108 protein-coding genes, 1 tRNA gene, 2 pseudogenes and 2 riboswitches (1 of these 113 running past the window's edge) are annotated in these 113,996 nt (G+C 70.3%); of the genes and pseudogenes, 45 read left to right on the top strand and 66 right to left on the bottom strand.

The window, feature by feature from the left end:
- Positions 1–710, bottom strand: the 5' portion of a protein-coding gene (locus tag Aut01nite_RS24510; protein WP_043522604.1) for an alpha/beta hydrolase. Its footprint begins 859 nt before the window's first position; the window shows 710 of its 1,569 coding nt (coding positions 1–710); it begins with the start codon at positions 708–710; its stop codon lies beyond the left edge, outside the window.
- 152 nt (positions 711–862) lie between these two features.
- Between Aut01nite_RS24510 and Aut01nite_RS24505 the strand changes: the two genes are divergently transcribed.
- A complete protein-coding gene (locus Aut01nite_RS24505; RefSeq protein ID WP_043522606.1) occupies positions 863–1,363 on the top strand; it encodes a hypothetical protein in 501 nt (166 codons plus the stop codon).
- On the opposite strand, the gene Aut01nite_RS24500 is transcribed toward Aut01nite_RS24505, so the two are convergent.
- Positions 1,335–2,804, bottom strand: coding sequence for an APC family permease (locus tag Aut01nite_RS24500; RefSeq protein WP_052163241.1), 1,470 nt, complete (start codon positions 2,802–2,804; stop codon positions 1,335–1,337). The genes Aut01nite_RS24505 and Aut01nite_RS24500 overlap by 29 nt on opposite strands.
- 145 nt (positions 2,805–2,949) lie before the next feature.
- Here Aut01nite_RS24500 and Aut01nite_RS24495 point away from each other — a divergent pair, with 145 nt between their 5' ends.
- From Aut01nite_RS24495 to pseI, 4 genes are read left to right on the top strand one after another with little or no spacing between them, the layout of a single operon-like run.
- Complete coding sequence (locus Aut01nite_RS24495) at positions 2,950–5,181, top strand: putative bifunctional diguanylate cyclase/phosphodiesterase (protein ID WP_236642520.1); 2,232 nt, start codon at positions 2,950–2,952, stop codon at positions 5,179–5,181.
- Positions 5,182–5,191: 10 nt separating this feature from the next.
- On the top strand, positions 5,192–6,253 hold the full coding sequence (locus Aut01nite_RS24490) for a glycosyltransferase family 2 protein (RefSeq protein ID WP_043522609.1): 1,062 nt from the start codon (positions 5,192–5,194) through the stop codon (positions 6,251–6,253).
- A gap of 4 nt (positions 6,254–6,257) precedes the next feature.
- On the top strand, positions 6,258–6,707 hold the full coding sequence (locus Aut01nite_RS24485; protein ID WP_043522610.1) for a GNAT family N-acetyltransferase: 450 nt from the start codon (positions 6,258–6,260) through the stop codon (positions 6,705–6,707).
- Positions 6,704–7,720, top strand: coding sequence for a pseudaminic acid synthase (gene pseI / locus Aut01nite_RS24480; RefSeq protein ID WP_043522611.1), 1,017 nt, complete (start codon positions 6,704–6,706; stop codon positions 7,718–7,720). Before Aut01nite_RS24485 ends, pseI begins: the two co-directional genes overlap by 4 nt.
- Positions 7,721–7,772: 52 nt before the next feature.
- Here pseI and Aut01nite_RS24475 read toward each other — a convergent pair whose 3' ends face one another.
- Positions 7,773–9,512: a hypothetical protein gene (locus Aut01nite_RS24475; RefSeq protein WP_043522612.1), complete on the bottom strand. Its 1,740-nt coding sequence runs from the start codon at positions 9,510–9,512 to the stop codon at positions 7,773–7,775.
- Positions 9,512–10,339: a hypothetical protein gene (locus tag Aut01nite_RS24470; protein WP_043522614.1), complete on the bottom strand. Its 828-nt coding sequence runs from the start codon at positions 10,337–10,339 to the stop codon at positions 9,512–9,514. Before Aut01nite_RS24470 ends, Aut01nite_RS24475 begins: the two co-directional genes overlap by 1 nt.
- A 319-nt stretch (positions 10,340–10,658) precedes the next feature.
- Between Aut01nite_RS24470 and Aut01nite_RS24465 the strand changes: the two genes are divergently transcribed.
- Both Aut01nite_RS24465 and Aut01nite_RS24460 read left to right on the top strand, forming a co-directional pair.
- Positions 10,659–11,003 carry a fluoride efflux transporter FluC gene (locus Aut01nite_RS24465; protein ID WP_043522616.1) on the top strand — a complete coding sequence of 115 codons (345 nt, stop codon included), beginning with the start codon at positions 10,659–10,661 and terminating at the stop codon, positions 11,001–11,003.
- Positions 11,000–11,368 (top strand): fluoride efflux transporter FluC, encoded by a 369-nt coding sequence (locus Aut01nite_RS24460; RefSeq protein WP_043522617.1) that lies wholly within the window; start codon positions 11,000–11,002, stop codon positions 11,366–11,368. The genes Aut01nite_RS24465 and Aut01nite_RS24460 overlap by 4 nt, the downstream gene beginning before the upstream one ends.
- Here Aut01nite_RS24460 and Aut01nite_RS24455 read toward each other — a convergent pair.
- The 10 genes from Aut01nite_RS24455 to Aut01nite_RS24410 all read right to left on the bottom strand — a co-directional run bounded on the left by Aut01nite_RS24455 (position 11,352) and on the right by Aut01nite_RS24410 (position 23,464).
- Positions 11,352–13,556 (bottom strand): MMPL family transporter, encoded by a 2,205-nt coding sequence (locus Aut01nite_RS24455; protein ID WP_204037666.1) that lies wholly within the window; start codon positions 13,554–13,556, stop codon positions 11,352–11,354. The genes Aut01nite_RS24460 and Aut01nite_RS24455 overlap by 17 nt on opposite strands.
- A gap of 71 nt (positions 13,557–13,627) precedes the next feature.
- Positions 13,628–14,272, bottom strand: coding sequence for a response regulator (locus Aut01nite_RS24450; protein ID WP_043522620.1), 645 nt, complete (start codon positions 14,270–14,272; stop codon positions 13,628–13,630).
- Between the two features lie 28 nt (positions 14,273–14,300).
- Complete coding sequence (locus tag Aut01nite_RS24445; protein ID WP_043522621.1) at positions 14,301–15,605, bottom strand: sensor histidine kinase; 1,305 nt, start codon at positions 15,603–15,605, stop codon at positions 14,301–14,303.
- Positions 15,606–15,679: 74 nt separating this feature from the next.
- Positions 15,680–17,968: a hypothetical protein gene (locus Aut01nite_RS24440; protein ID WP_043522623.1), complete on the bottom strand. Its 2,289-nt coding sequence runs from the start codon at positions 17,966–17,968 to the stop codon at positions 15,680–15,682.
- Positions 17,969–17,991: 23 nt separating this feature from the next.
- On the bottom strand, positions 17,992–18,987 hold the full coding sequence (locus tag Aut01nite_RS24435; RefSeq protein ID WP_043522624.1) for a glycosyltransferase family 2 protein: 996 nt from the start codon (positions 18,985–18,987) through the stop codon (positions 17,992–17,994).
- 65 nt (positions 18,988–19,052) lie between these two features.
- On the bottom strand, positions 19,053–20,246 hold the full coding sequence (locus tag Aut01nite_RS24430; RefSeq protein WP_043522626.1) for an acyl-CoA reductase: 1,194 nt from the start codon (positions 20,244–20,246) through the stop codon (positions 19,053–19,055).
- On the bottom strand, positions 20,243–21,277 hold the full coding sequence (locus tag Aut01nite_RS24425; protein ID WP_043522627.1) for a LuxE/PaaK family acyltransferase: 1,035 nt from the start codon (positions 21,275–21,277) through the stop codon (positions 20,243–20,245). Before Aut01nite_RS24425 ends, Aut01nite_RS24430 begins: the two co-directional genes overlap by 4 nt.
- Positions 21,274–22,497: an AMP-binding protein gene (locus tag Aut01nite_RS24420; RefSeq protein WP_043522628.1), complete on the bottom strand. Its 1,224-nt coding sequence runs from the start codon at positions 22,495–22,497 to the stop codon at positions 21,274–21,276. Before Aut01nite_RS24420 ends, Aut01nite_RS24425 begins: the two co-directional genes overlap by 4 nt.
- Positions 22,494–23,225: an SDR family NAD(P)-dependent oxidoreductase gene (locus Aut01nite_RS24415; RefSeq protein WP_052163213.1), complete on the bottom strand. Its 732-nt coding sequence runs from the start codon at positions 23,223–23,225 to the stop codon at positions 22,494–22,496. Before Aut01nite_RS24415 ends, Aut01nite_RS24420 begins: the two co-directional genes overlap by 4 nt.
- Entirely contained in the window at positions 23,222–23,464 is a 243-nt protein-coding gene (locus Aut01nite_RS24410; protein WP_043522631.1) for an acyl carrier protein, read from the bottom strand. Before Aut01nite_RS24410 ends, Aut01nite_RS24415 begins: the two co-directional genes overlap by 4 nt.
- A gap of 204 nt (positions 23,465–23,668) precedes the next feature.
- On the opposite strand from Aut01nite_RS24410, the gene pseB reads away from it, so the two are divergent.
- The 6 genes from pseB (at position 23,669) to Aut01nite_RS24380 (ending at position 29,936) form a co-directional block, all read left to right on the top strand.
- Positions 23,669–24,649 carry a UDP-N-acetylglucosamine 4,6-dehydratase (inverting) gene (pseB, locus tag Aut01nite_RS24405; protein WP_043522633.1) on the top strand — a complete coding sequence of 327 codons (981 nt, stop codon included), beginning with the start codon at positions 23,669–23,671 and terminating at the stop codon, positions 24,647–24,649.
- The gene (locus Aut01nite_RS24400; protein ID WP_043522634.1) at positions 24,649–25,773 is read left to right on the top strand and encodes a DegT/DnrJ/EryC1/StrS family aminotransferase; all 1,125 of its coding nucleotides are present in this window, start codon (positions 24,649–24,651) and stop codon (positions 25,771–25,773) included. Before pseB ends, Aut01nite_RS24400 begins: the two co-directional genes overlap by 1 nt.
- 3 nt (positions 25,774–25,776) lie before the next feature.
- The gene (locus Aut01nite_RS24395) at positions 25,777–26,619 is read left to right on the top strand and encodes a hypothetical protein (RefSeq protein WP_043522635.1); all 843 of its coding nucleotides are present in this window, start codon (positions 25,777–25,779) and stop codon (positions 26,617–26,619) included.
- On the top strand, positions 26,616–28,118 hold the full coding sequence (locus tag Aut01nite_RS24390) for a class I SAM-dependent methyltransferase (protein WP_043522637.1): 1,503 nt from the start codon (positions 26,616–26,618) through the stop codon (positions 28,116–28,118). Before Aut01nite_RS24395 ends, Aut01nite_RS24390 begins: the two co-directional genes overlap by 4 nt.
- Positions 28,115–28,840: a cytidylyltransferase domain-containing protein gene (locus Aut01nite_RS24385; protein WP_043522639.1), complete on the top strand. Its 726-nt coding sequence runs from the start codon at positions 28,115–28,117 to the stop codon at positions 28,838–28,840. The genes Aut01nite_RS24390 and Aut01nite_RS24385 overlap by 4 nt, the downstream gene beginning before the upstream one ends.
- An 85-nt stretch (positions 28,841–28,925) precedes the next feature.
- Positions 28,926–29,936 (top strand): PseG/SpsG family protein, encoded by a 1,011-nt coding sequence (locus tag Aut01nite_RS24380; protein WP_043522640.1) that lies wholly within the window; start codon positions 28,926–28,928, stop codon positions 29,934–29,936.
- On the opposite strand, the gene Aut01nite_RS24375 is transcribed toward Aut01nite_RS24380, so the two are convergent.
- Positions 29,914–30,927 carry an NADPH:quinone reductase gene (locus Aut01nite_RS24375; RefSeq protein WP_043522641.1) on the bottom strand — a complete coding sequence of 338 codons (1,014 nt, stop codon included), beginning with the start codon at positions 30,925–30,927 and terminating at the stop codon, positions 29,914–29,916. The two genes, Aut01nite_RS24380 and Aut01nite_RS24375, sit on opposite strands and share 23 nt — an antisense overlap.
- Positions 30,928–31,000: 73 nt before the next feature.
- Between Aut01nite_RS24375 and Aut01nite_RS24370 the strand changes: the two genes are divergently transcribed.
- Positions 31,001–31,480: a response regulator transcription factor gene (locus Aut01nite_RS24370; RefSeq protein WP_043522642.1), complete on the top strand. Its 480-nt coding sequence runs from the start codon at positions 31,001–31,003 to the stop codon at positions 31,478–31,480.
- Here the strand turns inward: Aut01nite_RS24370 and Aut01nite_RS24365 are convergent.
- From Aut01nite_RS24365 to Aut01nite_RS24355, 3 genes are all read right to left on the bottom strand, one after another.
- Positions 31,477–32,199, bottom strand: a complete 723-nt coding sequence (locus Aut01nite_RS24365) for an anti-sigma factor family protein (protein WP_043522643.1) — start codon at positions 32,197–32,199, stop codon at positions 31,477–31,479. The genes Aut01nite_RS24370 and Aut01nite_RS24365 overlap by 4 nt on opposite strands.
- The gene (locus Aut01nite_RS24360; protein WP_043522849.1) at positions 32,196–32,717 is read right to left on the bottom strand and encodes a sigma-70 family RNA polymerase sigma factor; all 522 of its coding nucleotides are present in this window, start codon (positions 32,715–32,717) and stop codon (positions 32,196–32,198) included. Before Aut01nite_RS24360 ends, Aut01nite_RS24365 begins: the two co-directional genes overlap by 4 nt.
- 145 nt (positions 32,718–32,862) lie before the next feature.
- Positions 32,863–33,912, bottom strand: a complete 1,050-nt coding sequence (locus tag Aut01nite_RS24355; protein ID WP_236642521.1) for a neprosin family prolyl endopeptidase — start codon at positions 33,910–33,912, stop codon at positions 32,863–32,865.
- 328 nt (positions 33,913–34,240) lie between these two features.
- Here Aut01nite_RS24355 and Aut01nite_RS24350 point away from each other — a divergent pair, with 328 nt between their 5' ends.
- Positions 34,241–34,696 carry a cysteine dioxygenase gene (locus tag Aut01nite_RS24350; RefSeq protein ID WP_236642522.1) on the top strand — a complete coding sequence of 152 codons (456 nt, stop codon included), beginning with the start codon at positions 34,241–34,243 and terminating at the stop codon, positions 34,694–34,696.
- A 40-nt stretch (positions 34,697–34,736) separates the two neighbouring features.
- On the opposite strand, the gene Aut01nite_RS24345 is transcribed toward Aut01nite_RS24350, so the two are convergent.
- From Aut01nite_RS24345 to Aut01nite_RS24335, 3 genes are all read right to left on the bottom strand, one after another.
- A complete protein-coding gene (locus tag Aut01nite_RS24345) occupies positions 34,737–35,300 on the bottom strand; it encodes a hypothetical protein (protein ID WP_043522644.1) in 564 nt (187 codons plus the stop codon).
- A 93-nt stretch (positions 35,301–35,393) separates the two neighbouring features.
- The gene (locus tag Aut01nite_RS24340) at positions 35,394–35,756 is read right to left on the bottom strand and encodes an Atu4866 domain-containing protein (RefSeq protein ID WP_043522645.1); all 363 of its coding nucleotides are present in this window, start codon (positions 35,754–35,756) and stop codon (positions 35,394–35,396) included.
- A 111-nt stretch (positions 35,757–35,867) separates the two neighbouring features.
- Positions 35,868–36,467 (bottom strand): TetR/AcrR family transcriptional regulator, encoded by a 600-nt coding sequence (locus tag Aut01nite_RS24335; protein ID WP_052163214.1) that lies wholly within the window; start codon positions 36,465–36,467, stop codon positions 35,868–35,870.
- Between the two features lie 184 nt (positions 36,468–36,651).
- Here Aut01nite_RS24335 and Aut01nite_RS24330 point away from each other — a divergent pair, with 184 nt between their 5' ends.
- The gene (locus Aut01nite_RS24330; protein WP_043522646.1) at positions 36,652–37,548 is read left to right on the top strand and encodes an ABC transporter permease; all 897 of its coding nucleotides are present in this window, start codon (positions 36,652–36,654) and stop codon (positions 37,546–37,548) included.
- Positions 37,541–38,311, top strand: coding sequence for an ABC transporter ATP-binding protein (locus Aut01nite_RS24325; RefSeq protein ID WP_052163215.1), 771 nt, complete (start codon positions 37,541–37,543; stop codon positions 38,309–38,311). The genes Aut01nite_RS24330 and Aut01nite_RS24325 overlap by 8 nt, the downstream gene beginning before the upstream one ends.
- A gap of 23 nt (positions 38,312–38,334) precedes the next feature.
- Here the strand turns inward: Aut01nite_RS24325 and Aut01nite_RS24320 are convergent, their stop codons facing one another.
- Entirely contained in the window at positions 38,335–39,369 is a 1,035-nt protein-coding gene (locus Aut01nite_RS24320) for a coiled-coil domain-containing protein (RefSeq protein ID WP_043522648.1), read from the bottom strand.
- A riboswitch (cyclic di-AMP (ydaO/yuaA leader) is annotated at positions 39,368–39,506 on the bottom strand. (Overlaps the previous gene by 2 nt.)
- Before the next feature lie 206 nt (positions 39,507–39,712).
- Positions 39,713–39,845: riboswitch (cyclic di-AMP (ydaO/yuaA leader) on the top strand.
- Between the two features lie 7 nt (positions 39,846–39,852).
- Between Aut01nite_RS24320 and Aut01nite_RS24315 the strand changes: the two genes are divergently transcribed.
- Positions 39,853–40,869, top strand: a complete 1,017-nt coding sequence (locus tag Aut01nite_RS24315; RefSeq protein WP_043522649.1) for a coiled-coil domain-containing protein — start codon at positions 39,853–39,855, stop codon at positions 40,867–40,869.
- Between the two features lie 68 nt (positions 40,870–40,937).
- Here Aut01nite_RS24315 and Aut01nite_RS24310 read toward each other — a convergent pair whose 3' ends face one another.
- The 4 genes from Aut01nite_RS24310 to Aut01nite_RS24295 form a co-directional block, all read right to left on the bottom strand.
- Entirely contained in the window at positions 40,938–43,301 is a 2,364-nt protein-coding gene (locus Aut01nite_RS24310; protein ID WP_043522650.1) for a glycoside hydrolase family 65 protein, read from the bottom strand.
- Between the two features lie 25 nt (positions 43,302–43,326).
- Positions 43,327–44,067: an HAD family hydrolase gene (locus Aut01nite_RS24305; RefSeq protein ID WP_043522855.1), complete on the bottom strand. Its 741-nt coding sequence runs from the start codon at positions 44,065–44,067 to the stop codon at positions 43,327–43,329.
- 91 nt (positions 44,068–44,158) lie between these two features.
- Positions 44,159–44,641 (bottom strand): ATP-binding protein, encoded by a 483-nt coding sequence (locus Aut01nite_RS24300; protein ID WP_052163216.1) that lies wholly within the window; start codon positions 44,639–44,641, stop codon positions 44,159–44,161.
- 96 nt (positions 44,642–44,737) lie between these two features.
- On the bottom strand, positions 44,738–46,021 hold the full coding sequence (locus Aut01nite_RS24295) for an ABC transporter ATP-binding protein (RefSeq protein WP_043522651.1): 1,284 nt from the start codon (positions 46,019–46,021) through the stop codon (positions 44,738–44,740).
- 913 nt (positions 46,022–46,934) lie between these two features.
- Here Aut01nite_RS24295 and Aut01nite_RS24290 point away from each other — a divergent pair.
- Entirely contained in the window at positions 46,935–47,132 is a 198-nt protein-coding gene (locus Aut01nite_RS24290; protein ID WP_043522652.1) for a PspC domain-containing protein, read from the top strand.
- Between the two features lie 713 nt (positions 47,133–47,845).
- Here the strand turns inward: Aut01nite_RS24290 and Aut01nite_RS24285 are convergent.
- From Aut01nite_RS24285 to pdxH, 7 genes are all read right to left on the bottom strand, one after another.
- Complete coding sequence (locus Aut01nite_RS24285) at positions 47,846–48,592, bottom strand: DUF4230 domain-containing protein (RefSeq protein ID WP_043522653.1); 747 nt, start codon at positions 48,590–48,592, stop codon at positions 47,846–47,848.
- Positions 48,593–48,766: 174 nt separating this feature from the next.
- Positions 48,767–49,942 carry an acyl-CoA dehydrogenase family protein gene (locus Aut01nite_RS24280; RefSeq protein WP_043522654.1) on the bottom strand — a complete coding sequence of 392 codons (1,176 nt, stop codon included), beginning with the start codon at positions 49,940–49,942 and terminating at the stop codon, positions 48,767–48,769.
- A gap of 49 nt (positions 49,943–49,991) precedes the next feature.
- Positions 49,992–50,288, bottom strand: coding sequence for a type II toxin-antitoxin system VapB family antitoxin (locus Aut01nite_RS24275; RefSeq protein WP_043522655.1), 297 nt, complete (start codon positions 50,286–50,288; stop codon positions 49,992–49,994).
- Positions 50,289–50,323: 35 nt separating this feature from the next.
- Positions 50,324–50,983: a nitroreductase family protein gene (locus tag Aut01nite_RS24270; RefSeq protein WP_052163217.1), complete on the bottom strand. Its 660-nt coding sequence runs from the start codon at positions 50,981–50,983 to the stop codon at positions 50,324–50,326.
- Positions 50,983–51,903, bottom strand: coding sequence for an aldose 1-epimerase family protein (locus tag Aut01nite_RS24265; protein WP_043522656.1), 921 nt, complete (start codon positions 51,901–51,903; stop codon positions 50,983–50,985). The genes Aut01nite_RS24270 and Aut01nite_RS24265 overlap by 1 nt, the downstream gene beginning before the upstream one ends.
- A 10-nt stretch (positions 51,904–51,913) precedes the next feature.
- Complete coding sequence (locus Aut01nite_RS44400; RefSeq protein ID WP_268871679.1) at positions 51,914–52,048, bottom strand: hypothetical protein; 135 nt, start codon at positions 52,046–52,048, stop codon at positions 51,914–51,916.
- Positions 52,045–52,668, bottom strand: coding sequence for a pyridoxamine 5'-phosphate oxidase (pdxH, locus tag Aut01nite_RS24260; RefSeq protein ID WP_043522860.1), 624 nt, complete (start codon positions 52,666–52,668; stop codon positions 52,045–52,047). The genes Aut01nite_RS44400 and pdxH overlap by 4 nt, the downstream gene beginning before the upstream one ends.
- A gap of 213 nt (positions 52,669–52,881) precedes the next feature.
- Here pdxH and Aut01nite_RS24255 point away from each other — a divergent pair, with 213 nt between their 5' ends.
- The 4 genes from Aut01nite_RS24255 (at position 52,882) to thpR (ending at position 56,873) form a co-directional block, all read left to right on the top strand.
- A complete protein-coding gene (locus Aut01nite_RS24255; RefSeq protein WP_043522657.1) occupies positions 52,882–53,988 on the top strand; it encodes a citrate synthase 2 in 1,107 nt (368 codons plus the stop codon).
- A gap of 2 nt (positions 53,989–53,990) precedes the next feature.
- A complete protein-coding gene (serC, locus tag Aut01nite_RS24250) occupies positions 53,991–55,109 on the top strand; it encodes a phosphoserine transaminase (RefSeq protein WP_043522658.1) in 1,119 nt (372 codons plus the stop codon).
- Positions 55,110–55,323: 214 nt separating this feature from the next.
- Complete coding sequence (gene sepH, locus Aut01nite_RS24245; protein ID WP_043522659.1) at positions 55,324–56,385, top strand: septation protein SepH; 1,062 nt, start codon at positions 55,324–55,326, stop codon at positions 56,383–56,385.
- The gene (gene thpR, locus Aut01nite_RS24240) at positions 56,334–56,873 is read left to right on the top strand and encodes an RNA 2',3'-cyclic phosphodiesterase (protein ID WP_204037670.1); all 540 of its coding nucleotides are present in this window, start codon (positions 56,334–56,336) and stop codon (positions 56,871–56,873) included. Before sepH ends, thpR begins: the two co-directional genes overlap by 52 nt.
- A 621-nt stretch (positions 56,874–57,494) precedes the next feature.
- Here thpR and Aut01nite_RS24235 read toward each other — a convergent pair.
- From Aut01nite_RS24235 to Aut01nite_RS24220, 4 genes and pseudogenes are all read right to left on the bottom strand, one after another.
- Positions 57,495–58,025: a hypothetical protein gene (locus Aut01nite_RS24235; protein WP_236642523.1), complete on the bottom strand. Its 531-nt coding sequence runs from the start codon at positions 58,023–58,025 to the stop codon at positions 57,495–57,497.
- An 862-nt stretch (positions 58,026–58,887) separates the two neighbouring features.
- A pseudogene (locus Aut01nite_RS24230) lies at positions 58,888–60,130 on the bottom strand (MFS transporter); the annotation flags it as partial.
- Positions 60,131–60,194: 64 nt separating this feature from the next.
- A complete protein-coding gene (locus Aut01nite_RS24225; RefSeq protein ID WP_043522865.1) occupies positions 60,195–60,626 on the bottom strand; it encodes a MarR family winged helix-turn-helix transcriptional regulator in 432 nt (143 codons plus the stop codon).
- A 116-nt stretch (positions 60,627–60,742) separates the two neighbouring features.
- Entirely contained in the window at positions 60,743–62,173 is a 1,431-nt protein-coding gene (locus tag Aut01nite_RS24220; protein WP_236642524.1) for an NCS2 family permease, read from the bottom strand.
- A gap of 232 nt (positions 62,174–62,405) precedes the next feature.
- Between Aut01nite_RS24220 and Aut01nite_RS24215 the strand changes: the two genes are divergently transcribed.
- The gene (locus Aut01nite_RS24215; RefSeq protein ID WP_052163219.1) at positions 62,406–62,612 is read left to right on the top strand and encodes a DUF2530 domain-containing protein; all 207 of its coding nucleotides are present in this window, start codon (positions 62,406–62,408) and stop codon (positions 62,610–62,612) included.
- 3 nt (positions 62,613–62,615) lie between these two features.
- On the opposite strand, the gene Aut01nite_RS24210 is transcribed toward Aut01nite_RS24215, so the two are convergent.
- A complete protein-coding gene (locus Aut01nite_RS24210; protein ID WP_043522663.1) occupies positions 62,616–63,437 on the bottom strand; it encodes a DUF3027 domain-containing protein in 822 nt (273 codons plus the stop codon).
- Between the two features lie 120 nt (positions 63,438–63,557).
- Here Aut01nite_RS24210 and Aut01nite_RS24205 point away from each other — a divergent pair.
- The 4 genes and pseudogenes from Aut01nite_RS24205 to Aut01nite_RS24190 all read left to right on the top strand — a co-directional run.
- Positions 63,558–64,976, top strand: a pseudogene (locus Aut01nite_RS24205) (MFS transporter); the annotation flags it as partial.
- 887 nt (positions 64,977–65,863) lie between these two features.
- A complete protein-coding gene (locus Aut01nite_RS24200) occupies positions 65,864–66,496 on the top strand; it encodes a futalosine hydrolase (protein ID WP_043522664.1) in 633 nt (210 codons plus the stop codon).
- 502 nt (positions 66,497–66,998) lie between these two features.
- Positions 66,999–68,192, top strand: a complete 1,194-nt coding sequence (locus Aut01nite_RS24195; protein ID WP_052163221.1) for an MFS transporter — start codon at positions 66,999–67,001, stop codon at positions 68,190–68,192.
- Between the two features lie 316 nt (positions 68,193–68,508).
- Positions 68,509–69,105 (top strand): TetR/AcrR family transcriptional regulator, encoded by a 597-nt coding sequence (locus Aut01nite_RS24190; RefSeq protein ID WP_043522666.1) that lies wholly within the window; start codon positions 68,509–68,511, stop codon positions 69,103–69,105.
- On the opposite strand, the gene Aut01nite_RS24185 is transcribed toward Aut01nite_RS24190, so the two are convergent.
- From Aut01nite_RS24185 to Aut01nite_RS24175, 3 genes are read right to left on the bottom strand one after another with little or no spacing between them, the layout of a single operon-like run.
- The gene (locus Aut01nite_RS24185; RefSeq protein ID WP_043522667.1) at positions 69,090–70,442 is read right to left on the bottom strand and encodes a GH1 family beta-glucosidase; all 1,353 of its coding nucleotides are present in this window, start codon (positions 70,440–70,442) and stop codon (positions 69,090–69,092) included. The two genes, Aut01nite_RS24190 and Aut01nite_RS24185, sit on opposite strands and share 16 nt — an antisense overlap.
- A 10-nt stretch (positions 70,443–70,452) precedes the next feature.
- Positions 70,453–71,628, bottom strand: a complete 1,176-nt coding sequence (locus Aut01nite_RS24180; RefSeq protein ID WP_043522669.1) for an MFS transporter — start codon at positions 71,626–71,628, stop codon at positions 70,453–70,455.
- Entirely contained in the window at positions 71,625–73,652 is a 2,028-nt protein-coding gene (locus tag Aut01nite_RS24175) for an amidohydrolase family protein (protein ID WP_043522671.1), read from the bottom strand. Before Aut01nite_RS24175 ends, Aut01nite_RS24180 begins: the two co-directional genes overlap by 4 nt.
- A gap of 127 nt (positions 73,653–73,779) precedes the next feature.
- Here Aut01nite_RS24175 and Aut01nite_RS24170 point away from each other — a divergent pair, with 127 nt between their 5' ends.
- A complete protein-coding gene (locus Aut01nite_RS24170; RefSeq protein WP_052163222.1) occupies positions 73,780–74,589 on the top strand; it encodes a 1,4-dihydroxy-6-naphtoate synthase in 810 nt (269 codons plus the stop codon).
- Here Aut01nite_RS24170 and Aut01nite_RS24165 read toward each other — a convergent pair whose 3' ends face one another.
- From Aut01nite_RS24165 to Aut01nite_RS24155, 3 genes are read right to left on the bottom strand one after another with little or no spacing between them, the layout of a single operon-like run.
- On the bottom strand, positions 74,590–74,976 hold the full coding sequence (locus Aut01nite_RS24165) for a cold-shock protein (RefSeq protein WP_043522675.1): 387 nt from the start codon (positions 74,974–74,976) through the stop codon (positions 74,590–74,592).
- 46 nt (positions 74,977–75,022) lie between these two features.
- The gene (locus Aut01nite_RS24160; protein WP_043522676.1) at positions 75,023–75,649 is read right to left on the bottom strand and encodes an HAD family hydrolase; all 627 of its coding nucleotides are present in this window, start codon (positions 75,647–75,649) and stop codon (positions 75,023–75,025) included.
- The gene (locus Aut01nite_RS24155) at positions 75,646–75,846 is read right to left on the bottom strand and encodes a hypothetical protein (protein ID WP_043522677.1); all 201 of its coding nucleotides are present in this window, start codon (positions 75,844–75,846) and stop codon (positions 75,646–75,648) included. Before Aut01nite_RS24155 ends, Aut01nite_RS24160 begins: the two co-directional genes overlap by 4 nt.
- 80 nt (positions 75,847–75,926) lie before the next feature.
- Here Aut01nite_RS24155 and Aut01nite_RS24150 point away from each other — a divergent pair, with 80 nt between their 5' ends.
- The 3 genes from Aut01nite_RS24150 to Aut01nite_RS24145 all read left to right on the top strand — a co-directional run bounded on the left by Aut01nite_RS24150 (position 75,927) and on the right by Aut01nite_RS24145 (position 80,402).
- Positions 75,927–78,299, top strand: a complete 2,373-nt coding sequence (locus tag Aut01nite_RS24150) for a helicase-associated domain-containing protein (protein WP_043522678.1) — start codon at positions 75,927–75,929, stop codon at positions 78,297–78,299.
- A 76-nt stretch (positions 78,300–78,375) separates the two neighbouring features.
- Positions 78,376–78,504 carry a hypothetical protein gene (locus tag Aut01nite_RS44395; protein ID WP_268871680.1) on the top strand — a complete coding sequence of 43 codons (129 nt, stop codon included), beginning with the start codon at positions 78,376–78,378 and terminating at the stop codon, positions 78,502–78,504.
- Positions 78,505–78,740: 236 nt separating this feature from the next.
- A complete protein-coding gene (locus tag Aut01nite_RS24145) occupies positions 78,741–80,402 on the top strand; it encodes a DNA repair helicase XPB (protein ID WP_043522679.1) in 1,662 nt (553 codons plus the stop codon).
- Between the two features lie 48 nt (positions 80,403–80,450).
- Here the strand turns inward: Aut01nite_RS24145 and Aut01nite_RS24140 are convergent, their stop codons facing one another.
- From Aut01nite_RS24140 to ligD (Aut01nite_RS24120), 5 genes are all read right to left on the bottom strand, one after another.
- Positions 80,451–81,146, bottom strand: a complete 696-nt coding sequence (locus Aut01nite_RS24140) for a GntR family transcriptional regulator (protein WP_373871539.1) — start codon at positions 81,144–81,146, stop codon at positions 80,451–80,453.
- Between the two features lie 18 nt (positions 81,147–81,164).
- On the bottom strand, positions 81,165–81,935 hold the full coding sequence (trpA, locus tag Aut01nite_RS24135; protein ID WP_052163223.1) for a tryptophan synthase subunit alpha: 771 nt from the start codon (positions 81,933–81,935) through the stop codon (positions 81,165–81,167).
- Positions 81,932–83,107, bottom strand: coding sequence for a tryptophan synthase subunit beta (gene trpB, locus Aut01nite_RS24130; RefSeq protein ID WP_204037668.1), 1,176 nt, complete (start codon positions 83,105–83,107; stop codon positions 81,932–81,934). The genes trpA and trpB overlap by 4 nt, the downstream gene beginning before the upstream one ends.
- A 140-nt stretch (positions 83,108–83,247) precedes the next feature.
- A complete protein-coding gene (gene ligD / locus Aut01nite_RS24125) occupies positions 83,248–84,156 on the bottom strand; it encodes a non-homologous end-joining DNA ligase (protein WP_043522871.1) in 909 nt (302 codons plus the stop codon).
- Positions 84,146–85,087: a non-homologous end-joining DNA ligase gene (ligD, locus tag Aut01nite_RS24120; RefSeq protein ID WP_043522680.1), complete on the bottom strand. Its 942-nt coding sequence runs from the start codon at positions 85,085–85,087 to the stop codon at positions 84,146–84,148. Before ligD (Aut01nite_RS24120) ends, ligD (Aut01nite_RS24125) begins: the two co-directional genes overlap by 11 nt.
- Before the next feature lie 63 nt (positions 85,088–85,150).
- Here ligD (Aut01nite_RS24120) and ku point away from each other — a divergent pair, with 63 nt between their 5' ends.
- Genes ku through Aut01nite_RS24105 form a run of 3 tightly spaced genes read left to right on the top strand, consistent with a single transcriptional unit; the run spans position 85,151 to position 87,955 of the window.
- Entirely contained in the window at positions 85,151–86,083 is a 933-nt protein-coding gene (gene ku, locus Aut01nite_RS24115; RefSeq protein WP_043522681.1) for a non-homologous end joining protein Ku, read from the top strand.
- 39 nt (positions 86,084–86,122) lie between these two features.
- Positions 86,123–86,608 carry an NUDIX domain-containing protein gene (locus Aut01nite_RS24110; RefSeq protein WP_043522682.1) on the top strand — a complete coding sequence of 162 codons (486 nt, stop codon included), beginning with the start codon at positions 86,123–86,125 and terminating at the stop codon, positions 86,606–86,608.
- A gap of 54 nt (positions 86,609–86,662) precedes the next feature.
- A complete protein-coding gene (locus tag Aut01nite_RS24105) occupies positions 86,663–87,955 on the top strand; it encodes an MFS transporter (protein WP_043522684.1) in 1,293 nt (430 codons plus the stop codon).
- 47 nt (positions 87,956–88,002) lie between these two features.
- Here the strand turns inward: Aut01nite_RS24105 and Aut01nite_RS24100 are convergent, their stop codons facing one another.
- The 6 genes from Aut01nite_RS24100 to Aut01nite_RS24075 all read right to left on the bottom strand — a co-directional run bounded on the left by Aut01nite_RS24100 (position 88,003) and on the right by Aut01nite_RS24075 (position 92,129).
- Positions 88,003–89,184 carry an MFS transporter gene (locus Aut01nite_RS24100; RefSeq protein ID WP_043522686.1) on the bottom strand — a complete coding sequence of 394 codons (1,182 nt, stop codon included), beginning with the start codon at positions 89,182–89,184 and terminating at the stop codon, positions 88,003–88,005.
- Positions 89,185–89,365: 181 nt separating this feature from the next.
- Positions 89,366–89,887, bottom strand: coding sequence for a DUF6226 family protein (locus Aut01nite_RS24095; protein ID WP_204037664.1), 522 nt, complete (start codon positions 89,885–89,887; stop codon positions 89,366–89,368).
- 59 nt (positions 89,888–89,946) lie between these two features.
- On the bottom strand, positions 89,947–90,144 hold the full coding sequence (locus Aut01nite_RS24090; RefSeq protein ID WP_043522687.1) for a DUF397 domain-containing protein: 198 nt from the start codon (positions 90,142–90,144) through the stop codon (positions 89,947–89,949).
- 223 nt (positions 90,145–90,367) lie between these two features.
- Positions 90,368–90,562 carry a DUF397 domain-containing protein gene (locus Aut01nite_RS24085; RefSeq protein WP_043522688.1) on the bottom strand — a complete coding sequence of 65 codons (195 nt, stop codon included), beginning with the start codon at positions 90,560–90,562 and terminating at the stop codon, positions 90,368–90,370.
- Positions 90,563–90,597: 35 nt separating this feature from the next.
- A complete protein-coding gene (locus tag Aut01nite_RS24080) occupies positions 90,598–91,497 on the bottom strand; it encodes a helix-turn-helix domain-containing protein (RefSeq protein ID WP_052163224.1) in 900 nt (299 codons plus the stop codon).
- Between the two features lie 194 nt (positions 91,498–91,691).
- Positions 91,692–92,129 carry a DUF6232 family protein gene (locus Aut01nite_RS24075; RefSeq protein ID WP_043522690.1) on the bottom strand — a complete coding sequence of 146 codons (438 nt, stop codon included), beginning with the start codon at positions 92,127–92,129 and terminating at the stop codon, positions 91,692–91,694.
- Positions 92,130–92,522: 393 nt separating this feature from the next.
- Here Aut01nite_RS24075 and Aut01nite_RS24070 point away from each other — a divergent pair, with 393 nt between their 5' ends.
- Both Aut01nite_RS24070 and Aut01nite_RS24065 read left to right on the top strand, forming a co-directional pair.
- A complete protein-coding gene (locus Aut01nite_RS24070) occupies positions 92,523–92,981 on the top strand; it encodes a DUF2231 domain-containing protein (protein ID WP_043522691.1) in 459 nt (152 codons plus the stop codon).
- A 27-nt stretch (positions 92,982–93,008) separates the two neighbouring features.
- Positions 93,009–93,548: a type 1 glutamine amidotransferase domain-containing protein gene (locus Aut01nite_RS24065; protein WP_043522693.1), complete on the top strand. Its 540-nt coding sequence runs from the start codon at positions 93,009–93,011 to the stop codon at positions 93,546–93,548.
- 128 nt (positions 93,549–93,676) lie between these two features.
- Here the strand turns inward: Aut01nite_RS24065 and Aut01nite_RS24060 are convergent, their stop codons facing one another.
- Positions 93,677–95,401, bottom strand: a complete 1,725-nt coding sequence (locus Aut01nite_RS24060; protein WP_043522694.1) for a metallophosphoesterase family protein — start codon at positions 95,399–95,401, stop codon at positions 93,677–93,679.
- Positions 95,402–95,502: 101 nt separating this feature from the next.
- Between Aut01nite_RS24060 and Aut01nite_RS24055 the strand changes: the two genes are divergently transcribed.
- Positions 95,503–95,576, top strand: a tRNA-Thr gene (locus Aut01nite_RS24055).
- 130 nt (positions 95,577–95,706) lie between these two features.
- Here Aut01nite_RS24055 and Aut01nite_RS24050 read toward each other — a convergent pair.
- Positions 95,707–96,339: a hypothetical protein gene (locus tag Aut01nite_RS24050; protein WP_161790580.1), complete on the bottom strand. Its 633-nt coding sequence runs from the start codon at positions 96,337–96,339 to the stop codon at positions 95,707–95,709.
- Positions 96,340–96,583: 244 nt separating this feature from the next.
- Here Aut01nite_RS24050 and Aut01nite_RS24045 point away from each other — a divergent pair, with 244 nt between their 5' ends.
- The 6 genes from Aut01nite_RS24045 to Aut01nite_RS24015 all read left to right on the top strand — a co-directional run bounded on the left by Aut01nite_RS24045 (position 96,584) and on the right by Aut01nite_RS24015 (position 104,444).
- Positions 96,584–96,850 carry a hypothetical protein gene (locus tag Aut01nite_RS24045; protein WP_043522695.1) on the top strand — a complete coding sequence of 89 codons (267 nt, stop codon included), beginning with the start codon at positions 96,584–96,586 and terminating at the stop codon, positions 96,848–96,850.
- Positions 96,847–98,271, top strand: a complete 1,425-nt coding sequence (eccD, locus tag Aut01nite_RS24035) for a type VII secretion integral membrane protein EccD (protein ID WP_236642526.1) — start codon at positions 96,847–96,849, stop codon at positions 98,269–98,271. The genes Aut01nite_RS24045 and eccD overlap by 4 nt, the downstream gene beginning before the upstream one ends.
- A complete protein-coding gene (locus Aut01nite_RS24030; RefSeq protein ID WP_052163226.1) occupies positions 98,268–99,143 on the top strand; it encodes a MinD/ParA family ATP-binding protein in 876 nt (291 codons plus the stop codon). Before eccD ends, Aut01nite_RS24030 begins: the two co-directional genes overlap by 4 nt.
- 92 nt (positions 99,144–99,235) lie before the next feature.
- A complete protein-coding gene (locus Aut01nite_RS24025) occupies positions 99,236–103,162 on the top strand; it encodes a type VII secretion protein EccC (RefSeq protein ID WP_043522697.1) in 3,927 nt (1,308 codons plus the stop codon).
- Positions 103,159–103,506, top strand: a complete 348-nt coding sequence (locus Aut01nite_RS24020) for a hypothetical protein (RefSeq protein WP_043522699.1) — start codon at positions 103,159–103,161, stop codon at positions 103,504–103,506. Before Aut01nite_RS24025 ends, Aut01nite_RS24020 begins: the two co-directional genes overlap by 4 nt.
- A complete protein-coding gene (locus Aut01nite_RS24015) occupies positions 103,491–104,444 on the top strand; it encodes a DUF6177 family protein (RefSeq protein WP_043522701.1) in 954 nt (317 codons plus the stop codon). The genes Aut01nite_RS24020 and Aut01nite_RS24015 overlap by 16 nt, the downstream gene beginning before the upstream one ends.
- Before the next feature lie 133 nt (positions 104,445–104,577).
- Here Aut01nite_RS24015 and Aut01nite_RS24010 read toward each other — a convergent pair whose 3' ends face one another.
- From Aut01nite_RS24010 to Aut01nite_RS23975, 8 genes are all read right to left on the bottom strand, one after another.
- Positions 104,578–104,886, bottom strand: coding sequence for a hypothetical protein (locus Aut01nite_RS24010; protein WP_043522702.1), 309 nt, complete (start codon positions 104,884–104,886; stop codon positions 104,578–104,580).
- A gap of 30 nt (positions 104,887–104,916) precedes the next feature.
- Positions 104,917–105,657: a pentapeptide repeat-containing protein gene (locus Aut01nite_RS24005; protein ID WP_083998499.1), complete on the bottom strand. Its 741-nt coding sequence runs from the start codon at positions 105,655–105,657 to the stop codon at positions 104,917–104,919.
- A gap of 378 nt (positions 105,658–106,035) precedes the next feature.
- Positions 106,036–106,392 (bottom strand): DUF6086 family protein, encoded by a 357-nt coding sequence (locus Aut01nite_RS24000; protein ID WP_152628490.1) that lies wholly within the window; start codon positions 106,390–106,392, stop codon positions 106,036–106,038.
- A 1-nt stretch (position 106,393) separates the two neighbouring features.
- On the bottom strand, positions 106,394–108,322 hold the full coding sequence (locus tag Aut01nite_RS23995) for a hypothetical protein (RefSeq protein ID WP_052163228.1): 1,929 nt from the start codon (positions 108,320–108,322) through the stop codon (positions 106,394–106,396).
- Complete coding sequence (locus Aut01nite_RS23990) at positions 108,319–108,678, bottom strand: DUF6507 family protein (protein WP_043522706.1); 360 nt, start codon at positions 108,676–108,678, stop codon at positions 108,319–108,321. Before Aut01nite_RS23990 ends, Aut01nite_RS23995 begins: the two co-directional genes overlap by 4 nt.
- Positions 108,679–108,702: 24 nt before the next feature.
- The gene (locus tag Aut01nite_RS23985; RefSeq protein WP_043522708.1) at positions 108,703–109,008 is read right to left on the bottom strand and encodes a pore-forming ESAT-6 family protein; all 306 of its coding nucleotides are present in this window, start codon (positions 109,006–109,008) and stop codon (positions 108,703–108,705) included.
- A 144-nt stretch (positions 109,009–109,152) separates the two neighbouring features.
- The gene (locus Aut01nite_RS23980) at positions 109,153–109,527 is read right to left on the bottom strand and encodes a hypothetical protein (RefSeq protein ID WP_236642527.1); all 375 of its coding nucleotides are present in this window, start codon (positions 109,525–109,527) and stop codon (positions 109,153–109,155) included.
- 211 nt (positions 109,528–109,738) lie between these two features.
- Positions 109,739–110,593 carry a PSP1 domain-containing protein gene (locus Aut01nite_RS23975; RefSeq protein ID WP_043522710.1) on the bottom strand — a complete coding sequence of 285 codons (855 nt, stop codon included), beginning with the start codon at positions 110,591–110,593 and terminating at the stop codon, positions 109,739–109,741.
- Between the two features lie 514 nt (positions 110,594–111,107).
- Between Aut01nite_RS23975 and Aut01nite_RS23970 the strand changes: the two genes are divergently transcribed.
- A complete protein-coding gene (locus Aut01nite_RS23970) occupies positions 111,108–112,817 on the top strand; it encodes a hypothetical protein (RefSeq protein ID WP_152628491.1) in 1,710 nt (569 codons plus the stop codon).
- 263 nt (positions 112,818–113,080) lie between these two features.
- Here the strand turns inward: Aut01nite_RS23970 and Aut01nite_RS23965 are convergent, their stop codons facing one another.
- Positions 113,081–113,686: a hypothetical protein gene (locus tag Aut01nite_RS23965; RefSeq protein ID WP_043522713.1), complete on the bottom strand. Its 606-nt coding sequence runs from the start codon at positions 113,684–113,686 to the stop codon at positions 113,081–113,083.
- Positions 113,687–113,996: the final 310 nt, after the last annotated feature.

The raw sequence follows: 113,996 nt of genomic DNA, 5'->3' as shown, positions 1-113,996 counted from the left end.
GGGTCGACCACGCCGTCCAGGACCATCCGGTGCACCCGCTCGGGGTGGCGGGTGGCGTAGACCTGGCCGAGGTAGGTGCCGTACGAGAAGCCGTAGAAGCTGATCTTCTCGGCGCCGAGCGCCTGGCGGAGGCTGTCGATGTCCCGGACGGTGTCCTCGGTGCGCATGTGGTCCAGCAGCGTGCCGCCGGCTTTGGCGCAGGCGGCCGCGTACGCCGTGGTCCGCGCATGCCACGCCTTCTCGCTCGCCCGGTCGGACGGCACGTACGCGGGCCGGTTGTACCCGGCGTACTTGCTGTCACAGGTGAGCTTGGGCCGGCTCGCGCCCACCCCGCGCGGGTCGAAGCCGATCCAGTCGTACGCCGCGCCGCCCTGTTTCGGCACGTGCCGCCCGAGCGCCGCCAGGCCGCGCCCGGAGCCGCCCGGACCGCCCGGGTTGATCAGCATGACGCCCTGGCGCTTGTCGGCCGACACGGTCGCCTTCACCCGCGCGACGGCGAGTTCGATCTTGCGCCCTTGAGGCTTCGTGTAGTCCAGCGGGACGGAGAGATATCCGCATTCGGCGCCGTGCGATTTGAGGGTGCTGTCGGTGCAGGCGCTCCATGCGATCGGCGCCGGTCCGACGCGCACCGTCTCGGCCCGCGCCCCGGTGACCGTGGCGCCGACCGCGGCGAGCGCTACCGCGGCGGCGGCCGCCCAGATTCTTCTCATGCCCACATGCTGTGGGGCCGGTCGTCACCTATCACCCGTCCACGCCGGGTTACCCCCTCAAAAGGTGGTTTTTCCGGCGGAAACCATCCACTCGGACGTGCCGCCCCGAATTCCGCACCGGGAGGTGGTCTCATTTGCGACCATTGCGAACCATGGACGAGTTCTGGGTCCACCCGCGGCTGGGGACGGCAACTCGGGATGGTCAGCAGCCCCGGTTCTACCTGCGGGCCCTGCAGCACGCCGTGCACCGGCTCGACGCGGACCCACGCTGGCAGCAGTGGTGGCGCGGGTCCGGCTGCCGCGGCTGCGAGCTCGGCATCGTCACCGAGGGCCGGCTCGACCACCTGCGCCCCAGCGCCGACATCCGCCGCGTCGACGACCGGTTGCGGGCCAACTTCACCTGCGCGCTGCCGCCGGCCGGGACCGGCCGGGACGAGCTGGCCCGGCTGGCGTCCACCGAGGTCCGCACCATGTTCGAGGTGATCCGGGAGGCGATGGCGCTGCCCGCCCTGCCACCGACCCCGGCGCCGACCGCCCCGCCCGAGGACGCCGGCGAGGTCCCGGTGACGGCCAAGAGCCTGCCGTCGATCCCCCGCGAACTGGAGCCGCAGGGCTATCTGACCCTCACCCAGGTCCAGGACTTCTTTGGGTGATCCGCTCCGGGCGGTGCGCGCCCGGGTCACGTTGCCGCGGGATCCGCGGCGCGGCGGCACTCGGGCGGCCCACCAGCAGGGCATGCCCCACACCCACCAGCACACCCACCGCAAGACCGGCGGGAATCGCCTTGACCAAGGCGAACCCGGCCGGCATCCCGAGCAGCGCGGGCAGGTCGCCGAAAGCCAGGAACGCCACCGCCCCCAGGGACACCAGGGCCAGGACGGGCGCGAGAAAGCGGCCCCAGAGCCCTTCCGGCCCGGGCACCCGATTCAGATGCAGCAGCGTGGCGAGCGCCGCGAGCAGCAACACCACCAGCAGGCTCAGCGCGCCGCCGACGATCAGCCACCGCGCGGTCCGCGGCCCCGGACCCGCGCCGGCCGCCCAGGCGCCCGCCAGTGCGGCGCCCGCGATCAGCGACTGGGTCACCGAGGCGGCGCGCGGCGCGGCGGTCCGCCGCCGGACGTCGCCCAGCACGCCGGGCAGCGCCCCCTCCCGGCCGAGGGCGAACAGGTAGCGGGCGATCACCTGGTGCAGCGCGAGGATCCCGGCCAGCACCCCGGCGAACAGGACGAACCGGCCGAGCGTGACGGCCCACGGGGCGAGCCGCCCGGCGGCCAGATCGAAGAGCAGCTCGGCGCCGCGGGTGTCGGCGACCGTGGCGGCCCGGTCCGGCCCTGCGGCGACGATCATCGTCCACGAGACGCCGCCCAGCAGCAACGCGATCAGCAGGACCGCACCGTAGCCGCCGAAACCGGCGCTGCGGCGTGGCTGGAAGCCCTCCTCGGCGTACCCGGCGGTGGACTCGAAACCGGCGAAGGCCAGCACCGCGACGGCCAGCAGCAGCCCGACAGCGGACCGGTCGAGCGCCGGCCAGCCGGCGAGCAGGATGGAATCGGTTGTCACCCGGCCGCCGAACGGCTGCAGCACCCCCGCCGCGCCGATCCCGGCGAGCACGGTCGCCTGGGCCACCGCGAGCAGGCCGAGCACCCCGGCGGCGACCTCGATCCGCATGGGCCCGCAGATCGCGACGACCGCCCAGCAGGCCGCCGCCACCGCCCACCACGGCGCGGTCAGACCGAGGAAACTGCTGAGCAGCGGGGCCGCGGTCAGACCGGCCAGCGCGTAGAGACCGAACTGGATCGTCTGGTAGCCGGCGATCGCCAGCCAGGCGGCGGCGAGCCCGGCCGGGCGGCCGAGGCCCAGGGTGACATGCGAATACGCCACGCCGGAGCTGGGCAGCCGGCGGATCATCGCGGCCTGGCCGGCGCAGAAGAGCAGCAGGATCAGGCCGGCGACGGCGCAGGTCCAGGGCACCAGGGGGCCGGCACCCGCGGCCAGGACATCGGGGATCACGGTGACGAGGGTGACGATCGGGGCGGCCGCGGCCAGGCCCAGAAAGGCGATCGAGGCGGCACCGACACGACCGGACGCCAACATCTCCACGGATCCATTCAGACCCACCCGACCGGCTTTGACAACCGTACGTACCGGCAGCCTGACCGTTCGTGACCAGGTTGGCACGAACCCCGGGCGGCTTGCCCGTTTCCCTCAACTGCAGGTTCCGGTAGCCGACTGCAACCATGTGCTCGCCACCCAGCAATTGACGGAGTTCCTCGCCGTGGTAGCCGACCGGCCGGACGAGGCCGCGGCACAGCACGCCGCGGTCGAGTGCGCGCTCCGGGCGCTCGACGCCGACCTCGCGGTTCTCGCGGTCGACGGTGGCGTGGCCGCCGCGGTCGGGCTGCCCGCCGACGAGATCCCCGCCTACGCGCTGACCGCCGGCTACCTGGTCGGCCACCCCGCCACGCTCCGCACCGGCGACGGCTTCGAGTACCTGCTCGCGGTCGCGCCGCTGGGTGGCTCGTCCTCCGGCATGCTGGTGATCGGCCGTACCTCGGCCGCCTTCACCGACGAGGAGGTCTGCCTGCTCCGCGGCATGGCCCGGGTCCTGGAGCTGAGCCTGCAGGCGCTCCAGCTGGTCGAGACCGAACGGCGGCTGCTCGACTCGATGCAGCGCCGGCAGCGGCTCTTCGACCACCTCAGCGCGGTTCAGCGGTCGATCGCCCGGCGGGAGCCGCTGCGGCAGATCCTGGACCAGGTCGCCGCCGGGGTCGGCGACCTGCTGGAGGTCGACGTCGCCGGGCTCACCGTGCTGGAGAACGACGACCCGGGCCGGATGAGCGTGGTCTCGTCCTTCGGCATCCCGGTCACGGCATTGGAACGGATGCAGCGGATGCCGATCGCCACCCTCGGGGTCGCCGGGCTGGCGATCATGGGTGACGAGCTGGTGGCCGTGGACGACTACGCCAGCTCGCCGATCGCGGTGCCGGAACTGGTGCACGAGCACCGGATCAAGAGCGTGATGGCCGTACCGGTGCACGAGAACGGCGTCGTGGTCGGCGCCATGTTCGCCGGGACACACCGCGAGCCGCGGGTGTGGGACCCGGCCGCTCAGGAGATGCTGCTGGCCTTCGCCGAGCACGCCAGCCTGGCCGTCACCGACGCCCGGACGCTGCGCGAGATGAACGCGTCGTTCCACGACACGCTGACCGGGCTGGCCAGCCGCTCACTCTTCGTCACCCGGATGGAGCACGCGCTCGGCGCGGACCGCGCCGGTGGCGCCGCCACGCTGCTGATCGGCCTGGACCGGTTCAAGATGATCAACGACGCGCTCGGCCACAGCTCCGGTGACCGGCTGCTGGCCGCGGTCGCCGACCGGCTGCGGGAGTGCCTGCGCACCGACGACACCGCGGCCCGGCTGGGCGGGGACGAGTTCGCCGTGCTGCTGCCGGAGGCCGGCTCGGTGGAGGCCGCGGTCCCGGTGGCCCGGCGGATCGTGACCGCGATGCGCGAGCCGTTCGACCTGGACGGCCGGGAGACGTTCGTGACGTGCAGCATCGGCGTCGCCTTCGGTGAGGCCGGCCGACACGACGCCCAGGAGCTGCTGGTCCGCGCCGACCTGGCGATGTTCGAGGCCAAGAAGAAGGGCAAGGACCAGTACGCGGTCTTCGAGCCGTCGATGCGCGAGTCCTTCCAGCGTCACCTGGAGATGGAGGCCGACCTGCGCCGGGCCGTGCTGCGGCACGAGTTCCAGCTGCGGTTCCAGCCGATCGTACGGCTGGCCACCGGGGAGATCTCCGGTCTGGAGGCGCTGGTCCGGTGGCAGCACCCGGAGCGCGGGATGATCCCGCCGCTGGACTTCATCCCGCTGGCCGAGGAGACCGGGATGATCGTCCCGATCGGCGAGTGGGTGCTGCGGGAGGCGTGCCGGCAGGCCGCCCGCTGGAACGAGCGGCGCGGTCCGGAGGCCCCGCTCACGGTGAGCGTGAACCTCTCCGCGGTGCAGCTGGAACGCGCCGACCTGCCGGACGTGGTCAGCTCGGCGCTGACCGAGAGCGGCCTGCCGGCCCGCTGTCTGGTGATCGAGCTGACCGAGTCGTTGCTCGTCGACCACCGGCAGGAGACGCTGGACCGGCTGGGGGCGATCAAGGCCCTCGGGGTACGCCTGGCGATCGACGACTTCGGCACCGGTTACTCGTCGCTGGCCTACCTGCGGCGGTTCCCGGTGGACATCATCAAGATCGACAAATCGTTCGTCGACGACATCGGCGACGTGCCGGCCGCCGCGTCGCTGACCCTCGGCATCATCCAGCTCGGCCAGGCGCTCCAGCTCTCCACGGTGGCCGAGGGGATCGAGGACGCCGGGCAGCTCAGCGAGCTCGCCGACGGCAATTGCGAGCTCGGCCAGGGCTACTACTTCGCCGAGCCGCTCACCACCGATGCGATGCAGGAGTTGCTGTTCCGGGAGAGCTAAGGTTGCGCGCATGACCGTTCAGCTCTCCGTCGTGGTGCCCGTCTACGGGGTCGAGCGATATCTCTACGAGTGCCTGGACTCGATCCGTGCCGGTCTGACACCGGAGGAGAACGCGCGGGTCGAGGTCGTCGCCGTCGACGACGCCTCCCCCGACTCGTGCGGCGAGATGCTGGACGCCTATGCCGCCCGGCACGGCAACCTCCGGGTGCGCCACCTGACCGAGAACGTGGGTCTCGGCCTGGCCCGCAACGCGGGTCTGGCCGAGGCCACCGGCGAGTTCGTCTGGTTCGTCGACAGCGACGACGTGCTGCCCGCGGGCTCCACCCGCGCCGTGCTGGAGCGGCTGCGCGAGACCACGCCCGACGTGCTGCTCATCGATCACCTGCGGGTGCACGACGACGGCCGTGTGGAGGTCGACGCGAGCTCCCCGGTGCTGTCCGGCCCGCACACCCTGGAGAACCTGCTCGGTCTCCAGCACACCGCGTGGAATCGGATCGTCCGTCGCGAGTTCCTGACGGAGAACGGTCTGGAGTTCCCCCCGGGGTGGTATGAGGACGTGCCGTTCACCAAGCCCGTGCTGATCGCCGCCCGGAGCATCGCCGTGCTCGACCGGGTCTGCTACCACTACCGGATCGGCCGGGCCGGCGCGATCACCGCGACCCGCAGCGAGCGGCATTTCGAGGCCTTCGAGCAATATGACCGGCTGCACGAGTGGCTCGCCGCCCGCGACGTGCCGGACTCGGTGCGACACCGGATGTTCACCTTGACGATGAACCATCTGATGGTCGTCGCGGGCAACGACACCCGGGTGCTGCCGGTCCACCGGCGCGCGTTCTTCCACCGCATCGTGCAGCTGTACCGGCGCCACCAACCGGCCGGTTACCAGGCGCCGGGCGGCGCGGCCGGCCTCAAGATCCGTCTCGTCGCCGCCGGCAACTACAGCATGTACGCGGCGCTCCGAGCCGGTTACCGGGTTGCCGGGCTACGCCGTCGATCCATGCAACGGACACCTCCCGTTAACCCGGGGGCCGCGTCCACGTCGCAAACGGGCCAGACCACGTCCATACGTTGACGACGTGCTTCGACCCGCCCGTGACACCGACCGTGACCTGGTCCTTCCCTGGCGCAACCACCCCTCGGTGCGTGCCGTCAGCCTGACCACTCACGAAATCAAGCCCGCCGAGCACGCCGCCTGGTGGGCCAAGAGAAGTGGCGACGTCCTGATCTATGAGGAGGACGGCGTCCCCGCCGGGGTGGTGATCTTCAACGGCAACACCTGGTCGTTCTACCTCGACGTCGAGGGGCTCGGCCAGCGTCTCCTGCCCGCGTGGATGCGGCTGGAGAAAGAGGCCGTCGAGTACGCGTTCGGCACCCTCGGCCTGGAGACCCTCGGCGGCGAGACGCTCGCCGACAACAAGCAGGTTCTCGCGTTGCACCGGCGATTCGGGTTCCGCGAGACGCGCAGATATGAACGACTGATCGACGGAGTCCCGAAGACGGTCGTCTGGACGGAGAGAAGCAAATGAGCAGCAAGAAGCCGTACATCGTCGCCGAGATGTCGGGTAACCACAACGGTTCCCTGGAGCGCGCACTGCAGCTGGTGGACGCCGCGGCCGACGCCGGCGCGGACGCCATCAAGATCCAGACGTACACCGCGGACACCATGACCGTGGACGTCAAGCACCCGCGCTTCCAGATCTCCTCCGGTCACGACCTGTGGGGCGGCGACTACCTCTACCAGCTCTTCGAGCGGGCGCACACCCCGTGGGACTGGCACGCGCCGATCTTCGAGCGGGCCCGCGAGCGGGGCATCACGCCGTTCTCCAGCCCGTTCGACCGGACCGCGGTCGAGCTGCTGGAGAAGCTGGACGCGCCGATGTACAAGATCGCGTCCTCGGAGATCACCGACCTGCCGCTGGTCCGCCTCGCCGCGTCGACCGGCAAGCCGATCATCATCTCCACCGGCATGGCCACGCTCCGGGAGATCACCGCCGCGGTCGAGGCCGCCCAGGGCGCCGGCGCCACCGACATCACCGTGCTGAGCTGCACCGCCTCCTACCCCGCGCCGCCGGAGGCCACCAACCTGCGCCGCATCCCGGTCCTCGCCGAGGCGCTGCGCCTGCCGATCGGCCTGAGCGACCACACCATGGGCATCGGTGTGCCGATCGCCGCCGTGGCGTTCGGCGCCGTGCTGATCGAGAAGCACTTCACCCTGGACCGGGCCGACGGCGGCGTCGACTCGGCGTTCTCGCTCGACCAGGCCGAACTGAAGGCGCTCGTCGTCGAGTCGGAGCGGGCCTGGCAGGCGCTCGGCACCACCGAGATCGGGCCGAATGAGTCGGAGAAGGAGAGCCTGCGGTTCCGGCGCTCGCTCTACGTCGTCACCGACGTGAAGGCCGGCGACCCGGTCACCGCGGAGAACGTGCGCTCGATCCGCCCGACCGGCGGTCTCGAGCCGGACCAGATCGGGACCGTGCTGGGGCGTACCTTCAAGGAGGACGCGGCCAAGGGCACGCCGCTGACCTGGGACATCATCTGATCTCTTGACGGATGCGAGAGGCGGCGGGCTTCCGGCCCGCCGCCTCTCGCGCCTATTTCCGGACCTTCTTGTACGCCTTCTTCGCCAGCATCAGGCCACGGCCGCTCCAACTGCGGCGCAGCAGCTGCAGCTCGAAGTCCATCTTGCTGAGCGCCGAGTCCCGGGACCGGATGATCTGCTCGGTCCACTCCATCATCGCCAGCAGGTGACTGGCCTGGTACCGCTGCCGCCAGAGCGCCTCGGTGAGCTCCTCGTACCCGGCCACGTCGAGCGGGGCGGTGCCCGGCTGCACGGCCAGCAGCGCCAACTTGTGCGCCTGCCGCTCGCCCTGGGTCAACCCGAACTCGGCGCCGTCCAGCACCACCTGCAGGTCGATCGCGGCCCGCAGCTCCTCGTCGGCGAGACTCCGGCCGGCCATGCCGACCAGGATCGCGGCCAGGTCGGCGGCGCTCGCGGTGACCGGCCACGGGTGCGGCCGGCCCCAGGTGATCAGCCGGACCGCGAACTGCCACAGGGCCCGGACCAGCACGATCTCCACCGGCACGGCCTCGACCGGCTCCCAGCGGGCGGCCAGCACGGTCGGGCCGGCGGGGGTGATCGCGACACCGGACAGGTCGGCCAGCGCGACCGGGCCGTCGACCAGGCCGTCCCGGGCGTGCGTGGCCAGCCAGGACTCGTACTGCGCGATCTCCTGCCGCAACCGCCGCACGTCCGCGGCCGCGCACAGCTCCAGCAGCCGCTGCTCCAGCAGGTAACCACCGGTGTGCGGGGCGACCGGCACGTCCAGCCGGCGCAGCCCCTCCCGCTCCATCGGGCCGTCGTGCGGCACCAGCACCTTCGGCCCGTCGGCGGTCACCGTGTAGGTGAAGGCGCCGTGCACGTCACCGACGAGCACGTCGTGCCACGTGGTGCGGGCCGCCGGGACGTCGCCGGGCGCCCGCGCGATCACCAGCCAGCCACCGGCGACGGTGTCCTCGGCGCCGGCCCGCAGCGCCCGGCCGACCAGGCGGCGCGGGTCGCTGAGCACCGGGCGGTTGCGGAAGGCGGTGGTGTACGCCTGCTCCAGCACGGACTGAAGCCAGGGCCGCAGCGGCGAGGCGACGTCACCCAGGGCGTCGCCGCCGATCAGCACGGCGGGGGTGGCCGGTTCGGGGAACGCCGCGTACGCCACATCCACCACCAGCCCGGCCTCGGTCAGCCGGGCGGTGAGCTGCTCACGGGCGGCCGGGTTGTCGGCGACCTGCCCGTCGGAGGGGTACCAGGCGGCGTCGTCGCGCTGCCGGCGACCCGGCTCCAGGCGGACCGTGTGGTGCGCGCCGAGCTGGTTGTCGTGCATCAGGACCAGCGCGCCGTCCGGCCGGACCGCCTGCGCGAGCCGGTCCAGCAGCTCACCGGCGGACAACTGGTCGCCCTCGGCCGAGTTCAGCCGCTGGATGCCGTCGGCCGCGACCACCAGGTCGAACCCGGTGGTCAGGTCCACCTTGCCGAACGCGCCAGCCAACACCGAGATGGTCGGATGGGTCCGGGCGGCCTGCTCGGCGTCGGCGAGCGAGCGCAGCAGCCAGGTGACCTCGGCCCCGCCGGCGGCCAGCGCGGCGACCACCTCGTCCGGGTGCGGGCCGGCGACCAGGACGGTCCGCCCCGGGCCGCCCAGCTCGACGATCAGATGGGTCAGCAGCGCGTTGCGCCGACCGCGGGTGTCGCTCCAGTTGAACATCTCGCCGCCGAACCGGGTCAGGTTGGTCAGCGGCGGGGCGGCCAGTGCCGCGGCCATGTCCGGACGGTCCGGCATCACACGTACCCTTCCTTGGGCCAGCCCAGGAGCTTGCGCAGCTCGTCCGGACCGGCCAGTTCGTCGGCGCCCAGTTGGACCCGGGCGAGCTGGTGGCAGGCGTCGTAATCGGTCTGCCGGCCGTAGACCTCCGGCCACTGTCGGTGCAGACGTGGCTCGCCGCCGAACGTCATGTCGGCGTTGTCGAGGACCATCGGGTCGCCGTAGACCGCGACCTCGCGGCCGGCGAGGGCGCCGTACCAGATCGCGCTGCACAGCCGATTGGAGACCACCCGCTTGTGGCGGCGCAGTTCGGCGAGCTGATTGACCAGGAAGTCACGGTTGTGGTCCCGCCACCAGAAACCGCGGTAGCCATGGCAGATCACCCGGAATCCGGCCTTCTCGTAGAGTGCGCGCACCGCCCGCATCCGGTACTCGTTCCAGTACAGGCAGGCGGTGATCGGGCCGATCTCGGTCGCTCGCACCTCGTCGATGAGGCGCTGGTGGTCGCCGTGGACCTGCTGCCCCTCCCAGCCGTGGAAGGGGTAGAAGATGGTGCCCTCGGCGGGCGTGCCGTCGTCCGGCGTCATCTCCACCAGGTAGGAGAAGGGCGCCCCGACCACGACCGCGTTCCGTCGGCCCTGTGACCAGGAACGGCGCCGGGTCTCCTCGGACCAGACCAGAAGCCGGGAGCCGGAGACGTACGGCGTGCCGGGCGCCAGCCCGTCGCCGATGTTCCAGCCGTGCTGCAGGTAGCCCATGATCCGTGGCGGATGCATCGGTTCGGCGATGCGGCAGTACCGGGCCAGGATGTGCGCGTGCCCGTAATGATGATTGGCGTGGTGCATTCTCTTCCCGCTCCGTCCGCGCGTGCGGAGCCGCACGGTATCAGCCTTACATAAGCGAACCCTGTGATTGTGCGCCTATTTTGTGATCATGATGTCGATTTGTCGCCATAGCCTACCGGCACCAGGGCCGGAAGATTCGTACGTCACCTTGATACCACCGCCGTGACAGCGCTCCGGGGCCGCCATCGAGCAAGTCAAGATCTTGATCTACAGTGGACGGTACGGAACGCTCCCCAGCAGGAGCTCCGGAAACCGGCCGGGGTGGACGCCGCCACGTCCCCCCGGCCGCCCGGTCTCCCGTGGTCTACCGTCGGTGACCATGGCTCTCGACGTGGACCGCGCCGCGCTGGCCGCCGTCTCGACCGGCGGCATGCTCGGCGCCCTGGCCCGGTTCGGCATCGCCGCCGCCCTCCCGCACCCGCCCGGCGGGTTCCCGTGGTCCACCTGGGTGGTGAACGTCTCCGGTTGCTTCCTCATCGGAGTCCTCAACACCCGGGTCGAGCGGCGCCTGCCCCGCCTGTTCCTCGGCACCGGGGTGCTCGGCGGTTACACCACCTTCTCCACCGCGATCGCCGAGACCTCCCAGGCCGGGCTGATCTATCTGGCCGCGACCCTGGCCGGCGCCGTCCTCGCGGTCCTGGCCGGAAGCCTGCTCGCCCGGTGACCGCCCTGCTGGTGGCGCTCGGCGCCGCGGTCGGCGCGCCGCTGCGTTACCTGACCGACCAGGTGATGCGAGCCCGATTCGGTACGGCGTTCCCGTGGGGCACCCTCGCGGTCAACGTGGCCGGCTCGTTCCTTCTCGGCCTGCTGCTCGGCCTGCCGCTGTCGCCCGGCCTGGTGGCGCTGCTCGGCACCGGGTTCTGTGGGGCGCTCACCACGTACTCGACGTTCAGCTGGGAGATCCTGGCGATGGCCCGGCGCCGGGAGCGGATCGCCGCCGCGGGGTACGCGCTGCTGAGCATCACGGCAGGAGTGGGCGCCGCCGTGATCGGCGGCGCCCTGGCCCACTCGCTCAGCTCACCGGGGTGAGCTCCCGGTCGTCACCGGCCCGGACCGGCCCGGCCGGCGCCGGCGGCTCGTGCGCGATCTCCGGCAGCCAGCCCAGCCACTTCGGCAGCCACCAGTTCGCCCGGCCGAGCAGCGCCATCACCGACGGCAGCAGCACCGCCCGGACGATCGTGGCGTCCAGCAGGACCGCCGCGGCCAGGCCGATGCCCAGTTCCTTGGTGGCGGTCAGCGGCAACGTGGCGAAGAGGGCGAACACCGCGACCATCACCACGGCCGCGCTGGTGATCACGCCGGCGGTCCGGCCGATGCCCTCCCGCACCGCCTCCCGGGTCGGCAGGCCGCGGTCGTAACCCTCACGGATCCGGCTCACCACGAAGACGTGGTAGTCCATCGACAAGCCGAACAGGATCACGAACAGGAACATCGGGATCCAGTTGGTGATGCCGCCACCGGAGACGAAGCCGAGCTGGTCCTCGAAGTTGCCGTACTGGAAGACGAAGACCAGCATGCCGTAGCAGGCGGCCACCGACAGCAGGTTCAGCAGCAGACCGGTGACCGCCACCACGACCGACCGGAACGACACCAGCAGCAGCACGAACGCCAGCCCGAGGACGAACGTGAACACCATCGGCAGGGTCTTCGCCAACTGCGCGTTGTAGTCGACACCGCCCGCGGTCGAGCCGGTGACCAGCGCGGTCGCCCTGCCGATCCGCCCGAAGGTGTCCGGCACGACGTCCTCGCGCAGCAGCTTCAGCGCGTCGACCGCGACACTGTCGCTCTCCTTGCCGGCCAGGCCGACCGAGACCACCGCGACGTTCCCCGCCGGGTTGACCTCGACGGTCACCGGCTCGGCGAGCTTGCCGCCGCTCTGGCGCACCGCGGTCGTGAAGGAGGCCAGCGCCTGCTGGAACTCGGGACTCTTCACCGAGTCGTCCTCGACCACGACCTGCGCCGGGCTGTTCTTCGTCGGGAAGGCCTCCCCGATGGCGACGAAGGCCCGCACCACCGGGTCGCTCGGCGCGATGTCCTGGATGCTCTGGCCCCGGGTCTTGAGGTCCAGCGCGGGATAGGCGAGGGCGCCGAGAGCGGCGACGGCGATCAGGGCGGAGATCAAGGGCTTCGCGAGTACGACCTTGAGCAGCGCATTCCAGACCCGGCCGTCACTGTTCCGCCGGTACAGGCCAGGGATCTTGATGGCGTCGACCCGGTCACCGAGCGCCGAGAGCACGGCCGGCAGCACGGTCAGCGAGCCGAGCACGGCCGTGGCCACCACCAGGATGGTGCCGGCGGCGAAGCTGACGAAGACGACGTCCTGGGTGAAGAACATGCCGGCCATGGCCACGATGACGGTCAGCCCGGAGATCCAGATCGACCGGCCGGAGGTCTGCGCGGCGATCATCAGCGCCCGGTGCGGATCGGCGCCGGCACGGCGCTCGTCACGTTCCCGCCGGATGTAGAAGAGGCAGTAGTCGACGCCGACGGCCAAGCCGATCAGCAGCATGACGTGCGTGGTCTCGTCGACCGCGGGAGCGAACCGGCTGGCGGCCGCCATCAGGCCGATCGCGGCGACCACCGACATGATCGCCAGGAGCACCGGGAGGAACGACGCGACCACCGCGCCGAAAGCGACCAGCAGGATGCCCAGCGTCACCGGGATGGACAGCATCCCGAGCCGGGTCAGCCCGTCCTCCAGCTTCTCGGTCTGCAGCTTGTTCGCGCTCGCGCCGCCGGCCTCGGCGATGTAGAGGCCGGGGTGGGCCGCCTGCACCCGGGCTATCGCGTCCAGCGCGGGAGCGACCCGTTCGCCGGACGTCTCCGGGTCACCGGCGATGTCGAAGGTGATCAGAGTCGACCGGCCGTCCGGCGACGGGATCGGCTCCTGGATGCCGGTGACGCCGGTCACCGTGCCGAGCACCCGGGTGACCTCGGCCGTCGCGGCCCCCCGATCGGCGCTCGACCGGTTCTGGATCAGCACCATCTCGCCGGCCGGCTGCTCCGGGAAGCCGGCCGCCGCCACGATCCGGTCCGCGTCGCCGGAGTCCCCGTGCCCGGCTGTCCCCTCGTCCGCCTGGTGGGTCCCGATCTGGCCGCTGAGGACGACCGTTGCTATCACGAAGACGATCCAGCCGAGGATCGCGAGCGTCCGATGGCGGGCGCTCCAGATCGCGACGCGGGCCGCGATCCCCTTGACGTTTTCCCTGTTCTCCATGGGGAAGACGCTATGGACTCCGCAGTGGCCGGACGATACCGAAGGCACCCCGGTCCGGGGTAGGGCTAGCCCTACGCCTGGAGGTAGGCGAGCACTGCCAGGACCCGCCGGTGCTGCTCATCGTCCTGGTGCAGACCCAGCTTGGTGAAGATGTTGCGGACGTGCTTCTCCACCGCGCCGTCGGTGACCACCATCTTGCGGGCGATCGCGGTGTTCGACATGCCCTCGGCCATCAGGGTCAGCGCCTGCCGCTCCCGCGGGGTCAGGCTGCGCAGCGGATCGTCACGCCGGCGCCGGACCAGCAGCTGGGCGACCACCTCGGGATCCAGCACGGTGCCGCCCTCGGCGACCCGGCGCAATCCGTCGAGGAACTCGGCGATCACCGAGACCCGGTCCTTGAGCAGATAGCCGACCGCCCCACGGCGGTCGGCGAGAAGATCGTCGGCGTACGACACCTCGACGTACTGGGACAGCACCAGGATCGGGCTGCCCGGCACCGCGGCCCGCGCCTCGACGGCGGCCCGCAGGCCCTCGTCGGTGTGCGACGGCGGCATCCGGACGTCCACGATGGAGACGTCCGGACGATGTTCCTTGATCGCGTCCACAAGGGAGGGCCCGTCCCCGACGGCCGAGACGACGGTGTGACCGTTCTCCTCGACGAGCCGGATCAGGCCCTCCCGCAACAGCACCGCATCATCGGCAATGACCACCCGCATGCGGTCATGCTGTCAGACTTCGCTCCGTTCAGAGCGGCAATGCCGCCGTGAGCCGCGTCCCCTCCCCCTGCGGGCTGTCCACCGAGAGAACGCCGCCGGCCGCCCGCACCCGGTCGTCGAGACCGGCCAGCCCGTGCCCCTTCGCCAGGCTCGCCCCGCCCACCCCGTCGTCGGCGACCGTCACGATCAGGCCGGTGGCGATCCGCTGCACGCTGACCTGCACCTCGTTGGCGTAGCTGTGCTTCGCGACGTTGGTCAGCGCCTCCGCCACCACGAAGTACGCGGTCGACTCGACGGCCGGCTCCAACCGGTCCAGCGGCGGCGCGTCCAGATCCACCGGAATCGTGCAGCGGCCGGCCAGCGCGGTCAGCGCCGCCCGCAGGCCCCGGTCGACCAGGATCGGCGGGGCGATACCGCGGGACAGGGCACGCAGCTCGTCCAAGGTCTCCCGGGTCTGGGCGAGCGCCTCCGCCACGATCGCCCGGGCCCGGTCCGGGTCGGCGGTGAACTGCTGCTCGGCCCGGCCCAGATCCATCGCCAGCCGGACCAGCCGCTGCTGCGGGCCGTCGTGGATGTCACGCTCCAGCTTGCGCAGCGCCACCGCCTCGGCCGAGACCGCCGCCGCCTTCTGCTGCTGGGCCACGTCCCGGGCCTCCTCGGCCACGGCGATCTGCTCGCGCAATGCCGAGACGCTGACCAGCAGCCCCTTGGCGAAGTGCGCCTCCATCAGCGCGGCGCCGCGGACCACCCAGTACAGCGTGCCGGCGAAGAACACACCGATGCTGAAGTTGAAGAGGACCCGGGTGCCCATCGTGTCCTGGAACCCGAGCAGTTCGTGCAGCTCGTGGTTGTCCGGCGTGTGCGGCAGGGCCCAGTCCCACAGCGGGACGGTGAGACCGGCGAGCGCGATCGACCACCAGGTGACGACGAAGCAGAAACCGAGGGTGTTCGGGATGAACCGGAAGATCGCGTGGAGCAGGTCCAGCCACGTCTGCCCGTCGGAGAGCGGGCCGAAGGTCCGTCGCAGGGCGCCCTCGCCGCGGACCCGCTTGTACCGCGGGTGCGGCATCCGGCGGCCGAGCACCGGGCCGATCCGGGCCCGCTCGGCCATCGCGAAACCCCGGGACAGCATCAACGTGCCGACCAGGATCGGCAGGCCCACCCAGATGATCGCGGTACTGATGCCGAGCGCGAACCCGCTGAGACCGACCACGAAAGTCACCATGCCGATCGGGAAACCGATCAGCACGTACTGCGTGTCGATACCGAGCTGGCGGAAGTACCGGCCCACCAGGCTCCGGGTGGGCGCCGCGTCGGCGTGTGTGGTCGTCATGCCACAGACGCTATGCACCGGCGCCCACCCACGCGATCCCGTGGGCCGCCCACCCGAAGGTAGGGATAACCCGACTACGCCGGGCGCAGCTCGTAGATGGTGACCGTGCCCTGGGTGTGCCGGACGTCGGCGACCTGGGCCAGCGCCGGCGAGACGGCTCCGGCACGGCTGTCGGCGAAGAGCCACCGCACACCGAACCGGTCCCGCAGCTCCGCGACGTCCGCCGCCGCGCCGGTCCGGAAGACCCGCTCGTTCAGCGCGAACACCTCGGGGTACGGCGCCGGCTGGTTGGCGTAGTAAAGCCCGTTCCTGCCGTTCGCCGCCACCGACTGGTCGGCGTATCCCCAGCTTTCGACGAGCGTACGCCGCCCGCCCAGCCCGGCCACCCAGAAAGCCCGCGCGTTGCAGTTCTCCCTGGCCTTGATCGGCGTGCAGTGCACGTTGGTGGCGACCAGATCCTCCTCGCCGGCGTTCTCCTCCAGCCAGAGCGCGGCACGCATCTCCTGCTCCGTGACCGCCGACGGGCTGGCCGCCGACGACTTCGGCGGCGCGTCGGTGATCCGCTTGGCGGTCTGGACGACCCCGTTGGCCAGGCCGCCGCCCACGATCGCGGCGAGCAGCAGAACCGGCAGCGCCCGCAGCGCCCGTTTCCGCCAGATCGCCACCCCGATGACGGCCGGCACCACGACCACCGCGGCGGTGGTCAGCACCGGCACGGCCAGTGCCCATGCCCAGTCGGCGACGGACGGTTCGGCCGGCGCCTTCACCTCGGGCGCCAGCACCTGCCAGGCCGCGCCGGCCACCCCGCCGAGCACCGGGACGAGCCAGGTCCGGATCCGGTCGGCGAACGTCCAGGCGGTCAGCACCGCGGCCATCGGCAGCACACCGGTGTAGAAGTAGCCCTGGCTGAGCGACGGGTGCGCGAACGCCCACAGCCCGCCCGCGCCGGCCACCACGATCCCGCCGAACAGCCAGCGCACCGGATCGACCGTGCCGGCCGTCTCCTCCCGGCGGTGCGGCCACACCAGCAGGCCGACCAGGCGCGGCGCCTGCATCAGCGCCCACCAGGCCAGCAGCCCGACGACGAACGCCCAGCCCGCGGCGTCCGCCCCGGCCAGGCCCGGGACCAGGAAGCCCTTCTCGGCCGTGCCCTCGCCGGCGCCGAGGGTCTGCGCGTACGGCGCCATCCAGTGCAACGCCTGCAACGGCTGGATGAGCAGGGTGCCCGCCCCGCCGCCGGCGAAGAGCCGGAACCCGAGCACGATGCCGAAGACGATGGCGCCGAGCAGACCGACAGCCGTCCACGGGATCCGGCGCCGCCGCCACAGCAGCACCACCCCGGCCAGACCGACACCGGCGGCCAGCGGTGGCAGCACACTGGACTTGGCGCCGGCACAGGCCAGCGCCAGCAGCGGCAGCAGCGCCCAGGCCCCGCGCAGCGGGCGGCCCCGCAGGGCCTCCGTCGCGAGCAGGGTGAAGAGCCCGATGAGCGGCAGCGCGTACACCTGGGAAGGGCTCAGGAAGGTGAGCGGGACGCCGCCCAGCATCGGCGTGATCGGGCCGCCCAGCGTCAGGGCGTACCCCACGAAGCCGAGAGCGGCGGCCAGCGCGCCCACCCACCAGCGTCCCGCGGCGGACCGGCCGAGCGCGGCGAAGACCACGACCGCGACGGCCGCGATCGGCAGCACCCACAGACGCAGCAGCACGTTCGCCGCCGGGATGCCGGTGATCATGCTGGCCGCGGCCATGTCCGCGTCGGAGAGGAAGTGGTAGCGCAACGCGTCGCCGGCGACCTGCGGCACCTCGAACGGCATCGTGCGCGTCATCTCGTGCACGAGCGCCAGGTGGTAGTAGAGGTCCTGGTAGATCACGGCGGTGTCGGGTGGCAACTCGGTGCCCTCGAACGCCGTGATGCCCCACAGCGCCACCATCACCAGCACCGCGGCGACCGCCCACGACCAGGCCACCGGCAGCGGGGCAGGCTCGCTGATCAGCCAGTGCCGGCGCAGTCGCGGCACCGCCAGGAACAGCACGGCGATCAGCGCGGGCCAGGCCGGCAGCCAGTCCTGCAGGCCGGTGGCCGCGCCGAGGGCCCAGCCGAGCAGCAGGACGACCAGGCCGGTGGCGGCGCCCAGGCCGAGGTCCTCCGGCCAGTTGCCGCGGCTTCCGTACAGGCCGCGGAACACCAGGGTGCCCGGCACCACCACGGCGAGCAGGAAGTACGCCGCGTACAGGGCGATCTGCCGGTCCGGAGTCTCGAACGCGTGCAGGACACCGAACGCGACAGCGGCCGGGAAGATCCACGGCAGCAGCCGCAGCAGCACCCCGGCGATCGGGCGCCGCGCCTTCGGAGCCGAAGCCACCTCAGGCGCGTTCAGCACTACGGTCACGGCATGGTCGCGGGGGTACGCTGCGCCGGAACGGCAGCGACCACCGGTGTCTCGGTCACGTCGGCCGAGTCGTACCCGATCTGGAACGCCGGACGGTTCTGCAGGGCCCGGTAGATCCGGGCGATGTACTCGCCGAGCAGGCCCAGGCAGATCAACTGGACCGCGGCGAACAGCAGGACCGCCAGGAACAGCGAGGTCCAGCCCGGGATGACGGTGCCGTTGGCCCACACCACGACGCCGAAGACCATGAAGATCAGCGAGCCGGCGAAAGCGGTCATGCCCAGCCAGGTGGCCAGCCGCAGCGGGGCGGCGGTGAAGTCCGCGGTGCTGTCCCAGGCCAGGGAGATCATCTTGCGCAGCGGGTATTTCGTCTCGCCGGCGACCCGCTTCTCCCGCACGTAGCTGACCGTGCCGGAGGTGAAGCCGAGTGACGGGATCAGCAGCCGGTAGACCGGGACCTGGTCGCCCATCCGGCGCAGCACGTCCACCACCGAACGGCGGACCAGCCGGAAGTCGCCGGCCTGCTGCGGCAGGTCGGGGCCGACGATGCGGCGCATCAGCTTGTAGTACAGCCCCGCGGTGTTCCGCTTGAAGATGGTGTCGGTGCTGCGGTCGCTGCGGACGCCGTAGACGACGTCCAGGTTCTCGTCGCGGGAGAGGCGCACCATGTCGCCGATGGTCTCCGGCGGGTCCTGCAGATCCGCGTCGATGGTCACCACGAACTCGCCGCGGGCGCGGTGGAAGCCGGCGGTGAGCGCGGCCTGGTGCCCGCTGTTGCGCCGCAGCCGGACCAGCCGCAGCTGCGGCCACTCCAGGCGGTGCTTCTCGACGAGCGCGGCCGTGGCGTCGGCACTGCCGTCGTCCACGGCCACGACCTCGTACGTCTCGTCGAGCGCGTCCAGGACCGGCCGCAACCGCGCAACGAGGGCCGGGATCACCAGTTCCTCGTTGTACATCGGGATGACGACCGAGAGACCAGGGGGGTTGGTCATGGAATCAACCTAAGGTCGGGGGTATTCAGAAGGGAAGGTAGCCGGTCCGGTCACCCCCGGCCCTGCTACGGCTGAAGCGTGGTCAGTCTGGTGAATTCACTCGGCAGGTCGTAGCCGTCCCAGATGGCGCCGAAGGTCAGCGCCGACCCGAACGGCACGATCCGGTCGACGCCGCGGCCGCCCAGCTCGGTAGCGAAGGCCCGCAGCTCTGCCGGGGTGAACCCGAAGTGACTGACCGTCTGGTCCTGCCGGTTCATCGCCGGAACCAGATCGATGAGGGAGCCTACCTCAGCGAAGGGGAACGCGCCTGCCCCGATCCATCGACGGGGCGCCAGTTCGGTACCCGCAAGAGTGACGGCGGTCACCCGGTTGTCCGGGAAGTCCAGCGCGGTGGCGGCGCCGGTCGCGGCCAGCCCGTACGCGTTGACCCGCTTCTCCACCGCCATCGCCGCGTCCACCGTCCAGCCCCGCTGGTCGACGACACCGAGAAGCAGGTCCAGGAACTCGGACCGAACCTCCGATGTGTCCCCGTCCGCACCGACCAGGAAGACCGTGCGCGGGGAGGAGCAGGCGGCCTGGTCGAACCAGTACGCGTCGTTGGCGAACCCGACGACCGCGGCCTTGCGGGCGGCCGGGTCGGCGGCCCGCCAGCCGGGCACCGACAGCACCGCCCAGGACGTGCGGTCCGGGAAGGTGAGATCGCGCGCCGACGGCCGCAGCGGCTGCTTGCGGATGGTGTCCACGGCGGCGTCGCCACCCCAGATCACCCGCAGATCGCACCACTTGCTCAGCGCCGCGGTGACCGCGTCGTCGTAGCCGTAGGTGACCATCCGCTGGGTCCGGCCGATCACCGGATCGGAGTCGGCCAGCACCGCGTTCATCGAGTCCAGGATGACCTCGGCGGCACCCGCCGAGCGCGACGAGATCCGGACCACGTTGTGGTTGCCGGCCAGCGCGGAGATCGCCCACGAGTAGACGAAGATGGTGTCCACGTTGGCCGGAGGCAGGTGGAAGACGTTGCCCCGGGGGAAGACCAGCGCGTCCTGCCGGGCGGTCATCCGCTCGACCGAGCGCTTCAGCTCGGCCGGGCGCAGGAAGTAGCCGAGCGAGCCGAGCTCCGGGTGCTGCCGGGCGACCGCCGGGGCGAGGAGCTTGCGGGCCAGCTTGGCCAGGAAGTCCACCACCCGCGGGTCGCCGACGGCGAGCCGGTCGTCGGAGGGGGCGGTCAGGTCGCCTTCGACGCCGAAACGGAACTTCATGCCGCACTCCGATACGTGTCCGAGCAGCCACGGGCCTCGGCGCGGGGCAGCCGGCCGAGCACCGAGAAGCGCTTGCCGGGCCAGGCCCCGTCGTCGATGCCGTGCACCACACCCAGGTCCTCGGTGAGGAGGACATGACCGGGGTACGACGTGGGCAGGGTGCTGATCACCTCGATCAGGCCGGGTTTGCCGGGCGGCAGCTCGGCCCAGGTCTCCGGGTCACGGATGATCACGTCGGCGAAGTCGGGGCAGTACAGCGCCCCGCCGTCCGGCCCCTCGAGGAAGATCGTGCCGATCTGCTCGACCATGCCGTAGTAGTTGTGCACCCTGGTCAGGCCGACCCCGGCCAGCCGGGCGCGGAACTCCTCGGGCGAGACGGCCTGGTCGATCAGCTTCTTCCAGCCGCCGGAGTGGATCAGGATGCCGTTGCTCAGGTCCAGCTTGTGCTCCAGCGCCACCTCGTAGAGGTGCAGCCAGACCAGGAAGGTGAACCCGAAGATCAGGAACGGCTGGTCGCCGTGCTTGGCCAGGAAGCCGCGCAGCGCCTCGACGTCGACGTGGCCGTCCATGTCGAGCGCCCAGACGTGGTCGCGCCCGAAGGTGGACATGCCGAGCACGCCGGCGCCGCGGGCGCTGAACGAACGGCGGTCCTTCAGCATGGCCTTGGTGTCGACCAGGATCATCGGCAGCCGTTTCGGGCCGATCGCGGTCTGCACCGTGGCGGCCAGGCGTTTCTGCTGCTCGGCGGCGGCCGCCTTGTCCAGGTAGATCTTGCTGACGTCACCGGTGGTACCGCTGGACGTGAGCACCTTGAACACCTCGTCGTCCGGGATGCTCTTCAGGTCCAGCGTCTTGAACAGGCGGACCGGCAGCCACGGCAGGTCGGCGATCGATTCGGCCTTGGTGAAGCCGGACGCGGCGAGAATGCGGTCGTACGGCTCGCAGTTGGCCCGATGGTGCTCGGTCAACTCGGAGAGCTGTGCCAGCAGCACAGCCTCCTTCTCCGCCTGCGGAAGGGTGAAGACACTCACAGCGACGCCTCCAGGGCGCGGTAGTCGGTCTTGCCGTTGGGGAGCAACGGCAGGACCTCAATAATGCGCACGTCGACACCGGTGAAGTGGCTGCCGAGCCACTCGGCGATCTTGGTACGCAGCGCACGGGCCTCGTCAGCCGTGATGTTCTCGGCGAAAACGTGAAGCTTGTCATCCCCGGCCACGGCCGCGACCGGGAAGTGCTTCTCCACGTCGTCCAGGTTGATCCGGACGCCGAAGACCTTGCCCATCCGCTTGATCCGGCCGGTGATGAAGAGGAAGCCCTCGTCGTCGATCCGGCCCAGGTCACCGGTGTGCAGCACGCCACCCAGGTCGTCGCCGCGGGCCAGGTCAGCGGCGTTCTCGGCGTATCCCATCATGACGTTCGGACCGCGGTAGACGACCTCGTCGTCCTCGATCACGAAGGCGCCGCCGGGCATCGCCAGGCCGGCCGAGCCGAGCTTGTCGGCGATCCGGTCCGGGGGCAGACAGGCCATCCGGGGTGCGGCCTCGGTCTGGCCGTACATCACGAACAGCCGGCCGCCGGCGGACGCCATCCGGCCGGCGAAATCGGTCACCAGCTCGGCGCGCAACCGGCCACCGGCCTGCGTGAGGGTCCGCACCGACGGGTACTTCGCCGGGTCGAAGCGCAGGCGGCGCAGCATCTCGTACTGGTACGGCACGAACGCCATCGAGGTGACCCGGTGCTCGTTCACCGCCGTCCAGAAGTCCTTCTGCATGATGCCGGTGCGCTCGAGCACCACCGTCGCCCCGCGCAGCAGGTGCGAGTGCAGGACGCTCAGCCCGTACGAGTAGAAGAGTGGCAGTGTGGTGATCGCCACGTCGTCGGAGGTGATGCCGAGGCTCTCGGCCACCTGCTCGGCGTTGGCCCGCACCGCCGAGGCGGAGAGCCGCACCAGTTTCGGGTCGCCGGTGGACCCGCTGGTGGTGAGCATCAGCGCCAGGTCGGGGTGCAGATCGGTGGTGGTGTACCGCTCGATCAGCCGGGAGTGGTCGGCGTCCGGGTCGAGCAGCACGACCGGCTTGCCCAGCCGCAGCGCCGCCAGGTAACGAGCGACCGCCGCGACCGTGGTCTCCATCGGCATGAAGACCAGTGACTCACCGGCCAGCGCGGCGGCGGCCTCGTCGATCAGGGCAGGGGTCAGCGACTCCCCGGTTGCGGCGTCGATGACGCGGGCGTCCGGGTGGAGCAGGTTCACAGCGTCAGGCCTCCGTCGACCCCGATGATCTGGCCGGTGACGAACCGGGCCTGGTCGGAGAGAAGGAAAGTGATCACGTCGGCGACGTCCTCGGCGGTGCCGAGCCGGCCGAGCGCGGTGTCGGCGATCCGCTCGGCGCGGCCCGCCTCGTCCAAAGTGTCGAGCATGTCGGTGGCGATGAAGCCGGGAGCGACCGCGTTGACCCGGATGCCGCGGGAGCCGAGCTCCTTGGCCGCGGACTTGGTCAGCCCGACCACGGCCGCCTTGGAGGCGGCGTAGACGGCCTGACCGGCGACACCGTGGGTGCCGGTGATCGAGGCGGTCAGCACGACCGACGGTTTCTCCGCGCGCGCGAGCAGGCGGACCGCGTTCTGCAGGGTGTACGCCGCGCCCGCGGCGTTGACCGCGAAGAGCCGCTCGACAGTGGCGTCGGGGGTCATGCCGAGCATGCCGGCCGCGTGCGTGCCGGCGTTGACCACCAGCGCGTCCAGGCGCTTGAAGGTCTCGAAGGCCAGCCGGACCAGGGCCTTGCTGGTCGCCGGGTCGGCGATGTCACCGGCCGCGTGCTTGACCGTGACGCCGAACTTGCCGCTGAGGGCCTCCGCCGCCTCGGCGACGCCGGCCTCGCCGTGACCGTGCAGGACCAGGTCGTAGCCCTGCTCGGCGAGCCGGTGCGCGGTGGCCCGGCCGATGCCGCGCGACGCCCCGGTGACCAGGGCGACGCTCACTTGACGTCCACCCCGTATTTACCGAGGATCCGCACCGCTTCGTCGAAGCTGGACATGCCGATGACGTCATCGGTGTCGATCATCACCGAGAACTCGTCCTCGATGGTCGCGACCAGCGACATGTGTGCGAGCGAATCCCACTTCTCGTTGTCCTGGTAGCGCAGGTCGTCCACGGTCGCATCCGCCGGAAGATCGAGGGCGGTACGGAACGCGTCCCGTAGTCTCTGCAGCTCAGTCACGTGGTAACTCCAGGATGCTCGGGTGAACAGAGGAGTTCCACAATCCTCTAGGTTCCTGATCTAGGCGACAAACAGCAGATGAACGCAAGGTGAACTGAGGGCGACGTTCTTGCGGTCCGCTGGAAATGACAGCGCGGCTGGTTATGCTTCCGCCACGTACCTGGCTGCTCGAATCGGCCACTCGCTGATCCCCCGGAGAAAACCTTGTCTGAAATCGCCGGCTCCTCGATCCTTGTCACCGGCTCCACCGGTTCTTTCGGCAAGGCCTTCCTGAGGTACGCCCTGACCCACCTCGACCCGGCCCGCATCGTGGTCTTCTCCCGCGACGAGCTGAAGCAGTACGAGGTTCGTCAGATGTTCGGCGACGACCCGCGCCTGCGCTTCTTCATCGGCGACATCCGCGACGAGAAGCGCCTCGCCCGGGCCATGCACGGGATCGACTACGTGGTCCACGCGGCAGCGCTCAAGCAGGTCGACACCGCCGAGTACAACCCGTCGGAGTTCGTCGCGACGAACATCAACGGTACCCAGAACGTGATCGACGCCGCGATCAACGCCGAGGTGAAGAAGGTCGTCGCCCTCTCCACCGACAAGGCGTCGAGCCCGATCAACCTGTACGGCGCGACCAAGCTCGCCGCCGACAAGATCGTGATCGCCGGCAACCACTACGCCGCCACCCACCCGACCCGCCTCGCCGTGGTCCGCTACGGCAACGTGATGGGCAGCCGCGGCTCGGTGGTCCCGTTCTTCCGCAAGCTCGCCGAAGAGGGCAAGAGCCTGCCGATCACCGACAAGCGGATGACCCGCTTCTGGATCACCCTGGACCAGGCCGTCCAGTTCGTCGTCGACTCGTTCGACGTGATGCAGGGCGGCGAGCTCTACGTCCCGCGCATCCCGAGCATGCGGATCATGGACCTGGTCGAGGCCGTCGCGCCCGGCGCCGCCACCCACGAGATGGGCATGCGTCCCGGCGAGAAGCTCCACGAGGAGATGATCGCCGCTGACGACAGCCGCCGCACGCTGCGCTTCAAGGACCGTTACGTGGTCCAGCCGGTGGTGGCGAGCTGGGGCTACCAGACCCCGCCCGGCGGCGAAGAGGTTCCGGACGGCTTCAACTACCGGTCGGACAACAACGATCTCTGGCTCACCGTCGAGGACATGCGCAACCTCCTCGCGGAGAACTGATGCTGCCCTACGGACGACAGTCGATCGACTCCGCCGACGTCGAGGCGGTCGTCGCGGCCCTGGGCAGCGACTGGCTGACCACCGGGCCGCGGGTCGCCCAGTTCGAGGCCGACCTGGAGAAGGTCACCGGCGCGCCGACCGTGACGGTGACCAACGGGACCACGGCGCTGCACGCGGCCTACGCCGCGGCCGGCGTGCGAGGTGGTGACGAGGTCGTCACCACGCCGATGACCTTCGTCGCCACCGCGTCCGGCGCGGCGATGCTCGGCGCCAAGGTGATCTTCGCCGACGTCGAGGAGGACACCGCCAACCTGGACCCGGCCGCCGTGGAGGCCGCGGTGACCGGGCGCACCAAGGTGATCGCGGCGGTCGACTACGCCGGCGTCCCGGCCGACTACGACGCGCTCCGCAAGATCAGTGACAGCGCCGGGGCGTTCCTGCTCGGCGACGCGGCGCACTCGATCGGCTCGCTGTACAAGGGCCGTCCGGTCGGCACCCTCGCCGACCTGACCACCTTCTCGTTCTTCCCGACGAAGAACTTCACCACCGCCGAGGGCGGGGCGGTCGCCTCGACCCGGCCGGAGCTGGTGGACCGGCTGCGCGACTTCCGCACCGTCGGGTCGATCCGGGACCCGAAGCGGCTGCGGCGCACCGACGAGGGCGGGTGGTACTACGAGGTGCAGGAGTTCGGCCTCAACTACCGGCTGCCCGACGTGCTCTGCGCCCTGGGCAGCGCGCAGCTGAGCCGGCTCGCCGGGTTCAAGGCACGCCGCGCGGAGCTGACCGCACGCTACGACGAGCTGCTGGCCGACGTCCCGGGCCTGCGTCTTCCGGCGCAGCGCGAGGATGTCGACCCGATGCGTCACCTGTACCCGGTGCGCGTGCTCGACGGCCGCCGCCGCGAGGTGTTCGAGCGGCTGCGCGCGGCCGGCATCGGGGTGCAGGTCAACTACATCCCGGTCTACTGGCACCCGGTCTTCGAGGACCTCGGCTACCAGCGGGGCATGTGCCCGAACGCGGAGGCCTTCTACGCCGAGGAGATCTCGCTGCCGCTCTTCGCCGACCTCACCGACAGCGACCAGGACCGCGTGGTGGAAGCGCTCCGCGGCATCCTCGGGAGCTAACGGGTGCACCACGGCAACCACTTCTACGGGCACGCCCATGTGCTCGCCGAGTACTGCGGACTCGACGGCGGCGATCCGCCCCGGATCGAGGGGTACCTGCAGCACGGATGGAACGTGGTGGACGGGCTGGGCGCGGGTACGCCGTACGCGCCCGGCCGTCCGATCTTCGTCTGGTCGGAGCGGACCCGCCGGCGGGCCTGGTCGATGGACCGCCCGCTGGCGACCGTGATCGGCGCGCCGTTCCTCTACATCCTGCGGTCCACCGAGGACGACGCGCCGGAGCAGCCGCGCGAGGGCACCATCTGGTACCCGTTCCACGGCTGGGAGGGGCAGAAGGTCTCCGGTGACCACCACCGGCTGATCGACGAGATCACCGCCACCGAGCCCGGCCCGATCACCTTCTGTCTCTACTGGAACGAGTTCCAGGACGAGCGGATCCGGGCGCTGTACGAGCGATCCGGCCGCGTCATCTGCCACGGCTACCGTGGCTACATGCGGATGCGGACCGACCCGCGTTTCCTGCACAACCAGCTCGCCGAGCTGCGCCGGCACAAACGGGTGGCGTCGAACCGGCTGAGCACCGCGATCCTCTACGGCGCCGCCGCCGGTTGCGACCCCGCGGTGTACGGCGATCCGATGTACCTGGACGGCGAGGACACGCCGACCGCCGCCCGGATCCGCCGCGAGTGGCCGGAGCTGCACGGCACCGCGCCCGATCCGGAGACGGCCCGGGCCACCGCGCTGGCCGAGCTGGGTGACGGCCATCTGGCCTCCCCGGCCGAGCTGCGCGCGATCCTGGGCTGGCCCGCCTTCGGCGCCGGGCTCCCCGCTAAGGTCGCCGCATGATCACGATGATCGGTGGCGAGATGCCGGATTACGCCGAAGAACGCCCACCCGCCGCCGGTCCGCTCTACCGGCATCTGATCGATTGGCTGCCGGCCGGGATCCGGGTGCTGGTCGCCGGCCCGCACGACGCCGAACTGGTCGGCGCGCTCGCCGACCGGCGTGACGTGACCTGCCTGCTGCGCTCCCAGCCGGACGCGGAGAGCCTGGCCGCCCGCGAGCTCTCCGGCGTGACGGTGGTCTGCGGCGACCTGTCCAAACTCACCGAAGCCGACCGGTACGACGCGGTGATCGCCCTGGACGGCGCCCGGCGCCTGTGCTCCCCGGAGGGCCCGCAACTGGACTGGACCGAGTCGGTCCGTGCCCTCAAGCGCACCCTGCGCCCCGGTGGCACGCTGCTGCTCACCGTCGAGAACGAGCTCGGCGTGCACCGGCTGGTCGACCCCGGCGTGCCGACCGCGGCACGGACCGGTGACGCCTGGCACCCGCTCGCCGACTTCGGCAGCGCTCCCGGCCGCGCCGACCGGCTCGCCGCCCTGCTCGGCGCCGAGGGCCTGCCGGTCGCCGGGCTGGCCGCCGCCTGGCCGCTCCCGGCACATCCGACCCTGCTGGTCACCCCGGAGACCCTGAAGTACGGGCCGCTTGACGCGCTCGCCGCCCTGGCCGCGGCGGCTGTCGCTCCGGCGTACCGGGGAAGGTCCGTCCTCAGTGACCCCCGGCGGCTCGCCGCCGCGTCCGTGCGCCGCGGCATCGGCGCCGAACTGGCGCCCGCCTGGCTGGCCGTCGCCCAGCGAGCCACCCGCCCGGACCAGAACGTTCCGGTGCCGCCCGCGCTGATCGCCGGGCCGGGCGGTTCGATCGCCGAGGTGACGAAGGCGCCCGACGGCGGCTGGCTGCGCCGCGCGGTGCAGGGCCCGCCGGAGCTGAACGGCCCGCTGCCGGCCGGCAAGCTGCTGGAGGAGCAACTGCTCAGCGCCGCTCTCGGCCACGACCTGCCGGCTCTGCGGCGGCTGCTCACCGGCTGGATGGCCGCGCTGCCGACCGTCGACGCCGGCGACGTGCTGGTCGACGGCGACCGCTTCACCAGACTCGACCTCACGCCGGAGCGGCCGGACGCGCTGGCCCGCTTCGCGCACACCCTGGCCACCGGTGGTTACCACCACCCCTGGCCGGGTATCACCGCACCGGACCGCCTCGCCGAGGTTCTCGCCGGAGCCGCCGGGCTGACCACCGCGCCGGTTCCCCTGGCCGATCCCGGAGACACCCTCCCGGACAGCAGGCGAGAGCACGAGGAGCAGATGCGCGCCCTGCGGGAGCAGCTCGCCGACGCCGAGGCCCGCGCCCGCTTCTTCGAGGTGGAACTGGAGAAGCGCGAAGCCGAACTGGGCCGCGCCAAGACACAGATCGCCGCGTTCAGCGGCAACCTCGGCTATCGCGCCGCCAAGGCCGGACTCGTCCTGGCCCGTGCGGCCCGCAATCGAATCCGAAAAGGACGGACATGACGACCCTCGGCATCATTCAGGCCCGGATGGGATCCACCAGGCTGCCCGGCAAGGTCCTGCGGCAGCTGGGCGGGCGCACCGTCCTCGATCGGGTGGTCCAGGCCGCCCGGCAGAGCGGGGTCGTCGACGAGCTGGTCGTGGCGACCACCACCGAGCCGGCCGACGACGCCGTGATGACCGAGTGCGCCGCGATCGGCGTGGAGTGCTACCGCGGGCCGGTCGACGACGTGCTCACCCGGTTCCTCGGGGTGCTGGAGGGCCGGTCGGCCGATCACGTGCTGCGGTTCACCGCGGACTGCCCGCTGCTCGACCCGCGGCTGGTCGCCCGGGCGTACCGGGTGTTCGACGCGGCCGGCGTCGACTACCTGACCACGTCGATCACCCGCACCCTGCCACGCGGGCTGGACGTCGAGGTGGTCCGGACATCGGTACTCAAGGACATCGACAAGCTGGCCGAGGATCACCACCGCACGCACGTGACCTCGTACATCTACACGCACGCGGCCGAGTTCGACGTGATCGGCCTGACCGTGCAGCCGGACCTGTCGTTCCTGCGGCTGACCCTGGACACCGAGGAGGACTGGCGGCTCATCGAGGCGATCGTCGACCACTTCGGGGACGAGCCGATCACCGCCGCCGCGGTCGCCGAGTTCCTCGGTCACCGGCCGGAGCTGGCCGAGCTCAACGCGCACATCCTCCAGAAAGACCTTGAGCAGGCGTGATGGACTGCACCGAGCGGCACCTGCCCGCACCGGACCGGCGACGCCACACGCGAGGGCCGGGAGAGCACGCCAAGGCCGGCACAGCGTGACGCCCCGGATCGGGATTCGGTGCGACGCGGGAGCGAAGACCGGAGTAGGACACCTCGTCCGGTGTGTGGCCCTCGCTGAGGAGCTGACCGCACGGGGCGTGGAGGTGCACTTCCTCAGCGACCTGGGCGGGGTGGCCTGGGCCGAGGCGCAACTCGCCACCCGCGGGCTGCCCCGGCATCCGGCGCCCGCCGACGAGACCGAACTGGTCGCGGCGGTCGAACGGCTGAGGCTGGACGCGCTGGTGGTGGACTCGTACACGCTGCCGCCGGCACACAGCAAAGCGGTCCGGGCGACCGGGCGGACCGTGCTGGCGATCGTCGACGGCGAGGCGCGCGGACAGGACGCCGACATCTACGTCGACCAGAACCTGGACACCTCGCTCGATTACGGGGACGTGCGGCTGGCCGGTCTCGACTACGCGCTGCTGCGTTCGGCGGTACGGCGGTTGCGGCCGCCCGCGCCGCCGGTGCACTCTTCCGGGCGTACCCCCAAGGTCGTCGCCTTCTTCGGCGGAACCGACGCCTACCGTGCCGCGCCTCAGGTGGCGCGACTGCTAGCGGACACCGCGGTGCCTCTCGAGGCGACAGTGATCGCGGCCGACGCGAGCCTGCGCGCCGAACTGGAGGCGATCGAGGCCGCAGACGGCCAGCGGTTCGACATCCTGGGCCCGACCGATCGCCTGCCCGAGCTGCTGGTCGAGGCCGATCTCGTGGTCAGCGCCAGCGGCACCTCGACCTGGGAGCTGCTCTGCCTCGGCCGGGCCGCCGCCCTGGTCTGGGTCGTCGACAATCAGATCCTGGGGTACGACCGGACCGTCGCACGCGGCTTCGCCGCCGGACTGGGCCGTCTCGGCGAGTTCGGCGACGACTCGGTCGCCACGCTGCGGCGGCTGCTCCTCGACCCGGCCGAACGCACCGCGCTCGCCGCGAGCGGATGGGCCGCGGTGGACGGCCGGGGTGTCGAGCGGGTCGCCGACAGCCTGCTCAGGGAGCGGTCACCTCGATGACCACCTTGCCGACCGCGTGGTTCTCGACCGCCTCGTGCGCGTCGGCCGCGCGGTCCAGCGGGAACCGGAGGATCGGCAGCCCGGCCTGCTCGCCGACCCGGAAAGCGCCCGCGTTCGCCGCCTCGGCGACCGCGGACACGGCGTTCGCCTTCTCCTCCGGCGTAGTGGTGTAGGTCAGCACGAAGTCGAGGCTGACGTTCTTCAGGATCGCCTTGACGTCGGACATGTGGATCTCGCCGACGACGTAGACGACGATGTTGCCGCCGGGAGCGATCACGTCCAGGTCCAGGTCGAGGTTCCCGGTGTCCACCTCGACGATGAGGTCAGGGCCGGCCGGGGCGATCTCGCGGACCCGGGCGGCGACGTCCTCCTCGCGGTAGTTCACCACCGCGTCGGCGCCGGCCGCGAGCGCGAGGTCGGCCTTCTCCTTCGAGCTGACCGTGGTCAGCACGGTCGCACCGGCCCACTTGGCGAGCTGGATCACCGCGTTGCCGACCGCGCCCGCTCCACCGGCGACCAGCACGGTCCGGCCCGTCAGCGCGCCCGGTTCCAGCCGGGCCGGTCCGCCGGCGGCCACGGTGAGACAGCGGTGCGCGGTCAGGGCCGGAATGCCCAGATCCGCGCCGACCTCGAACGGGACGTCGTCGTTCATCCGGACCACCTGGTGGCGGGGGAGCACGACGTACTCCTGGGCGGTGCCGTCCGCCCGCGCGTAACCCGCGTCCCACACCCAGACCCGGTCGCCCGGCTCCAGGCCGCGGACGCCCTCGCCGAGCGCGTCCACCACGCCCGCCCCGTCCTGGTTCGGCACCCGGGGCGGCACGACGCCGTCGGGCACCCCGCGGCCGGCGCGGGTGCCGGTGTCGGTCGGGTTGACTGCCGAGAGGACGATGCGCACGCGCACCTCACCCGCCCCGGCCGGTGGCAGCCGGCGGTCGACGATCTGGAGGACGGAAGCGGGACCCGGCTCGTGGAAAACGGCAGCACGCATGCCTCCACCCTATTTGGCGCTCAGCGGTTCCTCAGGGCTGCCGAAGGGTAGACAGCAGACCCTGGAGGCTCCCGTGACCACCGTGTTGATCGCCGACGACGAGGCCGACCACCGCGAACTCCTGACCCTCGTGCTGGAACGGCTCGGTTACGACGTGGTGGCGGCGGGCGACTCCACCGGTGCGCTGGCGCTGCTGTCCGAGGGTGGTGTCGACGCCGCCCTCATCGACGTGCGGATGCCCGGGATCTCGGGCATCGAACTGTGCCGGATCATCCGCGAGTCGCCCACCACCGAGTCGCTGCCGGTCATGGTGGTGAGCGCGGACGTGCACCGCCATCAGATGACCACCGCGTTGCACGCCGGCGCGGACGACTTCCTGTCCAAGCCGTTCAGCCGGGCCGAGCTCGCCGCCCGGCTGGAGGCGCTGATCGGCGATCGGTCCTGCGCGGCGCGCCGCTCGGCGGTGGCCACCCGGGCGGCGATGCTCGCCGCCCGGCAGGCCCGCCTTTCCGAGCCCCTCGAGATCACGGCTCCGGTGCGGCGGATCGCTTAGGCCAACGCCGCCGTCCCGAGCACGTTGCCGTTCCGGTCGGTGATCAGAATCGAGGCGACGTCGGACGCCGGTGTCGAACTCGCGCCGGTCAGTTTCGCCTCGCCGTCCACCGTGTCTCCCCACGCGGCAGCCTGCTGCGTGGCCCCGTTCTTGGTCTTGACCAGGCAGAGGAACGGCCCGTCACCGGACATCCGGCTGACATCCAGGGTCACCTCGACGCCCCACTTCTTCGGGGTGACCGAGGCCTTGCCGGTGAGCCCGTTGCCCGGGGCCGGCTGGAACTGGGCGGTGACCGCGCTCGGCAGGGCGATCGGCTCCTTGGGGCCGTCCGGGGTGTCGCCGGTGTTGGTCATGATGCCGTAGCCGATGGCGGCGGCCGCGATCAGCGTGACCGAGGCGGCGGCCAGCCAGCGCACCCGGCTCACCCGGGTCTCCTTGTACTTCTCGGCGCGCATCCGGCTCAGCAGGTTCTCGATGTTCTGCGGGCTGGGCCGTGCGGCCGGCCCGACCGCCAGCGCCGCGCCACCACCGAGGTGCCGTGCGTCCGGCAGGCTCTGCAACATCTCCGGTACGGGCGCCAGCCGGTCCAGTTCCGCCCGGCATTCGGCGCAGTCGTGCAGGTGCTCGTCGAGTTTCTCGGTGTCGGCCTCGTCCAGTCCACCGAGCAGGTACCCACCGAGAAGACGGTGCAGGGATTCGTGCTCGTCCACGTCGCTCATCGCAACATCCCCATCTCCTCGAAGACGGTACGTAACGCGCGAACCGCGTAATAGGCGCGCGATTTCACCGTGCCCTCCGGCACCGACAGCTTCCGCGCCGCATCCGCCACGCTCTGCCCCTCGTAGTACATCGCCTGGATGACCGCCCGGTGTTCCGGCGAGAGCCGCTCGAGCGCCTCCGCCACCAGCCAACCTTCCACCATCTGATCAACATTGTCAGCCGACGGCACCGAATTGACCGCGTTCTCGTCGGCGACCAGCTTCGGCCTGCGCTGTTCGGCGCGCCAGGCGTTGGTCACCACGTTGCGGGCGATGGTGAGCAGGTACGACCTGGTCCGTCCCGGTTCCGGGTCGAGGTGGTCGATGTGCTTCCAGGCTCGCAACAGCGTCTCCTGAACAAGATCCTCCGCCTTGTGCCGGTCCGACACGTAACGCGAGACGAAATTGATCAGGACGGCGTAGTGCTCGGTGTAGAGCGCGGTCATCAGTTGCTCGTCGGGGCTCACCCGTCGCTTCATCGGCGCCAGCTCTCCCCTCGGGTCAGGCCCGTCCACCCGGATGTACATCGTGGCATGTGGACCGGTTCAAGAGCTGCCCGTACTTCCAGAAACGTCGATGCCCGGCACCCTTTCGGGTACCGGGCATCGAGGTCGAGAATCGAGGTCAGCAGGCTCCGGGGCCGCCGTAGCGGAAGGTGCGCCCGGTCATCTTGGAGACACTGTAGACATCGCCGATGCTGCGGATGTTGAGGTCCACGGTGGGCCCGTTGAGGTAGGTGACACTGCCGATGCGCGCCGACGTGGCGTCCTCGCCGACCCTGCCGTTGCCCATCTGCGTGCACGGCTGCGGGCTGGCCGCGGCCACCTCGCCGAAGATCTGCACCAGGCCGGACTGCTTGAACGGGACGGTCCAGTTGGTCACCGGGAAGTGCCCGACCCACTCGGTGTCGTACGCGATCCACCAGGCGCCGTTGTTGTACTGGATGCCGAAGGGCTTGGTGACGTCGTACGGCAGGGTGTCGCCGGGGCGGATGTTCTCGCTGTACGGCACGAACCCGCAGCCGTTGTAGCAGGTCGACTTGCCGTTGACCCAGTGGAAGACGAACAGGTGCGGATCGTCGTCGCCGTTGACGACGCGGTCCACGTTCCAGCCCACCTCGACGATCTGGGTGCCGTCGGCCGACTGCACCGCGATCTCGGCGAGCGTGTGATAGTCGGCGCGGTCCAGCACCGGCTTGCCGATGGTGAGTTTGGCGTACGCCCCCTCGGTGACCGCGGCCTGCGTGCCGACGTTGTAGTGGAAGTACACGGTCGGCTTGGCGCCGGCGGCGGTCGGCGTCGGGGTCGGCGGCTCCGGCGGGATCACGCTGGTCCGCTCCGACTTGCGGCCGGTCCGGCCCTTCGGGGCGAACTCCTGCTCGGCCTCGCGGCCCGACGCGTCGGGGGCGGCCGCGGCCAGGCCGGCCGCCTTGAGGGTCTTGCTGGTCGCCCCACCACGCCCGGTCCGGATCTTCTGCGGGCGCTGGCCCCATGGCAGCTTCGCCGGCGGGCTGAGGTCGGCCACGGGCACGGCCGCCTGGGCGGCGACGGCGGGCGCCACCGCCGGCGCCGGAATCTGCTCGGCGCCCGCGGTCAGCGTGGAGGCGACTCCGATCGAGCCGACCACGGCGACGGTGATGCCGGCGGCAAGCAGTCCGCGGCGTGACTTCAACACGTGTCCGTCCTCGGTGTGGTCAGGGCATCAGAGCCCGATTCTCGGCAGCGCTGGTCACCATATAGCTTTCTCTATTCGCCAGGGACCGGCTGAGCAGCGTATTTCGCCGGAACGGCCGATCGGGGTAGGCCGATCCGGTGACGGATGGGCCGATTCAATGAACGCAGCGTACGCATACGGTCGCGCAACGAAGTTTTCGCGTCAGTTCTCGAAAGAGGCATTGCGCACCACGCCTCTTTCGGGTCGCGCACCGGATCCCGGATTCCGCCCCACGCGAGGTGATCTTGTGGTAAAACCTATCAGGTCCATAGGTTTTATAGGAGGCATCGTGCGCGCCGACCACCTCGCCATCGCCCAGGAGTTCTCCGCCGCGGCAAGCGCCTGGCCGGTGCCGCCCCGATTCGACCCGGTCGAGCGGTGGTACCACCGGCTCACGCTCACCGACGACTACGAGGTCTGGCTGCTCACCTGGCTCCCCGGCCAGGGCACCGAGATCCACGACCACGGCGGCTCGGCGGGCGCCTTCTACCTGCACAGCGGCACCCTGGTGGAGGACACCGTGTCGGTACGCGACCGGACGCCCCGGGTGGCGTCACGGGAGCTGGGCGAGGGCGCCGGGCGCCGGTTCGGCAGCCACCACATCCACCGGATCGAGAACCGCTCGTCGCGCCCGGCGATCAGCGTGCACGTCTACGGGCCCGCGCTGACCAGCATGACGAAGTACCGCCTGAGCCCGGCCGGCCTCGAGGTCCTGACCGTGGAGCGCGCCGGCGCACAGTGGTGACGGCCTGTCGAATTCGGCCGCACTTCCCACACGAAGCCTGTCAGAGCGGGTAGACCACGCCGGAGCGGCCGCTGTAGAGGTGCCGGGTTCCGTCCCTCTCCCGGCCGGAGTTCGGTGCGTCCAGCCAGACGATGTAGGCCGCGCCCGGGGTCAGGCCGGTCAGTGTGGTGCTCACCGCACAGCCGGTGCCGGGCGGCACCTCTTTCCACTCCGGTTCCGGCTGAGCGCCGGACACCAGAGCCTGCGGCACGGCGGTGACCCGGTAGTTCGAGTCGTACTGGGTGGGCCACTCGACGGTGAGCGAACCCGCGCCCGGCGTCACCTCGACCGGGATCAGCACGGCCTCGGTCCGGGTCCAGTTCTTCGTGCAGCTCGGGTCGGGAGCCGGCAGTGAGAGCGACGCGGTGGGTGTGGCGGTCGGCCTCCCCATCGTCTCGGACGGCGACGGTGTCGCCCGGCCCGCCTCCACATTGATCCACTTGGTGCCCTCGCGGGCGGTGGCCGACGACTCGCCGGCCGTGTCCCCGCCCAGTCCCAGCGCGGCACAGCCACTGAGGGCCAGCGTTGCTCCCGCCAGCACGATCGCGATCCCGGTGCGCCGCATGCCGTCCTCCCTGTTCGGTGTCCCCTCCCGATCGGCCACGGCCGCAGCGGCCTTAGGCCCCTGTGCGGTGGACCCCGTGGGGCCCAGCCCCGATCAGCAGGCCGGCCGCAAGCGGTGACCGGCCATCTCCAGCTCACCGTCGAGCACGTGGATCGGCGTCTGCAGGCCGGAGTCGTCGTGCAGCACCACCGACTCGCCGTCGACCCAGTAGGTGCCCTTGGCGGGCTGCCGGCGGCCCGCGACCTCGCCGGCGTAGGTGCCGTCGACGCGCAGCTTGAGCTGAACCACACCGTCGGCGCTGCGCCAGGCGCCGACCACGGCGGCGCCGGTCACCACGCGGGGGTGGGCCGACGCCGGCCGGGAGTCCACGGCCGGCGTGCCGCCCATGGCGATGGCGAGGATGGATGCGGCGTCGAGCACCGTGAAGTCGACGCGGGGTTCACAGGAAGTGGTCATGGCCTCCGGCTCCGGTTGGGGGGTCGCCCTCTCCGGTCGGCAGCGCACGGCCCGGCTCCTGGCTTTCTGAGTTGCGAAAGGGAGCTATCCGGGACCCGAACGGGTGCGGGGTCAGCCGGTGGCGCGCAGCGCCGCGGTCACCGCCACGGTGAACTTCTCCAGGTAGTCGTCCTCGATCGGCTGACGGGCCACCGCGAGACGCCAGTAGAGCGGGCCGAGGATCATGTCGACCGCCACATCCGGATCGGTCCCCTCGGGCAGCTCACCACGGGTCACGGCCTGGCCGATCAACTTCTCCCCGACGGCCTGCTGGTGGGTGCGCAGGGCTCGCTGGAGGGTCTCGGCGATCTGCGGATTACGCGCAGCCTCGGCCATCAGGTCGGGGATGATCTGCGAGGCCATCCGGTGCTGCAGTGCCGTCTTCACGATCAGCAGGAGCAGCTCCAGGTCGCCGGCGAAACTCCCGGTGTCGGGAAGCGGCACCTTCCGCTCCGCGACATCCGAGATTATCTCCATTACCATCTCGAGTTTGTTGCTCCATCGACGGTAGATGGCCGTCTTGCCGACCCCGGCACGACGCGCCACCGCCTCGATGGACAACCTGCCGTAACCCACCTCCGCCAGTTCGCTCATGACCGCGTTGCGGATCGCCACGGTGATGTCGCCTCGGAGCACCGCCGCTCCGGCTGGTGCCCGCTTGATAGTCGCCACAGAGTCACTATAGCGCTACGACGTAACGGTTGCGTTCCGCCGTTTGGTCGGCTACCGTCACAGCGACGTCGATACGAACCCGTTCCATCGGCGTCGGCGAGGGCCTGTCATGCTTTTGGCTGTGACCTCGCACCAGGCATCGGAACCCGCGTCCGGCGGGCCGACGAGATCGGAGCACCATCCCATGCCAGAGACGGCGGTCGCCTCGGCCGACGCCGGCCTCTCCCTCAAGGAGCTGGCCCGGCGACACGGTCTGAGCTACTCCGGACGGCTTCCCAGCCTTCCGGAGTACACCCGGCAGCTGTGGGAGTACCGGCACTTCATCCGGGCACACGCCGGAGCGAAGATAACCTCCTCGCTCGGCAACACCAAGCTCGGTGCGGTGTGGCAGGTGCTCACACCGGTGATCAACGCCGCGGTGTACTACGTGATCTTCGGTTTGGTGCTGAACACGCACAAGTCGATGGACAACTTCATCTCGTACCTGTGCATCGGCGTCTTCGTCTTCCAGTTCACCCAGTCGTCGGTTCAGATCGGGATGAACTCGATCACCGGCAACATCGGCATGATCCGCGCCCTGCACTTCCCGCGCGCCACCCTGCCGATCTCGGCCGCGCTGGTGGAGATCCGCAACTTCATGGTCGCGCTGATCGTGCTCTTCGGCATCGTGCTGGTCGACGGTGAGCCGCTCACCTTCCAGTGGCTGCTCGTGGCGCCGATCCTGCTGCTCCAGTCGATCTTCAACATCGGGCTGATCATGTTCATGGCCCGATACGTCACCAAGATGAGCGACGTACGGCAGCTGGTCCCGTTCATCATGCGGTTCTGGCTGTACGGCTCCGCGGTCCTCTACCCGGTGACCCAGTTCGAGAGCGTCCTGAAGGGCTGGATGCTGCAGGTCGTCGAGGCCAACCCGATGCTGGTCTTCATCGAGCTCTACCGGCACGCGCTGCTCGAGGGCACGACGCTCGCCAACGTCCCCGCCGTGCTGTGGATCCAGGCGGTCGCGTGGAGCGTGGTGGTCGGCATCCTCGGTTTCGTCTACTTCTGGCGTGGAGAGAAGGGCTACGGCCGTGGCTGACAACGAGCGCGTCCCCACCGTCATCGCCGATGACGCCCACATCATCTACCGCGTCCTGCAGGGGCCCGGCGCCGGCAACAGCCCGCTGGCGAGCTTCAAGCGCATCGCGACGCGGACCAAGAACAGCAACATCCGTGAGGTGCACGCGGTCAAGGGCGTCAGCTTCGTCGCCTACCGCGGCGAGGCGATCGGCCTGATCGGCACCAACGGCTCCGGCAAGTCCACCCTGCTGCGCGCGGTCGCCGGCCTGCTGCCGGTTTCCCGGGGCGGGATCTACGCCGCCGGCCAGCCGTCCCTGCTGGGTGTGAACGCGGCACTGATGAACGAGCTGCCCGGCGACCAGAACGTCGAGCTGGGCTGCCTCGCGATGGGCATGTCGCCGGCCGAGGTGAAGGCGAAGAAGGACGAGATCATCGAGTTCTCCGGCATCAACGAGAAGGGCGACTTCTCGTCCCTGCCGATGCGGACCTACTCGTCCGGCATGTCCGCCCGGCTGCGGTTCTCCATCGCCGCCGCCAAGCAGCACGACGTGCTGCTGATCGACGAGGCGCTGGCGACCGGTGACGCCAGTTTCCGCAAGCGCAGTGAGGCTCGGGTCCGTGAGCTGCGCGCCCAGGCCGGCACGGTCTTCCTGGTCAGCCACAGCGAGCAGTCGATCCGGGACACCTGCGAGCGGTGCATCTGGCTGGAGGCCGGCTCGATCCGCGCCGACGGCCCGACCGCCGATGTGATGAAGGAGTACGAGGCCTTCTCCCGCAGGTAGGCCCCGTACTCCGCCCGGCGGGTCTAGTTGACCGACAGGTGCACGTGGTTGGTGTGGTCGCTGGACGGGTCTCCGCCCGCCCCGCTGTACGACTTCCAGCCACTGCTCGGCAGCCAGATCCGCCGGTACCAGATCACGTAGAGCACGTCGAGATTCTCGGCGTTGTTGATGAAGTAGTTCGCCAGGTTGTCGCCGTAAACCTTGTCCGAGCCGGTGGCGTCGCCGCCGAAGGTGCCCTTCTCCGAGGAGAAGTCGCACGCCCGGCCCTTGGGGTGCTCACCGCTGTTCTGCGTCCGCCAGCACTTCGTGTAGCGGGTGAAGCCGTCCGCACGAGCCTCGTTGTAGGCGTGCAGCAGGGTCGGCGTGACACAGCCGCCGGTGCCGGTCGGGTCTTCCTTGCTGCAGCCGGATCCGCCCGGCCCGGGGGCCGCGTCGGGGCTGCTTCCGCCGTCCGACGAGGAGCTGGCGGCGGCGCCCTGGTTGGCTGCCTTGAGGGCGGCCTCGGCGGCGGTCTTCTGCTTCGCCATCACGGTGACCTGCTTCTGCTGGTCCCGGACGGTGATGTCGATGGCGCTCTTGGCCTTCTGCTGGGCCTCGCGGGTGCTCTTGAGGTCCTGGATCGCCTTGTTCTGATCGGCCGCGATGGTGGCCAGCGTCTCGGCCCGGTCCATGAAGCCCTCGGGCGAGTCCGCGCTGAGCAGCGCCGCCATCGGGCCGGCCCGGCCCGCCGCGTACGCCTGGCTCGCGATCATGTCGAGCGTCTTCTGCTGGGGCCCGATCGCGGCGTCCAGACGCTTGACCTCCGCGGCCAGCTTGACCTGCTGAGCCTTCGAGGCCTTCAGCTTCTTCTGTGCCTCCACGAAGCCGCTGGAGGCCTTCTCGAGTCGTTCGATCAGGGCGGCGGAGCCACCCTCGCCGTCGTCCCCGGAGTCACCGGGGGCGGCGAGCGGCCGGGGGGCCGCGGTGGCCGGCGTCGCGGCGACGGCCAATCCGCACGCGGTGACCAGCAGCGCCAGCAACGCCGCTAATCGCCGCGCAGTGAACTGCAGCACAGGCATTTCCTTCCGTCGGCCGCCGGCCGGGTTAGCTGACGGGTTCGGGACGAAGGAAAATCCCTACCGCTGGGTCGCGGATTCACCCCAGTGTGAATTGGATCCCCGGCTCGCCGATGGTGACGATTAGGCGGCGGTTCCCATGCGGAACCGCAACGACCATACCGAAGCGATCGACGGATCGACAGTTCTTGTACGTCCCGCGACGGCCTCACCACGAGTAGTGACAGCAATTACAGAAAGTGGTTGCAAGGTAACACTTTTCGCGGTTCCGCGGGTCTGATCCACGGCGATATCTCGGGTAAACTGACCGCCGGTCCTGCCAGGACGGCACCGCCCCCGAGTTGCCGGCAGGCCGCCGCCCAATCGCTGTGAAAGGCGAGCCGGGGAACCAGGTCACTGGGGTGAATCCGCAGTTTGCGGTAGGGATCGCTTCCGTCCCGAACCCGTCAGCTAACTCGGTCGGCGGTGCGACGGAAGGAACTGTTGATGACAGCAAGTCCCCGCCGGTGGCTGATACACGCCCTGGCGCCGCTGGTGGCTGCCGCGATGTTCGTGGCGCCCGCGACTCCGGCCTCGGCCGAGCCCGGCGGCTCCTCGTCCACCGCCACTGAGCAGGACGAGGACGCGACCCTCAACGAGGTGATCGAGTCGACCAACCGGCGCTTCGTCGCGGCGAAGAACGCGGTGGCGAAGTCCACGAAGACCCAGTCTCAGCTCGCCTCCCAGATCAAGGCGGCCGAGGCCCGGCGCAACCAGCTCATTCCCGAGGTCGACCGGATCGCCAAAGAGCAGTACATGACCGGCGATGTGAGCACGCTCAGCTACCTGCTCAGCTCGTCGGACTCCGGTGACTTCTTCAACAAGGCCGTCTCCCTCGAGGAGATCAACCGGCTGCACGACACCAAGCTGCGCGAGCTCAATGCGGTGATCACCGAGATCGCCGAGAGCAAGGCCCGGATGGACGCCGAGGTCAAACAGCAGCAGCAGGACATGTCCGTGATGAAGAAGCAGAAGGAGTCGGCCGACAAGGCGCTGGCTCTGGTCGGCGGCAAGAGCGTCACCAAGGGCTTCGTCGTGGCGGACTCGCCGGAGGCGGCCCCCGCGCCGCGCAACTCCAGCGGCGGCTTCTCCCCCGAGGGATGCACCGAGGAGGACCCGCTCAACGGCGGTTGTGTCACCAAGCGCACGCTGCACATGTACAAGCAGGTCAAGAAGGCCGGCTTCGACATGTTCGTGAACTGCTATCGCCCCGGCGGGCCGTACGAGCACCCCAAGGGCCGGGCCTGTGACTGGTCGCTGCAGAAGAGTGGATTCTCGGTCTACGACACCGACAAGGAATTCAAGTACGGCAACGACCTGATGGCGTTCCTGGTCCGTAACGCCGACAACCTCGGCATCTACTACGTGATCTGGAACAAGCAGATCTGGTTCCCCGCATCGGGCTGGAAGGCGTACCACGGGGTCAGCGCCCACACCGACCACGTACACGTCTCGATGCTCTAGACAGAGACTCGCTCGACGAGAACGGCCCCCGCCCTGATCAGGGCGGGGGCCGTTTCGCATGCCCTCGTTCAGTGCACCGCTCTCCGGACCGGCGCGCGGCCGTGCGGCTGCGCCGGCGCCGGGCCGGCCGGGACCGGGCCCGGGATCGGCATGGTCACCGGGCGCACCTGGGTCACCTCGAGCTCCTTGCCGTGATGCAGCAGGGTGAGCCGGGCCTGCCCGCCACCGTTGCGCAGCGAGTACGTGACCTCGTCGGAGGTCACGTTCACCCGCAGCCGCAGCCCCCGCCAGAGCAGCGAGAACTCCAGGTTGTTGATCCGGCTGGGCAGGCGCGGGGCGAAGCTCAGCTGCCCGTTGTAGTCGCGCATGCCGCCGAGGCCGGCGACCAGCGAGATCCAGGTGCCGGCCAGCGAGGCCACGTGCACGCCGTCGCGGGAGTTCTGGTGCAGGTCGTGCAGGTCCATCAGGGCGGCTTCGCCCAGGTAGTCGTGGGCCAGCTCGAGATGCCCGGTCTCGGCCGCCAGGACGGCCTGGATGCAGGCGGAGAGCGACGAGTCCCGTACGGTCCGGGCGTCGTAGTAGGCGAAGTTGCGCGCCTTCTCCTCCGGCGTGAACGCGTCACCCCTGATGTACATCGCCATCACCAGGTCGGCCTGCTTGATCACCTGCTTGCGGTACAGGTCGAAGTACGGGAAGTTCAGCAGCAGCGGGTACCCCTCCGGCGGGGTGTTCTCGAAGTCCCACTCCTGCAGCCGGGTGAACCCCTCGCACTGCTGGTGGACACCGAGCTCCTTGTCGTACGGGATGTGCACGGCCGCCGCCGCGTCCCGCCACGACGCCGTCTCCTCGTCGTCGACACCGAACTTGCGGCTCAGGTCGGGGTGGCGCTTGCAGGCGTCCACCGCGGCCATCAGGTTCTGCTGCGCCATCAGGTTGGTGTAGACGTTGTCGTTCACCACCGCGGTGTACTCGTCCGGGCCGGTGACGCCGTCGATGTGGAAACGCCCGTGCCGGTCGTGATGCCCCAGCGACCGCCACAACCGGGCCGTCTCGACAAGCAGCTCCAACCCGACCTCACGCTCGAAGTCGTAGTCGGCGGTGGCCTGGACGTAACGCCGGACCGCGTCGGCGATGTCGGCGGCGATGTGGAAACCCGCCGTGCCGGCCGGCCAGTAGCCCGAGCACTCCTGGCCCCGAATGGTCCGCCACGGGAACGCGGCGCCCTGCAGGCCGAGGGTCTGCGCCCGCTCCCGGGCCAGATCCAGCGTCGAATGCCGCCAGCGCAGCACGTCGGCCGCCGCGGAGGGCTGGGTGTAGGTCAGCGCGGGCAGCACGAACGTCTCGGCGTCCCAGAACGTGTGACCGTCGTACCCCGGGCCGGTGAGGCCCTTGGAGCCGATCGGGCGCTGCTCGGCACGGGCGCCGGCCTGCAACGTGTGGAACAGGCCGAACCGGACCGCCTGCTGCACCTCCGGGTCGCCCTCGACCTTGACGTCCGAGTGGTCCCAGAACCCGTCCAGGAACTCCCGCTGCTGCTGGACCAGACCCTCCCAGCCGTCCAGGCGGGCACTGGCCAGCGCCGCGCCGACCTGGTCCCGCAACGCGGGCAGCGAGCGCATGCTGGACCACCCGTACGCCGCGAGTTTGACCACCCGCAGTTTCTGGCCCGGCTCCAGCCGGCAGGCGACAGTGGTGCGCAGCCAGTCGGGGTGCCCCTCGGTGGTGATGGCGTGGCGCCCCGGCGTCTCCACCGAGTGCTCCATGGCCGCGGCCATCCGCAGGTCGCTGGCCTTGGTCCGGTGCACCAGGATGCCGCCGGTCCGCTGCTCCAGCATCTCCTCGGCCTGCAACGGCCGGTCCAGCACCGCGGCGACGCGCGGGTCCTTGCTCATCGGCGGCAGCTGCTCGTTGGCGACCAGCTCCGACTGCAGGATCAGGCGGGTCGACTCGTGGAGCGGCTCCACCTCGTAGAGGAACGCGACGACCGCGCGCTGGGTGAAGGAGACCAGCCGGATGGTCCGAACCCGGACGCCCTTGCCCGACGGCGACACCCACTCGACGACCCGCTCCAGCAGGCCGGCCCGCAGATCCAGGCACCGCTCGTGCGACAGCAGCTCGCCGTACCGTACGTCGAACGGCTCATCGTCGACGAGCAGGCGCATGAGCTTGGCGTTGGTGACGTTGACCATGGTCTGGCCGGACTCGGGGAAGCCGTACCCCGCCTCCGCGTGCGGCAGCGGGCGCAGCTCGTAGAACGAGTTCAGATAGCTGCCGGGAAGGCCGTGCGGCTCGCCCTCGTCCAGGTTTCCGCGTATCCCGATGTGGCCGTTGGAGAGCGCGAACACCGACTCGGACTGGGCCAGCAGGTCCAGATCGAGCCGGGTCTCCCGGATATGCCAAGGGTCGACGGGGTAGGCCCGTTCACGGATCACGGTCGTGCCTCTCGTAACTGAGTCTTTATTGCGGGAGCAGTTCGGACAGGTCTGTCACCACCACGTCGGCACCGTGTTCACGCAGCGCCTCCGCCTGACCGACCCGGTCCACCCCGATCACGATGCCGAACTCGCCGGCCCGCCCGGCGGCCACGCCCGCCTGAGCGTCCTCGAACACAGCACACTGCGCGGGCTCGAGGCCGAGCAGTTTCGCACCGTGCAGGAAGGTGTCCGGCGCGGGCTTGCCGGGCATGCCCAGCTCGCGCGCGACGACGCCGTCCACCCGGGCCTCCAGGAGGTCGGCGATCCCGGCCGCCTCCAGGACGTCCTTGCAGTTGGCGCTCGCCGACACGACCGCACGGCGTAGACCGGCGGCCTTGGCGGCCTTCAGGTACTCCACCGATCCGGGGTAGACCTGGACGGCGCCTTCCTTGATCTTCTGTAGCACGAGGATGTTCTTGCGATTGCCGATGCCGTTGACGGTCTCCCGATCGGGGGTGTCGTCAAGATCGCCCTCCGGCAGCGTGATCGCACGCGAGGCCAGGAACGTCCGGACGCCGTCAGCACGCTGACGGCCGTCGACGTATCGGTGGTAGTCGGTGCCGGAATCGAATGGCACAAAAAGTTGATCATGCTTTTCGGCCCACGATTCGAGGAACTCGTCGAACGTCTGTTTCCACGCGGCACTGTGCACGAGCGCGGTCTGCGTCAGCACCCCGTCGAGATCGAAAAGGCAAGCGGTCACCTGTGAAGGAAGTCCGAGCACGCGCCCAATGTAGCCGGACACGCTCGCCGGCGAGAGGCGAAGGGCGGCTTCACATTTCCACGATGCTTTACATGCCGTTCAACCTGCTGTTTCACCGGGAATCCGGGATGCCCCCCAGGGCGATCCGCAATCCGATCGAGGTACCGATCGGGCCGGTGGCCGTGGTGACCTCGTCGCACAACTGGTGCGCGAGCCACAGACCACGTCCCCCGACCTGGAACGTCTCCGGGGTGCGCACGCCGTCCAGATAGGCGCCCGGGATGCCGGGACCGGAATCGGTCACCACGCACCACATCGATCCATCCTCGATCTTGAGGACGATCCGTCCCTGGCCGCCGGCGTGCAGCACCACATTGGTGATCACCTCGTTGAGGGCCAGCACGTAACCGTCCAGCCGGTCACCGGCGAGCCCCGCCGCCACCAGCAGCCCGGTCGCCTCGTGCCGCAGCAGGGTGATGTCGTCCGGCCCGAAGGTCCGGTCCAGCAGCACCGGCCACTCCCGCGGCGGGGCGGCGTCGAGCCTCGGCTCCCCGTCGAGAGCCGCCCGAACGCTCTGGCCGATCCTGTCCTCCACCGTCGTGCAGCCTACGCGCTGTGGCCGACCGATGGCGGGAGGCGTCGTTCAACGCGCCCAGAAGTGGCGCATGTCCCATTAAGGGCTTATGGGCGATCAGCGCCAGCCGACGTCGATCCGGGCCCCCCGCTCGTCGAAGAGGTGGATCGCGTCCAGACGGACCGAGACGGCCAGCGGGTGCCCGGAGGACACCGCCGGGTACGGGGCCAGCCGCACCGACAGCTCAGCCGGCTTGCGGTGGTGCCGGCCCGGGTCGCTGAGCACCCCGACCTGACCCTGCGGGGCCATCGGGTCGGGCACGCCGGAGCCGGTCAACCGCTGGATCACGCGCTTGAACGCCCCACCTCCACCCGACGGCGACGCCGCCTGGGCGCCGATCTCGTCCACCACGATCGCGGTCGCGCCGATGTCCAGGTACGCCAGCGACTCGTGCCCGTGGTGCTCCAGATAGCGGATCCGCCCCTGGAAGACCGGCCCCTGAGTGTCCGGGGTGACCGGGGTGAGCGCCTCCGCCCGGATGCCGACTACGATCCGCTCGCCGTGATAGCGCGACAGCGCCCGCGTCCGAGGGTCGTTCCACGGCAGGTAGAGGGCCTGCTCCCCGAAGTTCAGCCCGATGTACTGGTCCAGGTGCACGTAGACCGAGGCTTCGAGCAGGTTCATCTTCGGCGAGCCCAGGAAGGCCGCGACGTACAGCGTGGCCGGGCGCCGGTAGACCTCGGTGGGCGTCCCCACGTCCTGCAGGATGCCCTTGCGCATGATCGCCACCCGGTCGGCCATGGTCAGCGCCTCGGCCTGGTCGTGCGTCACGTACATGGTCGTCACACCCAGCTCACGGGTCATGCTGGTGATCTCGGCGCGCAGCTCGGCACGCAACCCGCTGTCGAGGTTGGACAACGGCTCGTCCATCAGGAACAGCCCCGGCCGGCGCACCATGGCACGGCCCATCGCCACCCGCTGCCGCTGCCCGCCGGAGAGCTGACTGGGCCGCCGGCCCAGCACCTCACCGATCCCGAGCGCGCCCGCGATGGCGCCGATCCGGTCCTGCCGCGGCGCCGGCTCGACACCGGAGAGCTTCAGCGGGAAGCCGATGTTCTCCGCGACGGTCATGTGCGGATAGAGCGCGAAATCCTGAAACACCATGGCGATGCTGCGGTCCCGCGGTGGCAACTCCAGAACGGGTTCGCCGTTCAGAAGGATCTCTCCCCCGGTGGGGTCCTCCAGCCCGGCGATCATCCGGAGCACGGTGGACTTCCCGCAGCCGGACGGGCCGAGCAGGACCATGAACTCGCCGTCCTGCACCTCCAGGCTGACGTTGTCGACGGCAAACGTGCCGTCCGGCCAGATCTTGGTGACGTCTTTGAGCGCGACGGTGGACACCGTCAACCTCCCGCGATCGAGTGCAGTCCCGAGCCCACGACGGTCGGCGATCGGGCACTAACTCTGCGAGTGCCTTCGATACTCCACCATCGGACGAAAGTGCCATTTGCACATAGTGATCAATCGATTACAGAACCCAGAACGCTGCAGGTCATTGTTGTGCACGTTCACATAACCCTTTTGTTGGGTACGCTCCCAACCGTCCCCCAGCCCGGCAAGCCGCCTCCCCGAACGGCCTCCCCGGCGAGCCGCCTTCTCGAGCCGGCCCTCCCCCATCACTGAATCGGCCCTTCCTCGGCACCGCTACGCCAGTCGCCCGCTTCCGGTCCGCGGCGGTTCTCTCACACCACGCCCCGGTACGGGCCACGCAGCGTCCCGTGACTCGCGGCGGCGACGGCAGGCATCCCCTCACGGCCGTCCCCCGAGTACCACTCATGCATGCCCGTCCCGGTCACCCCTCCAACGGCGTACGCCTCAGCGGCCCCAAGCCGCACCTCCGGCGTACGCCTCAGCGGCCCCAGCCGCCCTGCGGCACACGCCTCAGCGGCCCCAGCCGCCCTCTGGCACGCCTCAGCGGCCCCAGCCGCCTTCCAACGGCACACACCCGGCAGTGAGCGCGACCCGGCGGCCGGCCCGCCTTCCCGCCGACAACCCCTCCACGCCGCCACCTGCGGCACCGTCCGGTGGACACCGCCCGAGAGCACCCTCAGCAGTCACCCGGCAGGTCGCGGCCCCGTAACCCTGAGCCGGAAGCATCCCGGGTTAACGAAAGGCGTCTACCGGGTACGGGTTCCCCTTACGGGAGCCTCGTCGCCAGCATCCGCCCATGGGATGAGGGAGGCGGGCTCTGCCATACCTACCGTCGAAGTGGTCCGGGAGGAAATTCCGGACCACCGCCGAAGGAGTGGATGAAGTGACCAGCCCCCTCAGGACCCGCTCGTTCTCCCGCCCGCGTCACAACCGCCGGATCGCCGGCGTCTGCGCCGGACTGGCCCAGCGTTTCGGGATGCGCCCCGGGATGGTGCGGCTCCTGTTCGTCCTGTCCTGCCTGCTGCCCGGCCCGCAGATCCTGATCTACCTGGCCCTCTGGGCCATCATGCCGAGCGAGTGACCCCTCGTCACCACCCCGTCATGACGGGAACCAGCGACACACCGTCATGACGGGAACCAGCGACACACCGTCATAGCGGGACCAGCGACACGCTGCCATGACCGGAGTGAGCGACATCCCGTCAGATCGTCGTGGCCCGCCGCAGCTGACACCCCCGTGACCGCACCGTCGTGACCGAAGCGAGTGACACGCCGTCACCGCACCGCCATGACCCGAGCCCGCGTGCCCCGAGCGGCACGCGGCTCCCGATGACCACCGGCCGGCAACTCTCCCCTGTTCACGCCGGCCGGTGACAGCCGGTGGGCCGTTCCCCGGGCAACGACGCCCGGGGAGCGGCCGCACCGCGGCAGCGGCGCCCGCCGACGGCTCCTCCACCGCGAGGGCCCTACCCAGCAGCCGCCCCGCCCTCTCCGCGAAGCGCGAGGCCCGAGGCCCGAGGCCCGAGGCCCGAGGCCCGAGGCACGAGGCCCGAGGCACGAGGCCCGAGGCCCGAGGCGCCAGGCACGAAGCACGAGGCACGAGGCGCCAGGCACGAAGCCCCCAAGCGCGAGGCACGACGCGCGAGGCGCCGAAGCCCACAGACGACAACCGCCCGCAGGCCCTCCCCGAGGCAGGCCTGCGAACGAATTCCGGAAAGCCGCCCTCCCGGTGCGATGATCCGTGACGGTGACCGTTGCATCGAGGCTGGTCACCGTCTGCTCCGGAGGCCCCGCTTACGGGCTGGTGAAGGTGACAGTGACCGTCGTGTAGCCGAGACGGGCGAAAAGGCTCTCCAGCATGCGCTGCGTGTTCTCCCGGGCTCGTTCGTCCAGCCCGCTGGCCCGGGCCGCCTCGGTGATCTTCTCCTGAGCCATCTGGTAGACCCGCTGCTGCTTGGCCGGATCGTCCCGGAAGGCGTCACCGATCCGGTCGAAGAGGCCCCGCTCCTCCGCCACCACATAGCTGCGCTGCATGTCCAGGGATGCGCTGGACTGCTGGGGCGGCGGCAGGGTCAGCTCGATCGTCTTCTTCTCCTCGTCGATCTTGAGGGCGTCGCCGGCGAGGGTGCTGAAGTCGACATAGGTCTCCACGGTCCCGGAACCGACGAACAGGGTGCGCCGGTTGACCAGGAAGTCGGGGATGTTGTCCCGGTTCTCCTGGAGGTCGACGATGACCTGGAAGGTGCCGTCGGCCGCCACGTAACGGTGCAGGTCGCGCATGGACTCCAGCAGCACCGGCTGGCTGCGGTCGGTGGTCTGATCGGCGAACGGGTTGTCGAAGCTGGGCAGCACGTTGATCGCCCGCAGCCCGAAGCAGGAGAGCACGAGCAGCGCGAAGACGAACCCGACGAAGATCAGCAGTCGCGCGAACCCACTGGGTCGATGCTCCGGCTCGGCCACCTGTGCCGGCGTCGCCGCAGGCGCCGCGGGGTCCGCGACGACGGGGAACTCGCTGGTGGCCGAACTGCCGGACGAGCCCACGGCCGAGCCCCCCAACGACGGGCCGGGCCCGGCGGAAGAGCCGGCAGGACCGGCAGCGGAGGGCCCGGGGGATGCGGGGCCGGACGAGGTGGGGTCAGGAGAGGCGGGGGCAGGCGAATCGGCCATGCCCCAACGGTACGGATCGGGTACGACATTTCGCATCCGGAGCGCGGCTCAGTGCGCGAAGGCGTTCAGTCCCGTCAACTTCTGCCCGATCGACAGCTGATGGATCTCCGATGTGCCCTCGTACGTCAGCACACTCTCCAGGTTGCTGGCATGGCGCATCACCGGGTACTCGCTCCGGATCCCGTTGCCCCCCATGATCGTCCGGCACTGCCGAGCGATCTTGATGGCTTCCCGTACGTTGTTCAGCTTCCCCACACTGATCTGCTCCGGCCGCAACGGCTTGTCGATCGCGTCCCGCAACCGTCCCAGATGCAACGCCAGCAGGAACCCTTTCTGCAGCTCCAACGCCATGTCCGCGAGTTTCGCCTGGGTGAGCTGGAACCCCGCGATCGGCCTGCCGAACTGCTCCCGCCCCGCCGCGTAGTCCAGTGCCGTGTCGAGACAGTCCCGAGCCGCCCCGAGCACTCCCCAGATGATGCTGAGCCGCGCTTCGGTGAGGCAGGACAGCGGCGCCATGAGACTGCGGGCGCCGGGCAGTCTGGCGCTCTCCGGTAGCCGTACGCCATCAAGAGTGATCTCACCTGTGCTCGACGCCCGCAGTGACATCTTGTGATCGATCGCGTGGGCGGCGAAGCCGGCCACGTCGGTCGGGACCACGAACCCGACGACGCCTTTCTCGGCTTTGGCCCAGATCACCGCCACGTCGGCGATCGGCGCGTTGAGGATCCAGGTCTTCACTCCGTCGAGCACCCAGTCGTCGCCGTCCCGGCGGGCCCGGGTGGACATGCCGGTGGGGTCGGAGCCGTGGTCGGGTTCGGCGAGCCCGAAACAGCCGATGGCCCGGCCGGCGGCGAGCGCGGGCAGCCAGTGGGATCGCTGTTCCTCGGAGCCGTAACGCCAGATCGCGTACATCACCAGTGATCCCTGCACCGAGACCAGGGAGCGGATGCCGGAGTCGGCGGCTTCGAGTTCCATGCAGGCGAGGCCGAGGGAGACCGTCGACGACCCGGCCAGGTCGTAACCGGTCAGGTGCATCCCGAAGAGGCCGGCCTTGCCGAGTTCGACGGCGAGGTCCCGGATCGGGGCCCGGCCCGATTCATACCATCCGGCGACCTCGGGACGAACGTGATCGTCGGCCACACGGCGGGCCAGAGCGCGGGCGTCGCGTTCTGCTCCGCTCAGCAGGTCGTCAAGATCCAGCAGGTCAAGCGGTCGGACACCCATGAAATCAAGCTAACGGGTGCCCGTCCAACATCGACAGGTGCTGATCGAATCACTCCTCCAGGACGAGCACCCTGGCGTGGATCTCCTTGCGCTGCTGCAGGGCCGCCCGCAGTGCCCGGTGCAGGCCGTCCTCCAGGTAGTAGAACCCCTGGTACTCGACGACGTGCGGGAAGAGATCACCGTAGAAGGTCGAGTCCTCCGCGAGGAGTTTGTCGAGCGCCAGCTCACGCTTGGTGGTGATCAGATCCGCGAGCCAGACCTTGCGCGGAGGAATCTCCGCCCACTTCTTGAGCGTGGTGTTGTGATCGGGGTACGGGGCTCCGTCCCGGACCGCTTTGAAGATCACAGCGGCCGCCCTTTCCGTGAGAACCGTATGCCAGCCTAACCGCGGGCCGGCCGGACCCCGCCCGCCGAAGCTTCCGAAGCCTCCGAAGTCGCCGAAGCCCACCGGCCATGATGCACCACGTCCGCCACCGGCCGGTGGCCGCGGCGGAGTGACGGTGACCTCTTGTCCGCGCCCCGGTATCCGACGGTGAGCGCCCCGATCGGGCTGAACTCCGCCGGCACCCCGAACGCGTCCTTGACGGCCGTTATCTTCCCCGCGGGAAGCCCGATGAAGCATGATCCGAGGTCTTCATTGACCGCGGTCAGGTGCATGAGCAGAGCGGCGAAGCCGGTGTCGATGTCCCAGTACGGCACCGGCCAGCGCGACTCGTCCCGATCCGTCCAGCCCTTGTCGGACTCGGCGTATCGATCGAGGTAGACCGATTTGTTGGAGAACGGCACGATGATCAGCGGCGCCGTCCGCATCCGGGCCAGCCAGCCCTCGACCGGGCCCTCCCCCTCCACCGTGGTCGCCCAGAAGAGCTCGCGATCCTCCGGCGACGTGAGCACCAGGAAGCTCCAGCCCTGGGAGAAACCGGCCGACGGCGCCCGCAGGCCGTGCTTGATGATCTTCTCCACCAGGTCCGGCGGGATCGGCCGGTCCGGGTCGTAACCGCGCACCATCCGCCGGCGGCGGACCACCTCGTCGAACTCCATTAAGCGCGGATCCCCCACGAGGTCGACCAGGTCTGGCCGGGTTCGAGGACGACCAGGTCCCGGCCGGTACGGAAGGCGTCCGGCGGGCACGTCATCGGCTCGACGGCGATCGACCGGCGGAACCGCTCACCGTGCAGCGTGTCGGCCGTGAACACCTGCCAGTACCGGAACCTGTCGTCCGCCCAGACCACGATCCGGCGATCCGACGCGGCGTCCGCCAGGGTGACCGCGGTGATCCCGTCGGCGCCGAAGTCGATGTCGCCGAAGGTGGTGTCCAGCACCAGCTCGCCGATCCGGCGCGGCTCGGAGAAGTCGAACTCGGTCCCGGCGATCTTCTGCGCCCCGATCGGCAGCAGCCGGGTGTCGGCCAGGATCCGCGACTTGGCCGGCACGTGCAGGACGGTGTCCTCCACGGTCACCCCGGGCAGCCGCAGGTACGGGTGCACCGAGTACCCCCACGGCGCGTTCGACCCGGCCGTGTTGACGACCTCCTGCGCGCACGTCAGCCCGTCCGCCGAGACGGTCCAGCGGGAACGCAGCAGCAGCGACCACGGGTACCCCACCTGGGCGGGCAGGTCGAACTCCAGCGTCACCGAGTCGGCGGTCCGCTCGGCGAGCCGCCACCGGGACCAGTTGACCAGTCCGTGGATGGCGTTGCGCCGGGCCGGCTCGGTGAGCGCGAGCTGGTACGACTGCTCCTCGAAGGTGTACTGCCCGTCCCGGATCCGGTTGGGCCAGGGTGCGAGGATCTGCCCGGCCGATCCCGGCGAGATCTCGTCGGTGCCGAACCCGTCCAGCACGTCGGCCCCGTCCACCGAGTACGACCGGAGTGTCCCGCCGACCTCGACCAGGACGGCACGGTGTCCGTCCGCCTCGATCGACCACTGGATCCCGGACCTGGCCCCTGACTCTGCGCTCATACCGGGGACACTATCGGTCGTCCGCTCCGTCCGACTCGGGCCGGTATCGGATCAGCGCCGGCGAGGTGAGCCCCGGCACCACGGCCAGCCCGGCCGCGACCAGACCGCCACCGGCCCAGGACGTGCCGGCGGTCCCGTTGCTCAAGGCGCGAGCCTCTCCACGGTCCAGCCGTCACCCTCGCGCCGGAATCGCAGCCGGTCGTGCAGCCGGCTGCTGCGCCCCTGCCAGAACTCCACGCTCTCCGGCCGCACCCGCAGTCCACCCCAGTGCGGCGGCGCCGGCACCGGACCGTCCCCGAACCGCTCGGCCGCCCGGGCCAGCCCTTCGGCCAGCGCCTCCGGACCGGGCAGGACCGTCGACTGCGCACTCGCCCATGCGCCGAGCCGGGACCCGCGCGGCCGGGACGCGAAATACTCCTCGGTCTCGGCTCGGCTCACCCGCTCCACCGGCCCGGCCACGATCACCTGGCGCTGCATGGGAAACCACGGGAAGACCAGGCTGGCGTACGGGTTGATCGTCAACTCCGTACCTTTGCGCGACTCGTAGTTCGTGAAAAAGACGAAACCGTCCTCGTCGTACCCCTTGAGAAGGACCGTCCGCGCCGACGGCCGTGCCTGACCGTCCGCCGTCGCCAGGATCATCGCGTTGGGTTCCGGCAGGCCGAAGGCCGCCGCGTCGGCGAACCAGGCGGCGAACTGACCGGTCCAGTGATCGGCCAGCGCGCCCTCCACCAGCGGCGGCCACTCGGTGTAGTCCCGGCGCATCCCGGACGGCGACGGCGGTTCGGTGACCACACCTGCTCCTCACGCTCGTTCCAATCGGCCCATGGGGCGGAAACGACGTTAAGTCCCGCACCACGAAACGTCAGGTGAACCAGGATGGGTGTCATCGAGAGCACAATCGCGATGGGTCGACCTTGCCGTTACCCGGGAGGCAGGATGAATCACCCACCGCTGTTCGGTTCCACAGGGAGTGCCGTGACCGACTTCAAGCCGGGGCTCGAGGGCGTCATCGCCTTCGAGACCGAGATCGCCGAGCCCGACCGGGACGGTGGCGCGCTGCGATACCGCGGCGTCGACATCGAGGACCTGATCGGGCAGGTCTCGTTCGGCAACGTCTGGGGCCTGCTCGTGGACGGCCGGTTCGGTCCCGGCCTGCCGCCCGCCGAGCCGTTCCCGGTGCCGGTGCACTCCGGTGACATCCGGGTCGACGTGCAGTCGGCGGTGGCCATGCTGGCGCCCTACTGGGGCCTGTCGCAGATGTTCGACATCACCGACGAGCAGGCCCGCAAGGACCTGGCCCGAGTCTCGGTGACCGCGCTGTCCTTCGTCGCCCAGGCGGCCCGCGGCCTCGGCCTGCCCGCCGTCCCGCAGAAGGACATCGACAAGGCCGAGACCATCGTGGAGCGGTTCATGCGCCGGTGGCGCGGCGAGCCCGACCCCCGGCACGTCAAAGCCGTGGATGCGTACTTCATCTCGTCCTGTGAGCACGGTCTCAACGCGTCCACCTTCACCGCTCGGATCGTCGCCTCCACCGGCGCCGACGCGGCGGCCTGCATCTCCTCCGGGATCGGCGCGCTCTCCGGCCCGCTGCACGGCGGCGCGCCCACCCGGGTGCTGCAGATGATCGAGGACGTGGAGCGCAGCGGCGACGCCGAGTCGTTCGTGAAGGACGTGCTCGACCGCGGTGACCGGCTGATGGGTTTCGGCCACCGGGTCTACCGTGCCGAGGACCCGCGCGCCAAGGTGCTGCGACGGATCGCGAAAGACCTGGGCGCCCCGCGGTACGAGGTGGCCGAAGCGCTCGAACGCGCCGCGCTGGCCGAGCTCCACGAGCGCAAGCCGGACATGCAGCTGTGGACGAACGTGGAGTTCTGGGCCGCCGTGGTGCTCGACTTCGCCGAGGTCCCGGCGCACATGTTCACCTCGATGTTCGCCTGCGCCCGGATGGCCGGCTGGAGCGCGCACATCCTCGAGCAGAAGAAGCTGGGCCGGATCCTGCGGCCGGGCCTCCACTATGTGGGAGCGGAGCCGCGGAAGCCGCAGGAGGTCGAGGGCTGGCATCAGCTGCCGCATAATGTGTGACTGTGGCTGACATCCGGATCCCTGACGAGATCAAACCCGTAGACGGACGTTTCGGCTCGGGCCCGAGCAAGGTCCGCCCCGAGGGTGTCGAGGCGCTCTCCGCGGTGTCCCGCACGTTCATGGGCACGTCGCACCGGCAGAAGACGGTGAAGGACCAGGTCGCCCGCCTGCGCCGCGGCCTGGCCGAGTTCTTCTCGATCCCCGAGGGGTACGAAGTCGTTCTCAGCAACGGCGGCACCAGCGCGTTCTGGGAGGTCGCCACGTTCGGCCTGGTTCGGGAGAAGGCCCAGTTCGCCGAGTTCGGCGAGTTCGGCGCCAAGTTCGTGCAGGCCGTCACCTCCGCACCGTTCCTGGCCGAGCCGACCGTGCACCGGGCGCCGGCGGGCCAGGCCGCCTATCTGACCGCCGAGGCCGGCGTCGACGTCTACGCCACCGTGCAGAACGAGACCTCCACCGGAGTCGCGGTCGGAGTCCAGCGGATCGCCGGGGCCGACCCGGGCGCCCTGCTGCTCACCGACGCCACCTCGGGCGGCGGCAGCCTGGACGTGGACGTCAGCGAGACCGACGTCTACTACCTGGCCCCGCAGAAGGCGCTCGGCTCCGACGGCGGCATCTGGCTGGCCCTGTTCTCGCCGGCCGCGATCGAGCGGGCCTTCGAGATCAAGGCGACCAAGCGGTACATCCCGCAGTTCCTCGACCTGGTGACCGCCATCGAGCAGTCCCGGCTGGAGCAGACGTACAACACCCCGGCGCTGGCCACCGTCTTCCTCGCCGCCGAGCAGGTCGACTGGATGAACGCGCAGGGTGGTCTCTCCTGGGCGGTGAAGCGCAGTGCGGAGAGCGCGGCGGCGATCTACGGCTGGGCCGATCGTTCGCCGTACGCGGAGCCGTTCGTCACCGATCCGGCGCTGCGCTCGGCCGCGGTCGCCACCATCGACTTCGCCGAGGGTGTGGACGCGACGGCGATCGCCAAGGTGCTCCGGGCCAACGACGTGGTCGACACCGAGCCGTACCGGAAGCTCGGCCGCAACCAGCTCCGGGTCTCCCTCTACCCGACCGTGGACCCGGCCGACGTGACGGCTCTCACCGCCTGCATCGACTACGTGGTGGAACGGCTCTGAATCACTCCACCGGTGTTCAAGGCGGTTGACGGGCGGGTAGACGTACGCGTAAATGGGAGGGCGGCAGCGGAGGCGAAGATCATCTCTGCTGGTCAGCAGTTTGACGGCGTGGCTTACCCCCATAGGGTGACCAAGGCGCGTACCGTGTTCCGAAACGCGCCCCCGTGAATGAGGCTCGGGAGCACAGGCCAACGCGACGAGACGGAGGCAACGCATGCGGCCGGTACGCTTCGTCGCCCTCTCCGAGGACGGACAGGCTTTGGTGCTCGCCGACGAGGTGGGTCGCCTTCTAGCCCTTCCCATCGACGACCGGGTCGCCGGCGTGCTGACCGAGGGCCCCGCACCGGCGGGGGCCACGGTGGCGGTGCTGACGGCCGAGGCCGCGATGCCGTCCCTGTCACCACGGGACATCCAGGCCCGCATTCGCTCCGGCGAGTCCGCCGAGGATGTGGCCCGCATCGCCGGTGTGCCGGTCGACCGCGTTCTGCGCTATGCCGGCCCGGTGCTCCAGGAGCGCGCCATGCTGGCGCAGCACGCCCGCCGCACCCGGCTGAAGACGTCCGACTCCGGTCAGCCGCTGTCCGAGGTGGTCGACAGCCGTCTCTCGCAGCACGGCATCGACACCGAGAAGATCTCCTGGGACGCGTTCCGCAAGGACGACGGCACCTGGCGGATCATCGCCACCTGGCCGTCCGGCAAGGCCACCGCCCAGGCCATCTGGGACCTCGACAAGGGCCGCCAGGTGGTCTCGCCGCACGACGACATGGCGCAGTACCTGTGCGCCGAGCGGCCCACCCAGATCCTCGGCCAGGAGCCGGCGCCCGAGCGCGGTGGCCACGGCCTGCCCGGGCCGGCCCGCAGCACCGAGCCCAGCCGTGGCGGCCACGGCCTGCCCAGCGCCGACCCCGCCGCCCGCAGCTCCACCCGCGACTCGATCCGGGCCAGCCGCGACGCGCTGCTCGCCTCGCTGGACCGGCCACTGGAAGGCTCGTCCGGCCGCAACCTCGAGTCACCAGCCACCCGCCGCCCGGTCGCCGGCGGCGCCGCGGCCCTGCTCGGCGGCGGGTCCGGTTCCGCATTCGACGACGACGCCGACCTGCCCAAGGAGGTGCCGGCCGTTCCGTCCCTTGCGGTGCTGCGCCCCCGCCGCACGGTGGGTCAGGCCCCGCAGTCCGCCAACAGCGAGGCGGAGGAGACCAACAAGCCACGCAAGCGCCTTCCCAGCTGGGACGACGTCCTGTTCGGCGGCGGCCCGGCGGCCCGCGAGTCCTCCTGAGCCGCCTGTTCGTCGCCCTCTTCCCTCCGGAAGAGGCCCGCGACCATCTGCGCCGCCACCTGCCGCCCGGCGCCGCCCGGCGAGCGGACAAATGGCACGTCACGCTGGCTTTCCTCGGCACGGTGCCGGATGACGCCGCGCCCGTCGTCACGCATGCCCTCGACGGTGTGCCGGCACCCGGGCCACTGCACCTGAGGCTTGCGGGTGGTGGCCGTTTCGGATCAGTGGTCTGGGTCGGGCTACGGGGTGATGTGGAGCCGCTGGGCGCCTTCCGAGAGCAGATCCGGTCCGCCCTGGACGATGCCGGCTTCCCGATCGACGGGCGGCCGTTCCGCCCGCATCTGACGATCACCTACCGCTACGACGCCCGCATCCTCTCAGCCCTCGACAGTTATGTCGGCCCGTCCTGGACCGCCGACCTCCTCACCCTGGCCAACAGCCACAACGGCGACTACCACCACCTGTGGACCCACCCCCTCCCCCATTGAACCCCCCTTCCACGCGATCTTGTGACCTTGCGGCCAACCGGTGCACCACAAACCCCCACATCCACACACTCCCTCGCCCACCCGCTCCCCCGCCGAACACCCTCCGCGTTGATCTTGTGAGTTTGCGGCGAGCCGGTGCACCACGAACGCACAAGATCCACGTTGTCGTCACGCCGGCCGCGTGCGCCTTAGCGGCGTTGGGAGAAACCCCGGAAGGGGGACGGTCCCCGCCGCGGGCAGGCCGACCACGTCGATCGGCCAGCCGGAAACGTCACGCAAATGACGGATGTCGCCCGGCCGGCCCACACCCCGGCCGCTGCCGAGGCGGCCATGGTGCGCACCCGAGTCGAGCCGGGCACTCCCCGCCGGGGGGCCGAGGCGGGCGGTCATGGAGCGCACCCGAGTCCAGCCGGGCACACCCCGCCGGAACCGCGGCGAGCGACCGTGGCGCGCCCCAGTCGAGCCGGGCACTTCCCGCCGGAACCGCGGCGAGCGACCGTGGTCCGCACCCGAGTCCAGCCGAGCCCTCCCCGCCGGGCCCGAGGCGAGCGACCGTGGTCCGCACTCGAGTTCAGCCGAGCACTTCCCGCAAGGGCTGGCACGGTCACCGGAGCGGGTTGATCAGCAGCGGAGGGTCAGGCCGGCGGCTTCCAAGAGGGCCTCGACTCGCTGGCGTTCGAGGTCGCGTTCGGCGCCTTGCAGGGACTCCAGGCGCTCCGGAATGTCCAGGCACCGGCAGGCCATCTGCAGGCGGGTGTCGTAGCCGCGCATGACGGCCGCCAGCCACACCTCCGAATGGGTCGCCAGGCCGTTACGGCGCTGGCGGTCGAGGCGGCGCAGATGGTAGGCCAACTGTTCGATCGGCGGGGTGCGGAGGCTCGCCAGGCGGGGTGCCGGGTCCCAGGTCCGCAGGGAGCGGTCGACCCGGCGCCAGGTGCGCTCCTCGCGGCTCGGGGGTCCGCGGTGGACCCGGCGGCGTGCCCGGGGGGCCAAGTGACGGGTGTCGGCACGCTCACGGTTGTCTGCCCGCAGCTGCTGGCGGCCCTTACGGGTCAAGAGGCGGCGTAGGCCGGACGGGTCGCCGCTGAGCAGAATCGTCGCGGCGCACGGAAGGATCAGCAGCGCTGACAGCGCCGCCGAAAGCACAGCCATGTGCGCGATCGCCACGGTTCGACGCTAGGCCCTGACTCGCCGGTCCGGAATACCCGTTCGGGGGAGCCTGCTGTGCCAACATCATCCGCTCTGACCTCGTGATTCCCTCGAAAGAGGCGATCGTGAGGAGATTCCGTATTTCCCCGGATTCCAACGCCGCCGAGACCCGGTGAGGTACCGATCCGGGCCTTCGGGAGCAGTGACGCCAGACCCGCTGATGTGCCGGAAATCACTCTGGAGCTCTCCTGGTCTACCACTGACTGGACTCCCGGGTGGTCGCGTCGATGGTGCGGCCACCCGGCTTTGGGTCAGACCGGCGCTCTCGATTCGGAACGTGTCAGGGGTTCGGCGTGCGCCCGGAAACCCGCCGGCACTCGCGGCGTGCTCTCCGGCACCTCACCGCCCTCGTCCGCCGTCGAGCGAGAGCCCGAAGCCGACGAGTGATCTGGAACCACGGACGAAGACGCGTGACCTGGAGCCGCGGACGAAGACAGGTGATCTGCAGCCGCGGACGAAGACGGGTGACCTGCAGCCGCGGACGAAGACGAGTGACCTGCAGCCGCGGACGAATCTGAAGCGGAACCCGTGGCCGGGCCGAACACCGGAACAGGACTCGGGCCCGCAGCCGTTACCCGGCCAGAGGATGAGGCGGGGGCTGAGGACGACGCCGGGGCTAAGGACGACGCCGGGGCTGAGGCAGGAGACGAGGACGCGGTAGAAGACGAGGCCGGGGCCGGGGCCGGGGCCGGGGCCGGGGCCGGGGCCGGGGCCGAGGATGAGGATGAGGATGACGACAGGGCTGAGGATGACGCCGGGGCCGGGTCAGAGGACGAGGAGGGGTCGAGGGCTTCGGGGCTGAGGACACGTACGCGAGGGCGTGGGCGTACCGAAATCTTGATCTTGTCGCCGGAGACCCGCAGCTGCCAGATCAGCGCGCCCACCGCCGCCGCGAAGCTCACCAGGCCGGCCGCCCAGATGCTCGACGGCACTCCGAAGTGCTCGCCCCACCAGCCGGACAGCGAGGCCCCGATCGGTGTGGTGCCGAGGAAGACCAGGACGTAGAGGGACATGACGCGACCCCGGAATTCCGGGTCGACGCCCATCTGCACCCGGTGGTTGCAGCCCTGCGCCAGGTAGATCGAGAAGAAGCCGGTCGGGACGAGCAGGATCGCGGCGGTGACGAAGTTCGGTGCGAAGCCGACCGCGAACTCGAAGATCCCGAAGAGCAGCGCGGCGCCGATCACCGGGTAGGCGCCGGGCCGGGAACGCCGCCGGGTGCCGGCCATGGCCCCACCCAGCGAACCGATCGCCAGGCATGTGGTGAGCAGGCCGAACGTCGACGGGCCGGCGTTGAAGTCGATCTTCGCGAGGGCGGCCAGGGTGACCGGGAAGTTGAAGCCGATCATGCCGATCACGGCCATCAGGCAGATCGGTAGCAGTAGGTCGTGGCGCTTGCCGACGTACCGCAGGCCGTCGATCACCCGGGCGCTGCCGCGGGACTTGCGCTCGGACCGGTGCAGGTCGGCGGGCCGCATCCGCAGATAGGTGAAGACGGGGGCGATCGCCAGCACGGTCGAGATCAGGAACACGGCGGGTGTGGAGAGCAGCGCGAGTAGCACACCGGCCAGCGCGGGCCCGCTGATCCGGGCCACGTTGAAGGTGGCGGCGGAGAGCGCCAGGGCGTTGGGCAGCAGGCGCAGTTCGACGAGTTCGGAGACGAACGCCTGCCGGACCGGGGTCTCGACCGCGTTCGCGACGCCGAGGAACAGCGCGGAGACGAACACGTGCCAGAGCTGGACGACTCCGGCGGCGACCAGCACCGCGAAGACGATGGCGAAGAACGCGAAGGCGGCGTTCGCGGCGATGAGGATCTTACGCTTGTCGTACCGGTCGGCGAGGCGGCCGCTCCAGAGGGTCAGGAGCATGACCGGTACGAATTGCAGCGCGGTCACCGTCCCCAGGGCGCCCGGGGAGTTATCGGAGAGTTCGAGGACCAGCCAGTCCTGGGCGGTGAACATCATCCACACGCCCATCAGCTTCACCAGTTGGCCGACGGTGAAGAGCCGGTAGTTCGGGACCTGTAGGGATCGGAACACGGCGTTCAGAACAGCCCCCTCGAGTCGTACGCGTCATCGCCGGGTGACGAGAGCGGAACGACCCGGGTGGCGGTCAGCCGCGGGCGATCCGGTGCAGGATCTCGGCGGCGGTCGCCAGGGTTTCCTGTTCCTCAGGGGTGAGCCGGTCCAATGCCCCGGCCAGCCACTCGTTGCGGGCCCGCTCATGCAGCGCGTAGACGGCCCGTCCCTCATCGGTGGCCTCCAGGATGACCTGGCGTCCGTCGGTGGGGTGCCGTCTGCGTGCCACGAGCCCACGCTCTTCCAGCTTGCCCACGATCTTGGTCATCGTGGGGGGCTGGACCCGTTCCACATCGGCGAGCTCACGAGGAGTCAGCGTGCCGGCCAGTTGGAGGCTGGTCAGCGCGGAGAGCTGGCTGAACGTCAGGTCACCGACCGGTCGGGCCTGCCGGGCTCGCCGGCTGAACCTGATGATCGCGTCGCGCAGTGTCTTGGCCAGCGTGTCCGCCGTCGTGCGCTCCGTCATCATCACCGCTCCGTCACGATCCTTAGCTTAGCTAACAAGCTCGGGGTCGACATCTTTCACCACGTATGACAGCCGTCACCGGGCACGCTAGCGCACCCGGTGACGGCTACCGGACCTCAGAGGATCCAGGCCTCCAGCGGGCCCCGGGCGAAGTAGAGGACGAACAGCGCCGCGATGCCGTACATCAGCGGGTGGATGTCCTTCGCCTTGCCGGTGGCGAGCTTCAGGACGACGTACGAGATGATCCCGGCCCCGATGCCGTTGGAGATCGAGTACGTGAACGGCATCAACGTGACGGTCAGGAACGCCGGCACCGCGATCGTGTAGTCCGACCACTCGATCTGCCGGATCGTGGTGATCATCAGGAAGCCGACGACGACCAGCGCGGTCGACGCCGCCTCGAACGGAACCACCTTCACCAGCGGGGCGAAGAACATCGCGACCAGGAACAGCACACCGGTCACCAGGCTGGCGACACCGGTCCGGGCGCCCTCGCCGACACCGGAGGCGCTCTCCACGTACGAGGTGTTGCTGGACACGCTGGCCGCACCACCGGCCGCCGCGGCGACCGAGTCGACGAGCAGGATCTCCTTGGTACGCGGCGGCATGCCCTCGGCGTCCAGCAGCTCACCCTCCTGGCCGACGGCGACCATCGTGCCCATGGTGTCGAAGAAGTCCGTCACCAGCAGCGTGAAGATGAACATCAGAGCGACCAGCGGGCCGGCGGTGGTCCACGAGTCGAGCACGTTGAACTGGCCGATCAGCGACAGGTCCGGCACGTCGATGATCTTCTCGGGCAGCGCCGGCACGTTCAGCGACCAGCCACCCGGCTTGGCCACCGCCTCGACGATGATCGCCAGCACGGTGGTGCCGAGGATGCCGATCAGGATCGCGCCCTTGACCTTGCGGACGAAGAGCACCAGCGTGAGCAGGAGACCGATGACGAAGACCACGATCGGCCAGGTCATCAGCTTGCCACCCTGACCCAGGCCGACCGGGACGGTGGTGTTGGCGGCATCCGGGACCCGGGTCACGAAGCCGGCGTCGACCAGGCCGATGATCATCAGGAAGAGGCCGATGCCGACCCCGATCGCGGTCTTCAACTGGGCCGGCACCGCCTTGAACACGGCGGTGCGCAGCCCGGTCAGCACCAGGATCGCGATCAGCACACCCTCGATGACGACCAGGCCCATCGCGTCGGCCCAGGTCATCTCCGGCGCGATCTCGTACGCGACGAGCGCGTTCACACCGAGACCGGCGGCCAGCGCCAGCGGGAACCGGGCGACCACACCCATCAGGATCGTCATCACACCGGCGACCAGCGCGGTGCCGGCCGCCAGCGCGGTGATCGGCAGCTGCGCGCCGGACTTGTCCGCCCCACCGGCCAGGATCAGCGGGTTGAGCACCACGATGTAGGCCATCGTGAAGAACGTGACGATGCCGCCGCGGACCTCCCGGCTCAGCGTGGAGCCGCGCTTGGTTATCTCGAAGAACCGGTCGAAGGCGTTGTTCGCCGTTCCGGCAGCCGGTTCGGTATCAGCAGACATGGGACTCTCCGAAAGATGACGCAAGATCGACGCGCGCATGCTTTCAGATGCAACTACCACGGTAAAAGCGAAGTGATGTTACAACTCTCACGCGCTACGCCGATGCGGTACGTAATGGCCGTACCCTGTCGGAGTGAGTGACCTGTCTCCCGCCACGCAAACCGGTGAGCCCCTACCGGTTCTCGCCGTGGTGACCGGGACGAAACCGCGGCCCGAGCCCCTGGACCCGCCCATGGTCCCGTTCGCGCTCGCCGGCGTCGCCGCCTTCGCCGTCGCGTCCCTGATCACCTGGCTGGCCGACGCGCCGCAGCACTGGGTCGTGATCAGCCTCGCCGGCCTGGTGTGGGGCCTCCCGGGCACCCTGACCATGGTGGTCCACGACCGGAAACGCAAGCGCCGCCGGGCGCTGACACACCCGGAGTTCAGCGCCCGCGACTGAGTCTCAGCTGTGGCCGTAATCCTCGGCCGGCTCGCCGGACTCCACCGAGCCGTGCCCGCGGCTGACCGCCACCGACTCGACCTCACTGTCGTCGTACACCGTCGGGAGTTCGTCGACCGGCTGCGCGGTGGCGCTGAGCAGGGCCTCGGAGTGGGCGCCGCAGCCGTGGTCGGCGCTGACCGCCCGGCCGTCGTCGGGGGCGTAGAGGTTGCCGCAGACGCCGAACATCGACCGCAGCGAACCGGCCAGCGGCAGGTAGAAGCCGCAGGCGCCGCAGCGGGCGTTGCGCGGGGCGGCGGCGGAGATCGGGGCCTCCGGGCCGGCGTCACCGTCGTACCACCGCTGGGCCGTCTCCATCCGGCCCTCCATCGACATCACGCGGGACCGGCCCAGGCCGAGCTCCCACGACACGGCCTCGACGGCGGCGTCGTCACTGAGCACATAACCCGGGGTGAGACGGTCGTCGTCGGGCGCGGTCGGCATCAGGTCGCCGACACCGAGGTCGCCGGGCTGAACCCGCTCGTTCCACGGCACCCAGCCGGGGGCGAGGAGCGCGTCGGGGCCGGGCAGCAGAACCGTCTCGCAGACGGTCACGTGCCGGCTGCGCGGGACACGGGTCACCGTGACGGCCCAACGCCAGCCCTTGTAGCCGTCGAGGTGACTTTCGAAGAAGTGGGTAACCACACGGTCGCCCTCGGCGACGGCGTCGAGATGGTCACCGATGTCGCCGGGGTCCACTTCGGTGATGGCACCCCTGGCCACCCCGACAGCATCGGCACAGACCTGGTCGAGTCGGGCGGCGCGGGAAGTGGTCCTGGAGGTCACCCGCCCATTGTTGCCTACCGAACCCGGAAGCCCACAACGACTCCCCAGATAGCCGGACAGCGAGGCGTAGGAGGATCGCCGGACGCCGGAACGGGACGCGGGTCGCCCACATCAGTCAGGATGGTTCCCATGCCGCTGCTTCCCTCGCTCGGACGCACCGTCGGCACCGGCGTCAAAGCCGCCCGGCTGCTGGTGCGCGGCTCGGTGCGTGGAAGCGCCTGGGCCACCCGCCGGGTCGGCTCGGCGCGGGCCCGCGGCGCCGCCGGCGAGATCGGCATGATCCGGCTCTTCGATCTGCACGCGGTCTCCTGCGCGGGCGACGCCCTCATCGCGATCGGCCTGGCCGGGACCATCTTCAGCGTTCCGCTCGGCGAGGCCCGCAGCAAGGTCGCGCTCTACCTGCTCATCACGATGGTGCCGTTCGCGCTGCTGGCGCCGGTGGTCGGCCCGCTGCTCGACCATTTCCGGCACGGGCGGCGCTACGCGCTGGCCACCACCTTCCTGGGCCGAGCCTTCCTGGCCTACGTGATGGCCGATCATCTGACCGGCTGGGCGCTCTACCCAGCGGCTTTCGGGGTGCTGGCGCTCTCCCGGGCCTATGGTGTGGCCCGCTCCGCCGCCGTCCCCCGCCTGCTGCCGGACGGCATCGGGCTGTCCCAGGCCGGTGCCCGCGCCAGCGTCTACGGCACGTTCGCCGGCGCCCTGGTGGCGCCGATCGGCCTGCTCGCCTTCAAATTCGGGCCACAGTGGCCGCTGCGGGTCGCCGCCGTCATCTTCGTGGTCGGCATGGTCGTCGCGCTCCGTCTGCCGCCACGCGCCGATTCGGACCCCCCGGAGGCACTGCCCAAAGCCTGGCGTGCGGTGCTCCGGATCCGGGGCACGGAGATGCCCCTCTCCGGCCGCCTGGTCGTCGCCACCCTGATCGGCAGCAGCAGCCTGCGCCTGCTCTACGGATTCCTGCTGCTCTTCCTCACCTTCGCGATCATGGGCAACCAGCTGGACACCACGCTGTTCGGCCTGGAGGTCGGTCGGGGCACCGCGGCCGGCCTGGTCGGCGGGGCCCTCGCGCTCGGCACGTTCGTCTCCACCGCCGCCGGCACCAGCCTGCGGATCCGGCGGCCGCTCGCGCTGCAGTCCAGCGGCCTCGTCGTGGTCGCCGGTGTGACAGTGCTCACCACGATCTTCTACAACCTGGCGATGCTGACGCTTGTCGCGCTGCTCACCGCCGTCTTCAGCGGCATCGCCAAACTCGCCGTCGACGCCAGCATCCAGGAACGCGTCCCGGAGCAGCAGCGCGCCACCGCCTTCGCCCACTCGGAGACCGCCCTGATGCTCGCCTGGGTGGCCGGCGGCGGCCTGGGCCTCATTCCGTTCCCCGGCCGCCTCGGCATCGGTTTCGCGGCCGCGCTCGCGGTCCTGGCCGCCCTCCGCGCCGCCTGGGCCGCCACCCGCCTGCACAACGAACGCCTCTCCGGCCGCCCCGACGCCGTCCCCGCTCCGGGCCCTTCCGACACTGCCGCCTCCTCGACCACCGCCACCACCAATCAAGATCAAGACCAGGCTGCGGGGTACGGGGAAAGCGACCGCCCCGAAGCACCCGACCCGTCCCGCGGCAACCGGCCCGGCCGGCGAACCCCGGGCTACGACCGGGACAGGGCCGGCAGCGGGACGATCCCCGGTGGCATCCGTGAGGCGGCCCCGGCAGGGTCGAACCCACCGCCGTCGCAGCGCTCGCCGGCGGAATCCGGTGCGACGTCACCGCGCGCCGCCGCGGACCGTGGAAACCCGGCCGGCCGCTCCGCTCCCGATCGGGAACACGCCGGGCCAGACCCCGGCGCGGCGCGGGACGGCGACACGCAGCGGATGGACTCCGCTTCCGCGGTGAAGGGCCGGCGGTGGTGGCGGGGCAGGCGCAAGAACCCCACCGCACCGGCCGAGCCGGCTGCCGACGGCTCGGCCACCGGCCGGCGGATGTCCGGCGACACCCGGACCGCCACCGCGCACGACGACGGCCGGCACCCCGGAACGCACGGCGATGATCGGCCGGCCGGCAGCCGGCAGCCGGGAGTGCGTGCCGGTGACCGATCCGCCGGCGGCCCGCGGGCGGGGACGCCTGGCGGTGGCCCATCGGCCGGCGTCCGGCAGACGGGGACGCGTGGCGGTGACCGTTCGGTCGACAGCCCGCAGACGGGGACGCGTGGCGGGGACCGGGCACCCGGGCGGGCGTACACCGCTGGGCGGACGGCTGACGACGACTGGTTCGCTGACGATGACCCGACCACGCGGCTCGCCGGCGAGAGCCGGGGGAACGCCGGTGCGGGTGGCGGGTTCGGGGCGGCTCCGGCGCCGCCCGGGTACCACGTCTACCGGCCGTCCTCCGCCGATTCCGGGACGCGTGACGGTGAGCCGACGAATGGTGAGGACTCGTGAACCCGTACCCCCTCCTGGTCGTGACCGCTGTCGCCGCCGAAGCCGAAGCCTTCCGTGACCTCCTCGACCCGGACCGGATCGTCGTCGGGGCCGTCGGTGTCGGCCCGGCCGCGGCCGCCGCGGGAACCGCGCGCCTGCTCGCCACCCGCGACTACCGCGCCGTGATCAGCGCCGGTATCGCCGGCGGCTTCCCCGGCCGGGTCCCCGTCGGCGGCCTCGTCATCGCCACCCGCAGCATCGCCGCCGACCTGGGCGCCGAATCCCCCGGCGGCTTCCTCCCGATCGACGAGCTCGGGTTCGGCACGAGTGTCCTCGACGCCGACCCGGACCTGGTCAAAGCCCTGCGCGCCGCCCTCCCCGAGGCGGTCTGCGGCGACGTGCTGACGCTGGCGACCGTCACCGGCACCGGCGAGACCGCCGACCGACTCGCCGCCCGTTTCCCGCTTGCGGCCGCCGAGGCCATGGAGGGGTACGGGGTGGCGGTCGCCGCCGAGGGCGCCGGTGTCCCGTTCGCCGAACTCCGCGCCATCTCCAACCCGATCGGCCCCCGCGACCGCGAGTCCTGGCGCATCCCGGACGCTTTCGCCGCGCTCCGGGCCGCCGCTCCCGCCCTCGACGCCCTTCCCTGACCTCCCACTGCCGGCGCTCACGGGCGCCTGGCCTGCCGTTCCGCCCGCCCGCGACCCACCGCGTCCCGGCACTCGCACCGCGGCGTGACCACCGCCCAGGCAGGTGCGAGGCGGGATGATCAGCCGTCGTAGCGTCGTCGAGCCTCGAGCAGGTCGTCGGTGTGGGCGCCGGACCAGGTCACGGTCGCCGAGATTCCGCTGGGTCGCCCGGGCGCCGCGGAGGACTACGGCCCCGTGGTGACCTTCCTGGCCTCCGACGCCACCCACCTGGTTCACCGGGAAGGTGTCGTTCGCCAGCGGCGGTCAGCGATGACGGAACCGGCCGGGGGTGCGCACGTTTCGCCCAGCGCGGCAGCCCACGGTCCGCCTCGGTGACCTCCGGCAGGACCGCGCGAAGGCGTTTACACGTAAGCCGTTGCCGTTGACGATCTCGACCGGCATGCTGCGCTGAACGGATGTGTGACCGACACCACCATCGCCTACCGCGGAGCGAGGGCAATCGATGAAGGATGTCAGCGAGGGCGGCATGTCGGCCGGCGCACGGGCCCGCTTGATCGGCGCCGGTTATGCCGCGCAAGGACTCGGGTACGCCGCCGTGGTCACCGCCTTGCCGACGTTCAAGGATCGGCAGGGCATCGACGACACCTTCGTCTCGGCGCTCCTGCTGCTCGTCGTGGTCGCGGCGGCGGGCGGGTCGGTGCTGGCCGACCGGGTGGCGGCGCGCTGGGGCAGCCGGTACGCGCTGGCGTCGGGCCTGTTCCTGGTCGGGGCCGGTCTCGCCGGCACGACGGTCTGGTCGCCGAATGCGGTCTTCGCCGCGATCCTGCTGGGGTACGGGCTGGGCCTGGGCGCGGTCGACGCCTCGCTGAGCATGCAGGGGGTGCTGGTGCAGGCCCGGCTGGGGCGCAGTGTGATGAGCCGGCTGTTCGCCGCGTACACCGCCGCCGCGATCGCCGCCGCCCTGCTCATGTCGGGGGCGCTGGAGTCGGGTGCGGGCGCCGCGGTGGCGGTCGGGACGGCGGCCGGGTTCGCCGTGGTGGTCGGCGCGGTGGGCTGGCGGCTGTTCGAACCGGGACGGACGCTGCGATCCAGTGTGGCCCATGCCGGGGGCAGCCGGAGCGTACGCCCGGTGGTCCTGGTCTGCGGAATGTTGATCTTCTCGGCGTTCCTGGTGGACTCGGCGGTCAGCACATGGAGTTCGGTCTATCTCCAGGACTCGCTGAACGCGGCGGCCTCGGTCGCGCCGCTGGGCTACGCCACCTATCAGGGCGCGGTTCTGGTGAGCCGCCTGGTCGCCGACCATCTGGTGCCACGGACCGGCCGGACGCTGATCGCCGTCGGTTCGCTGGCCGCCTGCGGGGTCGGCTGCGGGCTGGTCGTCGCCCTGCCCGCGGTGGGCGCCGCGGTGGCCGGCTTCGCGATCGCCGGAATCGGGGTCGGGGTGCTGGTGCCGCTGGCGTTCAGTGCCGCCGGGGAGGCCGCGGTGGGCAGCAGTGACGAAGTGGTCGCCAAGGTGAACCTGTTCAACTACGGCGGGGCGCTCCTCGGGGCGGTGCTGCTGGGCGCTCTCTCCGAACCGGTCGGCCTGCGCTGGGCGTTCCTGATCCCGGTCGTCGCGGTGGTCGCCACCCTGCCGCTGGCCCGCCGCCTCCGCCACCTGACCGTGATCACCCCTGTCCCCAACCCCACCCCCTGACCATTCCGGTACGGGCCACGCGACGTCCCGTGACTCGCGCCGGCCACGGCAGGCGTTCCCTCCCGACCGTCCCGCGGGTGCGGGTCATGCATGCCGTTGCGGTCACCCCCGGCTGGTTCTCACGGCTGTCTCAACCCCGCTGAGACAGCCACCACAACCAGCCGGACACAAACCGCAACCGGCCCGCGAACCGCTCGGCGTCACGCTCCGCCGGGGCAGGTGCCACCGGCGTGGCGAGTCCGGCGTCATACGCGCCTCGACTCCACACGCTGAACCGGCGGGCCTCGCGGGCCGGGGGCTGTGGCAAGCTGAGCGCGTGCCGAAGGTCGTGGATCGCGAGCAGCGACAGGCCGAGTTGCTGGCGGCCACCTGGCGGGTGGTGCGGGCACGCGGTGTCGAGGGCACCACCACCCGGGCGATCGCCGACGAGGCGGGGTGTTCGCTCAGCGTGCTGGCGCATTTCCTGGGCGGCAAGGACGACATCCTGGTGGCCGCGCAGAAGGCGGTCTACGAACGGATCGTGGAGCGGGCCTTCCGGATCGGTGGGGATCTGTTCGGGCTGGAGGCGCTGCGGGCGGCTCTGGAGTCGGTGCTGCCGATCGACGAGGAGCGGGCCGCGGACGCGCATGTGAACGTGGCTTTCGCCGGGGCGGCGCTGTCGCATCCGCGGCTGGCCGACTCGCGGCGGACCTCGCACCAGGAGATCCGGGTGCATCTGCGGAACTGCCTCGAGGAGGCGCGGGAGCTGGGTGAGCTGCGGGCCGGCGTCGACGACGAAGCGGTGATCGACGACTTCATCATCCTGGTCGAGGGCAGCACCCTGCTCAGCCTGGTCGACGGCTGGGCCGAGGAGGGACGCGCCGAGCGGCTGTCCCGCCTCGCCAACCAGTTCGTCGATCAGCTGCGCGGTTGAGCGGCGATCAGATCGCGGTACCAGTAGTAGGAGTCCTTGGGCGTACGCGAGAGATCTGTGTAGTCGACGTGGATCAGGCCGAAACGCTGCTCGTACCCCGCCGCCCATTCGAAGTTGTCCAGCGCCGACCACACGTAGTACCCGTCCACCCGTACCCCCGCGGCAATGGCCTCGGCCACCGCCCGCAGGTGAGCGTCGAGATAGCGGATGCGCCGCGGATCCGCGACCCGGCCGTCCGGCCCGGGCCCCGCGTCGTGGAACGACGCCCCGTTCTCCGTGATGATCACCGGCGGCAGGTTCGGGTACCGCTCGTGCAGCGTCACCAGGATCTCGGTCAGCCCGGACGGCACGATCGCCCATCCGAAATCGGTACGTTCATCGCACTTCACCGGCACCGGCGAGAACGGCATGTCCGACGGAATGTCCACTTCGAGCACCCCGCGGTAGTCCTTCCCGGCCCGCGGCGCCTCGATCATCGTCGGTTCGTAGTAGTTGACCCCGTAGAAGTCGAGCGGCGCCCCGATCAGCTCCAGGTCCCGGTCGAGTCGGGCGCCCGAGGTCCCGATCCCGGCCCGGATCAGCTCGTTCGGGTACTCGCCGCGCAGGATCGGGTCGGAGAAGGTCCAGTTGGTGAGTTCGGAGAAGAGCGCCGCTGCCGCGACGTCCGCCGGATCGTCGCCGGCCGGGGTCACCGGGAAGTGCTGGTTCGCGATGCCGACGGACCCCACCGCCCGGGTACGCAGAACCTGCGCCGCCAGCCCGTGCGCGAGCAGTTGGTGGTGCCCGGCCGGCAGCGCCCCGAGCCCGAGCCCGCGTGCCGGCGCGTGGTCGGTGAGCGCGTACCCGTAGAGGGTGTGCACGTTCATCTCGTTCATGGTGATCCAGTGCCGGACCCGGTCGCCGAGGCGGAGCGCGAGCGTGTCGGTGTAGTCGGCGAACCGGTACGCGGTGTCCCGGTTCATCCAGCCGCCCGCGTCCTCCAGTTCCTGCGGCAGGTCCCAGTGGTAGAGGGTCGGCACCGGCCGCAGCCCCGCGCCCAGGACGGCGTCGACGAGCCGGTCGTAGAAGGCGACATCCCCGGCCAGGATCCGCGGCCAGGAGAAGGAGAACCGGTAGTCCTGCACCCCGGCCGCGGCGATCAACGCGACGTCCGACTCGTACCGGTGGTAGTGGTCGATCGCCACTCGTCCGTCCTGACCGTTCACGACGGTTCCGGGCCGGGCGGTGAAGGTGTCCCAGATGCTCGGGCCCTTGCCGGCCGCGTCGGCCGCGCCCTCGATCTGGTAGGCCGACGTCGACATGCCGAACCGGAATCCGGCGGGTAGCTGGGGGTACAAGACGATCCTTTCAGCGAATTGCCCGAAGGCGCGGGAGGAGGGCCAGCGCGACGAGCGCGATGGCCGCCGTGACCAGGTAGAGGACGCGGTAACCACCGAGCACGGTGACGATCGGCGCGGCCAGCACGGGGGCCAGCATCTGCGGCAGCGTTCCGGCCACGTTGGCGACGCCGAGCAGGGTGGCCCGGGTCTCGGCGTCCGGCAGCACCTGGGTGAGGATCGCCATGTCGACCGCGATGTAGGCGCCCCATCCCACGCCGACCAGCACCGAGGCGACGATCACGACCGGGACGGCCGGGGCGAGGGCCATCAGTGTGGTGCCGGCGGCGAGCACGACCGCGCCCGCCGCCGCGAAGATCCGGCGTCTCTCCCAACGGTCCGACAGCAGCCCCCCGACGAACCCGAAGATCCCCGCGAAGAGCACGTTGACCACGGTCAGGATCAGCACCCAGCCGGCCGCGTCATCGACGCCGACCTGGTCGGACAGGTAGTACAGCAGGTAGACGAGGACCAGCGCGTTCACCAGGTTGAGCAGGAACCGGATCAGCCACGCCCAGACGAACTGCCCGCCCGGCCGGCGCAGCCGGCCTCTCCGCCGCTCGAGCACGGGACTCTCGCGATCGATGATCAGCAGCGCCGCGCCGAGCGCCGGAACAGCGATCGCCACCGCGATGTAGCCGATCGTCTGGTCCCCTGCCGCGACCGCCACGGCCGTGCCGAGGATGACGCCGATGATCTGGGCGACCCCGAACAGCGCGCCGACCGTGCCGCGCTGGCTCTCCGGCGCCCGGTCGCCGATCAGGGCGGCGAGCGCGGCGAGCGGCCCGTTGAGGCCGACCTGGACGAGGATCCAGCCGGCCACCATGGTCGAGCTGGTCTCGGCCGAGGACAGCACGAGCAGCCCCGCGACACCGATCACGGTTCCGGCCACGAAGATCGGCCGGCGGGCCCGCAGCCGGTCGGAGAGCGCGCCCCAGAGGGGGTTGGCCACCATGGACGCTCCCGCGCCCCACGCGGTGACCAGGGCGAGCAGAGCCTCCTTGCCGTCGTCGCCGGCCAGCCGGGCCGCCTGCTCGGGGAGCAGGATCTGGATCGGCCCGAACCAGCCGGCCGCGACACCGACCATGGCCAGCGCGTACGCCGCCATCCACCCGCGGCCGACCCGCGACTCGACGACAGCCGTCATCCACGCGCCCTTTCCCACATCACCGTGTACGCCTCGGCTCCGCTGAGCAGCTGCGACCGCAGCAGGGGCCCGTCCGCGCCGGCCTGGTTGATCAGGTCCGTGACCCAGTCGGCGTACAGGCCGTACTGGGCGACGCCGTCGGTGTTCAGGTCGAAGGTCCGGCTGCCGTAGACGTGCTTGCCGACCGTCGTGCCGTTGATGGCGGTGAAGGGATAGGTGAGTGGGCTGGAACCGGCGTTCAGGCGGGGGGCTGCCTGCGGGCCCAGCCCGTTCACGTCGGTGCCGACCCCGTACCCGGTGATCCTCGAGCCGTTGGCGAGGGCCCGGTGCGCACGCCATTCCTCCAGGAAGGTGCCGGTGGCCTGACCGTCGTCGGTGGCGGAGAAGGCGTAGCTGGCGAGGAATCCGCCGAGCCCCAGCATCCGGTTGATCAGGGCCGGGTCGGACCAGGTGTGCACCGAGGCGACCCCGGGATATCCGGCCTGTTCGGCCAGGTCCAGGACCGCTGACGCGGTCTTCACTCCCATGTGGTCGATGTGGATGATCATGCCGCGGTCGATCATCTTCTTGATGAGGTACGTTCCGAGCGCGGTGAGTCCCCGGGTGTTGCAGATCTTTCCGCTCGGATAGACCGGCAGGATCGTGCCGGCCGGCAGGTTGATCCCGAGCTGGAGCAGCTTCGCGATGTCGTCGCTGACCAGCGGTTGCTCATTGTCCGACGGCCCGGTGCAGCTGGTCGCCTGCCACCAGTGCCCGGTGGAGATCAGGTTGCCGACGTTGATCGCGGCGCCGGTCGTGCCCTCGTCGAACCGGGTGCCGCCGAACGCGTTGTCGAACTTGTGCACCGGGTAGAGGCCGCTGACCCCGATCGCCGCCAGTTCGTCGAGCCCGGCGTCGATGTCGGCGGTGGTGCACTGCGCGACACCGTTGATCTCGCGGCATCCGAAGAGCTCGGAGTTCTCCACGCCGATCGTGACGGCCAGCTTTCCCTGGGCGGCGATCCGGCGTACCTCCGCGGGGGTCTTCGCCAGCCGGAACCAGCCCTTGCCGGGACCGCCGCTGCGGGCGTCCACATAGTCCTGCATCTTCTGCAGATTGGCGGCCTGCGCCCGGATCTGGTCCATCTCGTCGCAGGAGGTGTGCTGGGGGGTCAGCTCACAGATCACCCGGTTGGCGACCAGCAGCACGTTGAGCACCCGCTGGCCGGACTTCCAGGCGCGTTCCAGGCTCCGGAAATAGGACGCCTCGTGCAGCATCGTGTCGTGCTGCGGCCAGTCGCCGAAGGTCGGCCAGCCGTCCTCGGCCGAGGCGATCGGATCGGTGCCGGCGATGATCGCTTCGAGGAGGGCGCCCCAGCCGAGGGTGGCGTGCGACGCGCAGCCTTTCAGGGCGACCGGGGCGCCACCGGCGGCGTACGCGTCCCCGCAGTGCAGTGATCCGCCGAAGGCCTCGGCCGCGGTGATGTGTGCGTGCGCGTCGATCCAGCCGACCAGCCTGCCGCCGGCGTCGACGCCGGCGGACGGGGTGCCGCTGACGCCGGTGGCGATGTCCGGGATCGCGGCGCAGCCGGTCGCCGGGGTGAGCGCGAAGGTGGCCCCGCCGGTGCCGAGCCCGCCCAGGTAGGAGCCCATCTGCTGGCCGGTCGCGGTGTTCACGAACCGGTGGCGGCTGCCGTCGGTGGTGATCGTCCAGTCGGCGCGGGGACCGTAGTCACCGCCGGCCCACACCCAGTTGGCCACGCTCTGGTAGGGCGGCGCGCCGTCGGCGTCCCGGAGCAGGTAGCGCCCGAGCGCGGTGGCCTCGGCGCGGAACGGCTCGGCCTTGGCGACCGAGCCGGTGAAGCCGTAGCCGACCGAATCCTTCCAGACGTGGCCGAGCGAGGTGGATCCGTTGAAGGCCTGGAGGGTGACGCATGCGCCCTCCAGGTCGTAGGCGGGCGTCCAGCTCGCGGCTCCGGAGGCGGGCGTGGGCAGCCCACCGACGAGGCCGAGCACCAGGACGCCGGCAACCAGCGGACGAGTCACGTGGCACCCCCCTTTTGTCGATCAATTGATCCACCAAAATTGGAGTGTAAGAACGGTCACACCTTCGAGGCCAGAGGGAGACGTGAATATTTTTCTCTGGAGCGGGATGAGAGCTAGCGTGTGGAGCGTGGCGCTCTCCCTGGCGGTCTCCCCGTGCCCCAACGACACCTTCGTGTTCCACGCCCTGATCCACGGACTGGTGCCTGGGGCGCCGCCGATCGACCTGACCTTCGCTGACGTCGACGTGACGAACACGGCTGCCCTCGACGGCCGGTTCGACCTGGTCAAAGTGAGCTATGCGGCACTGCCCTGGCTGCTCGACGACTATCAGCTGCTGCCCTGCGGGGGTGCGCTCGGGCGCGGCTGCGGCCCCCTGGTGCTCACCAACGGGCGCACCGACCTGACCGGCGCCACCGTCGCCGTCCCCGGCGACCGCACCACGGCATATCTGCTCTTCCGCCTCTGGGCCGCCGATCAGCCGCCGGCCCGCATCGAGGTCGTCCCGTTCCACCAGATCATGCCGGGTGTGGCGGAGGGCCGGTTCGACGCCGGCCTGGTAATCCACGAAGCCCGCTTCACCTACCAGCGATATGGGCTGACCGCCCTGGTCGACCTCGGCGAGTGGTGGGAGCGCGACACCGGCCTGCCCATCCCGCTCGGCGCCATCCTCGCCCGGCGCGGCACTGTCGACCCGGCCGCGGCCACCGGCTGGATCCGGGAGTCACTGCGGCTCGGCTGGAGCGATCCGGCCGCCGGCCAGGACTTCATCCTCGCCAACGCGCAGGAGATGGAGCCCGCGGTGGTGAAACAACACATCGAGCTGTACGTCAACGAGTTCACCCTGGAATTGGGCGAAGACGGACTCGCCGCCGCCGACGCCCTGCTCGGGCGCGCGGCAGCGGCGGGTCTGACGCCTGCTGTTCCGTCGTTCGTCTAGTCAGATCTCGAACTCGCGGGCGACCGCGTGCACCAGCTGCGCGATCTTCAACGAGGTCTTCTTGTCGGGATAGCGCCCACGCTGCAGAGACGGCTGCACCGAGCTCTCCAGAACCTTGATCATGTCCTCGATCATGCTGGCCAGCTCGTCCGCCGGGCGGCGGCGCAACTCGGCCAGGGACGGCGGGGCGTCCAGCAGTTTCACGCCGAGAGCCTGCGCTCCCTTACGACTGTCGACGATGCCGAACTCGATCCGCTGACCCGTCTTCAGTTCCGTGACCCCCGCCGGCAGCGCACCCTTGGGAAGGAAAACGTCTCCGCCCTCGTCACTGGTGACGAAACCGAATCCCTTCGCTGCGTCGTACCACTTCACTCGACCCGTGGGCACCGCTGACCTCAACTTCACTCAATGGACACAACCGCTCACGGCAAGGCTATCTAGCGGACGGCCCCGGCCCAACTGCAATCTCACTGAGTAACGTCGGGAACACGGTCAGATCGGGCAACACGTACGAAGCGCCGGCCTCGCGCAGTTCGGTCTCGGAACACGGGCCGGTCGCCACCCCGATCCCCGGGACACCCGCGGTCCGGGCCGCGATCATGTCGCCGACGTGATCGCCCACGTACCACCGGACGCCGTGCTCGGTCAGCGCGGCCGCCTTGCCCTCGGAGAACAGGTCACCGGCCAGCTCGTCGGCGTGCAACCCGAGGTGATCCAGGTGCAGGCGGGCCAGCCGGCCCAGTTTCGAGGTGACCACCACGACCCGCAGCCCGGCCGCCCGGACCGCGTCGAGGGTCTCCACCGCGCCCGGGGTGGGCCGGCTCGGAGTGACCGCGTGATCCGGATAGAGGGCACGGAAGGTGGTGACCGCCTCCTCGACGTCCTCCTCCGGAAACCAGTACCGCAGCTCGGTCCGCAGCGGCGGACCGAGCCGGGACACCGCGAGATCGGCGTCGACGTGCACGCCGGTCTCGGCGGTGAGCGCCCGATACGTCTCCCGGATACCCGGCCGGGAGTCGATCAGGGTCATGTCCAGGTCGAAACCGACCGCGTCCCTCACGGGTGCCGGCTGGACGCCCGGTAGCTCAGGCTCTCCACCGGAAGAGGGAAAGTCTGATCGTCACCGAACGGGGACGGGGCCGCGGCACGGTCGGAGACGAGCTCGGACACGTGCATCTTGCCCTTCATGTCCACACCGCGCGCCTGAGCGTGCTCGTTCGCCGGCGTCGAGCTGCCCGCCGTGATCCCCTTCGCCACTTTCGGTCCTCCTGAAGATCGAAGGCCCGGCCACGCCCGGACCAACCACTATCGTCCCATGAACGTTAGCGTTGAAGACGATGGCCACCACATTCGCCGATCAACTCCGGTCGCTGCCGGACGAAGCTCTGGGCGCGCTCATACAGTTGCGCCCCGACCTCGTCGTTCCGGTGCCCGCCGACATCTCGGCCCTCGCCGTACGCGCACAGTCCCGCAACTCGGTCGCCCGCTGTCTGGACGGCCTCGACGAGTTCGCCCTCACCATTCTCGACGCGGCCCGCCTGAGCCGGGCCGCCGACACCGCGCTGACCTCGGTCGACGCCATCCTCGAGCTCGCCGGGACAGCGCCCGCCGAGGACGTCCGGGTGGCGATCGACCGGCTCCGGGTGCGGTTCCTGCTGCACGGGCCGCCCGAGGCGTTGCAGGTCGTCGGCGCCGTCGACGAGGTCACCTCGCCGTACCCCGCCGGCCTCGGCCGTCCCGCCGACTACCTGGACGCCCGGGCCGCCGCGCTCTGCGCCGACCGCGCCAAGCTGCGCCGCACCGTGCTCGCCGCGCCACCCGGCGCCCGGGCCGTACTGGACCGGCTCGCCGCCGGCCCGCCGGTCGGCGCCCTCAACCGGCCCGCGCTCGGCCCGGAAAGCATGGCCGAACCGATCCGCTGGCTCGTCGAACAGCACGTCCTGGTGCCGATCTCGGAGGCCGGCCGCGCCCCGCGCCCCGACGGCGAACTGGTCGAGCTCCCCCGGGAAGTCGGCATGCTGCTGCGCCGGGAGACCGGCCCGCTCGGCGTGCTGCGCCCGCTCCCGCCGGTCCCGGGCGCCCCGTCACGCGATCCGCGGTCCGCCGACTCCGCCGGCGCCGGGCAGACCATGGAGGCGGTCCGCGCCACCGAGGCGATCCTCGAGACCCTCGCCGCCGAGCCGGCCCCCGTGCTGCGCACCGGCGGGCTCGGCGTCCGCGACCTGAAACGACTGGCCAAAGTCGCCGGGACCGACGAGGCGGGGACGGCGCTGCTGGTCGAGACGGCGTACGCGGCCGGCCTGCTCGGCGAAACCGACGCCGGCCCCAACCAGGAGCTATTCCTGCCCACCGGGGCGTACGACCTGTGGCGCGCCACCGGCATCGCCCACCGCTGGGGCGCCCTCGCCCGGGCCTGGCTCGCGATGACCCGGCAGCCGGGCCTGGTCGGCCGCCGCGACGAACGCGACCGGCCGATCAACGCCCTCGCCCCCGACGCGGAACGAGCCGGCGCCCCACAGGCCCGCCGGGAGGCGCTGAACGCGCTCGCCGAACTGGACACCGGTGCCGCGCCGGCCACCGACGACCTGCTGGCCCTGCTGTCGTGGCAGGCGCCCCGGCGGGCCCGCGGCCGGGAGGCGGCACATCGGGACGCGTACGCCGGGGCGGCCCTGCTGGGGATCACCGGGCTGGGCGCGCTCACCTCGTACGCCCGCCTGCTCCTGAACGACTCCGGACCGGACGAGACCGACCCGCTCGGGGTGCACCCGGAGGACGCGCACGCCGACGCGGTCCGCGCCCTCGACCAGCTGCTGCCCGCCCCGGTCGATCACATGCTGGTGCAGGCCGACCTGACCGTGATCGTGCCCGGCCCGCCCGAGCCCGACCTGGCCACCGAACTCGACGTGCTGACCGAGCAGGAGTCGGCGAGCGTCTTCCGGGTCACCCCGGCCAGCGTGCGGCGTGCCCTCGACATCGGCTACCAGGCCACCGACCTGCACGAGCTGTTCCGCCGCCGGTCCCGTACCCCGGTGCCGCAGACGCTGACCTACCTGATCGACGACGCCGCCCGGCGGCACGGCGGTCTGCGCAGCGGCTCGGCCGGCTCCTACCTGCGCAGCGACGACGAGGCGCTGCTGGCCGAAGTGCTCGCCGACAAGCGGGTCGGCACCCTCGACCTGCGCCGGATCGCACCGACCGTGCTGGTCAGCCCGCGCCCGGTGACCCGGCTGCTGGGCGCGCTGCGCGAGGCCGGTTACGCCCCGGTCGCCGAGGACGCCGGCGGCACCACCGTGCTGAGCCGGCCGAAAGTTCGGCGGGCCCCGAGCCGCTCCCCGCGCATCGCCGAAGCGTCCACCCCCGTGCTGACCGGCCCACGCCTGGCCGGGGTGGTCGAACAGCTCCGCCGTGGTGACATCGCCACCCGGGCCGCCCGGCGCGCCCCGGTCACCGTGCGGGCCGCACACGGCCAGGCGATCCCCGGCCTGACCGCGGTCCAGCAGCACACCCAGGCGATGGCGGTGCTCCAGCAGGCGGTCCGCGACAAGGCCCGCGTCTGGGTCGGTTACGTCGACTCGCACGGCGCCACTCTGTCCCGCCTGGTCCGTCCGGTCTCCCTGTCGGCCGGTTACCTCCGTGCCGAGGACGAACGCGGCGAGAGCCTGCACACCTTCGCCCTCCACCGCATCACCGCCGCAGTCACGGAGGAATAGTCCCTCGCCTGCCGACTTGCGACTAGCTGCGCAGGGCCTATAGGCGCTATATCGAGAGAGCTTCAGGGAGGCCGGCATGCCGAATTACAAGGGTGAGACGACCTGGGAGGACGAGCTCATCGACGAAGGCTGCGTCGAGAGCATCCGAAACAGTGCCGTCCAACTCCTCGCGCATCGTGGAGTCGGCACACCGAGGCAGGGCTGATTGCAGAAAAACTCATCGACCAGGATCGAAACACGGCGGTCGAGCGGGCCGCGTTCGAAAATCTCGGAGAGCTCAACGCCCTGATTGTCGGCGAGTAGGGGTTTTGCGGGGTCGTGCGCCCCCGTTTGACGCACGACCCCGCCGTTAATACCGACGCTCTACGAGGGCGAAAGGTTGTAGACGAATCTCGTGGCAGACTGGAGGGTCGGCATCTCGGCTCTTCGGAGGGCGTACGCGTGAGTGGCGGACCACTGATCGTGCAGTCGGACAAGACCCTTCTCCTGGAGGTTGATCACCCGGACGCGCAGGCATGCCGGATGGCGATCGCGCCCTTCGCCGAGTTGGAGCGTTCTCCGGAACACGTGCACACCTATCGACTGACCCCGCTGGGCCTGTGGAACAGCCGGGCCGCCGGGCACGACGCGGAGAGCGTGGTCGACTCGCTGATCAAGTTCTCGCGGTACCCGGTGCCGCACGCGCTGCTGGTCGACGTCGCCGAGACGATGGATCGGTACGGTCGCCTTCAGCTGCTCAACGACCCGGTGCACGGGCTGGTCCTGCGCGGCCTCGACAAGATCGTGCTGATCGAGGTGGCTAAATCGAAGAAGCTGGCCGGCATGCTCGGCACCCGGATCGACGACGAGACGATCATGGTGCACGGGTCCGAGCGCGGCCGGCTCAAGCAGGCACTACTCAAGCTGGGCTGGCCGGCCGAGGATCTGGCCGGTTACGTGGACGGCGAGGCGCACCAGATCGACCTCAGAGAGGACGGGTGGACGCTCCGGTCGTACCAGCAGGAGGCGGTCGACGGTTTCTGGGCCGGGGGCTCAGGGGTGGTGGTGCTGCCCTGTGGCGCGGGGAAGACGCTGGTCGGCGCGGCGGCGATGGCGACGGCCAAGGCCACCACGCTGATCCTGGTGACCAACACGGTCGCCGGCCGGCAGTGGAAACGGGAGCTGCTGGCCCGGACCACGCTGACCGAGGAGGAGATCGGGGAGTACAGCGGGGAGCGCAAGGAGATCCGCCCGGTCACCATCGCCACCTATCAGGTGCTCACCTCGCGCCGTGGTGGCGCGTTCACCCACCTGGACCTGTTCGGCGCACGGGACTGGGGCCTGGTCGTCTACGACGAGGTGCACCTGCTGCCGGCGCCGATCTTCCGGTTCACCGCGGACCTGCAGGCCCGCCGGCGGCTGGGTCTCACCGCCACGCTGGTCCGCGAGGACGGCCGCGAGGGTGACGTCTTCTCCCTGATCGGCCCGAAACGGTACGACGCGCCTTGGAAGGACATCGAGGCGCAGGGCTGGATCGCCCCGGCGGAGTGTGTCGAGGTGCGGGTCACCCTCACCGACGCGGAGCGGATGTCGTACGCGGTGACCGAGGCCGAGGAGCGCTATCGGGTCGCGGCCACGGCACGCACCAAACTGCCCGTGGTGAGGGCCCTGGTCGACAAGCACCCGCAGGAGCAGGTGCTGGTGATCGGCGGTTTCCTGGACCAGTTGCACGAGCTCGGCGAGTTCCTGGACGCCCCGATCGTGCAGGGTTCGACGACGAACAAGGAGCGGGAGCGGCTGTTCGACGCGTTCCGGGACGGATCGCTGCGGACCCTGGTGCTGTCGAAGGTGGGGAACTTCTCCATCGACCTGCCGGAGGCGGCGGTGGCGATCCAGGTGTCCGGCACGTTCGGTTCACGGCAGGAGGAGGCGCAGCGTCTCGGCCGGGTGCTGCGGCCGAAGGGCGACGGGCGGCAGGCGCATTTCTACACGGTCGTCTCCCGGGACACGATCGACACCGAGTACGCCGCCCACCGTCAGCGCTTCCTCGCCGAACAGGGCTACGCCTACAAGATCGTCGACGCGGACGACGTCCTCGGCCCGCCGATCCCGCAGATCGACTGATCGACTGATCGACGGCAAGAGTCATGCCGGTCCTGGGGATGCCGCCGATCACTCCGCGGTGGCCCATTGGAGGGACAGGCGAGTGGCGGCGCGTTCGGCGCGGATCTCCATCAGGTCGCCGAGGATGACGGCGCGGTCCACCACCACCGGCTGCTCGTCCATGGCGTAGGTGGTCCGCTCGCTGACGAAGACCGCCTCACCGGCCGGCCGCCGCAGGTGACCGGCGACCGGTTCGGTGAGCAGCCCCGGAACGATGCGTTCCGAGGCGCGCACGATCGTCACCCCGGCGTCGGCGAGCGCCTCGTACAGCGAGGTTCGTCGGAAGTTCTCGTCGGCGATCCGGGAGCCGTACGGTTCCGGGATCCACGACGTCTGATGGATGACCGGCTGGTCGCCGAGCAGCCGTACCCGTTCCAGACGCAGGCCGGCGCCCTCCGCGGCAACCGAGATCACCTCGGTGGTCACGTCGTGGCCCTGTTCGCGCAGGTCCTCGACGAAGCTGCGCAGCGTGTCGACCCGGTACGCGGCCTGCACCGGCGCCACGAACGTGCCCCGCCCGGCCTGCTGCAGGATCAGCCCGTCGTCGCGCAGCTGTTGAAGGGCCTGGCGCAGGGTCATCAGCGTCACGCCGTACCGGGTGCTGAGTTCCCGCTGCGCGGGCAGCGCGTCACCGGGCCGGTACACCCCTGTCCGGATCTTGTCGGCCAGATCGGCGGCGATGCGCCGATATGCGGGGATCTTCACGGGACACAGTCTGGCCCATCACGCGTCGAGCGCCTTCCGGAACCCGGCCAGCACGGCGCCGAGCTGTTCCGGGGACTCTCCGTCGAGGATCCGTCGCATCAGCGTCGCCCCGATCACCACGCCGTCGGCCGACTCGGCGGCGGCGACGGCGTGCTCGTGGGTGGAGATGCCGAAGGCCAGCAGCACCGGCCGGTCGGTGAGCCGCCGCACTTCGGTGGCGAGCCGCCCGCCGGAGGCGGCGAACTCCGTGCCGGTCGTGCCCATCACCGAGACGGCGTAGACGAAGCCGCGGCTGCGTCCGACGATCTCGGCGAGCCGGTCGGTGGGTGTGGCCGGCGCGGCCAGCAACGTCAGTTCGACTCCTGCCGCTTCGGCGGCGGCGGCGAGCGGTGCGGCTTCGTCGATCGGCACGTCCGGCACGATCAGCCCGCTGATCCCGGCCGCCGCGAGTTCGGCGCAGAAGGACGGCCGGGAGATCACCAGGTTGTAGTAGGTCATGGCGATCAGCGGGATTCCCACGTCGACCGCCGCCACCTCGTCCAGCACGCTCCTGACCGTGACGCCGCGCCGCAGCGCGCGGTCCGAGGCATCCTGGATGGTCGGCCCGTCGAGGATCGGGTCGGAGAACGGGAGCCCGATCTCGATCGCGTCGGCGCCGTTGCGGGCGTACTCCCGCAGGTAGTCGGTCCAGTTCTCGCTGATGCCGCCGGTCAGATAGGGCACGAGCACCGACCGGCCGGTGTCCCGGCGCGCGCGCAGGTGTTCTTCGACTGCCACGAAGCCTGTCATGATGCCTCCATCAGGGTCGCCATGTCCTTGTCGCCGCGGCCGGAGAGCGTCACCAGCACCGTCGACCAGGGCGGCAGCTCCCCCGACTCGGCGGCCCGGATCACCCAGGCGATGGCGTGCGCTGATTCCAGCGCCGGGAGGATGCCTTCGGTACGGGCGAGCCGGTGCACCGCCGGGATCACCTCGGCGTCGCTGACCGTCACGTACCGGGCCCGGCCCATGTCTTTGAGGTAGGCGTGTTCCGGTCCGATCCCCGGGTAGTCCAGTCCGGCCGCGATCGAGTGCGCCTCGCTGACCTGCCCGTTCTCGTCCTGGAGCAGGTAGGACCGGAACCCGTGCAGCACACCGGTCTTTCCGGCCGCGATGGCCGCGCCGCCTTCGGCCTCGACGCCGATGAGCTGCGCCGGGGTGTCGGCGAATCCGGCGAACGTGCCGGCGGCATTGGAGCCGCCGCCGATGCAGGCGACCACGTAGTCGGGGTTTCCGGTGGTGAGTTCGGCCGCGCACTGGCGGCGTGCCTCGTCGCCGATGACCCGCTGGAATTCCCGGACCATCCAGGGGTACGGGTGGGGGCCCATCACGGAGCCGAGGCAGTAGTACGCCTCGTCGACGCAGGTGACCCAGTGCCGCATGGCTTCGCTCGTGGAGTCCTTGAGGGTCCGGGTGCCGCTGGTGACCGGGATGACCTCGGCGCCGAGCATCTTCATCCGGAAGACGTTGAGGGCCTGCCGCTCGATGTCGACCTCGCCCATGAAGATCGTCGCTTCGAGGCCGAGCAGCGCGGCCGCGGTGGCGGTGGCGACGCCGTGCTGTCCGGCGCCGGTCTCGGCGAGGATCCGGGTCTTGCCCATCCGCTGGGCGAGCAGCGCCTGCCCGAGCACATTGTTGATCTTGTGGGAGCCGGTGTGCGCCAGGTCCTCGCGCTTGAGCAGCACGTTGACGCCCAGTTCGGCGGAGAGCCGCCAGGCCGGGGTGAGCGCGGTGGGCCGGCCGGCGTGCACGGCGAGCAGCCGGTCCAGGTCGCGGTGGAACCGCGGGTCGGCCCACGCCTCCCGGAACGCCTCCTCGACCGCGGCACAGGCCGGGACGAGCGACTCGGGCACGTATCGCCCGCCGTACTCCCCGAACCGCCCCAGCTCGCCGGGCTCGGTCATGACACTGGCGGCCGGCATCGGCAGCGCGATCTCGGTCACGGCGCACCTCCACTGTTCTAGAACTGAGTTCTAGAACAGTTATACACAGCCGAGCCGGAAAAGAAAACGGCCCGGCACCCCTGAACGGGCCGGGCCGGGCGAATAAGGGGTCAGCGGCGTCAGGTCGGCACCGCCGGGCCGGGCTGGAGGATGTCGGCGAGCAGGTCACCGTGCGTTTCGACCCGCTGCAGGGTCTCGGCCGCGCCGCACTGCCACGACGGCATCTCCCCGGTCGCCATGGCCACCACCTCGTCCCAGGTGAGCGGCGTGGAAGCGGTCGGCGACTCCCCGGCCCGCAGCGAGTACGGCGTCACCGTCGTCTTGGCCGCCGCGTTCTGGCTCCAGTCGATGAAGATCTTCCCGGGCCGCAGCTGTCGGGCCATCTTCGCGGTGATCGAACCCGGCACCATCTTCGCCAGTTCCTCGGCGACCCGCTTCGCGTAGGCCGAGACGGTCTCCGAGGACTGGGTGCCGGAGATCGGGCAGCACAACTGCATGCCCTTCTTCCCGGACGTCTTCGGATAGGCGGCGATGCCGTCGGCGGCGAGCCGATCCCGCATCAAGACCGCCACCGCGCAGCATTCGTGCAGCCCGGCCGGCGCCCCCGGGTCCAGGTCGACGACCAGCAGGTCCGGGCCGGCGCCGATCCGCCACTGCGGCGTGTGCAGTTCGATCGCCGCCAGATTCGCCAGCCAGACCAGCGTGGCCAGCTCGTCGACCACCACGAAGTCGATGGTCTCCCGACTCTTCGTGGACCCCGGCACCGGCAGGGTCTCCAGGCGCACCCAGGACGGCGTACCCCCGGGCTTGTTCTTCTCGAAGAAGTGCGCCTCGTCGACCCCGTTGGGATAGCGGATCCGGGTGACCGCTCGATTCCGCAGGTGCGGCAGCATGACCGGAGCGACACGCGTGTAGTAGTCGATCACCTCGCCCTTGGTGAACCCGGCCGCCGGGTACATGACCTTGTCGAGGTTCGACAGCTCGACGTCGCGTCCTTCGATGGTCACCAGGAACCGGTCACGGGGCATCGTCGGCACACTCCGAGGGCAGCTTGTCGTCGCGCAGCCGCAGAAAGCGGGGAAAGCGCAGGCGACGGTCGGGCGTCTGGTTGCCGTAGCGGATCTCGGCCACGAGCTCGGGGCGTACCCAATGGGCTCCCCGGGCATCCGCACGCGGCACCGCACCGGGAGCGAACGGCGAACCGGAACTGGCGAGCGGCGCCAGCCGTGAGAGAAGGTCGCGCTCGGCCGCCGCGCCGATGCCGCCGCCCACCCGGCCCCGGAAGGCCAGGCCGGACGGGGTCGGCACGCCGATCAGGAGGCCGCCGAGCTTGCGGGCGCCGGGCCGCCAGCCGCCGATCACGTAGTCGCCGGTCCGGTCGAACTTGACCTTGACCCAGTCGGCGGAACGGTGTCCGGGCAGGTAGACCGAGTCGGAGCGCTTGGCCATCACGCCTTCGAGCTGGTTCTCCCGGGCGGCGGCCTCGGTGGCCGGCCCGTCACCGAAGGACGGCGGCACCATCCAGCGCGGCCCGGCCAGGTCGAGCTCCTCCAGACGCTCACGGCGAGCCAGGTAGGGCAGCCCGGTGTAGTCGATCCCGTCGTGGAAGAGCAGATCGAAGATGAGGTACGTGGCCGGAACGGTGACCGCGAGGGCGGCGGCCTTCTGCTTGTCCCGGACGTGCATCCGCTCCGCCAGCGCGGTGAACGACGGCCGCCCGGCCGCGTCGAAGACGACCATCTCGCCGTCCAGCAGCGTCCCCTCGGGCAGATGCAGGTCGGCGACCTCCGGGTAGGCGGGCGTGACCACCGCGCCGGACCGGGCGAACAGCTGTGGCGGCCCGCCGTCGAAGAGGGCCAGGACCCGCACCCCGTCCCACTTGAACTCGTAGCTCCAGTCCGGGCCCACCGGCAGCCGGCCCGCAGTCGCGAGCATCGGTGTCAGCGGTGATCCGGCCACCCGATCACCATAGGCAAAAGCGTTCACCTTACGCAGGCGTCCCAGTGATGCCATTCTGGGAACATGCGAGCGATCTGGAAGGGCGCTGTCTCATTCGGTCTGGTGTCGATCGCCGTCAAGCTCTATTCGGCGACCGAGGAGAAGGACATCCGCTTCCACCAGGTGCATCGCACCGACGGGGGCCGGATCAAGTACCAACGCACCTGCTCGGTGGACGGCGAGGTGGTGTCCTACGACGACATCGCCAAGGGCTACGACATCGGCGGCGGCGAAATGGTGATCCTGACCGATGAGGACTTCGCCGAGCTGCCCCTGAGTACGTCCCGGGCCATTGACGTGCTCGAATTCGTTCCGGCGGAGCAGATCGACCCGATCCTGTTCGCCAAGGCCTACTATCTGGAACCCGAGGGCCAGGCCGCGAAACCCTATGTGCTGCTGCGTGACGCCCTCCGCGACGCCGACCGGGTGGCCATCGTCAAGATCGCGATCCGGCAGCGGGAGCAGCTCGCCACCCTGCGGGTCCGCGACGACGTGCTCGTGCTCAACACCATGATGTGGCCCGACGAGGTCCGCACGCCCGAGTTCGGCTTCCTCGACGATCACATCGAGACCCGCCCGGCCGAGCTCGCGATGGCGAGCTCGCTCATCGACTCGATGGCCGGCAGCTTCAAGCCCGACGAGTTCACCGACAACTACCGCACCGCGCTGCAGGAGGTCATCGACGCCAAGGTCGAGGGCCGCGAGGTGATCCAGCCGGACGAGCCCGAGGAGGCCGCTCCCGCGGCGATCGACCTGATGGCGGCGCTCAAGGCATCCGTCGAACGCGCGAAACAGGCACGAGCTTCCGAGGGTACGGACAACGCGCCCGCACCCGCGAAAAAGGCCGCCAAAGCCCCCCGGGCGAGCGCGAAGAAGTCCACCGCCGCCGCGGCCAAGAAGACCACGAACGCGAGGAAGAGCACGTCCGCCACGAAGGCCACGAAGAAGTCGGCGTGACTACTCTTCTCCCATGGGCGTGGCAGATGGGGTGGCTCGATGGCACTGACATGGGCGGAGTCTTACCTGGGCAAGGTTCGGGCGAGCATCGGCGACACCGACACGATCTTCTTCGTCGGCGCGCGCACGGTGGTTCTCGACGAACGGGGCAGGCTGCTGCTCATCCAGCGGTCCGACAATCATCGCTGGGCGATCCCGGCCGGCGCGATGGAGCTGGGCGAGAGCATGGAGCAGTGCGCCGTCCGTGAGCTGTGGGAGGAGACCGGGCTGCGGGCGACGTCGCTGACGCCGTACGCGTTCTACACCAACTACACCTACACCAACGAGTACCAGCACACCTATCAGCAGGTGCTGATGTCGTTCGTGGTGCATTCCTGGGAGGGTGAGCTGCTCCGGCAGACCGACGAGAGCGTGGACGCCGGCTTCTTCGCCCTGGACAAGCTGCCGCAGGAGTCGTTCATCGTCGACGAGGCCCTCGCCGACCTCGCCGAGTTCCGCCGGACCGGGATCCTGGTGATGAAGTAAGGGTGGGCTATATCGCGGTGCGGTGCCCGGCCCGCTGGGGCAGGATGGCCTTCCGTGAGTACGAAGCGCCGCCTGGGCCTGGACCTGTCCCCGTTACGCACCTCCCGGGACTTCCGGCTCGTCTTCATCGGCGGTGTCGCGACCGCGTTCGGGTCCTTCATCAGTTACGTCACCATTCCGTACCAGGTGGCGAAGCTGACCGACGACCCGCTGATGGTCGGCCTGATCGGCGTCTGTGAGCTGCTTCCGCTGCTGATCATGTCGTTCGTCGGCGGCGCGCTCGCCGACTACATCGACCGCCGGCTGCTGGTCCGCGGCTCCGAGCTGGCGCTGGCCGCGATCTGCGGCATCCTGCTGTTCAACTCGCTCTCCGACGAGCCGCACCTGTGGCTGCTCTACGTGGCGGCATTCCTCACCGCCGCCGTCGCCGGCCTGCAACGACCCGCGCTGGACGCGATGCTGCCCCGGCTGGTGAAGCCGGAGGAACTGCCGGCCGTCATGTCGCTGCACTCGCTCGGCATGCAGTTCGCCCAGCTGTTCGGCATGCCGCTGGCCGGCATCCTGCTGGCCAGCTTCGACCTTGCCTGGGTGTACGCGTTCGACCTGCTCACCTTCGCCGTCTCGCTGATCTGCCTGACCCTGGTCAAGGCCGTCCCGCCGCCGGTCGCCGCCGATCGCCCGTCGCTGAAGAGCGTGGTCACCGGCCTGAAGTACGCGAGGTCCCGCCCCGAACTGCTCGGCACCTACCTGGTCGACATCAACGCGATGTTCTTCGGCATGCCGTCGGCGCTCTACCCGTTCCTCGCCGAGGACCTGGGCGGGCCGAAAGTGCTCGGGCTGCTCTACGCCGCGCCCGCGATCGGCTCGCTGATCGCCACGTTCGGCTCCGGGTGGACCGCACGTGTCCACCGGCACGGCCTGATGGTGCTGATAGCGGCAGCGCTGTGGGGTGTCGGCATCATCGGCGTGGGCCTGTCCGACACCCTGTGGCTGACCCTGTTCTGTCTGGCGTTCGCCGGTGCGGCCGACATGGTGTCCGGCCTCTTCCGCATGATCATTTGGAATCAGACGATCCCCGATCATCTGCGTGGCCGGCTGGCGGGCATCGAGATGCTCTCGTACACCACCGGGCCGTTGCTCGGGCAGTTGCGAGCGGGCGCGATGGCCCGTACCGGCCTGGGTGTCCCCGGTGCGATCTGGCTGGGCGGTGTCCTGTGCGTGGCGGGCAGCCTGGTGCTGGCCGCCGTCCTGCCGAAGTTCGTCGCCTACAACGGCAAGGACGGCATGGCCCTGAAGAAGGCGGCCGACGACGAGTGGATCGCCACCGCTGCCGACCGCACCGCCTGAACCGGGCGTGGCGTTCGGGCAACCATAGGCACCCGAACGCCACACGGTCAGGTGGATTCTGCGGTGGGCTCGCGCAATGCCGGCGTCAAGGCGATCGACAGGACCAGCAGCATCGCGACCGCGAGCAGGCCACGGGACACCGTGAAATGGTCGCCGAGGAAGCCGATCAGCGGCGGCCCGCCGAGGAACGCGCAGTACCCGATGGAGGCGACCACAGCGACCCGGGCCGGCGCCTTCGCCGGTTCGTCCGCTGCCGCGCTCATTCCGACCGGGAAACCCAGCGAGGCCCCGAGCCCCCAGAGCATGGCTCCGGCGAACGCGACAGGCGCCGACGGGCCGAACACGAAGATCAGCAGCCCACCCAGGCCGGCCACGGCCAGGCCGCGCAGCACCGGGACCCGGCCGTAACGGTCCAGCAGGTTGGGCCCGTACCACCGGCCCACCGTCATCGCGGCCAGGAACAGCGCGAAGCCGAGCGTGCCGGTGGACGCCTCGGTGCCGTAGTCGTCGATCAGCGCGATGCTGATCCAGTCGATCCCGGCGCCCTCGGTCAGCGCGAAAGCCAGCACGAACAGGCCGATCAGCAGGGTGCGCGGCTCCCGCCAGGCGGTCAGGGTGCTGGGCTTCTCCCCGCTCTCGGTCTCCGTGGCCGACTCATCGGCCACGAACCAGCGCACCGACGGCACCACCGCCGCCACGACCAGCACACAGGCGACCACCACGTGCACCGTGACCGGGACACCGAGTTTCACCGCGCCCGCCCCGGCCAGCGCGCCGACCACCGTGCCGACGCTGTACCCGGCGTGGAAGCGCGACATGATCGACCGGCCGAGACGGCGCTCCACCACAGCGGCCTGCACGTTCATCGCCACGTCCCAGGCGCCGGTGGAGAAGCCGTAGACGTAGAGCGCGATCACCACGGGCACGACACCGTAGTGGAAGCTGACCGCGACGCCGGCCAGCGCCGACCCGAGCACGACGGCCATCGTGCCGACCATGACCCGGGATCCGAACCTGCTGACCATGTGCCCGGCCAGCGGCAGCGACGTGATGGACCCGGCCGCGATGGCCAGCAGGACCAGCCCGAGCTGCGACGGGGTGAGCCCGAGCTCGTCGCGGATCTGCGGGATGCGGGCGGCGAAGCTGGCCATGGCGACGCCGAGGAAGATGAAGGTGACGTAGACCGATCGAGTGGAGGACCGGAGACTGACCGTCTCGACTGTGCTCAAAGGGTGACCCCGTGTGATCGTGAAAGCGTTCTCTAAGCCAACCTATCTAAGATCCGGCTGGGCAGCAGAACCCGCGGTAGGGCCCCGCGGTTGTCGGCGGCGCACGCGGCGGCCACCAGCCCAGCGGCCGCGGCCGCTCAGCGTCTCGCCGCGGATCAGCGTGCCGCCTGCGAACGGCGGCTCAGAGCGAACGCAACTGCCAGGGCGCCCACTGCACCGCGGCGGCGAACCCTCCGCGACGGGCGTCTCGGGCGCCGGTCGCGGAGAGGGGGCCTTCCCGGTCGGATTTGACGCCGGCCCCGATCAGCCTGGTCTCGAACCAGGACCCGCCCAGGCCACGGCGCACGCGTTCCCACAGCCCGCCCTCGATCAGCGCGTCGGCGTGCACCCGCAAGCGCTCGACCAGCACCTTCGGGTCCTCGTCGCAGGCGTCGCAAGGGCAGGCCGGCAGCGACTCGGTCCACCAGCGGCCGAACCGCAGCAGCAGGCCGGGCTCGGTGAACTGGATCGCCAGTGGCGCGGCGGTGGGCATGCGGGGAATGAGCCGGTCGGTCCGCACGAGCGCGTCATCGAGCCCGAGCGGTTCCTTGCCCTCCCGGCGCTCGACCAGGTAGCGCTCGGTGAGCTCGTCCAGCATGGTGTCGGCCGCCTCGTGGAGCAGGGAGAAGCGGTCGGTTTCGGTGGCGTCCGGTCTGCGGTCCACCACTGCAGTATGCCGCGCTCGGCCCGCGGCAGCCCGGTGCTGCGGTGGAACGTGAGTCATCAGAAACCGAACTCCCCCGCCTTGACTCCGTCCATGAACGCCGCCCACTCCTGGCGGGTGAAGGCGAGGTACGTACCGGCAGGGTCCTTGGAGTCACGGACGAGGTAGCCATCCTCGATCCGTGCCACCTCGACACAGGCGCTGTGGGAGCAGAAACTGCTCCGCCGCCAGTGGAGCCCTTCCCCCAACTTGATCATTCTGTACACCTCCGTGACGGTTCGGAATCCACGTTAAGCGAGGGACTCGTCACTGACCGGAGTGGCGCGTGAATGAAAAATATGAAACGCCGCTTATCCCACTGAATGTGGCGTATGCGGCGTCAATTTGCTGTACTTATTCCTTTTTGCGAGTATTTGACCGCAGATTTGACCGGCCCGCTCCTGCAATAACGCAGTGCCAGAGCGGGCGGGCCCGACGACATCAGAAGCGGAACTCGCCCGCCGTCACGCCCTCGACGAAGGCATCCCACTCGGCCTCGGTGAAGCTCAGAGCAGCGGCCTCGGGCTTCTTCGAGTCGCGGATCAGGTAGTTCTCGCCGACCTTCGCGACCTCGACACACGTCGACGTTCCGCAGCGGCTGCTCTTCCGCCAAGCGGGCACGTTCATCTCTTCCATCGGGGACCTTTCGGAATCTATCCAGTGATCGTGTTTCACGGGTTCTTCCGGAGCGCCCGCTCGGTGGTGGCGCGCTCCAGTTCTTTTATCTGCCGTTCGATGAATTGGATCGTGTCCGCCTCATCGGCGACCTCATGCCAGACCCGGTCATAACGGGCACGATGTTTCGCGATCGTCTCCGGGTCCTCGATCATTTCGTCGTTGAGACCGGTCTCCCGGTACAACACCTCGCCCTGACCCAGCTTGAGCAGGTCGAAGCTGGCATTGTTGGTCACCGCGGCATCCTGCGAGAACGGCACCATCCGAATCCGGACGCCGTCCTCCTCGGCCGCCTGCTTCAGGCGGCGGAGCTGTTCCGCGAAGACCTCGGTCCCGCCGATGGTCCGCCGGAGCACCGACTCGTCGACCATGAGCAGGTACTTCACATTCCGGGCCTGCAGAACCTCGCGGCGCTTGTTCCGCGCCTCGATACGCCTGGTGCGCAGTTCCTCGGAAAGCTCGTCCTCGTACCGGGACATCAGGGCTTCCGCGTACGCGGGCGTCTGGAGGTGACCCGGTATGTAATAAATCGAGTACGAGCGGATCTCAGTGGCTTCACTCTCGTACTCGATCAGTTTACGCATGCCATCGGTGAGGGTGTCACGGAATTCGACGGCCTGATACCACGCCTGACCTCGGCGGGTCCGCGCGATGCGGGTGGCCGCGAGCAGATCGGCGACGACCGCCTTGTCCTTGATGCCGAGATAGGCGAGCAAGGGGCGCAGATCGTTCTGGGAGACGCTGACATCCCCGTTCTCGATCCGGATCACCTTGCTGAGCGACCACTCCATTTCCTCGGCGACCTGATTTTGGGTGAGTCCGGCCCGTTCCCGCGCTTGACGGAGCGCGAGACGTACGCGCCGGCGCGCAATCGTCGGCGAGTCACCCTCGGTCATGAGTCCTTCATCGTCGAAGTGTCGGTGGTGACGCACGGTAGTCGGAAATGACCTGTCTGCCACCTCGCTGGTTGCCAATTGGCAACCAGCGAGGTCGCGGACATCCTATTACTGTCCTATCAGAACGACGGGCACAAGGTGCGGTTTTGATCCAGATCGCAATCTCACCCGAGAGAATCTCGCGAAGCCGCAGGTCAAGCCGCAGCCAAGCCATAACCCCACGGGGTGCGGCGAGTGTCCTCCATGGCCCGCCGCAACGCTCGGCTGACCTGATTGAACACCCGGGCGTTCGGCGACGAGTAGAGCACCACGGCGGTTCCGCGGTACTGCGCGTGCAGCTCCCAGCGCCCTCGCTCGCGCCACATCATGGCTACGCCGGGTATCGCCAGGCCGAGGAAGACGAGGACGTAGACGGTGGGATCGGGCAGCAGCGTCCACCCGGCGGCCGCGATAGCGAGAGCGGCGACGGCCAATGCCGGAGCGTAGGGACGGATTCGGGACGGCGCCTGCACCAGGCCGACATTGCGGAGATCGGAAATGGCGAAGACCAGCGGTGCAGTGGTGGGGTGCCAGACGAACTGATCGTCGGACACGAGAGCGTCAGGCCCGCGATAGTAGATCCGTGTGCGCATGGCGAACTCCTCTTCGCTGTTCCTTGCGAGGAGGGAAGGAGCGGGGCCACCATTGGCGCGAGAGACCCGTCCCCGCCTCGACTGAGCCGCAACGAACGAAGTCACGACCGGATAGGCCGCAGAGGCGGACAACGGCACCCGTTTGCCGCCGGGTGCCGTTGCTTGTCTCTCCCTCCGACTTCGCCCTTTGTTGCCCTACTAGCAGTGAAGCACGCCACCCGGCAGCTCGCCACCAATCAATCTGCCATGTTGCAGATTGCGTACAAGCTGTGCGACTTCCCGCTGATCATGCATCGGCGCACGCCGAGGTGTTTGCGTCCGATCCGGCGCGGGTAGCCCAACCCGCGATGCCATTACGAACCTGTATTTCTGCAGGTGGGAAGGCGAAACCGAATGGAAAGCCGATTGAACGTCGCCGGTCAGACGGTGCAGCCCATTCTGATGTTGTTCCCGCTGGGTCTATTCGCAATGGCCGTTATGTTCGACATGGCCGATTTGCTAGGCGGGCCTGACATCCTCGGCGCACTGGCCTACTGGAACATCGTGGCCGGCCTGGTCGGTGGCGCCCTGGTCACGGTCGCCGTGGCCGTCGACGTGATGTTCGTGCGCCGCTCCCGGGACCGCCGTCTCGGCGTGCTCCGCAGCCTGCTCAACGTCGGCGTGCTGGTCCTCTTCGCGGTCATCGCGATGCTCCGCGTCCAGGCCGTCGAACGCGCCATCGGTGGCGGGCTCTTCCTCATCGAACTGCTGGCTCTGGGTCTGGCCGGGTTCGGCGCCTGGTTCGGCGGCGAGGTCGCCAACGGGCGTGCTCCCGCGTTTGCTCGCGCCGCCGCCGGGAACCGGAACTACTGACATTCCCCGGCCGGAAGGAGCACGACCATGACCGCATCGCTCAACGGGAAGCGGGTGGCTTTCCTCGCGACCGACGGCGTGGAGGAGATCGAGTACACCCAGCCGCGCAAGGCGGTCGAGGCGGCCGGCGGGCAGGCCGAGCTGGTCTCCCTCTCCGACGGCGAGATCCAGGCGCTGAACCACCTGGACAAGGCCGGCACCTACCGGGTCGAGAAGACCGTGCGCGACGCCGACCCCGGGCAGTACGACGCGCTGGTCCTGCCCGGTGGCGTGGCCAACCCGGACTTCCTGCGCGCGGACGCCGACGCCGTCCGCTTCGTCCGCGAGTTCGTCTCCGCGGGCAAGCCGGTCGCGGCGATCTGCCACGGCCCGTGGACGCTCGTCGAGGCCGGCGTCGTGGACGGGCGGACCCTCACCAGCTGGCCCAGCCTGCGCACCGACCTGGTCAACGCCGGCGCCACCTGGGTCGACGAGGAGGTCTTCGTCGACGATCACCTGATCACCAGCCGCAATCCGGACGACCTGCCCGCCTTCTGCGACGCCCTGCTCGCCCAGCTCACCAGCTAAAGGATCAACCCATTTCGCGGTACGCCGTACGAGCGAAACCCCCGGCTGACGACCAGCCGGGGGTTTTCTTCATTCCTCGGCGAGGCGGCCGGTCTGTTCCCGAAGGACGCGGATGGTGTCGTCCGGGCTCAGGTGATCTGAATCGGCGGCTCGATGCGACGGGCGGTCAGCGGGGCCAGCGGGCGCACCCACGGCTCGTGCGGATCGCCGGCCGGGTCCGCCTCCCACTCGTGGCAGATCCGGTCGATCCCGATCGGGTGGATGGTGAGCGAGCCGTCCGCGGCGATGTGCAGGCGCAGGAAACTCTTCGCCTCCTCGATCCCCTGGCCGGCGAACAGCTCGTTCAGGTTCACGTCGAACCGGGCGGCGACCAGCAGGTACAACGCGAGCAGCTGGGTCGCGACGATCGCTATCGCCGGGCCGTAGGCGACGGCCGCCACCGCCAGCGGCCCCGGCCACGCCCAGTTCCGCGCCGGGAACTGCATCCACACCCAGGTGCCGCCGACCGCGAGCGCGATCTGACTCGAACCGTGCGCCGCCCCGAGGATCCAGTGCCTGACGTGCCCGTCCGGTTTCGCGAACAGGAGCGTGCCCGCCATGATCAAAAACAGCATCAGCACCAGCGGGATGCTGAACAGCCGCTGGATGATGCCACCCTCGGCGGCCGCGCCGGCCATCGCCAGCATGGTGAGCGTGTGAATGATGCCGAGCATGGTGGCGAACCCGGCGTTACGCCGCGGCACCCGGTGGAAGACCCCACGGCTCAGCCGCCGCGACTCCGCCGCGTCCGGGAAGGTGGCCTTGCGCTCATACCGTCGGCTGCGGCTCGCGCTGCGGCTCAACGTCTCCGGCGGCGGGACCATCAGGTGATCCGGCAGGTTCTGGGTGCCCAGGGTGTACGCCCCGCCGCCACCGCAGGTGATCAGCTCCCGGTCGTCGGCGGAGAACCGCGCGTAATGGTGCAGGTCGCCGGAGAGCAGCACCCGCACCTGCGCGCGGGTCGGCCCCAGAATGGTCCGGATGAAGTAGTCGACGGCGTCGTAGGCGTGCGGGTTCTCTCGGGCCTTCACCCAGGTGGGTGACGGTGTCATCAGGATGATCCGATCGTCCGGCCCGACCTGCTCGGCCGCTTTCTCGAAATAGAGCAGCTGCGGATCGTCGATGTAGGCGCCGAACTGCTCGTCCACCGCGAACAACCACCAGTTCGCCGGAAGCTTCACCGCGAAGTACGACCGGCGCTGCTGCGTGCGCCACCCGCCGATGTGGCCGTCCTTGCGCCGGGCGAACAGCCGCAGGAACGCGGTCAACCCGTCATACCAGTCGTGGTTGCCGGGCAGCGCGTACAACGTGGGCCGCGGGATCCCGGCCGGCGCCTCGGGCAGAGCCGCGCGGTACGGACCCTTCATCCGGTTCTCATAGTCGTCGCCGCTGGCCGACGGATAGACCTGGTCGCCGCCCATCAGCAGCACCCGGCCCCGCGGCAGCCGCTCCCCGTCGACCTCCAGCTCCGGCTGGGACAGCAGATAGGCCACCGAATAGGTGGCGTCGAACCCGTCCCCCAGGTCGGCCACATAGTCCACCCAGAAGTCGCCGGTGGCCGTGGCCGAGTGATCGAAGACGTCGCCGTCCAAAGCGTTCTGCAGCTCGCGCTTGTCGAGGTAAGCCCCGAAAAGGATGTGCAGCAGCGTGCGCAATCCCGTGCTGAGCAGCAACAACGGGGCCAGCCAGCCGATCTGCCCCTTCGGCTCGAAACCCAGCTCCCGCGGATCGAGACTGCGGGGACGATTGGACGAACTCGGCTCCGGCTCGACCGGCCGGACCTCGGCGGCACGCTGCGGGGGAACGATGGCCATCGACTGATCGTCCGTCACCCTTTGCACAGTAGTCACGAGGTACGACATCCGAGATACCCCGATGATGATGGCTTCGCCCATGCCGTACACTTGCAACCGTTGCCGCCTTAGCTCAGTCGGCTAGAGCGACGCACTCGTAATGCGTAGGTCGACGGTTCGATTCCGTCAGGCGGCTCTGAAAGAAAGCCCAGGTCACCGACCTGGGCTTCTTCTTTTGAACAGGTCGATGGCGGTCTCTCCAGCGGTCCCGGTCCGCACCCCGCCGAGCCGCCTGGTCGAGGCGGTCCGCCACCTGGTCCAGGTCGCTAGCACCTCGGCTGGTCGTGCTCGAGGATCAGCTTGACCACGGCGCCGTTCACGAAGAGGAATCGGTAGTGGACCCCGGCGTGCTCGTCCTCCTGTCCGCCGAGGGCAGGCCCGTCGCCCCAGGAGCCGCCGTCCTTGTCGGCCGCGACTCCGGTGAGATCGTCGTACGCCGCCTCCACCTGGTCCAGCGAACTGCCGATCCGGATACCTTCCGGGGTGACGATCCGGTCGTAGGCGGGGATGGAGACGAGACCCCGGGACGACCAGCCGACCACCGCGTCCCCGTTCACATCCGGCTTCAGATACCAGCTGCCGCAGTCGTCGTCGCCTTCGCCGGCCTCCACCATGCCGGTCGCCTCCGCCTCCTGCGTCGTCATGCCGATCTGCAGCTTGCCGATCCCGGTCGGCCCGAGCACGTTCGCCGTCCGATCACCCGGTCGATCTTCGGTGGGCCGGACTGCTTCGCCTTCGCCGAAGCTGAACTCGGCGCCGACTTCGGCGAATCGGACGCCTTGGCGGTGCCGGCCGAGGCCGGCGGCCGGGACGACGGCGTGACGGAGGCCGACGGCCGTGCGGCGACCGCCGGACTCGCGGACGGGCTCGGCGGGACACCCCCGGCCGGCCCGCCTCACCCGCCACATGCTGCGGCGAGTTGCCACAGCCGGCCAGCACTACACCGGCAGCCGCCAGATGAACCATGACCGTACGTCGCATAGCTCGTCCCCGTTTCCCGTCCCGCTCCTCCGACACCTCGTGCGATGCCACCCTCGTCCGGAAAGTCCGGGAACCGGAATCACAATCGAGTAAACGCGCATCACGTCGAGACGCCGGGCCGGCGGGCCCCCGGAGATCGGCGGGTGCGGATACGATCGCGGAGTGGCGAGGGAGTACGACACTCAGCTCATCGAGTCCGTCGCCGTCCGGCGGGCCCGCATGCGCGAACTCCTGCTGTGGGGCCGGGACCGGCGGGCCCGGGCAACCGGTGACGGCCTGCGCTGGCTGCGCATCGGTGTCGTCCTGGCCGCGATCGCCTGCGCCGGCTGCGTCGGCTGGTCCTTTCTGCAGAGTGTCCTCGCCGACCAGCGGGCATCCCGGCCCGGCCCGGTCAACAGCGCGCCCGTCTCGCCGTCGGTGGCCCGATGAGCACGTTCGGGCCGATGAGCACGCCCGGGTCGATCAGCACGCCCGGGTCGATCAGCACGCCCGGCCCCGTCAGCGCGCCCGGACCGACCAGCACGCCCGGGCCGCACGCGCCGCGCAGTGGCCGGCTCAGCCGGGTCACGCTTGCCGGCAGCCGTCGCCGGCTGGATCTGGTGCTGCCCTCCGACGAGTCGATCGGCGTCCTGCTGCCCGAGATCGTCGCCATGGTCGGCTATCCCACCACCGGTGAGGCCCGCGGTTATCAACTGAGCACGGTGGACTCCCGAGTGCTCGACCCGGCCACCACGCTGAGCGCCGCCGACATCCCGGACGGTGCGGTGCTGCGGGTCGATCCACTGGTGGAGGCGCCGCCGGCGGCGATCGTGCACGACGTCTCCGACGAGGTCGCCGACGACCTCGACCGGCGCCACGGGCGCTGGGGGCCGGCCGCCCGCACCTGGACGGCGACCGCGGTGTCCGCCGCCGCCACGGCCTTCGCGGCGACGCTCGCCGCTCCCCCGCTGGCCCCGGTCACGGTCGTGGCGGCCGGGGTGCTGATCGCGCTCGCCGGTCTGGCCGCCGGCCTGCTGGGCCGCCGGGAGGTCGGCGTGGCGGTGCTGCTCAGCGGTACGGCCGCGGCGATGACCGCGGTGCCGGACTGGACGTCGCACTGGCCGTTGCGCTGGGCGTGGTGGATCCTCACCGCCGGTCTCCTGCTCATCGCGCTCGGGTCGATCACCGGCAACCGCCGGGCCGGCGTCTCCGGCGGGACCACGGTGCTGCTGATGCTCGCCGGGTGGGCCGGGCCGCTGCTGGCCGGCCTGCCCGCCGACCGGGTCGCGGCGGTCATGGCGATCGTGTCGGCCGGCGCTCTCGGCCTGTTGCCCCGCATCGCCATGGTGACGTCCGGCCTGACCCGCCTCGACGACCGGCGTCACAGCGACCAGCCGGTACGCCGTTCGTCGGTCGCCGCCGCCATCGACGCGGCTCACCGGGGGCTCGCCGTCAGCGTCCTGGCCGTCGGCGCGTCCGCGACGGTGGCCGGGGTCGTGCTGGCCCGGACCGCGACCGGGTGGACGTCGGTGCTGGCCGCCCTGGTCGCTGTCGCGCTGCTGCTGCGCACCCGCGCTTTCCCGCTGGCCGCCGAGATGCTGGCTCTGATCGCCGGCGGCCTGACCGTCTGCGCCCACCTGCTGCTCAGCTGGTCCGGGGCGGCGGCGGGCCAGTGGTGGCTGCCGGTGGCCGGGGCCGTCCTGGTCACGGCGGCGGCGCTGGTCACGCTGGCGTACCGGCCGGCGCCGCACGTCCGGGCCCGGCTGCGCCGGGACGCCGACCGGCTGGAAGGGCTGGCCGTCGTCGCGCTGATCCCGGTGGCGGTCGGCGTCTTCGAGGTGTACCCGCGACTGCTCGACAGTTTCCGATGAGCGACCCGATCGGAGCCGCGCCCGTCGCGGACCCCCTCACCGCGCGGCTGTGGCACACCGTGCGGGCCGCGGTCGCCGGCACCCGGCAGGCCCGGGAACTGGCCGAACTCGCCACCGGCCTGCAGGCGCCGCTGACCACCGGCCGGCGGATCGCGGTCGTGTCGATCCGGGGCGGCACCGGCAAGTCCACCGTGGCCGCCGTGCTGGCCTCGCTCTACGCCGGCCGCCGGGCCGACTCGGTGCTCGCCGCGGACGCCGACCCGTACGAGGGCTCACTGTCGTGGCGGCTCGGGCTCGCCGACCCGCCGGCCCTGGCCGATCTGGCGGCTCGCCTGATGAGCGCGCGGGACACCACCCTGCGGGCGCTCGAGCCGCTGTTACCCCGTACCGCGAATGGTCTTTGGGTTCTGCCCAGCGGCGCACCGCGCCAACCGCGACTGTGCAGCGAAGTGACCCGGGCCCTGTCCCGGCTGTTCGCGGTGTGCGTCACCGACTGCCCGCCCGGCTTCGAGTCGCCGGTCACCGCATCGGTGCTGCCCGAGGCGCATGCCGTGGTGCTCGTCTCGGCGGCCACTCCGGACGGGATCCGCGCCACCCACAATTTCCTGCAGCGCCGGGTGAGCAACGGGCGCACGTCCTCGTTGCAGCGCGTGGTGGTGGTGCTGAACACGCTGCAACCCGGCGGACGGGGCCGCCCGGCCGGTGACAGCGCGACACTGCTCGGCCGGTTCCAGGTGCCGGTGGTGACCCTGCCGTACGACCGGCATCTGGCCGGCGGCGGCCTGATCGTGCCATCGCGGATCGGGGAGGCGACGCTGCGGGAGGCGACCCGCGCCGGCGGTCACGCCCTCAGCCGCGCCTGGCCGATCTGAGGAAAGCCGGGCCGATCGGAGAAAGCCTCGCCGACCGAAGAAACCCAGGCCGGTCTGAAGAAGCCGGGCCGATCTGGAAGAGAAAGGCGGACATGTCGACACGTGTGGTGCACCGGCCGACCCGGGTGGTCCGCCCGCTGTCCGAGGCGGAGCCGCTGATCCTCGACCCGCCGCCGGCCCTGCCCGACGGACGGGCCGGCACGGTCGGGATCCAGGCGCTGATCCCGATGGCCGGGGCCGGTGTGGCGATGAGCATGATGATGTTCCTGCGCGGCTCGGGCTTCGCCGCTCTCGGCGCGGTGGTCATGCTGGTCTCGCTCGGCGCCGCCGCGGTCCTGTACGTGACCCAGCAGGGCCGGGCGGCGCGCAAACGGCGGGCGCAGCGCGAGCAGTACCAGGACTACCTGGAGGAGCTCCGGGAGGATCTACGGGGCCGGGAGCACGCGTTCCGACAGGAGGCGAGCCGGCTCGACCCGCCGGTGGCCCGGCTGCTCGACGTGGTCCGTGATCCGGCCCGGCGGTGGGAACGCCGCCGGGCGGACCCCGACTTCCTGCGGGTACGCGTCGGCCTCGGCGCGCTGCCGGCCCAGCGAATCCGGCTGCCCGACCAGGGTTCGCAGAGCAACCCCACCGACCCGTTCATGCGCCGGGAAGCGCAGTCGCTGATCCAGCGGTTCGCGCTGACACCGGGGCTGCCGCTACGGATCGACCTGGACTGCACCGGCGACGTCAGCGTGATCGCCGGGCGCCGCGAGGACGCCCTCGCCTTCGCCCGGGCGGTGCTCGTGCAGGTCGCCGCGTTCCACGCCCCCGACGACGTGGCGCTCGCCGTCATCACCACGCCGCAACGGCAAGCGGACTGGGCGTGGGCGCGCTGGCTGCCGCACCTGCTCGACCGGCACGGGATCGGACCGGCCGGACCCACGCCACTGCTGGTCACCGACGGCGGCACGCTCGCCGCCCTGCTCGCCGCCGACCTGGAGGAACGGGCCACCAGCGCGATGAAGTCGTTCCGGCACGGTGCGGGACGGGCCGAGGCGCGGACCCGGCCACGGCTGCTGGTCATCGACGACTCGTACGGATCGGTGGCCGGCCGGCTGCCCAGCCCGGACCGGGCGGTGGGCCTGTCCGGCCTCGGTGTCACCGTCGTGCACCTGCTCGCCGACCGGCTCCACGAACCGAGCGAGGTCACCCGGCGGGTCACCGTCGACGGCGAGACGACGGTGCTGGAGGAACTGACCACGACACCGCCCACCGTGCTCCGCGGCACCCCCGACGAAGCGCCGGCCGCGCTGGCCGAGGGACTGGCCCGGACGATCGCGCCGCTGCGGCTCTCCGCGGACTCCTACGACGACGGCACCGGCACGCCGCCCGCCGATTTCACCGCCCTGCTCGGCATCGCCGATCCGCGGCGTCTCGACGTGGCGGCGCTGTGGCAGCCGCGCCCCGACCGGGACTTCCTGCGGGTGCCGCTCGGTGTCGACCCGGCCGGGCAGCCGGTGCTGCTCGACCTCAAGGAGCCGGCCCAGCTGGGCATGGGGCCGCACGGGCTGTGCGTGGGAGCCACCGGGTCCGGCAAGAGCGAGCTGCTGCGTACCCTCGTGCTGGCGCTGGCGGCCGGCCACCCGCCGGAACGGCTCGCGATGGTCCTGGTCGACTACAAGGGCGGCGCGACGTTCGCGCCGTTCACCGGGTTGCCGCACGTCGCCGGCCTGATCACCAACCTGGAGGCGGACGCGTCCCTGGTGGACCGGATGTACACCAGCCTCGACGGCGAGGTGCAACGCCGCCAGCAGGTACTCGCCGACGCCGGGAAGATCACCGACATCACCGAGTACCACCTGCGCCGGGCGGAATCCCCGGAACTGCCCGCGCTGCCGTACCTGCTGGTGCTGATCGACGAGTTCGGTGAGCTGCTCGCCGCCAAGCAGGAGTTCATCGACCTGTTCCTGCGGATCGGGCGGATCGGCCGCTCGATCGGCATCCACCTGCTGCTGTCCAGTCAGCGCATCGAACAGGGCAAGATGCGCGGCCTGGAGAACTACCTGTCGTACCGGATCGGCCTGCGCACGCTGACCGACATGGAATCCCGGACGGTGCTGGACACCCCCGACGCGTTCCACCTGCCGCCACTGCCCGGCAACGGCTACCTCAAAGTCGACGTGTCGATCTACCAGCGGTTCAAGGCGGCGTACGTGTCCGGCCCGCTCACCGACCCGGCAGCAGCGGAGCTGGCGCCCATCGTCGGGCCGATGGTGAAGGCCATGCCGGTGTTCGGCGCGCTGCCCGAAGCCGGCGACACCGAGCCGGTACGGGCGACCCGCCGTACCACCGGTCCCACGCTCCTCTCGGTCACCGTCGACCAGCTCGCCCGCTCCGGCGAACGGGTCGACGCGATCTGGCTGCCGCCGCTGCCGCCGGCGATCACCCTGGACCACGCCGGTGGCGGTTTCGACATCACCACCGCAGGGGTACGGCTACGCGCCACCCCCGCCACCGGCGACGGACTGCCGGCGCCGCTCGGCCTCGTCGACGACCCGGCCCGGCAGTGGCAGGGCGTCTGGTGGCTGGACCTCGCCGCGGGCGGCGGCCACCTGCTCGTACTGGGCGCGCCCGGCACCGGCAAGACCACCGCGCTGCGGACCCTCGCACTCGGCCTGGCCACCACCCACACCCCGCGCCGGGTCGGCGTGTACGGCATCGACCTGCTCGGCAGTGGCATGCAGGCGCTGTCCGGCCTGCCGCACACCGGCGGGGTGGCCGGCCGGGACGACCGGGAACGGGTCCGGCGGACCGTGGACGAGGTGCACCGGATGATGGACGTACGGGAACGCGTCTTCACCCGGCACCGGTTCGACACCGCCGACGACCTGCGTGCCGCACCGCCCGACGACCTCGCCTGCGTCGACGTGGTGCTGCTCATCGACGGGTACGGGCAGCTCGGCACCGACGAATTCGCCGCCCTCGAACCCAAGGTGCACGACCTGCTCGCCCGGGGCGGCCGGTACGGCATCCACGTGGTGGCCACCGCCCGGCGGTGGAACGAGATACGCGCCGCCCAGCAGGTCGCCTTCGGCAATCGGGTGGAGCTGCGCCTGACCGAACCCGGCGAGTCCAGCGTGGACGGCAGACTGGCCCGCGCGGTGCCGGTCGACCTGCCGGGCCGGGCGCTCACCACCGGCAAGCTGTACGCCCAGGTGGCGCTGCCCCGCCTGGACGCGCTGCCGGACCCGGCCGGATCCGGGCTCGCCGAGGCGGCGACGCTGATCCGCGGCGCCTGGACCGGCCCGCTACCGCCGCCGGTACGCGTGCTGCCCGCCGTGCTGCCGGCCGCCGACCTCGCTCGCGAACGAATCGAGAACGCGGTGCCGCTCGGCCGGTTCGAGAACGACTTCACCCCCGCCGTGCTCGACCTGTTCGGCCGCGACCAGCATCTTCTGGCGCTGGGCGACCCCGGCACCGGCAAGACCAACCTGCTGCGGCTGATCGCCGGCGAACTGACCAGCCGGTACAGCCCGGACGAGCTGGTGTTCGCGGTGTTCGACCCGCGCCGGGGCCTCGCCGACGTGGTGCCCGACGAATATCAGGGCGGCTATGCGACGAACGCGACCCTCGCCGCCCAGCTCACCGCGGCGGTCTGCAAGGAACTCGCCGGACGGCAGGGCACGTCGCCGCGGATCGTGCTGCTCATCGACGACCACGACATCCTGTCCGCGTCGTCGATGCAGCCGCTCGGCGGATTCCTGCCGTACCTCGCGACCGCCCGGGACATCGGGTTGCACGTGGTCATGACGAGACGGGTCGCCGGCGCGTCCCGCGGCTTGTACGAGCCTTTCACCCTGGGGGTACGGGAGGCGGGATGCCTGGGTCTGCTGCTGTCCGGCGACCGGACCGAAGGGCAACTCTTCGCCGGGGTACGGCCACAGATCCTGCCGGTCGGCCGGGCCCAGTTCGTCCGGGCCGGTGAGCCGGCCCGCACCGTCCAGACCGCTCACGTCTCTCAGGAAGAGGACCGGTGACCTTCGACGCCGTAGCGCTGTGCCGGGACCAGCCCGTACCCGCGGTGATGTTGTCCGCGATGCTGGCCGCCGGCGAACAGTTGAAAGTGGACACGGTCGACGTGACACAGCTGATCCAGCTCCGCCACCCCGATGACGGCCGGCTGATGCTGACCACCGAAGGCCCCCGGCTGGTGCAGGTACCCGGCGAGGCGCGACGGTTGCTCGGCGTCGACGTACCCTCCCCGGTCTGGTGGGTGGAGACCCGCACCCCGGACGGCGATCCGGAAGCCGAGGCAGCAGCCCGCCGATTCACCCATGCCCTGGTCGCGGCGCTGGGAGGAGCGGCATGGTCCAGCCGTTGACCGGACATCCCGCAGCCGACCGGATCACCCCGGCCGCTGTGATCACCGAGCAGACCCGGCAGGTCGTGCCCCGTTCCGCCTGGCTCGCCGACGCCGCCGTCACCGCCGCCCGCAGCGGCCGGACGTTCCAGCTCGTCACCCCGGCGGCAAGCCGGATCACGTACCCGCTGGAACTGATGCTCACCGAAACCGGCGGACGCTGGGTGATCCGGGCCGGCGACACCGCCCGGGACGGGCTCACCAGTCAGCCGCTGCACTGGGACGACGACCGGTACACCGAGCTGTCCGGGGTCGTGCCGGCGGCGCCGCTCGCCCCCGACTCGGTGTGGGGCGGCAGCGCCGACATCCAGATCACCACCCTGCACCCCGCCGACGCCGCCCTCGAACTGGGCGCCACCACCGAAGCGGCGGTACGCGCCCTGACCGGCCGGGAACCGGCCGGTTGGGGAGTCGCCGAGCCGGTCACCCAGCCATGGTCCCGCCGCGAGCTCACCAACCACTGCCGCCACCGCGCGCCCGCCCCCAGCAGCCTGGTCGTGATCGGGGACGACGTGCTCGGCGTGGTGAACGTCAAACGGGTCCGCACCGGGGTTCTCGAGGAGGTCCGCCTCTCCGGCCCGCCGTTCCTCTCCGCCGGCGAGTCCGCCTACGAATCGCTTGCCGACGAGGTGGCCGGGACCGCCCGCAGCATGATCGTAGCGATCCACCATGGACGCATCGGCGGCCTACGCACCGGTGCGCCGACATTGCCGCCACTGCCGTACGCCGTTCTCATCGGCCATCAGGCCCCTCCCGGCACCGGCATCACACCGCCGATCACCGGGCGTGGGCTGCGGGGCGGCACCCTCTGGTACCGACTCGACGACGGACCGGGCCAGCCCTACGAGGCCCTGACAGCGGTCCTGCAGGCTTACGGACTCCCCGTCCCCACCCGCTGATCCCACGTGCGGCCCGGAGTCCGAAGGCTGTCCTCACTGCCTCGCTAGAGGCTTCAACACCTCGACGTCGGCACCATGCGCCGCGAACCATCGCTCGAGTTCAACACCTTGCAACTCGACCAGCGCCTCGACATTACGGCTGTGCTCCATCGCGGAGGTAGTCCGCTATCGAGACGTCTCTGTCCTCGTCAGCCCACAGACTGATCTCGCGGTGACTCGCGATCTCCTCGTAATCGGCCGCATCGCTGAACTTGACGACCAACTCTTCACCGGCGGTGTCGACCAAGAATTTCCACAGAGCCTGAGTCATATCCACATCGTCCGAGGTCAACCGGTCGTTGAGAGCAAATCCGGTAAGGTCGCCATCGCTGTTCCTGAGCCGCTTACCCAAACCCAGGGCCAGCTGGCGCGACGGGCAGACCAGATAACTTGTCACACTCATCAGGCGACTCCCATCAGGTCGAGACGGAGTTCACAATCGTGCGCGCGGCGTCAGCACCTCTACACGAGCGCCGCGTGCGGCAAACCATTGCTCAAGCTCGACGCCACGCAACTCACGTTGCATTTCACCATCTTCGCCGACCAACGACACCGACCCGGACATGGCTCCCTGGAGACCATCGACCACAGTCTGCGCATCGAACCGGACAACGAATGCGGTCGTTTGCAGGACGGCGTCCGACAGGTCGGCGCCACAGAAATCCGTTCTCTCAACCGAGGCTGCCACGAATCTTGCACCTCGGAAGCTGCTCAGCCTGGCATCCACGTCGTACACGGAGGAACTGGACAGGTCGGCCCCGTCAAGCCGAGTCCGGCACAGTCGAGCGTCATCCAAGGTCGTCCTTGTCAGACTTGCTCCGGTGAGGTCGGCGTCGGATAGATCCGCCGCCTCAAGATGCGCGCGGTGCAGTTCCACACCACGCAGCGACACTGAGCTCAGCACGGCATACGTCAACCATGCTTCGCTGAGATCCGCACCCGACAGGTCAGAACCACGCAGATCAACGCCTATCGCGTTGAACGACTCGTCCGGCGACTGCAGCCAGGCTTCGAGTCGCCAAGCAGCCTCGGCATCAAACGGCAGCTGAGCTGGTCTCCACGGATCACGCCTACCAGATGACATGATCACCCCAACCCCCTGCTCTATAGCGTTCCTGTCCTTGCCGACGAGGTGGCCGCAGCCAGCCGCAGCATGATCATCGCTGCGCATCATGGACGGGTCGGCGGTCCGCGCACGGGGTGCCGGCGTTGCCGTCCGCCATCCTGGTCAGCCCGCAGGCCGCGCCGGTCGCCGGGGTGACGCCGCCGGTTGCGGGGCCGGTCTGCGGGGCGGCGCCCGCCGGCATCGTCTGGATGACGGCCCGGGCCAGCCCTACGAGGCTCTGGCTGCGGTGCTGCAGGCTTACGGCTTCCCTATCCCTGCCCGCTGCTCAGGTCGGGTCCGCCATCAAGAGCGCGGTGGAGGCCCCGACCACGCCGACGGCGATCTGTCCGGTACGAGCATCCAGGCGCGGAACGGCATCTCCGAGTGCTGCCAGCACAACCGGGCGTTCCACGGCATCGGAGTGCGCAAGATCGCATCGCACCTTATTCAGGATGGCCGGAACGGCAGCTTTATCGCGCGATCGACCAAATCATCAACCGCAGTGGGAGCATCTATTCGGGAATCCGTTGCAGCGTGATGCACACCAACACAGGTTTCGGCCAATCCCTCCAACAACAGATGCATAACCGGATGGCCAGTGGTCGCCAATGTCTCCAGAAGATGGCGGACGAATGCCTCGAAAACCGGCCAATCGATCTCAATCTCATCGTCGATGGGCTCATCGACTCCACTGGCGACTCCCAGCACTTCTTCTACCGCAGCGAGTTGGGCTTGGAACAGTTGCGCCACCCGCAGCGCCGGATCCCAGACCACTCGCCCGTCAACGCTGATGTTCTTACCCACATCAACTCCACTTCACCCTGATATCGACGCCGGGGTTCGCCAGTCTATGCCCCTCCACAGCACGCTCCACTGCCGCCCGGAAAGCAGGGTCGACGCCCGATTTAGTGAAGGAGAACCCGATGGGCGCGTTGCTGTAATGCGGAATATGCACTCGCGCATCAAGATATTTACTTATTTTGGAGTCGATATTTCGCGAAATCCAAGTTGCGGTTCCATCGGCACCCGTCTTCCTGTCAACCGCGTTTACTGCACTCTTCTCCTCCCATAGGACACCCTCGGCAACCCTATCTACATCAGTTATTCGCCTCGCCTTACTGGAATCGGTATAGACATTCATTTCTTTAGCACCTTCCGCCCAATCAGGCCCGTCTCCAGGGTCCCTACCAAGCGGAACATCCAACAAGGGGTAGCGCTTAACAATTTCTAGCCTCTGCGTGGGCGTTTGCGACTCAATGCCGTCACCATTGGAGCTGTCTCCATCGGTAGGAATCTCGTCCGGCCTCGCATCACCGACGTCACTTGCAGCACCCTCATTACCGATTATCGAATTCTGATTTGATCCAGCGGTATCTGACTTACCATCACCAGGGGTTTGCCCATCGCTGCCATGTCCATTGTTGCCATGTGTTCCTGTATCTACGCTGCCTGGGCTGGAACTGCCGGAGCCGTTGCCGGTGTCCATGTTGACCGTGCCCGGTCCGCGCTGGGGTGGCATCTCCACGTCGAAGCGGTGGCCGCCGCTGCCTGAAACGCCGTCGGCGAAAGCGGGGATCGGGCCGAAGGTGAACTTCGGGATGTGGATGTTGAGTTTGTTGCTGATGTTGGTGGCGATCTGGGCCGCGCTGGGCAGGTTGTCGATCCAGTTGCCGGCGCGGATCAGGCCGCTGCTGATCTTCGCCGCGGCGGCGCTGCCACGGACCGCGGTGGCGGCGGTTCCGGCGCCGCGCAGGCTCGCGCCGGCGCCCTTGGTGCCGACGATGGCGGACACGATGTTGAAGGTGGCCATGCCGGCGGCGCGGGAGTTGTCCTCGCCCCACTCGTCGTACGCGATGATGCTCTTGCCCGCGCCGAGCAGCAGGTTGCCGGCCTCGCGACGGTCCAGGCCGGGCATTCCGACGGTCTGGTCGACCATGATGGTGATCGGATTGCTGTAGGTGACCAGGGAGTACCCGAAGGTGCCGACGCCTTTCCATGCGTTACCGGCGTTGGACCAGCTCCACCCGCCGGTCTCCGGGTCGCGGCCGATCAGGGAGCCGAGGTCGCCGACCATGTTCGTGAAGCTTTCGCCGACGCCGCCGAAGTAGCCGCCTACGTCGCCGAGGAAGCCTCGGTCGTGTTCCTCGGAGTCGCCCCAGGGCAGGACGTCGTCTTCGCCGGCGGCGGCGGCGAGGATCTCGGCGGTGAAACCGTACTCCCCGTCCTGCACCTGGCCGTCGCCGTTCTCGGCCCGGTACTGCCGGCCGCCGTACAGCGCGTTGATCGTGTTGGCGCACCGACGCTGTGCCTCGAAGAACGCGGCGACCTGGGTGTTCACCGCCTGGATGAGCCCGTTGTGCTGGTCGACCTTGCCCTCGTCCTCGCGCCAGTCGTCGTCGCCGGCGACCGAGTTCACGAAACCGCCGGCCTGTGACTGCAGGGTGGCGAGCTGTCGTTTGATCTCGGCGACCTCGGCGGCGTACGCGGTCAGGGCGGCGCCGACCGCCTCGATGTCCTCGCCGACCGACCCGGACACGCTCTGCACCGGGCCGGTGGCGGCGAACAGTTGCGCCGCCTCCGGCGCCCGGTAGAAGGCGGCCAGCCCCTGCCAGGTCGCGTTGACCCGCTGGCCGGTGCCGGCGAAGTCGGCGCCGACCTTCGTGATGGCGCCGGCGTGCCCGGCGAGGGCTTCCATGTCGCCGGGGATCTGCGGGATCTCAGCCGGATTGATCATTCGGCCATCGCCCGGCCCGGTCCGCGCGGCATGACCGCGGCCGGATTCGGCGCGGCCGTGGCCGAGGCCTGAGCATTGCCCGCCATCTCCAGGTCACCGTCGACATAGGCGTTGGTCGCCTGGGCGGCGGCGTTGAGGCAGGCATTGGTACGGGTGAACACGAACTCGATGTTCGATTTCGCCGATTCGAAGAACCCGGCGATCGCCTCCCCCACGATGCCGGAACTGCATTGGGCGCCTGCTCCCTGCACGGCGGCGTTGAGGTTGTTCATGTGGCCGTCGAACTCCATGGCGACCCCCTGGGTCCGGGTCAGCACCCCGCGAACTCCATTGGGGGAGATGTCCCACGCGCTCACGCTCGTGCTCCCTCCCGAGGTCGGTCAGCCGATGCCCTGCACGGCGGCACGGGCCCGTGCGAGCGTCGTCCCGGCGGTCTCGTCGTTGCGCACCATGGTCGTCTTGACCAGGTCGATGATCTGCCGGACCTCGTTGGCGGCCCGGTTCCACCGGTCCTCGACGGTCCGGTACTCCTCGGAGACGCCGTCGGCTTGGAAGTCCGACATGGCCGCGGCGACGTCCGCGCTGCGCTGCGCGATGGTGGCCTCGAGACGGGCGATGATGCCCGCGAGGTCACCCTGCACCTGCTGGGACGTGCCGGTGTCGAAACTGCGACGGTCCAACGTCATGATCGATTCCTCTCGTCCGGCGAGGGCCGGAGAATCGGCTCGTCCGGCGAAGCCGGAGAATCGGCGTAGGCCGGGAATTCAGCGGAGGCCAGAGAAAGCGGAAGTCAGAGAAGGCGGAGGCCAGACAAGGCGGAGGCCGGCGGATCAGCGGAGGCCGGAGAACCGGGCCGAATCGAAATTGGCGGAGCCCTGCGCCGATGACGCGTTGTCGGCCATCTCGGTGTCGCCCTGACCGAAAGCGGTGTCCATGCCGCTCTGCCCGCCGAGAATCGCGTTGAGCGACGAGTTGAGCTCGGCGGTGATCGCGTCGGCGTTGGCCTTGAAACCGTCGAACGCCTGGCGCCCGGCTCCGTTGAAGTTGCCCTGCAGCGGCTCGGCCGCGACGATCAACTGCCGGATCAGCGCACCGAGGTCGTCCGACGCGCCCTGCGTCTGCCGTGCCAGATTGCCCAGCGTGGGTGTTCCCATATCGAACTTCATGCCGCTCCCCTCACTGCCCGAGTCGGATGCGCGGACCATCGTAGCCGCTCGATGCGACACTGCGTGCCCCCTCGGTCACGCAGTTGATCATGCGATGGGAGTCCGGCAGCCGGAACGATGGGAGCGCGACAGACCGGGAACGGTCGGTGCGGCGCGGTTCGGAGGAACGGGCAGGCCCGTGACCCCGGTCAGCGAGCCGGTCGGCGGGGACGGCGTCCGGCGCGACGGGACGGGACGGTCGAATCAACGCCTACGGCGTACCCGAAGAGGGGTTGTAATGGGCGTCGTGAGCCTGGCGCGGCGCGCAGACCGAAGCTCGGGAGCACGAGCAGCGGGAGCCGTCGGCATCCAGGCGCACCACCACCGAGTCCTTCGGCACGCTGTGCGCGACCACACGGCCGTCCCCCTCGGGAGTCGTCACGCGGGTGCCGACGGCCGGGGCGGATGCCTGAAACGCCTGGTAGAGCGGGTGCTCGTATTTGAGGCAGCACATCAGGCGACCGCACGCGCCGGAGATGCGCAGCGGGTTGAGCGGCAGGTCCTGATCTTTCGCCATCCGGATGGTCACCGGTTCAAAATCGGTCAGGAACGTGGCGCAACAAAGATCCCGGCCGCACGAGCCGATACCGCCCTGGACGCGGGCCGAGTCTCGGGCCGAGAGCTGCCGCAGCTCGACCCGGCAGTGCAGGGTGGCGCCCAGGTCGCGGACCAGGGAGCGGAAGTCGACCCGGTGTGGCGCGGTGAAATAGATCGTGGTGCGGGCGCCGCCACTGCCCGGGGAGTCCAGGACGTGGTCCACGGCGACGACCTTCATCGGCAGGTCGTGCGCCTTGATCAGTTTCTTCGCGGCGACCTTGGCCTCGGCCTTGCGTTTGCGCAGAGTCTCGTCGCGGCGCAGGTCCGCGTCGACGGCGAGGCCGACCACTTTCGGAAAGCCCGAGGTGTCCTCGTCGACCCATTGCGGCGCCCAGACGCACTCCGCCACCTCGGGACCGTCGTCGGTGGGCACCAGAACGCGGTCACCGACGGCCGGGGTGAAGCCGGCCGGGTCGAGGTAGTAGAGGCGGCCGTACCGGTTGAAGCTGACCGCGCACAGCATGCCCATGCGACCAACCCTACGACGCTTCGGCAGCCGCACCAAATGCCGGATTTGAACTACCCGCGAGGGTTGTCGCATAGATGCCGCGCAACCGGCCCAATCGACAGTCGTTGGCCAGTCCCGTAGACGCTCCACGGCTCGAAAGGACCCCTCATCCATGACTCCCAGGTCGGTGGCCGCCAGTGTCGTAGCGCTCGGATTCGCGGGCACGCTGACCGCTCCGCAGCCGGCCTTCGCCGCCCCGGCAACGTGCGATCGGCCGGACCACTACGCGGCGCAATCGGGAGCGGAACTGCTCCGGATCGACCGGCTCGACCTCGGCCCCGCCGCCGAACGCCGACCCGAGTCGCCGAAGAACCGTGCCGGCAAAGGCCCGTCGAAATCACCATCCGGTACGGGCGGGGGCAGCGCCGCTTCCGGCGACAGCGGGGGTTCCGGCTCTTCGAAACCGCTTTCCGGTACGGGTGGAAGCGGCGCCGTTTCCCGGGGAGGCGGGCCCGGCGGTTCCGGGGGTGAGCATGTGGCGCGAACCCTGCCCGCCTGGGGAACCTTCGACGACGCCGATCCCAGCGGTGGTTCGGATCGCCGGAGCGACAGTCATCTGAGTAATGGGCCCGGCGGCGAGGACGCCGGCGCACCGGCCAGCGGATCCGGCGGCCCGGACGCCGGTGAGCTGAGCAGCGGATCTGGCGGTCAGGGCGCTGGAGAGGTGCTCGGTGAGCCGGATCGCGCCGGCGGCCGGACAGGCGAGAGCAAGGTGATCGGCCAGCCCACCGGAAGGCGGCAGCGCGGTGTGACCGGTACGCCCAGTGCCCCGGCCACGTCCGAGAGCCCCGCAACCGGAACGCAGGCGCCCGCGACGCGGAAGCAGAACGGTGCGGCCGGGATGCCCGGTGGCGCGGCCCGGATGCATGGCGGGACGGCCGGGGTGCGCGGTGGCGCCGCCGAGGGCAAGGGGAGCGAGGCCGGAAAACAGGCCCGTGAGCCCGGGGATCGGAGGGACGCTGCCGGGAAGCAGGCCGAGGAGCCAGGGGGCGAGGCTGGAAAGCAGGCCGGGAAACCGGGAGGTGGGGCTGAGGGGCGGGTGGTCGGCGATGTCGGGCTCGGGGATGCGCGGAGCGTGCTCCTCTCCGGCGGACCGGTCCAATCGGCGGGCGCCGCACGGATCCTGAACGGGCGGGTCGCCGGGGCGGAGGACGCCGACCTGGTCATTCAACAGGCTCCGCCGGTCAACCCGAAGGCGAACGAGCGGCGAACCGGATCGAAGAAGTTCGGGCCGGTGAAGGTCGGCGCCGGGGCGCTGACGGCCCGGGCGGCATGGACGACCGGCATGGAGTGCGATCCGGCGGCCGCGGACGCCTCGGCGGCGTCGGCCGAGATCAGCCGGGTGACCGTGACCGGGGGCGGAAGTGGGGCGCTGGTACGCGTACCGGAAAGGATCTCCAGCCGTAGCGGCACCGCCCTGCGTCAGCGGGCCGGGATCACACAGACCGTGGCATCGGCGACCATCACCGCCGGGCGGATCAGCCTGGTCGACAACGAGGTACGGATTCGGGTGCTGCGAGCCCCTGAACTGCGGGCCAGCATGACCGCGGACCGGCAAGGCCGGGTCGATTACCAGCCGGCAATCGTGGAGGTGAGCAGCCGCGGCGGCAAACAGGTCCGGTTGACCACCGCTGGTGATCACATTGACATCACTCTGAGTGAGGAGATGCGTCCGCTGGAGTCGCTGCCCGCACCTATCGGGCCGGTCGGAGATCTACCGTTGCCGAAGATTCCCCGACTTCCGGTCATCGGCGAGCCGGAAAACGCGCCCGCACCCACCGCCAAGCCCGGATCGACGTTGCGTGTCTCGTTGGGCGAGGTCCGGCAGGCACGCGAGGGCGACGCGATCGCGGCCCGCGCGACAGCGATCCGCATGACCCTGACGCGTAATGCTGACAAAAACGGCAACAAGGCTGACGCACCGTCCGGTGTGGTCGCCGACCTCGGCATCGGCATGCTGGAAGCCGCCGCGGTCGCGCCGACCGGCGGCGACTCCGCCCCGGGCCGCTCCACCCCGAGCGACTCCGTCCAGGGCGTCTCCCCCGCGGGCACCGGAGCCGGCAGCACCGGCCTCCCGATCACTGGCCCCCGCGTGATCGGCCTGATCATCGCCGGCGCCGGCCTGGTCCTCGGCGGCATCTGCGCCGTGGCCCTCACCTCCCGCCGCCGCCGCAACGAGCCCTGACAACCTGAACCACCACCATCTCCGGCCACATCGGACACTCACGGGTCGTAAACACTGACAAATGCCGCATCCCGGCTGTCAGGCGACCACTCGGCAAGCCGGCGCCCGGCTGTCATGCACGCCCGCCCGGCGCCCGGCTGTCAGGCACGCCCGCACGTAACGCCCGCTGGCGCCTGCAGACCACCACCCGCACACCATCGAGGCGCCTCGTGTCACCGGGGTCCGCAGACACGGGAATCCGGGAATTGAGCCGGGTCCGCATGTCAGGCGGTCAGCGGTGATTGCAGGCCGGCCGAGCTGTTGAGCAGGTCTTCCGCACGGTCGTAGCTGTCGGCGACCGTGCGCAGCAGCACGGCCCCGATCGCTGCCGCCGCGGTGGCGGTGTCACCCGGCGGGTGTGGGCCGCCGGTGAGAATCATGGCTTCGGTGGTACGGGAGACGTCGGCGATCACGTCCGCCAGGTCGTCGCGGGCGCGCAGCATCCAGCCGGCCAGGTCGTCGGCGAGATCGGCCGTCGCCTCCATCCGCTGGCCCAGGCTGCCGGCACCGGCGTTGAGATGTTCGGCGGCTCGGCATCGAGCCTGCTCGTAGGCCTCGGCGGCCGCACCCGACCAGGCGCCCGGCCCCGGCAGCGCGTCGGCCAGGCTCGCATAGACCCGGGTGGCGGCCCGCAACTCGGGAACGGTCTCCAGAATCACTGCCGGGCGCAGCGCCGCCACGGCCCGGGCCGCGTCCCCGGGCAACAGCCGCACCCGGCGCAACTCGGCCCAGACGTCATGCCCGCCCGGGGCGCCGACCGTGGACAGCACCTCGTCGACCCTGCTCAGCAGGGGCCGTGCCGCATCGAGCAGCTGATCCAACTGGTCCATCACAGGCCTCGCGGCGGCACGGCACCGAAGGTCGTTCGGCCCAGGAGTAAAGCGCGCGGACCGGAACGGCTCCCGGCGAAGTCTGCCGAGCGAACATCTCGCGACCGGCCCGAGCCCGAACGGTACGGGCGCTGATCCAGCCGGCACACGCGCGGACGGCGCACGAGCGGACGGCGGCCGTGCGGAGGGCGCACAAGCGGACGGCGCACAAGCGGACGGAAGGGGGCGCGCGGAAGCGGGGCGCGCGGAAGCGGGGCGCGCGGAAGCGGGGCGCGCGGAAGCGGGGCGCGCGGAAGCGGGGCGCGCGGAA

The organism is Actinoplanes utahensis, from assembly GCF_016862455.1.
GTDB lineage: Bacteria > Actinomycetota > Actinomycetes > Mycobacteriales > Micromonosporaceae > Actinoplanes > Actinoplanes utahensis.
The sequence above is the reverse complement of the archived record's forward strand: the minus strand, read 5'-3'. Positions and strand labels throughout refer to the sequence as shown.

Bases quoted from the DNA above. Each gene is read 5' to 3' on its own strand.
- trpB (WP_204037668.1), bottom strand. From the start codon at position 83,107: ATGCCGGCCGCCAGTGTCATGACCGAGCCCGGCGAGCTGGGGCGGTTC.
- Aut01nite_RS24450 (WP_043522620.1), bottom strand. From the start codon at position 14,272: ATGCGGGTGGTCATTGCCGATGATGCGGTGCTGTTGCGGGAGGGCCTG.
- Aut01nite_RS24445 (WP_043522621.1), bottom strand. From the start codon at position 15,605: ATGACGACCACACACGCCGACGCGGCGCCCACCCGGAGCCTGGTGGGC.
- Aut01nite_RS44395 (WP_268871680.1), top strand. From the start codon at position 78,376: ATGCCGAATTACAAGGGTGAGACGACCTGGGAGGACGAGCTCATCGAC.
- Aut01nite_RS24455 (WP_204037666.1), bottom strand. From the start codon at position 13,556: ATGGAGAACAGGGAAAACGTCAAGGGGATCGCGGCCCGCGTCGCGATC.
- Aut01nite_RS24010 (WP_043522702.1), bottom strand. From the start codon at position 104,886: ATGAGTGTGACAAGTTATCTGGTCTGCCCGTCGCGCCAGCTGGCCCTG.
- Aut01nite_RS23975 (WP_043522710.1), bottom strand. From the start codon at position 110,593: ATGGGCATGCTGTGCGCGGTCAGCTTCAACCGGTACGGCCGCCTCTAC.
- Aut01nite_RS24180 (WP_043522669.1), bottom strand. From the start codon at position 71,628: ATGACGGCTGTCGTCGAGTCGCGGGTCGGCCGCGGGTGGATGGCGGCG.
- sepH (WP_043522659.1), top strand. From the start codon at position 55,324: ATGCGGCCGGTACGCTTCGTCGCCCTCTCCGAGGACGGACAGGCTTTG.
- Aut01nite_RS24060 (WP_043522694.1), bottom strand. From the start codon at position 95,401: ATGGCCATCGTTCCCCCGCAGCGTGCCGCCGAGGTCCGGCCGGTCGAG.
- Aut01nite_RS24110 (WP_043522682.1), top strand. From the start codon at position 86,123: ATGGCACTGACATGGGCGGAGTCTTACCTGGGCAAGGTTCGGGCGAGC.
- Aut01nite_RS24085 (WP_043522688.1), bottom strand. From the start codon at position 90,562: ATGGAAGAGATGAACGTGCCCGCTTGGCGGAAGAGCAGCCGCTGCGGA.
- Aut01nite_RS24360 (WP_043522849.1), bottom strand. From the start codon at position 32,717: ATGAAGCGACGGGTGAGCCCCGACGAGCAACTGATGACCGCGCTCTAC.
- Aut01nite_RS24435 (WP_043522624.1), bottom strand. From the start codon at position 18,987: ATGACCAACCCCCCTGGTCTCTCGGTCGTCATCCCGATGTACAACGAG.
- Aut01nite_RS24345 (WP_043522644.1), bottom strand. From the start codon at position 35,300: ATGCGGCGCACCGGGATCGCGATCGTGCTGGCGGGAGCAACGCTGGCC.
- Aut01nite_RS24215 (WP_052163219.1), top strand. From the start codon at position 62,406: ATGGTCCCGTTCGCGCTCGCCGGCGTCGCCGCCTTCGCCGTCGCGTCC.
- Aut01nite_RS23995 (WP_052163228.1), bottom strand. From the start codon at position 108,322: ATGATCAATCCGGCTGAGATCCCGCAGATCCCCGGCGACATGGAAGCC.
- Aut01nite_RS24470 (WP_043522614.1), bottom strand. From the start codon at position 10,339: ATGCACCACGCCAATCATCATTACGGGCACGCGCACATCCTGGCCCGG.
- Aut01nite_RS24220 (WP_236642524.1), bottom strand. From the start codon at position 62,173: ATGTCTGCTGATACCGAACCGGCTGCCGGAACGGCGAACAACGCCTTC.
- Aut01nite_RS24225 (WP_043522865.1), bottom strand. From the start codon at position 60,626: ATGACGGAGCGCACGACGGCGGACACGCTGGCCAAGACACTGCGCGAC.
- Aut01nite_RS24270 (WP_052163217.1), bottom strand. From the start codon at position 50,983: ATGGAGTTCGACGAGGTGGTCCGCCGCCGGCGGATGGTGCGCGGTTAC.
- Aut01nite_RS23985 (WP_043522708.1), bottom strand. From the start codon at position 109,008: ATGACGTTGGACCGTCGCAGTTTCGACACCGGCACGTCCCAGCAGGTG.
- Aut01nite_RS24030 (WP_052163226.1), top strand. From the start codon at position 98,268: ATGAGCGACCCGATCGGAGCCGCGCCCGTCGCGGACCCCCTCACCGCG.
- ku (WP_043522681.1), top strand. From the start codon at position 85,151: ATGCGAGCGATCTGGAAGGGCGCTGTCTCATTCGGTCTGGTGTCGATC.
- Aut01nite_RS24025 (WP_043522697.1), top strand. From the start codon at position 99,236: ATGTCGACACGTGTGGTGCACCGGCCGACCCGGGTGGTCCGCCCGCTG.
- Aut01nite_RS24080 (WP_052163224.1), bottom strand. From the start codon at position 91,497: ATGACCGAGGGTGACTCGCCGACGATTGCGCGCCGGCGCGTACGTCTC.
- Aut01nite_RS24235 (WP_236642523.1), bottom strand. From the start codon at position 58,025: ATGGCTGTGCTTTCGGCGGCGCTGTCAGCGCTGCTGATCCTTCCGTGC.
- Aut01nite_RS24500 (WP_052163241.1), bottom strand. From the start codon at position 2,804: ATGTTGGCGTCCGGTCGTGTCGGTGCCGCCTCGATCGCCTTTCTGGGC.
- Aut01nite_RS23980 (WP_236642527.1), bottom strand. From the start codon at position 109,527: ATGGTCCGCGCATCCGACTCGGGCAGTGAGGGGAGCGGCATGAAGTTC.
- Aut01nite_RS24330 (WP_043522646.1), top strand. From the start codon at position 36,652: ATGCCAGAGACGGCGGTCGCCTCGGCCGACGCCGGCCTCTCCCTCAAG.
- Aut01nite_RS24280 (WP_043522654.1), bottom strand. From the start codon at position 49,942: ATGGGTGTCCGACCGCTTGACCTGCTGGATCTTGACGACCTGCTGAGC.
- Aut01nite_RS24265 (WP_043522656.1), bottom strand. From the start codon at position 51,903: ATGAGCGCAGAGTCAGGGGCCAGGTCCGGGATCCAGTGGTCGATCGAG.
- Aut01nite_RS24390 (WP_043522637.1), top strand. From the start codon at position 26,616: ATGATCACGATGATCGGTGGCGAGATGCCGGATTACGCCGAAGAACGC.
- Aut01nite_RS24065 (WP_043522693.1), top strand. From the start codon at position 93,009: ATGACCGCATCGCTCAACGGGAAGCGGGTGGCTTTCCTCGCGACCGAC.
- Aut01nite_RS24430 (WP_043522626.1), bottom strand. From the start codon at position 20,246: ATGAAGTTCCGTTTCGGCGTCGAAGGCGACCTGACCGCCCCCTCCGAC.
- trpA (WP_052163223.1), bottom strand. From the start codon at position 81,935: ATGACAGGCTTCGTGGCAGTCGAAGAACACCTGCGCGCGCGCCGGGAC.
- pseI (WP_043522611.1), top strand. From the start codon at position 6,704: ATGAGCAGCAAGAAGCCGTACATCGTCGCCGAGATGTCGGGTAACCAC.
- Aut01nite_RS24015 (WP_043522701.1), top strand. From the start codon at position 103,491: ATGGTCCAGCCGTTGACCGGACATCCCGCAGCCGACCGGATCACCCCG.
- Aut01nite_RS24070 (WP_043522691.1), top strand. From the start codon at position 92,523: ATGGAAAGCCGATTGAACGTCGCCGGTCAGACGGTGCAGCCCATTCTG.
- pdxH (WP_043522860.1), bottom strand. From the start codon at position 52,668: ATGCGCCGGGACTACACCGAGTGGCCGCCGCTGGTGGAGGGCGCGCTG.
- Aut01nite_RS24465 (WP_043522616.1), top strand. From the start codon at position 10,659: ATGGCTCTCGACGTGGACCGCGCCGCGCTGGCCGCCGTCTCGACCGGC.
- Aut01nite_RS24075 (WP_043522690.1), bottom strand. From the start codon at position 92,129: ATGCGCACACGGATCTACTATCGCGGGCCTGACGCTCTCGTGTCCGAC.
- Aut01nite_RS24195 (WP_052163221.1), top strand. From the start codon at position 66,999: ATGAAGGATGTCAGCGAGGGCGGCATGTCGGCCGGCGCACGGGCCCGC.
- Aut01nite_RS24150 (WP_043522678.1), top strand. From the start codon at position 75,927: ATGGCCACCACATTCGCCGATCAACTCCGGTCGCTGCCGGACGAAGCT.
- Aut01nite_RS24385 (WP_043522639.1), top strand. From the start codon at position 28,115: ATGACGACCCTCGGCATCATTCAGGCCCGGATGGGATCCACCAGGCTG.
- Aut01nite_RS24315 (WP_043522649.1), top strand. From the start codon at position 39,853: ATGACAGCAAGTCCCCGCCGGTGGCTGATACACGCCCTGGCGCCGCTG.
- Aut01nite_RS24365 (WP_043522643.1), bottom strand. From the start codon at position 32,199: ATGAGCGACGTGGACGAGCACGAATCCCTGCACCGTCTTCTCGGTGGG.
- eccD (WP_236642526.1), top strand. From the start codon at position 96,847: ATGAGCACGTTCGGGCCGATGAGCACGCCCGGGTCGATCAGCACGCCC.
- Aut01nite_RS24090 (WP_043522687.1), bottom strand. From the start codon at position 90,144: ATGATCAAGTTGGGGGAAGGGCTCCACTGGCGGCGGAGCAGTTTCTGC.
- Aut01nite_RS24005 (WP_083998499.1), bottom strand. From the start codon at position 105,657: ATGATGCGCAGCGATGATCATGCTGCGGCTGGCTGCGGCCACCTCGTC.
- Aut01nite_RS24490 (WP_043522609.1), top strand. From the start codon at position 5,192: ATGACCGTTCAGCTCTCCGTCGTGGTGCCCGTCTACGGGGTCGAGCGA.
- Aut01nite_RS24400 (WP_043522634.1), top strand. From the start codon at position 24,649: ATGCTGCCCTACGGACGACAGTCGATCGACTCCGCCGACGTCGAGGCG.
- ligD (WP_043522871.1), bottom strand. From the start codon at position 84,156: ATGCCCCGTGACCGGTTCCTGGTGACCATCGAAGGACGCGACGTCGAG.
- Aut01nite_RS24340 (WP_043522645.1), bottom strand. From the start codon at position 35,756: ATGACCACTTCCTGTGAACCCCGCGTCGACTTCACGGTGCTCGACGCC.
- Aut01nite_RS24320 (WP_043522648.1), bottom strand. From the start codon at position 39,369: ATGCCTGTGCTGCAGTTCACTGCGCGGCGATTAGCGGCGTTGCTGGCG.
- Aut01nite_RS23965 (WP_043522713.1), bottom strand. From the start codon at position 113,686: ATGGACCAGTTGGATCAGCTGCTCGATGCGGCACGGCCCCTGCTGAGC.
- Aut01nite_RS24505 (WP_043522606.1), top strand. From the start codon at position 863: ATGGACGAGTTCTGGGTCCACCCGCGGCTGGGGACGGCAACTCGGGAT.
- Aut01nite_RS24475 (WP_043522612.1), bottom strand. From the start codon at position 9,512: ATGCCGGACCGTCCGGACATGGCCGCGGCACTGGCCGCCCCGCCGCTG.
- Aut01nite_RS24375 (WP_043522641.1), bottom strand. From the start codon at position 30,927: ATGCGTGCTGCCGTTTTCCACGAGCCGGGTCCCGCTTCCGTCCTCCAG.